Annotated in this window: 102 protein-coding genes, 1 tRNA gene, 2 pseudogenes and 1 riboswitch (2 of these 106 cut by a window edge); of the genes and pseudogenes, 86 read left to right on the top strand and 19 right to left on the bottom strand. The window is 71.6% G+C overall.

Annotation, left to right across the window (positions count from 1 at the left end):
• The 7 genes from ACWZEH_RS05165 to ACWZEH_RS05135 form a co-directional block, all read left to right on the top strand.
• Positions 1 to 501: the 3' portion of an ABC transporter substrate-binding protein gene (locus tag ACWZEH_RS05165; RefSeq protein ID WP_456196023.1), read on the top strand. The gene continues 825 nt to the left of window position 1, outside the view; the window shows 501 of its 1,326 coding nt (coding positions 826–1,326); the start codon falls outside the window, past its left edge; it ends in the stop codon at positions 499 to 501.
• Complete coding sequence (locus ACWZEH_RS05160; protein WP_456196021.1) at positions 501 to 1,502, top strand: carbohydrate ABC transporter permease; 1,002 nt, start codon at positions 501 to 503, stop codon at positions 1,500 to 1,502. Before ACWZEH_RS05165 ends, ACWZEH_RS05160 begins: the two co-directional genes overlap by 1 nt.
• The gene (locus ACWZEH_RS05155) at positions 1,499 to 2,431 is read left to right on the top strand and encodes a carbohydrate ABC transporter permease (protein ID WP_456196019.1); all 933 of its coding nucleotides are present in this window, start codon (positions 1,499 to 1,501) and stop codon (positions 2,429 to 2,431) included. The genes ACWZEH_RS05160 and ACWZEH_RS05155 overlap by 4 nt, the downstream gene beginning before the upstream one ends.
• Before the next feature lie 12 nt (positions 2,432 to 2,443).
• Complete coding sequence (locus ACWZEH_RS05150) at positions 2,444 to 3,064, top strand: hypothetical protein (protein WP_456196017.1); 621 nt, start codon at positions 2,444 to 2,446, stop codon at positions 3,062 to 3,064.
• Between the two features lie 99 nt (positions 3,065 to 3,163).
• Positions 3,164 to 5,899, top strand: a complete 2,736-nt coding sequence (locus tag ACWZEH_RS05145) for an exo-rhamnogalacturonan lyase family protein (RefSeq protein WP_456196015.1) — start codon at positions 3,164 to 3,166, stop codon at positions 5,897 to 5,899.
• 216 nt (positions 5,900 to 6,115) lie between these two features.
• Positions 6,116 to 6,565 (top strand): SRPBCC family protein, encoded by a 450-nt coding sequence (locus ACWZEH_RS05140; RefSeq protein ID WP_456196013.1) that lies wholly within the window; start codon positions 6,116 to 6,118, stop codon positions 6,563 to 6,565.
• 39 nt (positions 6,566 to 6,604) lie between these two features.
• Positions 6,605 to 6,676 (top strand) — tRNA-Val (locus ACWZEH_RS05135).
• 91 nt (positions 6,677 to 6,767) lie between these two features.
• Here the strand turns inward: ACWZEH_RS05135 and ACWZEH_RS05130 are convergent.
• Positions 6,768 to 7,493 carry a 3'-5' exonuclease gene (locus ACWZEH_RS05130; protein WP_456196011.1) on the bottom strand — a complete coding sequence of 242 codons (726 nt, stop codon included), beginning with the start codon at positions 7,491 to 7,493 and terminating at the stop codon, positions 6,768 to 6,770.
• 168 nt (positions 7,494 to 7,661) lie between these two features.
• On the opposite strand from ACWZEH_RS05130, the gene ACWZEH_RS05125 reads away from it, so the two are divergent.
• The 4 genes from ACWZEH_RS05125 to ACWZEH_RS05110 all read left to right on the top strand — a co-directional run bounded on the left by ACWZEH_RS05125 (position 7,662) and on the right by ACWZEH_RS05110 (position 12,227).
• Positions 7,662 to 8,228 carry a DUF4365 domain-containing protein gene (locus tag ACWZEH_RS05125; RefSeq protein WP_456196009.1) on the top strand — a complete coding sequence of 189 codons (567 nt, stop codon included), beginning with the start codon at positions 7,662 to 7,664 and terminating at the stop codon, positions 8,226 to 8,228.
• Positions 8,225 to 9,496 (top strand): hypothetical protein, encoded by a 1,272-nt coding sequence (locus tag ACWZEH_RS05120; RefSeq protein WP_456196007.1) that lies wholly within the window; start codon positions 8,225 to 8,227, stop codon positions 9,494 to 9,496. Before ACWZEH_RS05125 ends, ACWZEH_RS05120 begins: the two co-directional genes overlap by 4 nt.
• 120 nt (positions 9,497 to 9,616) lie before the next feature.
• Positions 9,617 to 11,593, top strand: a complete 1,977-nt coding sequence (gene thrS, locus ACWZEH_RS05115) for a threonine--tRNA ligase (RefSeq protein ID WP_456196005.1) — start codon at positions 9,617 to 9,619, stop codon at positions 11,591 to 11,593.
• Positions 11,594 to 11,681: 88 nt separating this feature from the next.
• The gene (locus ACWZEH_RS05110) at positions 11,682 to 12,227 is read left to right on the top strand and encodes an HIT family protein (protein ID WP_456196003.1); all 546 of its coding nucleotides are present in this window, start codon (positions 11,682 to 11,684) and stop codon (positions 12,225 to 12,227) included.
• A gap of 203 nt (positions 12,228 to 12,430) precedes the next feature.
• On the opposite strand, the gene ACWZEH_RS05105 is transcribed toward ACWZEH_RS05110, so the two are convergent.
• Both ACWZEH_RS05105 and ACWZEH_RS05100 read right to left on the bottom strand, forming a co-directional pair.
• Positions 12,431 to 14,086, bottom strand: a complete 1,656-nt coding sequence (locus ACWZEH_RS05105; RefSeq protein WP_456196001.1) for a hypothetical protein — start codon at positions 14,084 to 14,086, stop codon at positions 12,431 to 12,433.
• Between the two features lie 299 nt (positions 14,087 to 14,385).
• Positions 14,386 to 16,581, bottom strand: a complete 2,196-nt coding sequence (locus tag ACWZEH_RS05100; RefSeq protein WP_456196000.1) for an elongation factor G-like protein EF-G2 — start codon at positions 16,579 to 16,581, stop codon at positions 14,386 to 14,388.
• Between the two features lie 263 nt (positions 16,582 to 16,844).
• Here ACWZEH_RS05100 and pgsA point away from each other — a divergent pair.
• From pgsA to ACWZEH_RS05025, 15 genes and pseudogenes are all read left to right on the top strand, one after another.
• Positions 16,845 to 17,599, top strand: a pseudogene (gene pgsA / locus ACWZEH_RS05095) (phosphatidylinositol phosphate synthase).
• On the top strand, positions 17,596 to 18,525 hold the full coding sequence (locus tag ACWZEH_RS05090) for a phosphatidylinositol mannoside acyltransferase (protein ID WP_456195998.1): 930 nt from the start codon (positions 17,596 to 17,598) through the stop codon (positions 18,523 to 18,525). Before pgsA ends, ACWZEH_RS05090 begins: the two are co-directional and overlap by 4 nt.
• Positions 18,522 to 19,685: a glycosyltransferase family 4 protein gene (locus tag ACWZEH_RS05085; RefSeq protein WP_456195996.1), complete on the top strand. Its 1,164-nt coding sequence runs from the start codon at positions 18,522 to 18,524 to the stop codon at positions 19,683 to 19,685. Before ACWZEH_RS05090 ends, ACWZEH_RS05085 begins: the two co-directional genes overlap by 4 nt.
• 112 nt (positions 19,686 to 19,797) lie before the next feature.
• Positions 19,798 to 20,340 (top strand): LemA family protein, encoded by a 543-nt coding sequence (locus tag ACWZEH_RS05080; RefSeq protein ID WP_456195994.1) that lies wholly within the window; start codon positions 19,798 to 19,800, stop codon positions 20,338 to 20,340.
• A gap of 168 nt (positions 20,341 to 20,508) precedes the next feature.
• On the top strand, positions 20,509 to 21,420 hold the full coding sequence (pdxS, locus tag ACWZEH_RS05075; RefSeq protein WP_456195993.1) for a pyridoxal 5'-phosphate synthase lyase subunit PdxS: 912 nt from the start codon (positions 20,509 to 20,511) through the stop codon (positions 21,418 to 21,420).
• 9 nt (positions 21,421 to 21,429) lie between these two features.
• On the top strand, positions 21,430 to 22,035 hold the full coding sequence (gene pdxT / locus ACWZEH_RS05070) for a pyridoxal 5'-phosphate synthase glutaminase subunit PdxT (protein WP_456195991.1): 606 nt from the start codon (positions 21,430 to 21,432) through the stop codon (positions 22,033 to 22,035).
• 119 nt (positions 22,036 to 22,154) lie between these two features.
• Positions 22,155 to 22,907, top strand: coding sequence for a YebC/PmpR family DNA-binding transcriptional regulator (locus tag ACWZEH_RS05065; RefSeq protein ID WP_456195989.1), 753 nt, complete (start codon positions 22,155 to 22,157; stop codon positions 22,905 to 22,907).
• A 202-nt stretch (positions 22,908 to 23,109) separates the two neighbouring features.
• Positions 23,110 to 23,748, top strand: coding sequence for a crossover junction endodeoxyribonuclease RuvC (gene ruvC, locus ACWZEH_RS05060; protein ID WP_456195987.1), 639 nt, complete (start codon positions 23,110 to 23,112; stop codon positions 23,746 to 23,748).
• Complete coding sequence (gene ruvA, locus ACWZEH_RS05055; RefSeq protein WP_456195986.1) at positions 23,745 to 24,350, top strand: Holliday junction branch migration protein RuvA; 606 nt, start codon at positions 23,745 to 23,747, stop codon at positions 24,348 to 24,350. Before ruvC ends, ruvA begins: the two co-directional genes overlap by 4 nt.
• A 49-nt stretch (positions 24,351 to 24,399) precedes the next feature.
• On the top strand, positions 24,400 to 25,470 hold the full coding sequence (gene ruvB, locus ACWZEH_RS05050; RefSeq protein ID WP_456195984.1) for a Holliday junction branch migration DNA helicase RuvB: 1,071 nt from the start codon (positions 24,400 to 24,402) through the stop codon (positions 25,468 to 25,470).
• A gap of 164 nt (positions 25,471 to 25,634) precedes the next feature.
• A complete protein-coding gene (gene yajC / locus ACWZEH_RS05045; protein ID WP_456195982.1) occupies positions 25,635 to 26,165 on the top strand; it encodes a preprotein translocase subunit YajC in 531 nt (176 codons plus the stop codon).
• Positions 26,166 to 26,300: 135 nt separating this feature from the next.
• Complete coding sequence (gene secD / locus ACWZEH_RS05040) at positions 26,301 to 28,091, top strand: protein translocase subunit SecD (RefSeq protein ID WP_456195980.1); 1,791 nt, start codon at positions 26,301 to 26,303, stop codon at positions 28,089 to 28,091.
• Between the two features lie 3 nt (positions 28,092 to 28,094).
• Positions 28,095 to 29,210: a protein translocase subunit SecF gene (gene secF, locus ACWZEH_RS05035; protein ID WP_456195978.1), complete on the top strand. Its 1,116-nt coding sequence runs from the start codon at positions 28,095 to 28,097 to the stop codon at positions 29,208 to 29,210.
• Complete coding sequence (locus ACWZEH_RS05030; protein WP_456195976.1) at positions 29,207 to 29,755, top strand: adenine phosphoribosyltransferase; 549 nt, start codon at positions 29,207 to 29,209, stop codon at positions 29,753 to 29,755. Before secF ends, ACWZEH_RS05030 begins: the two co-directional genes overlap by 4 nt.
• A gap of 219 nt (positions 29,756 to 29,974) precedes the next feature.
• Positions 29,975 to 32,551, top strand: a complete 2,577-nt coding sequence (locus tag ACWZEH_RS05025; protein ID WP_456195974.1) for a RelA/SpoT family protein — start codon at positions 29,975 to 29,977, stop codon at positions 32,549 to 32,551.
• Positions 32,552 to 32,656: 105 nt separating this feature from the next.
• On the opposite strand, the gene ACWZEH_RS05020 is transcribed toward ACWZEH_RS05025, so the two are convergent.
• Entirely contained in the window at positions 32,657 to 33,886 is a 1,230-nt protein-coding gene (locus ACWZEH_RS05020) for a DUF349 domain-containing protein (protein ID WP_456195972.1), read from the bottom strand.
• A gap of 135 nt (positions 33,887 to 34,021) precedes the next feature.
• Positions 34,022 to 34,843, bottom strand: a complete 822-nt coding sequence (locus tag ACWZEH_RS05015) for a peptidylprolyl isomerase (RefSeq protein WP_456199446.1) — start codon at positions 34,841 to 34,843, stop codon at positions 34,022 to 34,024.
• A 180-nt stretch (positions 34,844 to 35,023) separates the two neighbouring features.
• Here ACWZEH_RS05015 and ACWZEH_RS05010 point away from each other — a divergent pair, with 180 nt between their 5' ends.
• The 19 genes from ACWZEH_RS05010 (at position 35,024) to nusB (ending at position 54,417) form a co-directional block, all read left to right on the top strand.
• On the top strand, positions 35,024 to 35,740 hold the full coding sequence (locus ACWZEH_RS05010; RefSeq protein ID WP_456195970.1) for an MBL fold metallo-hydrolase: 717 nt from the start codon (positions 35,024 to 35,026) through the stop codon (positions 35,738 to 35,740).
• 11 nt (positions 35,741 to 35,751) lie between these two features.
• A complete protein-coding gene (gene hisS, locus ACWZEH_RS05005; protein WP_384019943.1) occupies positions 35,752 to 37,014 on the top strand; it encodes a histidine--tRNA ligase in 1,263 nt (420 codons plus the stop codon).
• Between the two features lie 289 nt (positions 37,015 to 37,303).
• A complete protein-coding gene (locus tag ACWZEH_RS05000) occupies positions 37,304 to 37,963 on the top strand; it encodes a vitamin K epoxide reductase family protein (RefSeq protein ID WP_456195968.1) in 660 nt (219 codons plus the stop codon).
• Positions 37,964 to 38,078: 115 nt separating this feature from the next.
• A complete protein-coding gene (locus ACWZEH_RS04995; protein WP_456195966.1) occupies positions 38,079 to 39,434 on the top strand; it encodes a replication-associated recombination protein A in 1,356 nt (451 codons plus the stop codon).
• Between the two features lie 328 nt (positions 39,435 to 39,762).
• Positions 39,763 to 40,377, top strand: a complete 615-nt coding sequence (rpsD, locus tag ACWZEH_RS04990; RefSeq protein WP_257850066.1) for a 30S ribosomal protein S4 — start codon at positions 39,763 to 39,765, stop codon at positions 40,375 to 40,377.
• Between the two features lie 303 nt (positions 40,378 to 40,680).
• Positions 40,681 to 41,154 carry a DUF948 domain-containing protein gene (locus ACWZEH_RS04985; RefSeq protein WP_456195964.1) on the top strand — a complete coding sequence of 158 codons (474 nt, stop codon included), beginning with the start codon at positions 40,681 to 40,683 and terminating at the stop codon, positions 41,152 to 41,154.
• A 7-nt stretch (positions 41,155 to 41,161) separates the two neighbouring features.
• Positions 41,162 to 41,533, top strand: coding sequence for a hypothetical protein (locus tag ACWZEH_RS04980; protein ID WP_456195962.1), 372 nt, complete (start codon positions 41,162 to 41,164; stop codon positions 41,531 to 41,533).
• Positions 41,533 to 44,202 (top strand): alanine--tRNA ligase, encoded by a 2,670-nt coding sequence (gene alaS, locus ACWZEH_RS04975; protein WP_456195960.1) that lies wholly within the window; start codon positions 41,533 to 41,535, stop codon positions 44,200 to 44,202. The genes ACWZEH_RS04980 and alaS overlap by 1 nt, the downstream gene beginning before the upstream one ends.
• Before the next feature lie 8 nt (positions 44,203 to 44,210).
• Positions 44,211 to 44,702, top strand: a complete 492-nt coding sequence (gene ruvX, locus ACWZEH_RS04970) for a Holliday junction resolvase RuvX (protein WP_456195958.1) — start codon at positions 44,211 to 44,213, stop codon at positions 44,700 to 44,702.
• 124 nt (positions 44,703 to 44,826) lie between these two features.
• A complete protein-coding gene (gene mltG / locus ACWZEH_RS04965; protein WP_456195956.1) occupies positions 44,827 to 46,611 on the top strand; it encodes an endolytic transglycosylase MltG in 1,785 nt (594 codons plus the stop codon).
• Positions 46,601 to 47,437: a shikimate dehydrogenase gene (locus ACWZEH_RS04960; RefSeq protein WP_456195954.1), complete on the top strand. Its 837-nt coding sequence runs from the start codon at positions 46,601 to 46,603 to the stop codon at positions 47,435 to 47,437. Before mltG ends, ACWZEH_RS04960 begins: the two co-directional genes overlap by 11 nt.
• Positions 47,438 to 47,475: 38 nt before the next feature.
• The gene (locus ACWZEH_RS04955; protein WP_456195953.1) at positions 47,476 to 48,093 is read left to right on the top strand and encodes a hypothetical protein; all 618 of its coding nucleotides are present in this window, start codon (positions 47,476 to 47,478) and stop codon (positions 48,091 to 48,093) included.
• On the top strand, positions 48,090 to 49,274 hold the full coding sequence (gene aroC / locus ACWZEH_RS04950; protein WP_456195951.1) for a chorismate synthase: 1,185 nt from the start codon (positions 48,090 to 48,092) through the stop codon (positions 49,272 to 49,274). Before ACWZEH_RS04955 ends, aroC begins: the two co-directional genes overlap by 4 nt.
• A gap of 26 nt (positions 49,275 to 49,300) precedes the next feature.
• The gene (locus ACWZEH_RS04945; protein WP_456199444.1) at positions 49,301 to 49,783 is read left to right on the top strand and encodes a shikimate kinase; all 483 of its coding nucleotides are present in this window, start codon (positions 49,301 to 49,303) and stop codon (positions 49,781 to 49,783) included.
• Positions 49,780 to 50,874, top strand: coding sequence for a 3-dehydroquinate synthase (gene aroB, locus ACWZEH_RS04940; RefSeq protein WP_456195949.1), 1,095 nt, complete (start codon positions 49,780 to 49,782; stop codon positions 50,872 to 50,874). Before ACWZEH_RS04945 ends, aroB begins: the two co-directional genes overlap by 4 nt.
• Positions 50,875 to 51,123: 249 nt before the next feature.
• The gene (locus ACWZEH_RS04935; protein ID WP_456195947.1) at positions 51,124 to 51,969 is read left to right on the top strand and encodes a Pro-rich N-terminal domain-containing protein; all 846 of its coding nucleotides are present in this window, start codon (positions 51,124 to 51,126) and stop codon (positions 51,967 to 51,969) included.
• Between the two features lie 280 nt (positions 51,970 to 52,249).
• Entirely contained in the window at positions 52,250 to 53,356 is a 1,107-nt protein-coding gene (locus tag ACWZEH_RS04930; protein WP_456195945.1) for an aminopeptidase P family protein, read from the top strand.
• Between the two features lie 57 nt (positions 53,357 to 53,413).
• A complete protein-coding gene (efp, locus tag ACWZEH_RS04925) occupies positions 53,414 to 53,980 on the top strand; it encodes an elongation factor P (RefSeq protein WP_042174070.1) in 567 nt (188 codons plus the stop codon).
• 2 nt (positions 53,981 to 53,982) lie between these two features.
• Positions 53,983 to 54,417, top strand: coding sequence for a transcription antitermination factor NusB (gene nusB / locus ACWZEH_RS04920; protein ID WP_456195943.1), 435 nt, complete (start codon positions 53,983 to 53,985; stop codon positions 54,415 to 54,417).
• A gap of 237 nt (positions 54,418 to 54,654) precedes the next feature.
• On the opposite strand, the gene bldD is transcribed toward nusB, so the two are convergent.
• Entirely contained in the window at positions 54,655 to 55,158 is a 504-nt protein-coding gene (bldD, locus tag ACWZEH_RS04915) for a transcriptional regulator BldD (protein WP_042174065.1), read from the bottom strand.
• A gap of 274 nt (positions 55,159 to 55,432) precedes the next feature.
• Here bldD and pyrR point away from each other — a divergent pair, with 274 nt between their 5' ends.
• The 14 genes from pyrR to ACWZEH_RS04845 all read left to right on the top strand — a co-directional run bounded on the left by pyrR (position 55,433) and on the right by ACWZEH_RS04845 (position 72,165).
• Complete coding sequence (pyrR, locus tag ACWZEH_RS04910) at positions 55,433 to 55,990, top strand: bifunctional pyr operon transcriptional regulator/uracil phosphoribosyltransferase PyrR (RefSeq protein WP_055594544.1); 558 nt, start codon at positions 55,433 to 55,435, stop codon at positions 55,988 to 55,990.
• Positions 55,991 to 56,096: 106 nt separating this feature from the next.
• The gene (locus ACWZEH_RS04905) at positions 56,097 to 57,077 is read left to right on the top strand and encodes an aspartate carbamoyltransferase catalytic subunit (protein WP_257851624.1); all 981 of its coding nucleotides are present in this window, start codon (positions 56,097 to 56,099) and stop codon (positions 57,075 to 57,077) included.
• Between the two features lie 3 nt (positions 57,078 to 57,080).
• The gene (locus ACWZEH_RS04900) at positions 57,081 to 58,394 is read left to right on the top strand and encodes a dihydroorotase (protein ID WP_456195940.1); all 1,314 of its coding nucleotides are present in this window, start codon (positions 57,081 to 57,083) and stop codon (positions 58,392 to 58,394) included.
• Entirely contained in the window at positions 58,391 to 58,972 is a 582-nt protein-coding gene (locus ACWZEH_RS04895) for a PH-like domain-containing protein (RefSeq protein WP_456195938.1), read from the top strand. The genes ACWZEH_RS04900 and ACWZEH_RS04895 overlap by 4 nt, the downstream gene beginning before the upstream one ends.
• The gene (gene carA / locus ACWZEH_RS04890; protein ID WP_456195936.1) at positions 58,969 to 60,123 is read left to right on the top strand and encodes a glutamine-hydrolyzing carbamoyl-phosphate synthase small subunit; all 1,155 of its coding nucleotides are present in this window, start codon (positions 58,969 to 58,971) and stop codon (positions 60,121 to 60,123) included. Before ACWZEH_RS04895 ends, carA begins: the two co-directional genes overlap by 4 nt.
• Positions 60,116 to 63,439, top strand: a complete 3,324-nt coding sequence (gene carB / locus ACWZEH_RS04885) for a carbamoyl-phosphate synthase large subunit (RefSeq protein ID WP_456195934.1) — start codon at positions 60,116 to 60,118, stop codon at positions 63,437 to 63,439. The genes carA and carB overlap by 8 nt, the downstream gene beginning before the upstream one ends.
• Positions 63,440 to 63,535: 96 nt before the next feature.
• Positions 63,536 to 64,642: a quinone-dependent dihydroorotate dehydrogenase gene (locus tag ACWZEH_RS04880; protein WP_456195932.1), complete on the top strand. Its 1,107-nt coding sequence runs from the start codon at positions 63,536 to 63,538 to the stop codon at positions 64,640 to 64,642.
• Positions 64,639 to 65,487: an orotidine-5'-phosphate decarboxylase gene (gene pyrF, locus ACWZEH_RS04875; protein ID WP_456195930.1), complete on the top strand. Its 849-nt coding sequence runs from the start codon at positions 64,639 to 64,641 to the stop codon at positions 65,485 to 65,487. The genes ACWZEH_RS04880 and pyrF overlap by 4 nt, the downstream gene beginning before the upstream one ends.
• A gap of 257 nt (positions 65,488 to 65,744) precedes the next feature.
• Positions 65,745 to 66,068, top strand: a complete 324-nt coding sequence (locus tag ACWZEH_RS04870) for an integration host factor (protein WP_003977346.1) — start codon at positions 65,745 to 65,747, stop codon at positions 66,066 to 66,068.
• A gap of 37 nt (positions 66,069 to 66,105) precedes the next feature.
• A complete protein-coding gene (gene gmk / locus ACWZEH_RS04865; protein WP_456195928.1) occupies positions 66,106 to 66,699 on the top strand; it encodes a guanylate kinase in 594 nt (197 codons plus the stop codon).
• A 73-nt stretch (positions 66,700 to 66,772) separates the two neighbouring features.
• Positions 66,773 to 67,045 carry a DNA-directed RNA polymerase subunit omega gene (rpoZ, locus tag ACWZEH_RS04860; protein WP_028814064.1) on the top strand — a complete coding sequence of 91 codons (273 nt, stop codon included), beginning with the start codon at positions 66,773 to 66,775 and terminating at the stop codon, positions 67,043 to 67,045.
• Between the two features lie 156 nt (positions 67,046 to 67,201).
• Positions 67,202 to 68,404 (top strand): bifunctional phosphopantothenoylcysteine decarboxylase/phosphopantothenate--cysteine ligase CoaBC, encoded by a 1,203-nt coding sequence (gene coaBC / locus ACWZEH_RS04855; protein WP_456195926.1) that lies wholly within the window; start codon positions 67,202 to 67,204, stop codon positions 68,402 to 68,404.
• 247 nt (positions 68,405 to 68,651) lie between these two features.
• Positions 68,652 to 69,860: a methionine adenosyltransferase gene (gene metK / locus ACWZEH_RS04850; protein WP_456195924.1), complete on the top strand. Its 1,209-nt coding sequence runs from the start codon at positions 68,652 to 68,654 to the stop codon at positions 69,858 to 69,860.
• 148 nt (positions 69,861 to 70,008) lie between these two features.
• Positions 70,009 to 72,165 carry a primosomal protein N' gene (locus ACWZEH_RS04845; protein ID WP_456195922.1) on the top strand — a complete coding sequence of 719 codons (2,157 nt, stop codon included), beginning with the start codon at positions 70,009 to 70,011 and terminating at the stop codon, positions 72,163 to 72,165.
• 496 nt (positions 72,166 to 72,661) lie between these two features.
• On the opposite strand, the gene ACWZEH_RS04840 is transcribed toward ACWZEH_RS04845, so the two are convergent.
• On the bottom strand, positions 72,662 to 73,228 hold the full coding sequence (locus tag ACWZEH_RS04840) for a hypothetical protein (protein WP_456195920.1): 567 nt from the start codon (positions 73,226 to 73,228) through the stop codon (positions 72,662 to 72,664).
• Between the two features lie 236 nt (positions 73,229 to 73,464).
• On the opposite strand from ACWZEH_RS04840, the gene fmt reads away from it, so the two are divergent.
• Both fmt and ACWZEH_RS04830 read left to right on the top strand, forming a co-directional pair.
• Positions 73,465 to 74,397, top strand: coding sequence for a methionyl-tRNA formyltransferase (gene fmt, locus ACWZEH_RS04835; RefSeq protein WP_456195918.1), 933 nt, complete (start codon positions 73,465 to 73,467; stop codon positions 74,395 to 74,397).
• Between the two features lie 104 nt (positions 74,398 to 74,501).
• On the top strand, positions 74,502 to 75,911 hold the full coding sequence (locus tag ACWZEH_RS04830) for an RsmB/NOP family class I SAM-dependent RNA methyltransferase (RefSeq protein WP_456195916.1): 1,410 nt from the start codon (positions 74,502 to 74,504) through the stop codon (positions 75,909 to 75,911).
• Here ACWZEH_RS04830 and ACWZEH_RS04825 read toward each other — a convergent pair.
• The gene (locus ACWZEH_RS04825; RefSeq protein WP_456199443.1) at positions 75,892 to 78,012 is read right to left on the bottom strand and encodes an MMPL family transporter; all 2,121 of its coding nucleotides are present in this window, start codon (positions 78,010 to 78,012) and stop codon (positions 75,892 to 75,894) included. The two genes, ACWZEH_RS04830 and ACWZEH_RS04825, sit on opposite strands and share 20 nt — an antisense overlap.
• Before the next feature lie 185 nt (positions 78,013 to 78,197).
• Here ACWZEH_RS04825 and rpe point away from each other — a divergent pair, with 185 nt between their 5' ends.
• From rpe to ACWZEH_RS04790, 7 genes are all read left to right on the top strand, one after another.
• Entirely contained in the window at positions 78,198 to 78,884 is a 687-nt protein-coding gene (gene rpe, locus ACWZEH_RS04820) for a ribulose-phosphate 3-epimerase (protein WP_456195914.1), read from the top strand.
• A gap of 79 nt (positions 78,885 to 78,963) precedes the next feature.
• Positions 78,964 to 80,010 (top strand): sugar-binding transcriptional regulator, encoded by a 1,047-nt coding sequence (locus ACWZEH_RS04815; RefSeq protein ID WP_456195912.1) that lies wholly within the window; start codon positions 78,964 to 78,966, stop codon positions 80,008 to 80,010.
• Positions 80,011 to 80,710: 700 nt separating this feature from the next.
• Positions 80,711 to 82,153 carry a GuaB1 family IMP dehydrogenase-related protein gene (locus tag ACWZEH_RS04810; RefSeq protein ID WP_456199441.1) on the top strand — a complete coding sequence of 481 codons (1,443 nt, stop codon included), beginning with the start codon at positions 80,711 to 80,713 and terminating at the stop codon, positions 82,151 to 82,153.
• Between the two features lie 95 nt (positions 82,154 to 82,248).
• Positions 82,249 to 82,701, top strand: a complete 453-nt coding sequence (locus ACWZEH_RS04805; RefSeq protein WP_456195910.1) for an Lrp/AsnC family transcriptional regulator — start codon at positions 82,249 to 82,251, stop codon at positions 82,699 to 82,701.
• A 130-nt stretch (positions 82,702 to 82,831) separates the two neighbouring features.
• Entirely contained in the window at positions 82,832 to 84,073 is a 1,242-nt protein-coding gene (locus ACWZEH_RS04800) for an MFS transporter (protein ID WP_456195908.1), read from the top strand.
• A 405-nt stretch (positions 84,074 to 84,478) separates the two neighbouring features.
• Positions 84,479 to 85,267, top strand: a complete 789-nt coding sequence (locus tag ACWZEH_RS04795; RefSeq protein ID WP_456195906.1) for a carbon-nitrogen hydrolase family protein — start codon at positions 84,479 to 84,481, stop codon at positions 85,265 to 85,267.
• Between the two features lie 70 nt (positions 85,268 to 85,337).
• Positions 85,338 to 87,035, top strand: a complete 1,698-nt coding sequence (locus ACWZEH_RS04790; RefSeq protein WP_456195904.1) for a flavin monoamine oxidase family protein — start codon at positions 85,338 to 85,340, stop codon at positions 87,033 to 87,035.
• Positions 87,036 to 87,111: 76 nt separating this feature from the next.
• On the opposite strand, the gene ACWZEH_RS04785 is transcribed toward ACWZEH_RS04790, so the two are convergent.
• Positions 87,112 to 87,798, bottom strand: a complete 687-nt coding sequence (locus ACWZEH_RS04785) for a DUF5995 family protein (protein WP_456195902.1) — start codon at positions 87,796 to 87,798, stop codon at positions 87,112 to 87,114.
• Between the two features lie 99 nt (positions 87,799 to 87,897).
• Between ACWZEH_RS04785 and ACWZEH_RS04780 the strand changes: the two genes are divergently transcribed.
• Entirely contained in the window at positions 87,898 to 88,080 is a 183-nt protein-coding gene (locus tag ACWZEH_RS04780) for a hypothetical protein (protein ID WP_456200041.1), read from the top strand.
• Positions 88,056 to 88,288, top strand: a pseudogene (locus ACWZEH_RS04775) (glycoside hydrolase family 6 protein); the annotation flags it as partial. The gene ACWZEH_RS04780 and the pseudogene ACWZEH_RS04775, both read left to right, overlap by 25 nt.
• On the opposite strand, the gene ACWZEH_RS04770 reads toward ACWZEH_RS04775, so the two are convergent.
• Positions 88,270 to 89,685 carry a uracil-xanthine permease family protein gene (locus ACWZEH_RS04770; RefSeq protein WP_456195900.1) on the bottom strand — a complete coding sequence of 472 codons (1,416 nt, stop codon included), beginning with the start codon at positions 89,683 to 89,685 and terminating at the stop codon, positions 88,270 to 88,272. The pseudogene ACWZEH_RS04775 and the gene ACWZEH_RS04770 overlap by 19 nt on opposite strands.
• 136 nt (positions 89,686 to 89,821) lie before the next feature.
• A complete protein-coding gene (locus tag ACWZEH_RS04765) occupies positions 89,822 to 91,027 on the bottom strand; it encodes an MFS transporter (protein WP_456195898.1) in 1,206 nt (401 codons plus the stop codon).
• A gap of 166 nt (positions 91,028 to 91,193) precedes the next feature.
• Between ACWZEH_RS04765 and ACWZEH_RS04760 the strand changes: the two genes are divergently transcribed.
• Positions 91,194 to 92,402 (top strand): ROK family transcriptional regulator, encoded by a 1,209-nt coding sequence (locus ACWZEH_RS04760; protein WP_456195896.1) that lies wholly within the window; start codon positions 91,194 to 91,196, stop codon positions 92,400 to 92,402.
• An 88-nt stretch (positions 92,403 to 92,490) separates the two neighbouring features.
• On the opposite strand, the gene ACWZEH_RS04755 is transcribed toward ACWZEH_RS04760, so the two are convergent.
• Complete coding sequence (locus tag ACWZEH_RS04755) at positions 92,491 to 93,249, bottom strand: SDR family oxidoreductase (protein WP_456195894.1); 759 nt, start codon at positions 93,247 to 93,249, stop codon at positions 92,491 to 92,493.
• 483 nt (positions 93,250 to 93,732) lie between these two features.
• Positions 93,733 to 93,863, top strand: a riboswitch (FMN riboswitch).
• Positions 93,864 to 94,007: 144 nt separating this feature from the next.
• Here ACWZEH_RS04755 and ACWZEH_RS04750 point away from each other — a divergent pair.
• The 7 genes from ACWZEH_RS04750 (at position 94,008) to ACWZEH_RS04720 (ending at position 98,923) form a co-directional block, all read left to right on the top strand.
• Positions 94,008 to 94,667: a riboflavin synthase gene (locus tag ACWZEH_RS04750; RefSeq protein WP_456195892.1), complete on the top strand. Its 660-nt coding sequence runs from the start codon at positions 94,008 to 94,010 to the stop codon at positions 94,665 to 94,667.
• Positions 94,664 to 95,308 (top strand): nicotinamide mononucleotide transporter family protein, encoded by a 645-nt coding sequence (locus ACWZEH_RS04745; RefSeq protein ID WP_456195890.1) that lies wholly within the window; start codon positions 94,664 to 94,666, stop codon positions 95,306 to 95,308. Before ACWZEH_RS04750 ends, ACWZEH_RS04745 begins: the two co-directional genes overlap by 4 nt.
• Complete coding sequence (locus ACWZEH_RS04740) at positions 95,305 to 96,594, top strand: bifunctional 3,4-dihydroxy-2-butanone-4-phosphate synthase/GTP cyclohydrolase II (protein ID WP_456195888.1); 1,290 nt, start codon at positions 95,305 to 95,307, stop codon at positions 96,592 to 96,594. Before ACWZEH_RS04745 ends, ACWZEH_RS04740 begins: the two co-directional genes overlap by 4 nt.
• 87 nt (positions 96,595 to 96,681) lie before the next feature.
• Positions 96,682 to 97,167: a 6,7-dimethyl-8-ribityllumazine synthase gene (gene ribH / locus ACWZEH_RS04735; RefSeq protein WP_456195886.1), complete on the top strand. Its 486-nt coding sequence runs from the start codon at positions 96,682 to 96,684 to the stop codon at positions 97,165 to 97,167.
• Positions 97,168 to 97,201: 34 nt separating this feature from the next.
• Positions 97,202 to 97,474 (top strand): phosphoribosyl-ATP diphosphatase, encoded by a 273-nt coding sequence (locus tag ACWZEH_RS04730; RefSeq protein ID WP_456195884.1) that lies wholly within the window; start codon positions 97,202 to 97,204, stop codon positions 97,472 to 97,474.
• A 65-nt stretch (positions 97,475 to 97,539) separates the two neighbouring features.
• Entirely contained in the window at positions 97,540 to 98,403 is an 864-nt protein-coding gene (hisG, locus tag ACWZEH_RS04725; RefSeq protein ID WP_456195882.1) for an ATP phosphoribosyltransferase, read from the top strand.
• A gap of 25 nt (positions 98,404 to 98,428) precedes the next feature.
• Positions 98,429 to 98,923, top strand: a complete 495-nt coding sequence (locus ACWZEH_RS04720; RefSeq protein WP_456195880.1) for a PH domain-containing protein — start codon at positions 98,429 to 98,431, stop codon at positions 98,921 to 98,923.
• A 234-nt stretch (positions 98,924 to 99,157) separates the two neighbouring features.
• On the opposite strand, the gene ACWZEH_RS04715 is transcribed toward ACWZEH_RS04720, so the two are convergent.
• Positions 99,158 to 101,029, bottom strand: a complete 1,872-nt coding sequence (locus ACWZEH_RS04715) for an AAA family ATPase (protein WP_456195878.1) — start codon at positions 101,027 to 101,029, stop codon at positions 99,158 to 99,160.
• Between the two features lie 431 nt (positions 101,030 to 101,460).
• Entirely contained in the window at positions 101,461 to 102,081 is a 621-nt protein-coding gene (locus ACWZEH_RS04710) for a uridine kinase family protein (protein WP_456195876.1), read from the bottom strand.
• Between the two features lie 304 nt (positions 102,082 to 102,385).
• Here ACWZEH_RS04710 and ACWZEH_RS04705 point away from each other — a divergent pair, with 304 nt between their 5' ends.
• The 3 genes from ACWZEH_RS04705 to ACWZEH_RS04695 all read left to right on the top strand — a co-directional run bounded on the left by ACWZEH_RS04705 (position 102,386) and on the right by ACWZEH_RS04695 (position 104,883).
• Positions 102,386 to 103,771 carry a peptidase C39 family protein gene (locus tag ACWZEH_RS04705; RefSeq protein WP_456195875.1) on the top strand — a complete coding sequence of 462 codons (1,386 nt, stop codon included), beginning with the start codon at positions 102,386 to 102,388 and terminating at the stop codon, positions 103,769 to 103,771.
• Between the two features lie 180 nt (positions 103,772 to 103,951).
• Complete coding sequence (locus tag ACWZEH_RS04700; protein ID WP_456195873.1) at positions 103,952 to 104,110, top strand: SCO1431 family membrane protein; 159 nt, start codon at positions 103,952 to 103,954, stop codon at positions 104,108 to 104,110.
• A 116-nt stretch (positions 104,111 to 104,226) separates the two neighbouring features.
• Positions 104,227 to 104,883: a TetR/AcrR family transcriptional regulator gene (locus ACWZEH_RS04695; RefSeq protein ID WP_456195871.1), complete on the top strand. Its 657-nt coding sequence runs from the start codon at positions 104,227 to 104,229 to the stop codon at positions 104,881 to 104,883.
• Between the two features lie 68 nt (positions 104,884 to 104,951).
• Here ACWZEH_RS04695 and ACWZEH_RS04690 read toward each other — a convergent pair whose 3' ends face one another.
• Positions 104,952 to 106,115: a glycoside hydrolase family 18 protein gene (locus tag ACWZEH_RS04690; protein ID WP_456195870.1), complete on the bottom strand. Its 1,164-nt coding sequence runs from the start codon at positions 106,113 to 106,115 to the stop codon at positions 104,952 to 104,954.
• A 281-nt stretch (positions 106,116 to 106,396) separates the two neighbouring features.
• Here ACWZEH_RS04690 and ACWZEH_RS04685 point away from each other — a divergent pair, with 281 nt between their 5' ends.
• The gene (locus ACWZEH_RS04685) at positions 106,397 to 107,572 is read left to right on the top strand and encodes an acyl-CoA dehydrogenase family protein (protein ID WP_456195868.1); all 1,176 of its coding nucleotides are present in this window, start codon (positions 106,397 to 106,399) and stop codon (positions 107,570 to 107,572) included.
• Between the two features lie 393 nt (positions 107,573 to 107,965).
• Here the strand turns inward: ACWZEH_RS04685 and ACWZEH_RS04680 are convergent, their stop codons facing one another.
• Complete coding sequence (locus ACWZEH_RS04680) at positions 107,966 to 108,400, bottom strand: hypothetical protein (RefSeq protein WP_456195866.1); 435 nt, start codon at positions 108,398 to 108,400, stop codon at positions 107,966 to 107,968.
• Between the two features lie 267 nt (positions 108,401 to 108,667).
• Between ACWZEH_RS04680 and ACWZEH_RS04675 the strand changes: the two genes are divergently transcribed.
• From ACWZEH_RS04675 to fxsA, 4 genes are all read left to right on the top strand, one after another.
• Positions 108,668 to 109,108 carry an Lrp/AsnC family transcriptional regulator gene (locus tag ACWZEH_RS04675; RefSeq protein ID WP_042173992.1) on the top strand — a complete coding sequence of 147 codons (441 nt, stop codon included), beginning with the start codon at positions 108,668 to 108,670 and terminating at the stop codon, positions 109,106 to 109,108.
• A gap of 112 nt (positions 109,109 to 109,220) precedes the next feature.
• Positions 109,221 to 110,864, top strand: a complete 1,644-nt coding sequence (locus tag ACWZEH_RS04670; RefSeq protein WP_456195865.1) for an amidohydrolase — start codon at positions 109,221 to 109,223, stop codon at positions 110,862 to 110,864.
• Between the two features lie 527 nt (positions 110,865 to 111,391).
• Positions 111,392 to 112,285: a polyprenol monophosphomannose synthase gene (locus tag ACWZEH_RS04665; RefSeq protein WP_456195863.1), complete on the top strand. Its 894-nt coding sequence runs from the start codon at positions 111,392 to 111,394 to the stop codon at positions 112,283 to 112,285.
• A gap of 106 nt (positions 112,286 to 112,391) precedes the next feature.
• The gene (gene fxsA, locus ACWZEH_RS04660; protein WP_456195862.1) at positions 112,392 to 112,973 is read left to right on the top strand and encodes an FxsA family membrane protein; all 582 of its coding nucleotides are present in this window, start codon (positions 112,392 to 112,394) and stop codon (positions 112,971 to 112,973) included.
• Between the two features lie 133 nt (positions 112,974 to 113,106).
• Here the strand turns inward: fxsA and ACWZEH_RS04655 are convergent, their stop codons facing one another.
• The 3 genes from ACWZEH_RS04655 to ACWZEH_RS04645 form a co-directional block, all read right to left on the bottom strand.
• The gene (locus tag ACWZEH_RS04655; protein ID WP_042173984.1) at positions 113,107 to 113,481 is read right to left on the bottom strand and encodes an RNA polymerase-binding protein RbpA; all 375 of its coding nucleotides are present in this window, start codon (positions 113,479 to 113,481) and stop codon (positions 113,107 to 113,109) included.
• A 266-nt stretch (positions 113,482 to 113,747) separates the two neighbouring features.
• Positions 113,748 to 115,097 carry an MFS transporter gene (locus tag ACWZEH_RS04650; protein ID WP_456195860.1) on the bottom strand — a complete coding sequence of 450 codons (1,350 nt, stop codon included), beginning with the start codon at positions 115,095 to 115,097 and terminating at the stop codon, positions 113,748 to 113,750.
• Between the two features lie 47 nt (positions 115,098 to 115,144).
• Positions 115,145 to 115,343 carry the 3' end of a glycerophosphodiester phosphodiesterase family protein gene (locus ACWZEH_RS04645; protein ID WP_456195858.1) on the bottom strand. It continues 569 nt past the right edge of the window, so only the last 199 of its 768 coding nucleotides appear in the window; the start codon falls outside the window, past its right edge; the stop codon is at positions 115,145 to 115,147.

Raw genomic sequence — 115,343 nt, 5'->3', positions numbered from 1 at the left:
GCGCTCTCCGCCGAACTCGCCGGCAGCGAGTTCACCTGGGACAACTTCACCGTCCGCTACACCTCCGAGGGCAAGAGCGAATACGGCCTCGCGCCCATCCCGACCACGGACGGCAAGAAGACCGGCCAGTACCTCGGCTCCCTGATGCTCAGCGCCTCCAAGCGCACCCAGCACCCCAAGGAGGTCGCCCAGTTCATCGACTTCATGGTGCACGACCCCGAGGTCGCCAAGATCATGGGCTACGACCGCGGTGTGCCCACGACGCAGGCGCAGTACGACGCGTACCAGCCGACCGACCCGGTCAACAAGGCGATCGCCGCGTACGAGGAGTCCCTCGTCGAGGCGGGCGTCCTGGAACCGATCACCCCGCACCCGAACGGCGCCGACATCTGCGAGGCCGCGTTCCTGCGCATCGCGGAGGAGCTCGGCCTGGGCAAGCGCTCCGTGGCGGACGCGGTCAAGCAGTTCTTCACCGAGTCGAAGACGGCTCTCGCCGGCTGATGGGAAGCGCCGTGACACACGCCCCTGCGACGGAGGGCCCCACCCGGGACTCCGAGCCGCGGCACGGTCCGGTGGAATCCCCGCGCCCCGCCGCCCTCAAGCGGCGGGGCCGCCGGGAGAACCTGGCCGGCTACCTCTTCATGTCCCCCTGGATCGCCGGGTTCCTGCTGCTGACGGCGGGCCCGATGGCCGCCTCGCTCTACTTCGCGTTCACCGACTACAACCTGTTCGACGCTCCCCGGTGGATAGGCCTCGGCAACTTCTCCGAGATGTTCGCCGACCCGCGCTGGCGTCACTCGGTGCAGGTCACGCTCTGGTACGTGGTCGTCGGTACGCCGATCAAGCTGATCGCGGCGCTCGGGGTGGCGCTGCTGCTGGCCCAGAAGCGGCGCGGGCAGGCCTTCTACCGGGCCGCCTTCTACGCGCCGTCGCTGATCGGGGCGAGCGTCTCCGTCGCCATCGTGTGGAAGGCGATCTTCTCCGACGGCGCGATCGTCGACCGCACGCAGAAGATCTTCGGCGTCGAGGCCGGAGGCTGGACCGGTGACCCGGACCTGATCATCTACAGCCTGGTGGCGCTCACCGTCTGGCAGTTCGGCGCCCCCATGGTGATCTTCCTGGCCGGCCTGAAACAGGTGCCGCGCGAGCTGTACGAGGCGGCGGACGTCGACGGAGCGGGCAAGCTGCGGCAGTTCTGGAACATCACTCTGCCGATGATCTCCCCGGTCCTCTTCTTCAACGTGCTGCTGGAGACCATCCACTCCTTCCAGATCTTCAGCTCGGCCTACATCGTCGGCGGCGGCGCCGGAGGCAACGCCTGCGGCCCCGCGGACGGAACCATGGTCTATACCTGTTATCTGTACGTCCAGGGCTTCGAGAACAGCCGGATGGGCCTGGCCTCCGCCATGGCGTGGATGCTGCTGGTCGCGGTCGCCCTGGTCACCGCGGTGCTCTTCTGGTCCCAGAAGCGCTGGGTGCACTACGAGGAGGGCGGCCGATGAGCTCCCCCGATCTCTCGACTTCGCTCGGCCGGGGGACACCCCCGTCGGCCCCCGACGTCACACCGGCCCGGTCCGCGAGGGCGGGTGCCTTCCGGCGCCGCCTGCCCGGTTCGCTCGCCTGGCACATCGGGTCACTGGCGATCCTCGCGGTGATCCTCTACCCGGTGGTCTGGGTCGTCGGCGGGTCCTTCAAGAACAGCGAGGACATCGTCGGCAGCCTGGACCTCTTCCCGGCCGACCCGATCACCTCGAACTACACGAGCCTCGCCGACGGCATCGCGGACATCCCGATCTCCACGTTCTTCTTCAACTCGCTCTTTCTCGCGGTCGGTTCGGTGATCGGGATCGTGGTGTCCTGCTCGCTGACCGCCTACGCCTTCGCGAAGATCAGGTTCGCCGGCCGCAATCTGCTCTTCACGCTGATGATCGGCACGCTGCTGCTGCCGTACCACGTCCTGCTGATCCCGCAGTACGTGCTCTTCCGCAACATGGACATGATCAACACGTACACCCCGCTCCTGCTGGGGAAGTACCTGGCCACGGAGGCGTTCTTCGTCTTCCTGATGGTGCAGTTCATGCGCAACCTGCCCAGGGAACTCGACGAGGCGGCCCGGCTCGACGGCTGCGGGCACTTGCGCATCTACTGGTCGATCGTGCTCCCGCTGTGCAGGCCGGCCCTGATCACCAGTGCCATCTTCACCTTCATCAACGCCTGGAACGACTTCATGGGTCCGCTGATCTACCTCAACGAGCCCGGCAAGTACACCGTTTCGCTCGGGCTGAAGATGTTCGTCGACCAGGAGGCGCTGGCGAACTACGGCGGCATGATCGCCATGTCCCTGGTCGCGCTGCTGCCGGTGCTGGCCTTCTTCCTGGCCTTCCAGCGCTACCTCATCGACGGCATGGCCACGTCCGGTCTGAAGGGCTGAGGAGGACCGATCATGACGGAGGCGCACGCCGGAATCCGTACCGCACGCCGCGAGGCCCGTACCGCACGTGGCGAGTCACCGTTCGCCGGGAAGTTCGCCCTGTTCGCCGAGTGCCTGCTCACCGGGGTGTGGATCGCGGTGGCCTCGCTCCCGCTGGTCACCTACCCCGCCGCGTTCGCGGCCGGGTCGCGGCACCTCGGGCGGCAGCTCGCCCATGAGCGCGGCGGACTACGGGAGTTCACGGCCGACTTCCGCTCGGCGCTGCGCGGCGGGTGGCTCGTCGGCCTCGCCGGGTGGGCCGCCCTCGCCGTGGTCCTGGTGGACGTACGGGCCGTACGGGCAGGGCTGCCGGGCGGTGCGCTCGTGGGCGCCGTCGGCGTGCTCGCCCTCATCGCCGCGGTCGTCGCCGGACTGCGCGCGGCGGCCTCCTGGCGGCCCGGGGACTCCTGGTGGTCGCTGCTCGCCGGGGCCGGCCGCCGCACCGTGCTCGACCCCGCCGGATCCTTCCTGATCGTCGGCGGGCTGGCCGTGGTGGTCTGCTCCGCCTGGTTCAGCGCGCCGCTCGCCCTGCCCGTCCTCGGAGCGGTCGCGGCGGCGGCCGTCGCCGTGGAGGAGCGCTACCGGCACCGCTGACGGGCGGTGCCTTCCGTACCACGGCCGGCGCCCCGGCGCCGCGCCTTTGTCTGTCATGCCCTTGACACCACCTTGCATCCCGCACGGAAAGGAAAGGCCATGCCCCCCATCCCCCGCAGGTCCCTCCTGAAGGCAGCCGCCGTCGCAGGCGCCGCCGCCCAGTTCAGCTGGGCCCTCGGCAGCCGAGACGCCACCGCCGCGCCGAGAGCCGGGACCGCCGGCGACGACCCCGTGGCCCTGGACTGGCTCGAGGACGGCGGCCTGGGCGCGGCGCCCGGATCCACCGTCGGCGTGCCCTGGCCCAAGGGCGCCCACCAGGGCGACCAGACCTTCGCGCTGACCGACGCGGACGGCAGGGCCGTACCCGTACAGTCCTGGCCCCTCGCACACTGGCCCGACGGCTCCCTGAAGTGGACCGCGCACGCGGTGAGTTCCGGCACCGGCAGGCTCACCCTCACCACCGGCACCCCCGCGGCACCCGAGAAGAAGATCACCGTCGACCGGCGTGGCGGCACCATCGGCATCTCCACCGGCGTCATCACCGCGAAGATCGCCAAGTCCGGCGCCACCATCGTCAAATCCGTCACCCGCGGCTCCACCGAGATCGCCCGGAACGGGCGCCTCGTCCTGCTGCGCCAGCCCGAGTTCGAGGACGGTGACCAGAGCACCGTCAGGACCGAGCGCTTCGACGGCGCCATCGACGACGTCACCGTCGAACAGGAGGGGCCGGTCCGCGCCGTCGTCCGCGTCGACGGCAAACACCGCAAGGGGCGCCGCGGTTGGCTGCCCTTCTCCGTCCGCCTCTACTTCTACGCGGGCGCCGACTCCTTCCGCATGGTGCACACCGTCACCTACGACGGCACGCAGGAACCCGGCAGGGCGAGCGGCGACTTCATCCGCGGCATCGGCGTCCGCTTCACCGTGCCCCTGCGCGACGAGTCCTACGACCGCCACATCCGCATCGGCGGTGAGGGCACGGGACTGCTGCGCGAGGCCGTCAAGGGCGTCACCGGACTGCGCCGGGACCCGGGCGCCGCCGTGCAGGCCGCCCAGTTCGCCGGCGAGAAACTCCCCGACCCCGCCACCTGGGACCAGCGGGTCACCACCCGCCTGCAGTACATCCCCGAGTGGGGCGACTACACCCTCTCCCAGCTCTCCGCCGACGGCTTCGCCCTGCGCAAGCGCACCAGGAAGGGATACGGCTGGATCCCGGCCGGCGGAGGCCGGCGCGCCTCCGGCTTCGGCTACGTCGGGGGAGTCGGCGGCGGACTCTCCTTCGGCCTGCGCGACTTCTGGGAGAAGCACCCCGCCCAGCTCGACATCCGCGACGCCCACACCGACGCGGCCGAGGTCACCCTCTGGCTCTGGTCGCCCGAGGCGCAGCCCATGGACCTGCGCTTCTACCACGACGGCATGGGCCAGGACACCTTCCCCGAACAGCTCGAGGGCCTCAACATCACCTACGAGGACTACGAGCCCGGGTTCGGCACCCCCTACGGCATCGCCCGTACCTCCGAACTCCTCTTCTGGGCCAACGAGTCGACCCCGAGCGCCGAGAGACTCGCACAACAGGTCGAGGCCGTCCGCGTCCTCCCGCAACTCGCCGCCCCGCCGGAACAGCTCATCGGCGCCAAGGTGTTCGGTCCCGGCCTGTTCTCCGCGCCCGACCGCTCCACCCCGGCCAAGGCGAAGATCGAGGACCACCTCGACTTCCTCTTCACCTACTACAAGGACCAGGTGGAGATGCGCCGCTGGTACGGCTTCTGGGACTACGGCGACATCATGCACACCTACGACACCGCCCGGCACCAGTGGCGCTACGACGTCGGCGGCTACGCCTGGGACAACTCCGAACTCTCGCCGGACCTCTGGCTCTGGTACGCCTACCTGCGCTCCGGCCGCGCCGACATCTTCCGCTTCGCCGAGGCGATGACCCGGCACACCGGCGAAGTCGACGTCTACCACCTGGGCCAGTGGGCCGGCCTCGGCACCCGGCACGGCGTTCAGCACTGGGCCGACAGCGCCAAACAGCAGCGCATCGCCAACACCACCTACCGGCGCTACTACTACTTCCTCACCGCCGACGAACGCGTCGGCGACCTCATGCACGCCAACGTCGACTCCGACGAGACCTTCCTCGTCCTCGATCCCATCCGCAAGATCCGCACCGAGCCGTACACCCCCGACCGGCACGCCCTGTCCATCGGCTTCGGCACCGACTGGAGCGGCCTGGTCTCGGCCTGGCTCACCGAATGGGAACGCCGGGGCCCGAAGTGGGAGAAGGCCAGGGCACGCGTCCTGTCCACCATGGAGACCATCGCCGCCCAGCCCAACGGCTTCGTCCAGGGCACCGGACTGTACGACCTGGACACCGGGAAGTTCGCGATCGCCGAGGAACCCGTGGTCGGCGTCTCCCACCTCTCGGCCGTCTTCGGCCTGAACGAACTGTGCGCCGAACTCATCGACCTGGTCGACATGCCGGCCTTCAACGAGGCGTACTACGACTACTGCCGCTACTTCAACGCGAGCAAGACGGAACAGGCGGCCCGCTACGGCTCCCACTTCGGCAGTCTGATCCTCTTCCAGGGCCATTCCCGCCTCGACGCCTACGCCGCCGTGCAGACCGGCGACGACCGGCTCGCCGACCGGGCCTGGGACAAGTTCTACAACTCCGACGGCTACAAGGAATCCGCCCCCTGGAAGACCGAGAAGGTGACCGGGCCCACCGCCCTGGTCGCCGGCAGCGAGGCCACCTGGGTGTCCACCAACGACACCGCGCTCTACGGCCTCGCCGCCATCGAGAACCTCGCCCTCCTGGGCGACCGGATGCCGTAGAAGGCGGTAAGGGGTCCTTGCGCCGTGCCCGCCCGGGCCGCGCGGCCCGGCACCGCACCTCGCCGCGTTGCCGGAAAGCCCTGGCGGCTCCGCTACGAGGGCTCTGTGGCGCCCTGCGACGCACGGCACCGGACCACGCGGCCTCATCGGGCGCTCATGGTGCAAGGACCCCTAAGGGGACCATGCGCCCCGGGCGCGGGCGGGCAGACTTCCTCCATGGACCGCAGCCATTACCGCTTCCGCAGTCTGTGGAGCCTGCCCGCGCCCGCCGGACCGGTGTACCGCGCCCTGGAGCGCATCGAGGACTATCCCCGCTGGTGGCCGCAGGTGCGGGAGGTCGCCCGGCTCGACACCACCGGCGGGGCCGTGCGGATCCGTTCCGTACTGCCCTTCGACCTGAGGACGACCCTGCGCGAGACACGGCGCGATCCCACGGCCGGAATCCTCGAAGTACACCTGTCCGGGGACCTCGACGGCTGGGCCCGCTGGACCGTCACCCCCGCCGGCCCCGCCGGCACACTCGCCCGCTACGACCAGGAGGTCGACGTCCGCAAACCCCTCCTGCGCCGCCTCGCCGTGCCCGGACGACCCCTCTTCCGTGCGAACCACGCCCTGATGATGCGCTCCGGGCGGCGCGGCCTGGCCGCCCACCTCCGAGCGGTTTGAACCGAGCCCGTCCGGCCCTGTATCGTTCACCGCGTTCCCGGGCGATTAGCTCAGTGGGAGAGCGCTTCGTTCACACCGAAGAGGTCACTGGTTCGAACCCAGTATCGCCCACCGGGAAAGCCGGTCCGCCCCAGGCGGACCGGCTTCTTCGTGTCGTGTCCGGTGCCACAGGACCCCGCGTCACCTGCCCGGCGCGGTTCCCTCATGCCGCCGCCCGCAGGTCCGGGCGCAGGGGCCAGGCCGGGTCGACCACCTCCGGGGTGCCGTTGCGGGCGAACCAGGCCTGAAGGCCACGGGCCTGGCCCGCGTGCCACACCGTCTGTAGGGTGTGCAGCTCGCCGGGGGACAGACGCTCCAGGCGGGACGCGAAGCGGCGGCCCACCGCACGGGTGACCTCCAGCGACGCCACCGCGTCCGCCGCCGCGTCGTGGGCGCCCTCCAGTTCGACGCCGTAGTGCGCGCACAGGTCGGTGAGCGTGCGGCGGCCCTTGCGGTAGCGGTCCAGATGCTTGTCGAGGACCCGCGGATCCAGTACCTGCAGCGGCGTCCGCTCGAACCAGCGGCTCAGCGGCATCGCCCGATGACGGCGCAACTCCCGGTCCAGCAGGGTGAGATCGAACGGCGCGTTCATCACCACCAGCGGCCGGCCCGCCCGCGCCTGCTCGGCCAGCTCTTGCGCCACCTCGTACATCACCGGTGCCGGCCGGCGGCCGTGCAGCCCGAGGTGATCATCCGTCAGCCCGTGTATCTCCGACGCCGCGGCGGGCACCGGCACCCCCGGATCCACCAGCCAGCGGCTGACCCGCGGCCGGGTGCCCGGTGCGTCCTGCACGACGACGGCGGCCGACACGATCCGGTCGGTCTCCACGTCCACCCCCGTCGTCTCCGTGTCGAAGGCGGCCAGCGGCCCCTCGTACCAGCACGTCATCCCCACCAACCCCTCGCTCACCATCGGCAGTCGACATCTCGCCGGCTGCCCGCTCCGGTGATACCCGGGCCGTTTGCGCCGTACGCCGGACGGAGACAACAGAACTACGGGTCTTCGCAGTTCAGCGGCCCGGTACGGGGACACACTTGTTCTGGAAGGCTGTCGGCCATGGCCATCGTGCAGCCCGAACGGGGCGGGCTGCTGCCCGAGCGCACGGCACCCCCTCGCGGCTCTCTCGCCACCACCGCCTGCATGGAGACCCTGCAGGTCGGCTATCTGCACGCCGTCGCCGCCGCGGCAGGCTGTTCACTGTCCCAGCCCTTCCCGGACAACGGCATCGACTGGCACGTCAGCCACAGCGCACCCGGGCACACCGTCGACGACGAGGTCACCATCAAGGTGCAGTTGAAGGCGACCCACCAGATCCCGCCCCACCCGCCCGGCCCCTCCTTCTCCTTCACCCTCGACAACGCGCACCTGGCGAAGCTCGCCCGCACCCCGGTCTCGGTGCACAAGATCCTCGTCGTCATGCTCGTCCCGCGCTCGCAGGACGACTGGCTGCGCGCCGGGCACGACCGGCTCGATCTGAGGCACTGCTGCTACTGGGTCAACCTCGCCGGACAGCCGGTCACCGGACTGCGCCGCACCACCGTGCGCATTCCCACCGCACGCATCTTCGACGACCGGGCACTGCGCGAGATCATGGCCAGGGTCGGGACGGGAGGAACACCGTGACGCACCGCCCGGCCGAGGAACGTCTGCGCCCCGTCAGCCCGCACCCCGCCGAGGACGCCCGGCACGGCCGGCCGCCGGAGGCCGCCGACATCGACCCCGCCGTCCTCGGTGCCCTGCTGCACCGGCACGGCTGGCAGCGTCGTGGCGGCGCCGCCGGACGCTACGGGCGCTGGACCCCGCCCGGACCCGGCTCCGGGACCAGCCTGCTGGTCCCGGAGAGCCGCGCCTTCCCCGACAGCGACGACCTGCTCGCCGAGGCGCTCGCCGCGCTGTCCCGCAGCGGCACCCCGGCCGCCCGCGAGGTCCTCGTCTCCCTCGCCCTGCCCAGCGACGAGATCCGCTGGTGGCGCGACACATCCGACGGCCCCGGCGGCGCGACCGCCTGGACCGCCGAGGAACACCTGCGGACCGCCGCCCGCCGGACGCTCCTCGCCGCCGCCCTCGCCACCCGCGCGCGGGTCGGCTACCACGGCGCCCGGCACCGCCGCGCGGCCGCCGCCGCACTCGACGACATCCTGGTCGGTCCCGCCGGCGGCGGCCACCGGCTCACCGCCTTCGCGCCCGTCACCGCCGCCCGCCCCCTCGCCGTACGCCTCCACCATGCCCTGTACGCGGCCCGCGAGGCCATCGACTACCGGCGGGCCACCGGCGGAATGGAGGCCTTCGACACCGCCGTCGAGTCGGGCGTCAGCCACGAGCTCACCGACGCCCTCGTCACCCTCGTCCAGGGCGCGCAGGGAGCCCGCGTCGCCGTCGCGTGGGCTCCCGCGGCCGGTGTACCCGACGGCTGCGCCACCTCGGCCGAACCCGTCGAGTTCTCGCCCGGTGACCTGCCCGTCCTGCGCGAGGCGGGCGCCCGCCTCCGGCGTGCGGAACCCTCCGTACCGGTCCGGATCACCGGCGCCGTGGTCCGGATGCGCAGGTCGGGACCGCGCGGCGCGGGAACCGTACGGCTTCGGGTGCTCGCCGGCGCCGAACTCGGGTACGTACGCGTCACCCTCGACGAGGACGCCTACCGCGTCGCCGTCCACGCCCACCTGGTCGGACTGCCGGTGCGGGTGAGCGGCCGGCTGGAGAGCAGGGGCGGCTTCCGCCGGCTCACCGGGGTCGGCAGGGCGGCGCCGGTGCAGGTCGACGAGGCCGAGCGGGACCGGCTGATGAAGGCGCTCCAGGAGAACGCGGAAACCGCAGCCCTCTTCGGCGAGGCCTGCGGCGCCGACGACGACCGCCCCGACGGAGAGAGGGACGGCGAGAGGGACTGCGGCTGACCGGGGTGAAGACGGCGGCGGACAATGATTTCGCCCCGCACCGGTCCGGGTCGGTACGATCGCACCCGTGCGTGCGCTCAGGTATGGCGCCGCAGCCCAGCCTTCAGTCAGGAGAGACCGGTGTCAGACGTCCGTGTGATCATCCAACGCGATTCCGAGCGGGAGGAACGCGTGGTGACGACGGGCACCACGGCCGCCGAGCTCTTCGCCGGCGAGCGCTCGGTCGTCGCCGCGCGCGTGGCCGGTGAGCTCAAGGACCTCGCCCACGAGGTCGGGGACGGTGACACCGTCGAAGCCGTCGAGATCTCCTCCCCGGACGGTCTCGACATCCTGCGGCACTCCACCGCGCACGTCATGGCCCAGGCCGTGCAGGACCTGTTCCCCGAGGCCAAACTGGGCATCGGCCCGCCGGTCAAGGACGGCTTCTACTACGACTTCGACGTGCAGAGGCCGTTCACGCCCGAGGACCTCAAGGCCATCGAGAAGCGCATGCAGGAGATCCAGAAGCGCGGCCAGCGCTTCTCGCGCCGCGTGGTGAGCGACGACGCCGCCCGTGAGGAGCTCTCCGACGAGCCGTACAAGCTCGAGCTGATCGGCCTCAAGGGCTCCGCCTCGCACGACGACGGCGCGGACGTCGAGGTCGGCGCGGGCGAGCTGACGATCTACGACAACCTCGACGCCAAGACCGGCGAGCTGTGCTGGCGGGATCTCTGCCGTGGCCCGCATCTGCCGACCACCCGGAACATCCCGGCGTTCAAGCTGATGCGTAACGCCGCCGCCTACTGGCGCGGCAGCGAGAAGAACCCGATGCTCCAGCGCATCTACGGCACCGCCTGGCCGACCAAGGACGAGCTGAAGGCGCACCTGGAGTTCCTCGCCGAGGCCGAGAAGCGCGACCACCGCAAGCTCGGCAGCGAGCTCGACCTGTTCTCCGTCCCGGAACAGATCGGCTCCGGCCTCGCCGTCTTCCACCCCAAGGGCGGCATCATCCGCCGGGTCATGGAGGACTACTCGCGGCGCAGGCACGAGGAGTCCGGTTACGAGTTCGTCTACACCCCGCACGCGACGAAGGGGAAGCTCTTCGAGACCTCGGGCCACCTGGACTGGTACGCCGACGGGATGTACCCGCCCATGCAGCTCGACGAGGGCGTGGACTACTACCTCAAGCCCATGAACTGCCCGATGCACAACCTGATCTTCGACGCGCGCGGCCGGTCGTACCGTGAACTGCCCTTGAGGCTGTTCGAATTCGGCACGGTCTACCGTTACGAGAAGTCGGGTGTCGTGCACGGTCTGACCCGCGCCCGCGGGTTCACCCAGGACGACGCGCACATCTACTGCAGCCGTGAGCAGATGGCGGACGAACTCGACAAGACGCTCACCTTCGTGCTCGGCCTGCTGCGCGACTACGGTCTGACCGACTTCTACCTGGAGCTGTCCACCAAGGACCCGGAGAAGTTCGTCGGCAGCGACGAGGCCTGGGAGGAGGCGACCGAGACGCTGCGCCAGGTCGCCGAGAAGCAGGGCCTGGACCTTGTCGCGGACCCGGGGGGCGCGGCCTTCTACGGCCCGAAGATCTCCGTCCAGACCCGGGACGCGATCGGCCGCACCTGGCAGATGTCGACCATCCAGCTCGACTTCAACCTGCCGGAGCGCTTCAACCTGGAGTACACGGCCGCGGACGGTTCCAAGACCCGCCCGGTCATGATCCACCGCGCGCTGTTCGGCTCCATCGAGCGGTTCTTCGCGGTGCTCCTCGAGCACTACGCGGGCGCCTTCCCGGCGTGGCTGGCGCCGGTGCAGGCGGTGGGTATCCCGGTGGGCGACGCCCACGTGGAGTACCTGGAGAAGTTCGCCGCGGACGCGAAGAAGCAGGGCCTGCGGGTCGAGGTGGACTCCTCCTCGGACCGCATGCAGAAGAAGATCAGAAACGCCCAGAAGCAGAAGGTGCCGTTCATGGTGATCGTCGGCGACGACGACATGAACGCGGGCACGGTGTCGTTCCGCTATCGCGACGGGTCGCAGAAGAACGGCATTCCCCGTGACGAAGCGATCGCCGAGATCGTCGACGTGGTGGAGCGTCGGGTTCAGGTCTGATGTGCTCCCCGCGCAGGCGGGGACCGGCCCTCGGGGGACCCCCGAGGGCCTTTGCCGTACCCCCACAGTGACGCCATATGCTGCACGCATGACGAGTGAGCCGGAGCAGCAGATCGGAGTGGGCACGCAGGACGCGTTCCAGCGTCTGTGGACGCCCCACCGGATGGCGTACATCCAGGGCGAGAACAAGCCGAGCGGCCCCGGGGCCGACGACGGATGCCCCTTCTGCTCGATCCCGGCCAAGTCCGACGAGGACGGGTTGATCATTCGGCGTGGTGAGGACGTGTACGCGGTACTCAACCTCTACCCGTACAACGGCGGCCACCTCATGGTCGTGCCCTATCGCCACGTCGCCGACTACACCGATCTGACGGAAGCGGAGACCGCAGAGCTCGCGGAACTCACCAAGCAGGCCATGATGGCGTTGCGCAGCGCCTCCGGGGCTCATGGTTTCAATCTGGGCATGAACCAGGGCACCGTCGCGGGCGCCGGCATCGCCGCGCACCTGCATCAGCACGTCGTACCCCGCTGGGGCGGCGACACCAATTTCATGCCCGTCATGGGCCACACGAAGGTGCTGCCGCAACTGCTGGGTGACACCCGCAAGATGCTGGCGGAGGCCTGGCCCTCCTAAGGGGTCCTTGCGCTGTGCCCGCCCGGGTCGCGCGGCCCGGCACCGCACCTCGCCGCGTTGCCACAGAGCCCTGGTAGCTCCGCTACGAGGGCTCTGTGGCGCCTTGCGACGCACGGCACCGGACCACACGACCTCATCGGGCGCTCATGGTGCAAGGACCCCTAAGACACGGCGGGGCGCCCCGGCTGGGGGCCGCCCCCTTCTCACGCGTCGTACACGTCGGCCTTCTTGGGAGCCGCGTCCTGGACCGCCCCGCTGAGGGACGAGGACCGGGCACCGAACTTCTCCGTGTCCACGCCGTTCTCCTTCAGCACCTTGATCGCCGCCGCGTGCACCGCCCGCAGGACCGGCGTGGCCGCGCGCAGCGCGTCGTCGGCCATGAAACGGTGCCGCCACGGCTTGTCCGCCCAGGCGTGCCGCAGGCCGAAGGGCTCGGGCAGCGAGAGCTTGCCGCCCAGCCAGTAGAGCAGCGGCGGATACCAGGTCAGCGGCGCGCGGGCGGCCAGGCGCACCACCTCGTCGGTGTCGACCAGCGGGAGCTTCACCGTCCTGGTCTCCCAGAACCTGACCGACTTCTGGACCGACTTCTCCTTGGCCGCCGGCTTGCTCGTGAACAGGGGGTGCACCGGGCCCAACGCATGACCGGTGACCTCGATGCGCAGCGTCTCGTGCAGCACCGTCACCGTGATCAGCATGGTGAGGACCAACTGGCCGTCCCACAGCGTCCACTGCACGCCCAGGTAGTGCCGGTCGCCCGCGCCGAACTGCTGGTTGTTGCAGATCTCCTGTATGGCGTGCGACTTGATCTGGTACGCCGCGACGTCGGTGCCGTCGGGCCGGGACACCGCTCCCGCGTTCTCCCCGATGGGGGTGACGATCCAGTGCCGTACCGTCGGCTTGGGGAAGCCTCCGGTGTGCAGCGGGCCGCGCTCCAGCATGCGCAGCCGGTCGTGAACGGCCTTGATGACGTCCCAGCTGCGGAACGGGTTGATCTCCCGGTCCGGGTCGATCGGGATCAGCTCCTCGGCGAGCTGCCAGCTGCCCCAGCGCGTGCCCATGCCGAGTATCCCCTTGGGCCCGGCGTAGAACACGGAGTTGGACTGCTGTTCGGCGCTGAGCCGGGCCAGCGACTGACGCAACTGTTCGGCGGCCGTCTCGCCGGGGCTGCTCGGTACCGCCTCGGGCACCTTGGCGCCCACACTGCCGCCGGAGAGCAGGCTGCTCCAGCGCTCCCTGAGGTCGTGGGCCGTGCGCTCGCAGATCCGCTTGGCCCAGAACCAGCCGATCACCGGGGCGACGACACAGGCGCGCGCGTACCAGCCCCAGAATCCGTCGAAGGGCATCCGGAGCAGGAAGAGCGCGGCGAGGAGTCCCATCGCCACCAGCAGGACGGTGGCGAGCGCGCCGGCCCGCTTGTCCTCGCGCCTGGCGATGGTGGTGCGGATCTGGAAGACCAGCAGCCAGACCAGCAGTCCGGGCAGGAACAGCAGGCCGCACAGCACCGTCACGGCACTCAGCCAGTTGTCCCGCTCCCTGCGGATGCGGTGTGCCGCGAGGCTGTGCTCCACGACCACCTGCGGCTGGGTGCCGAAGGACTGGATGAGCGGTGCCCGCCCGGAACCCAGCATCCGGTCGATGATCGCCCGGGAGAACGCCTCACCCAGATTCGGCCGGAACAGCGCGATCCGGGGCTTGCCGACGGACGACTTGTGCCACTCGCTGTTGGCCTTGAGTATCTCGTCGGCCTCGTTGTCCCGGTAGGCGGCCGAGGCCAGCGCGAACGTCGGGGTCTGCCCGTCGTCGCCGGTGCTCGGCACCTGCGGACCGAAGAACTCCGCGTAACCGCCTTCAACGGCCATTCCCGCCCCCGATCGCCGCCACTGTCGTCTTGCGGCCTTCCCGACTTCCCTGCCGCGCACACCTGTTGAACTGGTCTTCAGGGTATCCGCAGCCACCGGCGTCCGTAGGTTGACGGCCGAAAGCCGCCTGCCGGTACGAAGCGCGGCCTCTCCAAGGGCGCATTCCGCGGCTGCCGGGTGCGTGTCCTGGCGCGGTGGTGCGCGGGCGCCCGCGGGGCTGCCGGAGCCGGCCGGCGCCTCGTCCGGGCCATGGGGAGGCACGGGCCGCCGCCTGCCGTCCGCCTGTCCGCGGTCCGCCGTCAGGCGCTGAGTGCCTCCTCCCGGACCCGTTCGGCGATCTGCGCCGGCATCGGCTCGTGCCGCACGTAACGGCGGCTGAAGCGCGCGGTGCCGTGCGAGAGCGACCGCAGGTCGACGCTGTACCGGCCGAGCTCGATCTCCGGGACCTCCGCCCGGATGAGGGTGCGGCCGCCCGGCGACTGCTCGGTGCCGAGCACCCGGCCGCGTCGGCCGGACAGATCGCTCATCACCGGGCCCACGTAGTCGTCGGCGACCAGCACGCCCACCTCGGCCACCGGCTCCAGGAGGTGGATCCGCGCGTCCGCGGCCGCCTCCCGCAGCGCCAGCGCGCCGGCCGTCTGGAAGGCCGCGTCGGAGGAGTCCACCGAGTGGGCCTTGCCGTCCCGCAGTGTCACCCGTACGTCGATCAGCGGGTGACCGGCCGCGACTCCTCTGGCGGCCTGCGCCCGTACGCCCTTCTCGACGGACGGGATGAACTGCCGCGGCACCGCGCCGCCGACGACCTCGTCCACGAACTCGATGCCCGAACCGCCCGGAAGCGGCTCCACGTCGATCTCGCAGATGGCGAACTGCCCGTGCCCGCCGGACTGCTTGACGTGCCGCCCGCGTCCGGAGGCCCTGGCCCCGAACGTCTCGCGCAGCGGCACCCGGTGGGCCACGACGTCCACCTGGACGCCGTACCGGCTGCGCAGCCGCTCCAGGGCCACGTCCGCATGGGCCTCGCCCAGGCACCACAGGACCACCTGGCGGGTGTCCTGGTTGTGTTCCAGGCGCATCGTGGGGTCCTCCGCGACGAGGCGGGCCAGTCCCTGCGAGAGCTTGTCCTCGTCCGGCTTGCTGTGCGCCCGGATGGCCAGGGGCAGCAGCGGGTCGGGCATCTCCCAGGGTTCCATCAGGAGGGGATCGTCCTTGGCGGACAGGGTGTCCCCGGTCTCCGCGCGGCCCAGCTTCGCCACGCACGCGAGATCGCCCGCGATGACGTGGGACACCGGACGCTGCTGCTTGCCGAACGGTGTGGACAGGACGCCGATCCGTTCGTCGACATCGTGGTCCTCGTGGCCCCGGTCGGTCAGTCCGTGCCCCGAGACGTGCACCGTCTGGTCGGCGCGCAGGGTGCCGGAGAACAGCCGGATCAGCGAGAGCCGTCCGACGTACGGGTCGGACGAGGTCTTGACGACCTCGGCGACCAGCGGGGCGTCGGGGTCGCACGGCTTCAGCTCGCGCGGTGCGCCGTCGACCGTGGTCACACGCGGAGTGCTGTGTTCCAGCGGCGTCGGGAAGCCGCCGGTGATCAGTCCGAGCAGTTCGACCGTGCCGAGGCCCTGGCGGGCACCCTCGGCCGCGGGGGCGGCGGCCAGGACGGGGAAGAACACACCGCGCGCGACGGCCTTCTCCAGGTCCTCGATCAGGGTTTCGACGTCGCACGGCTCGCCGCCGAGGTAGCGGTCCATGAGGGTCTCGTCCTCGCTCTCCGCGATGATCCCCTCGATCAGCCGGTCGCGGGCCTCCTCGATCAGCGGCAGCCGGTCCGGGTCGGGCTCGTGCTCCTCGCGCTCGCCGGAGGAGTAGTCGAACAGCTTCTGCGTCAGCAGCCCGATCAGGCCCGTCACGGGCGCGTGGCCGTCGGGTCCCTCCGGGCCGTGCAGCGGCAGGTACAGCGGCAGCACGGCGTCGGGGTCGTCCCCGCCGAACGTCCGCGCGCACACGCGCGTCAACTCGTTGAAGTCCGCGCGGGCCGCCTCCAGGTGCGTGACGACGATGGCCCGCGGCATGCCGACGGCCGCGCACTCGTCCCACACCATGCGGGTCGAGCCGTCCACCCCGTCGGAGGCCGAGACGACGAAAAGGGCCGCGTCCGCCGCTCGCAGACCGGCCCTGAGTTCACCGACGAAGTCGGCGTACCCGGGAGTGTCCAACAGATTGATCTTGATGCCGTCCCATTCGAGGGGCACCAGGGAGAGCTGTACCGAGCGTTGCTGCCGGTGCTCGATGTCGTCGTAGTCGGAGACGGTGCCGCCGTCCTCCACCCGGCCCGCCCGGTTCACCGCTCCCGCGGTCAGCGCGAGAGCCTCCACCAAGGTCGTCTTGCCCGATCCGGAGTGGCCGACCAGCACCACGTTCCGTACGGACGTGGGGTGGTCGGCCGCCTGTGCCCTTCCGGCGGCTCCGGGGTGTGTGCGTGCCTTGTCGCCCATGGTCCTGCCTCCCGTGCACGGTGAGGTCACTGTGGGCGCGGACTCGCGGAATCCTCCCCGGGGCCAGGCCCGGGGCACCCCGAGCGGTGACGGCTCCGGCGACGCCCGCGGTCCTTCGAGCTTTCCACTCCCGTCACGGTGCGTCCATACGAAGGACGCGATCCCCCTTCCGACGCTGCTCCGGGACGGGGATCCGCACGCGGGCCGTCCCCCGTGCCGGATACTCGGGTGCCCGGCGTCGGTCGTCCGCGCGCGTGACTACGATGGGCCAGCCGGTGGCCAGTGGGGCCACGCGGCCACACCGACCGTCGGGAAGGCCATGCTGAACAAGTACGCGCGTGCATTCTTCACGCGTGTCCTCACACCGTTCGCCGCGTTTCTCATCCGGCGGGGGGTCAGCCCGGACACGGTCACGCTCATCGGCACCGCCGGTGTGGTCGCGGGCGCGCTGGTCTTCTACCCCATGGGCGAGTTCTTCTGGGGCACGGTCGTCATCACGCTGTTCGTGTTCTCCGACCTCGTCGACGGCAACATGGCCCGCCAGCTGGGCCGCTCCAGCCGCTGGGGTGCCTTCCTCGACTCCACCCTCGACCGGGTCGCCGACGGGGCCGTCTTCGGCGGCTTCGCCCTGTGGTACGCGGGCGGCGGCGACGACCTCGTCCTGTGCGCCGTGTCGATCTTCTGCCTGGCCAGCGGCCAGGTGGTGTCCTACACCAAGGCGCGCGGCGAGTCGATCGGACTGCCGGTGGCCGTGAACGGGCTGATCGAGCGGGCCGAGCGGCTCGTCGTCTCCCTGGTCGCGGCCGGCCTGGCGGGCCTGCACGCGTTCGGCGTGCCCGGCATCCAGTACCTGCTGCCGGTCGCCCTGTGGATCGTCGCCGTCGGCAGCCTGATCACGCTGATCCAGCGGGTCGTCACGGTGCGCCGGGAGTCCGCCGAGGCGGAGGCCGCGGAGGCCGCCCAGGAGCAGGAGGCCGCCGGGGGACAGGAGGCCCGCGGGAGCGGGGCCGCGAAGTGAGCGTGCAGGACCGCCTGAGCGACGCCCTGTACGGCGCCGGCTGGGCCACCGTCAAGAAGCTGCCCGAACCCGTCGCCGTGCGGCTCGGCCGGACCATCGCCGACATCGCCTGGAAGCGGCGCGGCCAGGGCGTGCTGCGGCTGGAGAGCAACTACGCGCGCGTGGTGCCGGGCGCGAGCCCCGAGCGGCTCGCCGAACTGTCCCGCGCGGGCATGCGTTCGTACCTGCGGTACTGGATGGAGTCCTTCCGGCTGCCCGCCTGGAGCCCGGAGCGCATCGCGAACGGCATCGACATCAAGGACATCCACCGCGTGACCGACGGCATGGCGGCCGGCAAGGGCGTCGTCCTCGCGCTGCCGCACCTCGCCAACTGGGATCTCGCGGGAGCCTGGGCCACCACCGGGCTCGGCATCCCGTTCACCACCGTCGCCGAGCGTCTGAAGCCGGAGACGCTGTACGACCGGTTCGTCGCCTACCGCGAGGGCCTCGGCATGGAAGTGCTCCCGCACAGCGGCGGCAGCGCGTTCGGCACGCTGGCCCGGCGGCTGCGCGACGGGGGACTGGTCTGCCTGGTCGCCGACCGCGATCTGTCGGCCTCCGGCGTGGAGGTCGAGTTCTTCGGGGAGACCGCGCGGATGCCGGGCGGCCCCGCCCTGCTCGCCCAGCACACCGGGGCGCTGCTGCTGCCGGCGACGCTCTGGTACGACGACTCGCCCGTGATGCGGGGCCGGGTCCATCCGGCGGTCCCGGTTCCGACGTCAGGCACGCGGGCCGAGAAGACGTCTGTCATGACACAGGCGCTGGCCGACGCCTTCGCCACGGGCATCGCCGACCATCCGGAGGACTGGCACATGCTGCAGCGCTTGTGGCTCAAGGATCTCGATCCCGCGCGGGACCCCGACGAGAACGCCGAGGGGACCCCGTGAGGATCGGCATCGTCTGTCCGTACTCCTGGGACGTACCGGGTGGCGTCCAGTTCCACATCCGGGACCTGGCCGAGTACTTCATCCGCCAGGGTCACGAGGTGTCCGTCCTCGCCCCGGCCGACGACGACACCCCGCTGCCGCCGTACGTCGTCCCGGCCGGCCGCGCGGTGCCGGTGCCGTACAACGGCTCGGTGGCCCGGCTCAACTTCGGCTTCCTGTCGGCGGCCCGGGTGCGGCGCTGGCTGCACGAGGGCGCCTTCGACGTGATCCACATCCACGAGCCGACCTCGCCCTCGCTCGGCCTGCTGGCCTGCTGGGCGGCCCGGGGACCCATCGTCGCGACCTTCCACACGTCCAACCCGCGTTCCAGGGCCATGGTCGCCGCGTACTCCATCCTGCAGGCGGCACTGGAGAAGATCAGCGCGCGGATCGCGGTGAGCGAGTACGCCCGCCGCACGCTCGTCGAACACCTCGGCGGCGACGCCGTGGTGATCCCGAACGGAGTGGACGTCGACTTCTTCGCCCGCGCCGAGCCCGAGCCGAACTGGCAGGGCGACACGATCGGCTTCATCGGCCGCATCGACGAGCCCCGCAAGGGCCTGCCGGTGCTGATGCGCGCCCTGCCGAAGATCCTCGCCGCCCGCCCGCGGACACGGCTGCTGGTCGCGGGACGCGGCGACGAGAAGGAGGCGGTGCGCACCCTGCCCGCCGAACTCCGTTCCCGGGTCGAGTTCCTCGGCATGGTCAGCGACGAGGACAAGGCCCGCTTTCTGCGCAGCGTCGACCTGTACGTGGCGCCCAACACCGGCGGCGAGAGCTTCGGCATCATCCTGGTCGAGGCGATGTCCGCCGGGGCGCCGGTGCTCGCCTCCGACCTGGACGCCTTCGCCCAGGTCCTCGACCGGGGCGCAGCCGGTGAACTGTTCCCCAAGGAGGACGCCGACGCGCTCGCCGAGGCCGCGGTACGCCTCCTGGGGGACCCGGAACGGCGCGCGAAGCTGCGCGAGCGGGGCAGCGCCCACGTCCGCCGTTTCGACTGGTCGACCGTCGGAGCGGACATCATGTCCGTCTACGAGACGGTGACCGCCGGAGCCGCGGCGGTGGCGGCCGACGAGCGGACGACGGGGCTGTGGTCGCGCTTCGGGCCGGCGCGGGACTGACGGCGCAGCCCCCGGAGACGGCACCTCCGGTGAACGGCACCCCACCGGCACCGTCGTCCACGCCCAGGTACCCGGCGAACCCCGGCGGAGCGCCCCGGTAGCCTTGCCGCCCGTGACCGCAACCCTGATCTGGATCCTTGTCGCCCTGGTCGTGATCGGCCTCTACCTGAGCTGGACGGCGGGACGGCTGGACCGGCTGCACGCCCGGATCGACGCCGCCCGTGCCGCGCTGGACGCGCAATTGCTGCGCCGTGCCTCCGTGGCCCAGGAACTGGCCACGGCGGGGGTGCTCGACCCCGCCGCCTCGATCGTGCTCTACGAGGCCGCGCACGCCGCGCGGCAGACCGTGGAGGAACAGCGGGAGGTCGCCGAGAGCGAACTGAGCCAGGCGCTGCGAGCCGTATTCGCCGAGTCGCAGCAGGTGGACGTGATCAGGGAAGCGCCCGGGGGAGAGGACGCGGCCCTGGAACTCGCCGAGGCGGTCCGCAGGGTGCCCATGGCCCGCCGCTTCCACAACGACGCCGTACGGGCCGCGCGCGCCCTGCGCCGGCACCGCAAGGTGCGCTGGTTCCGGCTGGCGGGCCACGCGCCGTTCCCGCTGGCGTTCGAAATGGACGACGAACCCCCGGCCGCCCTGATCGAACGTGCGGCCTGATCGACGGCACTCACCGGGAGCCCGCGCCGGATGCCCGCGCCGGAGCCGGGCCAAGAGATCCGCCCAAAACGATCCACCGCCCCCGCATTGGCTCTTGCTGCGGACTGGTGCGTTCACGTTTCCTCAGTGCTGCAGAAACCCCCCTCTTCGCCATCAGTGAGGTCACTCGTGTCCAGCACGCTCTCCGAAAACCAGGGTCCCGAGACCGGTACCGCCCGTGTGAAGCGCGGCATGGCCGAGCAGCTCAAGGGCGGTGTGATCATGGACGTCGTCACGCCGGAGCAGGCCAGGATCGCCGAGGACGCGGGTGCCGTCGCCGTCATGGCCCTGGAGCGCGTCCCCGCCGACATCCGCAAGGACGGCGGCGTGGCCCGTATGTCCGACCCGGACATGATCGAGGGCATCATCGAGGCCGTCTCCATCCCGGTCATGGCCAAGTCCCGCATCGGCCACTTCGTCGAGGCGCAGGTGCTGCAGTCGCTCGGCGTCGACTACATCGACGAGTCGGAGGTCCTCACCCCCGCCGACGAGGTCAACCACTCCGACAAGTGGTCGTTCACCACCCCCTTCGTCTGCGGTGCCACCAACCTCGGCGAGGCCCTGCGCCGCATCGCCGAGGGCGCCGCGATGATCCGCTCCAAGGGCGAGGCCGGCACCGGGAACGTCGTCGAGGCGGTCCGCCACCTGCGTCAGATCAAGAACGAGATCGCCAGGCTGCGCGGCTTCGACAACCACGAGCTGTACGCCGCCGCCAAGGAGCTGCGCGCCCCCTACGAGCTGGTCAGGGAGGTCGCCGAACTGGGCAAGCTGCCGGTCGTGCTGTTCTCCGCCGGCGGTGTCGCCACCCCCGCCGACGCCGCTCTGATGCGTCAGCTCGGTGCCGAGGGCGTCTTCGTCGGCTCCGGCATCTTCAAGTCGGGCGACCCGGCCAAGCGGGCGGCCGCCATCGTCAGGGCGACCACCTTCTTCGACGACCCCAAGGTGATCGCGGAGGCGTCCCGCAACCTCGGCGAGGCCATGGTCGGCATCAACTGCGACACCCTCCCCGAGACCGAGCGCTACGCCAACCGCGGCTGGTAGGCCCCGGGCATGAGTGACATCGTCATCGGTGTCCTGGCCCTCCAGGGCGACGTACGGGAGCATCTCGTCGCCCTGGCCGCGGCCGACGCGGTCGCCAGGCCGGTGCGGCGCCCGGAGGAACTCGCGGAGGTCGACGGCCTGGTCCTTCCCGGCGGGGAGTCCACCACCATCTCCAAGCTGGCCGTCCTGTTCGGCCTGATGGAGCCTCTGCGCGCACGCGTGCGCGGCGGCATGCCGGTCTACGGCACGTGCGCCGGGATGATCCTGCTCGCCGACAAGATCCTCGACCCGCGCTCCGGTCAGGAGACCGTGGGCGGCGTCGACATGATCGTGCGCCGCAACGCGTTCGGGCGGCAGAACGAGTCGTTCGAGGCGGCGGTCGACGTCCGGGGCATCGCGGGCGGCCCCGTGCACGGGGTCTTCATCCGTGCGCCCTGGGTCGAGTCCGTCGGCGCCGGCGCGGAGGTGATCGCCGAGCACGACGGCCACATCGTCGCCGTCCGCCAGGGCAACGCGCTGGCCACGTCGTTCCACCCGGAACTGACAGGCGATCACCGGGTGCACGGCCTGTTCGTCGACATGGCGCGCGGATACGGGGCGGCCGGGTCCCGGTAGGGCTCGGTCCCCGACGTCCTGTGCCGGCCCGAGGGGCGGACGACGGGAAATGTCGGACCGGGCCCTTGTAGGATTCCTGCGTTCGTTGCAGAGATGGGTTACGCGAAGGAGACAGGCAGATGTCCGGCCACTCTAAATGGGCCACGACGAAGCACAAGAAGGCCGTGATCGACGCCAAGCGCGGCAAACTCTTCGCGAAGCTGATCAAGAACATCGAGGTCGCCGCGCGAATGGGCGGTGTCGATCTGGAGGGCAACCCGACTCTTTACGACGCCGTCCAGAAGGCCAAGAAGCAGTCGGTGCCGAACAAGAACATCGACTCCGCCATCAAGCGCGGCGGCGGTCTCGAGGCCGGTGGCGCCGACTACGAGACGATCATGTACGAGGGCTACGGTCCGAACGGCGTCGCGGTGCTCATCGAGTGCCTCACCGACAACCGCAACCGCGCGGCCTCCGATGTGCGCGTCGCGATGACCCGCAACGGCGGCTCGATGGCCGACCCGGGCTCGGTGTCGTATCTGTTCAACCGCAAGGGCGTCGTCATCGTTCCCAAGGGAGAGCTGACCGAGGACGACGTCCTCGCCGCCGTCCTGGACGCGGGCGCCGAGGAGGTCAACGACCTCGGTGAGTCCTTCGAGGTGCTCAGCGAGGCCACCGACCTGGTCGAGGTCCGCACCGCTCTGCAGGACGCCGGGATCGACTACGACTCCGCCGAGGCCAACTTCGTCCCGACCATGCAGGTCGAGCTGGACGAGGAGGGTGCCAAGAAGATCTTCAAGCTCATCGACGTACTGGAGGACAGCGACGACGTGCAGAACGTCTTCGCCAACTTCGACGTGAGCGACGAGATCATGGAGAAGGTCGAGGCATAGCGCCGCCGCGTGCACGACGATGCCGGCGGGCCGATGGGGACACCTCCTCACCGGCCCGCCGCTCCTGTCAGTGGCAGCCGTTAGCCTGGCACACGTCAAGGATCACCGTCCGCCGGACCGCAACCATCGATTGGGGAATCCCGACGGCGATCAACCAGGTCCGCGAGAGCGGCGGCAGGTCAGCCGCGAAGAGGGGTGCAGCGTGCGCGTGCTGGGGGTGGACCCGGGACTGACGAGGTGCGGTGTCGGGGTGGTCGAAGGGGTCGCAGGGCGACCGCTGGCCATGCTCGGCGTGGGTGTCGTGCGCACGTCCGCCGACGCCGACCTCGGGCGCCGTCTCGTCGCCGTCGAGCAGGGCCTCGAACGGTGGCTGGACGAATACCGGCCGGAGTTCGTCGCCGTCGAGCGCGTCTTCAGCCAGCACAACGTCCGTACGGTGATGGGCACCGCCCAGGCGAGTGCCGTCGCCCTGCTGTGCGCCTCCCGCCGCGGAATCCCGGTCGCCCTGCACACCCCCAGCGAGGTCAAGGCGGCCGTGACCGGTTCCGGGCGTGCGGACAAGGACCAGGTCGGTGCGATGGTCACCCGTCTGCTGCGGCTCGACGCGCCTCCGAAGCCCGCCGACGCGGCCGACGCCCTCGCCCTCGCCATCTGCCACATCTGGCGGGCCCCCGCGCAGAACCGGCTCCAGCAGGCCGCCGCCCTGCACGCCTCACGCACCACCGCGCGCACTCCCACCGCGCGCACTCCCGTCTCGAGGGCGTCCGGCCCGAGAACACCCACGGCGCCGAATCCGTCGTCCAGCCCATCGCCCGACCCATCGAAGGGGCGCACCGCATGATCGCCTTCGTCAGCGGCACCGTCGCCGCCCTCGCACCCGACGTCGCGGTCGTCGAGGTCGGCGGCGTCGGCATGGCCGTCCAGTGCACGCCGAACACGCTGTCCACGCTGCGCGTCGGCCAGGCCGCCCGGCTCGCCACCTCCCTCGTCGTGCGCGAGGACTCGCTCACCCTCTACGGCTTCGCGGACGACGACGAGCGGCAGACCTTCGTCCTGTTGCAGACCGCCAGCGGTGTCGGCCCCCGTCTCGCCCAGGCCATGCTGGCCGTGCACACCCCGGACACACTGCGCCGGGCCGTCGCGACCGCCGACGAGAAGGCGCTCACCGCCGTCCCCGGCATCGGCAAGAAGGGCGCCCAGAAGCTGCTCCTGGAGCTGAAGGACCGCCTCGGCGCACCGGTGGGCGCGGTGGCCGCGGCGAGCCCCGTCACCGCGGGCTGGCGCGACCAGCTGCACGCCGCCCTGATCGGCCTCGGTTACGCGACGCGAGAGGCCGAGGAGGCCGTCGCCGCCGTCACCCCCCAGGCCGAGGCGGCCGAGGGCACACCCCAGGTGGGCGCCCTGCTGAGGGCGGCCCTGCAGACCCTGAACCGCGCCCGCTAGCCCCGCATCCCCCGTACCGCCCGCCGCCCCGCCCGGCTAGGAGACTTCAGTGAACTGGGACGACACGACCGACCCCACGGCCGCCGAGCGGCTGGTGGGATCTGTCGCCGAGGGGGAGGACCAGGCAGTCGAGGCCGCCCTGCGCCCCAAGGACCTGGACGAGTTCATCGGCCAGGAGAAGGTCCGCGAGCAGCTCGACCTCGTGCTGCGCGCCGCACGCGCGCGCGGCGCCACCGCCGACCACGTGCTGCTCTCCGGCGCCCCCGGCCTCGGCAAGACCACCCTCTCCATGATCATCGCGGCCGAGATGGAAGCCCCCATCCGCATCACCTCGGGACCGGCCATCCAGCACGCCGGCGATCTCGCCGCGATCCTCTCCTCCCTCCAGGAGGGCGAGGTCCTCTTCCTCGACGAGATCCACCGCATGTCCCGGCCCGCCGAGGAGATGCTCTACATGGCGATGGAGGACTTCCGCGTCGACGTCATCGTCGGCAAGGGCCCCGGTGCCACCGCCATCCCCCTCGAACTGCCGCCCTTCACCCTGGTCGGCGCCACCACCCGGGCGGGCCTGCTGCCGCCCCCGTTGCGCGACCGCTTCGGCTTCACCGCGCACATGGAGTTCTACGAGCCCCCCGAGCTGGAGCGGGTCGTCCACCGCTCGGCGAGCCTCCTGGACGTGGGGATAGAGGCCGACGGCGCCGCCGAGATCGCCGGCCGTTCGCGCGGCACGCCCCGCATCGCCAACCGTCTGCTGCGCCGCGTGCGCGACTACGCGCAGGTCAAGGCCGACGGGTGGATCACCAGGGAGATCGCCGAGGCGGCCCTCGCGGTCTACGAGGTCGACGCCCGCGGCCTCGACCGGCTCGACCGGGCGGTGCTGGAGGCCCTGCTCAAGCTGTTCGGCGGCGGCCCCGTCGGCCTGTCCACGCTCGCCGTCGCGGTGGGGGAGGAGCGGGAGACCGTGGAAGAGGTCGCCGAACCCTTCCTCGTACGGGAGGGGCTGCTCGCCCGTACCCCGCGCGGCCGGGTCGCCACGCCGGCTGCCTGGGCGCATCTCGGCCTTGTCCCGCCCGGCTCCCGGGCTGCCGGAAAAGGACAACGGGACCTGTTCGGGGCGTGAGGCCGACGGCGCCGGCCACGCCAGGAACCCCGGTGCCGTGCTGAGCGTTGTTCCCTGCGCGCGAACTCGCCTAGACTCCGCCGATGCCACCCTTGTCGGCGGCATCACATACCCCCAACCATCAGGCCGTTCACCATCGCGGTCGTGTGAAGGAAGTCCGACCCGTGAGTCTCCTGACCCTCCTCCCGTTCATTGTGCTCATCGGGGCCATGTTCCTGATGACCCGGTCGGCCAAGAAGAAGCAGCAGCAGGCCATCGATATGCGGAACCAGATGCAGCCGGGTTCCGGTGTCCGCACGATCGGGGGTATGTACGCCACGGTGAAGGAGGTCGGTGACGACACGGTTCTCCTCGACGCCGGCCCCGGCGTGGAACTGCTGTTCGCGAAGAACTCCATCGGCGCCGTCCTGACCGACGACGAGTACAACCGCATCGTTCACGGCATCGAGCACGACCTGAAGTCCGACGCCGATGTCGTCCCCGACGACGCCTCCTCCCTCACCGAGACCGACGACTCCTCCGCCGCCTCCGACGACGCGCCGGTCGATTTCGGCAAGAAGGACACCGCCGGCACGGCCGAAGCGTCCGCCGACACCGCCGGCGCAGAGCCCGCCGATGCCGGCACCGACGCCGCGGACAAGGCGAAGACGGACGAGCAGGCGAAGAAGTCCGACGGCGGTTCCGAGGCGAAGTAGTCGTGTCCCGGGGTGCGCGGGCCGTACGGCCCGCGCACCCCGGGACATGCCCAGCTCGCGCGGCACCCCGAGACCATGTCATGGCCGTCGGCCCGTCGACCGGGCACGAGGCGGCCCGAGAGGGAGTACGAGAAGGTGGCAGCACTCAAAAAGGGACACAACGCGAGCGCCACAAGCAAACCGTGGCGCTCGCTGGCCCTGATCCTGATCGCCATCGTGGCGCTCACCGGAGGGATGTTCGCCTCCGGCCACACCACTCCGCGTCTGGGTATCGACCTCGCCGGCGGCACCAGCATCACGCTGGCGGCCGTCCCCGAGGCCGGTCAGGAATCCGCGGTCAACCCGACCAACATGGCGACCGCGGTCTCCATCATGGAGCGTCGTGTCAACGGCCTCGGTGTCTCCGAAGCCGAGGTCCAGACGCAGGGTGACCGTAACATCATCGTCAACATTCCCAAGGGCACCAACTCCGAACAGGCCCGGGAACAGGTCGGCACCACCGCCAAGCTCTACTTCCGTCCGGTCGTCTCCACCGAGCTCGCCGCAGGCGGTGCCGCTCCCACGCCGAGCGGCACCGGTGACACCTCCGCCGAGGACACCGAGGGCGACAAGGCCACCGACGGCGCGAGCGAGGAGGCCACGGACAAGACCACCGACGAGGGGGCCCCGTCCGCCTCCACCAGCCCGTCGGCGAGCGCCACCACCCAGGGCCGTGCGGTCACCGAGGCCCTGAAGGCCGACCCCACCCCGTCCGCGACCGCCGGCGGTTCCGCCGAGGCCAGCCCCTCCGCCCCCGCGACGGACGGCGCCGAGGCCGACAACGAGCTCCAGGCCCAGTACGCCGCGCTCGACTGCACCAAGGCGAGCGTCCGCGCCACCGCCGGTGACGGAGCCAAGGCCACCGACTCGACCGTGGCCTGCGGCCAGAACTCCCAGGGCCAGTGGCAGAAGTACATCCTCGGCCCAGCCGCCGTCGACGGCACGGACGTGGACGACGCCCAGGCGATCCTCAACACGCAGACCGGTGCCGGCTGGACCGTCACCATGGACTTCACGGACGAGGGCAGCAAGAAGTTCGCCGGCATCACCGGCCAGCTCGCCCAGAACCCGTCCCCGCAGAACCAGTTCGCCATCGTCCTGGACAACGAGGTCGTCTCCGACCCGTACGTCAGCCAGGCCCTCACCGGCGGCAACGCGGAGATCTCCGGCAACTTCACCCAGAAGTCGTCCGAGGAACTCGCCAACATGCTGTCCTACGGCGCCCTGCCGCTGACGTTCCGCGAGGACAGCGTCACCACCGTCACCGCCGCGCTCGGCGGCGAGCAGCTCGAGGCCGGCCTGATCGCCGGCGCGATCGGCGTCGCCCTGGTCGTTCTGTACCTGCTGCTCTACTACCGCGGCCTGTCGTTCATCGCCATCATCTCGCTGCTGGTGTCCGCCTCCCTCACCTACGTGATCATGGCGTTGCTCGGCCCGACCATCGGCTTCGCGCTGAACCTGCCGGCCGTCTGCGGCGCCATCGTCGCGATCGGCATCACGGCGGACTCGTTCATCGTGTACTTCGAACGGGTGCGGGACGAGATCCGCGAGGGCCGCGTTCTGCGCACCGCCGTGGAGCGTGCCTGGCCGCGTGCCCGGCGCACCATCCTGGTGTCCGACTTCGTGTCCTTCCTCGCCGCCGCGGTGCTCTTCGTGGTCTCCGTCGGCAAGGTCCAGGGCTTCGCGTTCACGCTCGGCCTGACCACGCTGCTCGACGTCGTGGTGGTCTTCCTGTTCACCAAGCCGCTGCTGACGCTGATGGCCCGCCGGAAGTTCTTCGCGAGCGGCCACAAGTGGTCCGGCCTGGATCCGAAGGCCCTCGGGGCGAAGCCCCCGATCCGCCGCACCCGCCGCCACTCCGCCCCCGCCCAGACGAAGGAGGCGTGAGAGATGTCGAAGCTCGGTCAGCTCGGCGCCCGGCTGCACCACGGTGAGGTCGGCTACGACTTCATCAAGAACCGCAAGATCTGGTACGGCGTCTCCATCCTGATCACCGTCGTGGCCATCGTCGGCCTGGCGGTGCGCGGCCTGCACATGGGCATCGAGTTCCAGGGCGGGGCGGTCTTCACCACCCCGAAGAACATGAGCGCCTCGGTCTCCCAGGCCGAGGAGTACGCGGAAGAGGCCTCCGGGCACGATGCCATCGTCCAGAAACTCGGTGACGGCAGCCTGCGGATCCAGATCGCGGCCATCGACACCAGCACCTCGGACAGGATCAAGACGGCGCTCTCCGAGGACCTGGGCGTCGAGGCGGAGCAGATCAACGCCGACCTGGTCGGACCCAGCTGGGGCGAACAGATCGCCAACAAGGCGTGGCAGGGTCTGGGCATCTTCCTGGTCCTGGTCGTGATCTATCTGGCGATCGCCTTCGAGTGGCGCATGGCCCTCGCCGCGTTCATCGCGCTGATCCACGACATCACCATCACCGTCGGCGTCTACGCCCTCGTGGGCTTCGAGGTCACACCGGGCACGGTGATCGGTCTGCTGACCATCCTCGGCTATTCGCTCTACGACACGGTCGTGGTGTTCGACAGCCTCAAGGAACAGACCAAGGACATCACCAAGCAGTCCCGCTGGACCTACAGCGAGATCGCCAACCGATCCATCAACGGCACCCTGGTCCGTTCCGTCAACACCACGGTGGTCGCGCTGCTGCCGGTGGCGGGCCTGCTGTTCATCGGTGGCGGTGTCCTCGGCGCCGGAATGCTGAACGACATCTCGCTGTCCCTGTTCGTCGGCCTCGCCGCCGGTGCGTACTCGTCGATCTTCATCGCCACCCCGCTCGTCGCCGACCTCAAGGAAATCGAGCCGTCGATGAAGTCCCTGAAGAAGCGCGTCCTGGCCAAGCGCGCCCAGGGCACCGGCACGGACGACGAGCCGAGGGAGGTCCGGATGTCCGACGACGACCACGACGACGGGCCGGACGACGCCGCTGCCGCCGTCGTCGGTCCCCGCAGCCAGTCCGCGTCCCGCGGCCGCGGCCGACCCTCGGGAAAGCGCCGATGACCGAACTCACCGATGTCTCCGCACTGCTGCTGAGCCGCATCCGGGACGTGGCGGACCACCCGGAGCCGGGCGTGATGTTCAAGGACATCACCCCGCTCCTGGCCGACCCGGTGGCGTTCGGCGCCCTCAGTGACGCCCTCGCGGAGATCGCCGGACGCACCGGCGCCACCAAGGTCGTCGGCCTGGAGGCCCGCGGGTTCATCCTCGGTGCCCCGGTCGCCGTCCGCGCGGGCCTCGGCTTCATCCCCGTGCGCAAGGCGGGCAAGCTCCCCGGAGCCACGCTCAGTCAGGCGTACGACCTGGAGTACGGCTCCGCAGAGATCGAGGTGCACGCCGAGGACCTCGCCGCCACCGACCGCGTCCTGGTGATCGACGACGTGCTCGCCACCGGCGGCACCGCCGAGGCGTCGGTCCAGCTCATCCGCAGGGCGGGCGCCGAGGTGGTGGGCCTCGCCGTGCTGATGGAGCTCGGCTTCCTCGGTGGCCGGGCGCGCGTGGAACCGGCCCTGGCCGGCGCGCCGCTGGAGGCACTGCTCACGATCTGACGAGCGACGCGGAACGGCCGTTCCCCAGCGCCGCACGGCCGTGGACGGGCGCGACGGACACCGCTCGGGCGGGCACCGGAGGAATCCGGTGCCCGCCCCGTGCGTTTCAAGGGGAAACGGTCCGCGCACCGGTCCGAGGAAGATCCGCCGGCCTGGGATGGCTACCATGGGGTCTCCGGAACCTGACCTGGGGACCCGGATCGCGTACGAGGAGTCCTCTTGGCAGACGAGGCCCAGCACCTGACCGCAGACAAGCCCGAGTCCGGCTCGGCTGCCGCGGCCAAGCCCGTGCCGAGCACGCCCCACGCGAAGAACGATCCGCGCGGGCCGGTCCGGCATGCCCAGGCCGCCGCCGTCGAGAAGCCCGAGCAGCCACGCCCCAAACCGTCCCCCGCTCCCGACCCCGCCCGCGCGGGGGGACCCCCGTCGCCCGACCGCCCCGCACCCGCGGTCCGCCCCAACAGCGGGCAGCCGGCCCGTTCCGGCTCCTCCAACCGCGTCCGTGCCCGGCTCGCCCGGCTCGGTGTCCAGCGCGCCAACCCGTACAACCCGGTGCTGGAGCCGCTGCTGCGGATAGTGCGCGGCAACGACCCCAAGATCGAGAACGCCACGCTCCGCCAGATCGAGAGCGCCTACCAGGTCGCCGAGCGCTGGCACCGCGGCCAGAAGCGCAAGAGCGGCGACCCGTACATCACGCACCCGCTCGCCGTCACCACCATCCTCGCCGAGCTGGGCATGGATCCGGCCACCCTGATGGCGGGTCTGCTGCACGACACGGTGGAGGACACCGAGTACGGGCTGGAGCAGCTCCGCCGCGACTTCGGTGACACCGTCGCCCTGCTGGTCGACGGCGTCACCAAGCTGGACAAGGTCAAGTTCGGCGAGGCCGCGCAGGCCGAGACCGTGCGCAAGATGGTCGTCGCCATGGCCAAGGACCCCCGTGTCCTGGTCATCAAGCTCGCCGACCGTCTGCACAACATGCGCACCATGCGCTACCTCAAGCGCGAGAAGCAGGAGAAGAAGGCGCGCGAGACCCTGGAGATCTACGCGCCGCTCGCCCACCGGCTGGGCATGAACACCATCAAGTGGGAGCTGGAGGACCTCGCCTTCGCGATCCTCTACCCCAAGATGTACGACGAGATCGTCCGCCTGGTCGCCGAGCGCGCCCCCAAGCGCGACGAGTACCTGACGATCGTCACCGACGAGGTCCAGCAGGACCTGCGCGCGGCCCGCATCAAGGCGACCGTCACCGGCCGCCCCAAGCACTACTACAGCGTCTACCAGAAGATGATCGTCCGTGGCAGGGACTTCGCGGAGATCTACGACCTGGTGGGCATCCGCGTCCTCGTGGACACCGTCCGCGACTGCTACGCGGCCCTCGGCACGGTCCACGCGCGATGGAATCCGGTCCCCGGCCGGTTCAAGGACTACATCGCGATGCCCAAGTTCAACATGTACCAGTCGCTGCACACGACGGTCATCGGCCCCGGCGGCAAGCCGGTCGAGCTGCAGATCCGCACGTTCGACATGCACCGCCGCGCCGAGTACGGCATCGCCGCGCACTGGAAGTACAAGCAGGAGGCCGTCGCCGGCGCCTCGAAGGTGCGCACCGACGTAGCCCCGGGCCGGTCCGGCAAGGCCGACAAGGAATCCGCCGCCGTCAACGACATGGCGTGGCTGAGGCAGCTGCTCGACTGGCAGAAGGAGACCGAGGACCCCGGCGAGTTCCTGGAGTCCCTGCGCTTCGACCTGTCCCGCAACGAGGTCTTCGTCTTCACTCCCAAGGGCGACGTCATCGCGCTCCCCGCGGGCGCCACCCCGGTGGACTTCGCGTACGCGGTCCACACCGAGGTCGGCCACCGCACCATAGGAGCCCGGGTCAACGGCCGGCTCGTACCGCTCGAGTCGACCCTGGACAACGGCGACCTGGTGGAGGTCTTCACCTCCAAGGCGGCCGGCGCGGGCCCCTCCCGGGACTGGCTCGGCTTCGTCAAGTCGCCGCGTGCCCGCAACAAGATCCGCGCCTGGTTCTCCAAGGAGCGCCGCGACGAGGCGATCGAGCAGGGCAAGGACGCCATCGTCCGCGCGATGCGCAAGCAGAACCTGCCGATCCAGCGCATCCTCACCGGCGACTCGCTGGTCACCCTCGCGCACGAGATGCGCTACTCGGACATCTCCGCGCTGTACGCGGCGATCGGCGAGGGCCACGTCGCCGCGCAGAACATCGTCCAGAAGCTGGTGCAGGCCCTCGGCGGCGAGGAGGCGGCCACCGAGGAGATCGACGAGTCGGTGCCGTCGGCCCGCGGCCGGGGACGCAAGCGCCGCTCCAACGCCGATCCCGGGGTCGTCGTCAAGGGCGTCGACGACGTCTGGGTCAAGCTGGCCCGCTGCTGCACACCGGTCCCCGGCGACCCGATCATCGGCTTCGTCACCCGTGGCAGCGGCGTCTCCGTCCACCGCAGCGACTGCGTGAACATCGACTCACTCTCCCGTGAGCCCGAGCGCATCCTCGAAGTCGAGTGGGCGCCCTCCCAGTCCTCGGTGTTCCTCGTCGCCATCCAGGTCGAGGCCCTGGACCGCTCCCGGCTGCTCTCGGACGTCACCCGCGTGCTGTCCGACCAGCACGTCAACATCCTCTCCGCGGCCGTCCAGACCTCCCGCGACCGCGTCGCCACCTCCCGCTTCACCTTCGAGATGGGCGACCCGAAGCACCTCGGGCACGTCCTGAAGGCGGTGCGGGGCGTGGAGGGCGTCTACGACGTGTACAGGGTGACCTCGGCCCGCAACCGGACGTAGGGTCTGCCCGGCCACAGCGCACGACACGCATGACAGAGGGGCTCCCGTACACGCGGTACGGGAGCCCCTCTCACCTCGCGGTGACCGTGACGGTGACGGCGGCCGTCAGCCGCCGAATTCCTGCAGACCCTTCAGAGCCTGGTCCAGGAGTGCCTGGCGGCCCTCCAGCTCACGCTCGAGCTTCCGGGCCCTGGCGTCGTTGCCCTGCGCCCGTGCCTGCTCGATCTGGCCCTTCAGTTTGTCCACGGCTGCCTGGAGCTGGCCGGTCAGACCCTCGGCACGTGCGCGTGCCTCCGGGTTGCTCCGGCGCCACTCGGCCTCCTCGGCCTCCTGCATGGCCCGCTCGACGGTGTGCATCCGGCCCTCGATCTTCGGCCGGGCGTCCCGCGGCACATGGCCGATGGCCTCCCACCGCTCGTTGAGCGCGCGGAACGCGGCTCGGGCGGCCTTCAGGTCCGTGATCGGCAGGAGCTTCTCGGCCTCCCCGGCCAGCTCCTCCTTGAGCTTGAGGTTCTCCGTCTGCTCCGCGTCACGCTCGGCGAAGACCGAGCCGCGAGCGGCGAAGAAGACGTCCTGGGCGCCGCGGAAGCGGTTCCACAGGTCCTCCTCGTGCTCGCGCTGGGCGCGGCCCGCGGCCTTCCACTCCGACATCAGGTCCCGGTAGCGCGCCGCCGTCGCACCCCAGTCCGTCGACTTCGACAGCGCCTCGGCCTCGGCGGCCAGACGTTCCTTGGTCTTGCGGGCCTCCTCGCGCTGCGCGTCCAGGTGCGCGAAGTGCTGCTTGCGCCGCTTGGAGAACGCCGACCGCGCGTGCGAGAAGCGATGCCACAGCTCGTCGTCGGACTTGCGGTCCAGCCGCGGCAGGCCCTTCCAGGTGTCCACCAGCGCCCGCAGCCGCTCACCGGCCGCCCGCCACTGGTCCGAACCCGCCAGCTCCTCCGCCTCGGCGACCAGAGCCTCCTTGGCCTGGCGCGCCTCGTCGGACTGCTTGGCCCGCTGCGCCCTGCGTTCCTCGCGCCGGGCGTCCACCAGCTCCACGAGCTTGTCCAGCCGCACCCGGAGAGCAGCCAGGTCACCGACCGCGTGATGGGCGTCGACCTGCTCGCGCAGGTGCCCGATCGCCGTCGTGGCGTCCTTCGAGGAGAGGTCGGTGGTCTTCACCCGCTTCTCGAGGAGGCCGATCTCCACAACCAGGCCCTCGTACTTGCGCTCGAAGTAGGCCAGAGCCTCCTCGGGGGAGCCCGCCTGCCAGGAACCGACGACCTGCTCTCCGTCGGCCGTACGCACGTACACGGTCCCCGTCTCGTCGACGCGGCCCCACGGGTCGCTGCTCACAGCGCCTCCTCCACATGATGCCTGTGGGGCTCTGCTGCCCCCGGGCATCGTCCACAGTTTTCGTCACGGCCAATCTAGGCGACCGACGGGATGCCTGTCCGCATCCCGCGCGGCCGAAATTCCGCGGTGAAACGGTCAGGATTCGCTGACGGTCGCCTTGTCGATGACGACCGTCGCGTTGGGGGCTCCGTCACCCGCTCCGGTGCTGTCACCGGCCTCGGCGATCTTCTTCAGGACCTTCAGGCCGTCCGCCGAGACGGTGCCGAACGGCGTGTAGCTCGGCGGCAGCGGGCTGTCCTCGTACACCAGGAAGAACTGGCTGCCGCCGCTGTCCTTCTGCCCGGTGTTCGCCATGGCGACGGTGCCCGCCGGGTAGGTGTTGTCCTTGAGGCTCTTGTCCTTCAGGTTCTCGTCCGGGATCGTGTAGCCGGGACCGCCGGTGCCGGTGCCCGTCGGGTCACCGCACTGCAGCACGTAGATGCCGTTGGTGGTGAGCCGGTGGCACGTGCTGTGGTCGAAGTAGCCCTCACCCGCGAGGAACTCGAACGAGTTGACGGTGTGCGGGGCCGCCGACGCCTTCAGCGCCATGTCGATCGTGCCGCAGGTCGTCTCGAGCGTCATCGTGTACTTCGCCGACTCGTCGATGGACATCGCCGGCTCCTTCTTCCAGGTCTTCGAGGCGACCTTGCCCTCCGCCGGCTTCTCGCACGGATCGGGGGCCTTGCTCGGCGCCTCGGCGCTGGGCGTGACCTCCGCGTTCGCGTTGGACTTGTCCTCGTCCTGGTCGAACGCCCCGGCCGTGTACAGCCCGAGGCTGCCGACCAGGACCACACCGAGGGCGGACGCGATCACCGAGTTGCGGATCCGCGACTTGCGGCGCGCCTCGGTGCGCCGCTGCTGCTGCCGCAAGAACTTCTCCCGGGCGAGCTGACGCCGCCGCTGCTCCTGGCTGACCACCGGGTTACTCCTCATGCCTCTCGTGTGCCGACCGAATACGCGTGCGGGCGGCGGACCGACTGACTGCGTGTGCCCCGTACCGTATATGGGTTGGCTGAGGAAACGGCAGCGCCGGTAGGCTCTGCCCACGGGCGCGAGCCCCGTGGCAAGCCTCCCGTACCGACACAACGAAGGACGAACGTGCTCATTGCCGGGTTCCCCGCCGGGGCCTGGGGGACGAACTGTTATCTCGTCGCCCCCGCCGCCGGTGAGGAGTGCGTGATCATCGACCCCGGCCATCAGGCCGCCCCCGGAGTCGAGGAGGCGGTCCGCAAGCACCGGCTGAAGCCCGTCGCCGTCGTCCTCACCCACGGCCACATCGACCACGTGGCCTCGGTCGTCCCCGTGTGCGGCGCGCACGACGTACCGGCCTGGATCCACCCCGACGACCGGTACATGATGAGCGACCCCGAGAAGGGCATCGGCCGCGCCATCGGCATGCCGCTCATGGGCGAGCTGAGCGTCGGGGAACCGGCCGACGTCAAGGAGCTGGCCGACGGAGCCGAGCTCGACCTGGCCGGACTGAAGCTGACGGTCGCGCACGCGCCGGGCCATACCAAGGGGTCGGTGACCTTCGGCCTGCCCGAGGCGGCGGACGTCCCGCCGGTGTTCTTCTCGGGCGACCTGCTGTTCGCCGGCTCCGTCGGACGCACCGACCTGCCCGGCGGTGACATGGCCGACCTGCTCGACTCGCTGGCCCGCGTGTGCCTGCCGCTCGACGACTCGACCGTGGTGCTGTCCGGACACGGCCCCCAGACGACCATCGGCCAGGAGCGCGCCACCAACCCGTATCTGCGGCAGGTGACGGCGGGCCGCCAAGGACGCGGCGCCGCCGACGCTCCCCGACGAGGAATGTGACAAGACCTTCCGTGAGCACCTTCAAGGCCCCCAAGGGCACCTACGACCTGATCCCGCCGGACAGCGCCAAGTACCTCGCCGTCCGCGAGGCCATCGCCGCCCCGCTGCGCGGCTCCGGCTACGGCTATATCGAGACGCCCGGTTTCGAGAACGTCGAGCTGTTCGCGCGCGGTGTCGGTGAGTCCACCGACATCGTCACCAAGGAGATGTACGCCTTCGAGACCAAGGGCGGCGACCGCCTCGCCCTGCGGCCCGAGGGCACGGCCTCCGTACTGCGCGCGGCCCTCGAGGCCAACCTGCACAAGGCGGGCAACCTCCCGGTCAAGCTCTGGTACTCCGGCTCGTACTACCGCTACGAGCGGCCCCAGAAGGGCCGCTACCGTCACTTCTCCCAGGTCGGAGCGGAGGCGATCGGGGCCGAGGACCCGGCGCTCGACGCCGAGCTGATCATCCTGGCCGACCAGGCGTACCGCTCCCTGGGGCTGAGCGAATTCCGCATCCTGCTGAACTCCCTGGGCGACAAGGAGTGCCGCCCCGTCTACCGGGCCGCGCTCCAGGACTTCCTGCGCGGTCTCGACCTGGACGAGGACACCCTGCGCCGCGCGGAGATCAATCCGCTGCGCGTCCTGGACGACAAGCGCGAGGCGGTGCAGAAGCAGCTGACCGGCGCCCCGCTGCTGCGCGACTACCTGTGCGACGCCTGCAAGGCGTACCACGAGGAGGTCCGCGAGCTGGTCACGGCCGCGGGCGTCGCCTACGAGGACGACCCCAGGCTGGTGCGGGGGCTGGACTACTACACGCGCACCACCTTCGAGTTCGTCCACGACGGCCTGGGCTCCCAGTCCGCGGTGGGCGGCGGCGGCCGCTACGACGGTCTCTCGGAGATGATCGGCGGCCCCGCGCTGCCGTCCGTCGGCTGGGCGCTCGGCGTCGACCGCACCGTGCTGGCCCTGGAGGCGGAGGGCGTCGAGCTCGAACTCCCGGCCACCACCAGCGTGTTCGCCGTCCCGCTCGGCGAGGAGGCCCGCCGGGTGCTGTTCGCCAAGGTCACCGAACTGCGCAAGAACGGCGTCGCCGCCGACTTCGCCTACGGCGGCAAGGGCCTGAAGGCGGCGATGAAGGCGGCCAACCGCTCGGGCGCGCGCTACGCCCTGGTGCTCGGCGAGCGCGACCTCGCCGAGGGCGTCGTCCAGCTCAAGGACATGGAGTCCGGTGAGCAGACCGCGGTGGGCGTCAACGAGATCGTGGCCGAGCTGGAGGCCCGGCTCGGCTGACCCCGTCCTCGCCCCCACGCGCACGAAGGCGCCGGTGTGCCCCAAAGGCCCCGGCGCCTTCGGTCGTCGATGCGTGTCATCGCGTCAATACCTTGGGTGCCGATTCCCTCGGTCGGGGACTTAGGCTGGAGTGTATGTACGGCCGGGGCACATACTGCGGCCGAAACCGTACACCTGCGGGGACTGTTCGTACGTTCTTATGACTGGAGGACGGTGAACCCACAGCCACGTGCGGCACAATGGCCCTGCCCGAAGCAGGTCCACACCCTCCAGTGACGGAATCGGCGTGATGAGCAAGACGACAGTGAAGGACGTTTCCACCGAGCCCGATCCCGCTCCGGGGCCCGCCGCCGGGCCGCCGCGCGAGGGCGCCGGCCGTGCGTTCGCCCTGCTGCTGGTCATCACCGGCGCCGCCGGTGTCCTGGCCGCGTGGATCATCACCCTGGACAAGTTCAAACTGCTCGAGGCCAAGGTCAGGGGCGAGACCTTCGTTCCCGGCTGCAGCCTCAACCCGGTGGTCTCCTGCGGCAGCGTCATGGAGAGCGACCAGGCGAGCGTCTTCGGTTTCCCCAACCCGATGCTGGGCCTCGTGACCTACGGCATCGTCATCTGTGTGGGGATGAGCCTGCTCGCAGGGGCACGCTTCCCGCGCTGGTACTGGCTCACCCTCAACGCGGGCACCCTCTTCGGCGTCGTCTTCTGCGCCTGGCTGATGATCCAGTCCCTGTACCGGATCAACGCCCTGTGCCTGTGGTGCTGCCTGGCCTGGGTCGCCACCATCGTCATGTTCTGGTACGTCACGTCGTTCAACGTCCGCAAGGGCTTCCTGCCCGCCCCCGGCTGGCTGAGGAGCTTCTTCGGCGAGTTCACCTGGGTCATGCCCGTGCTGCACATCGGCATCATCGGCATGCTGATCCTGACCCGCTGGTGGGAGTTCTGGACCAGCTGACCGCCCCGACCGCACCGGCCCCGGGGGCCGCAGGAACCGCACCGGCCCCCGGAGCCACGAGGACCGCACCGACCGCGTGAGCCGCGCTGTCGGTGCGGTCCTTTAGGGTTTCGGTGTGGAGCCCGACCTGTTCACCGCCGCAGCCGAAGAACGCCAGGAGAAGGACCCGACCGGCAGCCCCCTCGCCGTCCGGATGCGCCCGCGCACCCTCGACGAGGTGGTGGGCCAGCAGCATCTGCTGAAGCCCGGTTCACCCCTGCGCCGACTGGTCGGCGAGGGCGCCTTTGGCCCCGCGGGCCCGTCCTCGGTGTTCCTGTGGGGACCGCCCGGCACCGGCAAGACGACCCTGGCCCACGTCGTCTCCAAGGCCACCGACCGGCGCTTCGTCGAACTGTCGGCGATCACCGCGGGCGTCAAGGAGGTCCGCGCGGTCATCGACGGCGCCCGCCGTGCCTCGGGCGGGTACGGCAAGGAGACCGTCCTCTTCCTCGACGAGATCCACCGCTTCAGCAAGGCACAGCAGGACTCCCTGCTGCCCGCGGTCGAGAACCGCTGGGTCACGCTGATCGCCGCGACCACCGAGAACCCCTACTTCTCGGTCATTTCCCCGCTGCTGTCCCGCTCGCTCCTGCTCACCCTGGAACCCCTCACCGACGACGACATCCGGGACCTGCTCCACCGCGCGCTCGGCGACGAGCGGGGCCTGAAGGGCACCCTCACCCTCCCCGAGGACACCGGCGCCCACCTGGTGCGCATCGCCGGCGGGGACGCCCGCCGCGCCCTGACCGCCCTGGAGGCCGCCGCGGGGGCCGCGCTGGACAAGGGCGAGACGGAGATCTCCCTGGCCACCCTGGAGGAGACGGTCGACCGGGCCGCGGTGAAGTACGACCGCTCCGGAGACCAGCACTACGACGTCGCCAGCGCCCTGATCAAGTCCATCCGCGGCTCCGACGTGGACGCCGCCCTGCACTACCTCGCCCGGATGATCGAGGCCGGTGAGGACCCCCGCTTCATCGCCCGCCGCCTGATGATCTCCGCCAGCGAGGACATCGGCCTCGCCGACCCGAACGCCCTGCAGATCGCGGTCGCCGCCGCCCAGGCCGTCGCCATGATCGGCTTCCCGGAGGCGGCCCTCACCCTCAGCCACGCCACCATCGCCCTCGCCCTCGCCCCCAAGTCCAACGCGGCCACCACCGCGATCGGCGCCGCCCTCGACGACGTCCGCAAGGGGCTGGCCGGGCCCGTCCCGGCCCACCTGCGCGACGGGCACTACAAGGGCGCGGCCAAGCTGGGCCACGCCCAGGGGTACGTGTACCCGCACGACCTGTCCGAGGGCATAGCCCAGCAGCAGTACGCCCCGGACGTCCTCAAGGACCGCGCGTACTACGAACCCACCCGGCACGGCGCCGAGGCGCGGTACGCCGACGCGGTGGAGTGGACCAGGAAGCACCTCGGTCGGAAGCAGCCGTGAGCACCCTGTAGAATCTGCCGAAGCTGCGTCCCGCGTCCGGTACCCGCAAGGGAGACCGGCACCACCAGAGCGGGACACCCAGCCGGAGACCCGCCCTCCGGGGCAGGGGATCCAGGAGCGTCGCGCACCGTCGAACGGTGTCGCGGGCAGCCCACCACCACCCGGATTTCCGGGAGCGGCCGGTGGGCCACTCGCGTGCTGCACGTATGTGCCCAGATCAGGGGAGCGGCTGCCCGGCAGGTCCGTCACGGACCCGCGGGGTCTCCCCGGCTGCGGATGCGACCTCCCTTAACCCTGGTGAGCCGACAACACGAAGGTGAAAGAAACAGTGGCCAATCAGCCCCGCCCCAAGGTCAAGAAGTCGCGTGCCCTGGGTATCGCGCTGACCCCGAAGGCCGTCAAGTACTTCGAGGCCCGCCCCTACCCGCCGGGTGAGCACGGCCGCGGCCGCAAGCAGAACTCGGACTACAAGGTCCGTCTGCTGGAGAAGCAGCGTCTGCGCGCCCAGTACGACGTCAGCGAGCGCCAGCTCGTCCGCGCGTACGAGCGTGCCGCCAAGACGTCGCTCAAGACCGGTGAAGCGCTCGTCATCGAGCTCGAGCGCCGTCTCGACGCCCTGGTCCTGCGTTCGGGCATCGCCCGCACGATCTACCAGGCCCGCCAGATGGTCACCCACGGCCACATCCAGGTCAACGGCAAGAAGGTCGACAAGCCCTCCTTCCGTGTCCGCCCGGACGACGTCGTGCAGGTCCGTGAGCGCAGCAAGGACAAGACGCTGTTCACGATCGCCCGCGAGGGTGGCTTCGCCCCCGACGGCGAGATCCCGCGCTACCTCCAGGTGAACCTCAAGTCCCTGGCGTTCCGCCTGGACCGTGAGCCGAACCGCAAGGAGATCCCGGTGATCTGCGACGAGCAGCTCGTCGTCGAGTACTACGCCCGCTGACCCCGGCAGGCACGCGGTACCTTCAGCCCGCCGCCTCTCCCGCCCTCACGGGCGGGAGAGGCGGCGGGCTGCTGCGTGGGTGCCCCGGCAGCCGCCTGCCGCACGGGCGTGCCCGGTGCAGAAGCGGCCGTCGCGGCTCCGCGTCCCGGCCCCGTGCGGAGCCCGGCGGACCGCCTCGTCCCGGCCGGGCCCCGCTCCCGTGCCGGGCGGTAATCCGGTACGGAGCCCTGCCGGCGGCGCGATAGGCTCGGTGCACGATTCTCTCGATGTTCAGGCATGTTTCTCAGGGAGCAGGTGCGCACAGTGTCCGGTGGAGAGGTGGCCGGAATCCTGGTGGCCGTGTTCTGGGCGATCCTGGTCTCCTTCCTCGCCGTCGCGCTGGCGAGGCTGGCCCAGACGCTCCGGGCGACCACCAAGCTCGTGGCGGACGTGACCGACCAGGCCGTCCCGCTGCTGGCCGACGCCTCCACCGCGGTGCGCTCCGCACAGACCCAGATCGAGCGGGTCGACGCGATCGCCTCCGACGTCCAGGAGGTCACTTCCAACGCCTCCGCCCTGTCGACCACCGTCGCCTCCACCTTCGGGGGCCCGTTGGTCAAGGTCGCCGCCTTCGGCTACGGCGTGCGCCGGGCCGTCAGCGGCCGCAAGGAGGACGCGTCCGCCAGGCCGGCGTCCGACAGGACCGAGCCCGCGAAGGCGCCGGGCCGCACCGTGATCGTGGGCCGCACCGTCCCGGGCACGCGGCGGGCCAGGCGCACCCGGGGAAAGAAGGACTGACCCAGCGATGTTCCGCCGTACGTTCTGGTTCACCACCGGCGTCGCCGCAGGTGTGTGGGCCACCACCAAGGTCAACCGGAAACTGAGGCAGCTGACGCCCGAGAGCCTCGCCGCGACCGCGGCGAACAAGGCGATCGAGGCCGGCGGCCGCATCAAGGACCGGGCGGTGGACTTCGCCCTCGACGTCCGCGACAACATGGCCCGGCGCGAGGCCGAACTGGGCGACGCCCTCGGCCTCGACGCCCCCGTCGACCGGGAACTGCCGCGCTCCGGCCGGTACGCCGCCCTCGAGAACCGCAACAGCCCGAAGAACAACCCACGGTACGCCGAGGGCTCGGCGTACCCGACGAGCCCGTACAACCGGAATGAGGACCACTGATGGAGTCGGCCGAGATCCGCCGCCGCTGGCTGAGCTTCTTCGAGGAGCGCGGGCACACCGTCGTCCCTTCGGCGTCGCTCATCGCGGACGACCCGACTCTGCTCCTCGTCCCGGCCGGCATGGTGCCCTTCAAGCCCTACTTCCTGGGTGAGGTCAAGCCGCCCTTCGCGCGCGCCACCAGCGTCCAGAAGTGCGTCCGCACGCCGGACATCGAAGAGGTCGGCAAGACCACCCGGCACGGCACCTTCTTCCAGATGTGCGGCAACTTCTCCTTCGGCGACTACTTCAAGGAAGGCGCCGCCAAGCTCGCCTGGGAGCTGCTCACCAGCCCCCAGGACAAGGGCGGCTACGGCCTCGACCCCGAGCGCCTGTGGATCACCGTCTACAAGGAAGACGACGAGGCCGAGCGCATCTGGCGCGACGTCGTCGGCGTGCCCGCCGAGCGCATCCAGCGCCTGGGCAAGAAGGACAACTACTGGGACATGGGCGTCCCCGGGCCCTGCGGTCCCTGCTCCGAGATCAACTACGACCGCGGCCCCGAGTTCGGCGCCGAGGGCGGCCCCGCCGTCAACGACGAGCGGTACGTGGAGATCTGGAACCTCGTCTTCATGCAGTACGAGCGGGGCGAGGGACCGGGCAAGGACTACCCGATCCTCGGCGACCTGCCGAGCCAGAACATCGACACGGGCCTCGGCCTCGAGCGGCTCGCCATGATTCTGCAGGGTGTGCAGAACCTGTACGAGATCGACACCTCCATGGCCGTCATCGACAGGGCCACCGACCTGACCGGGGTCCGCTACGGCGATGCCCAGGACTCGGACGTCTCGCTGCGCGTGGTCACCGACCACATGCGCACCTCGGTCATGCTCATCGGTGACGGCGTCACCCCGGGCAACGAGGGCCGCGGCTACGTGCTGCGCCGCATCATGCGCCGCGCCATCCGCAACATGCGTCTGCTCGGGGCCACCGGCCCGGTCGTCGAGGACCTGGTCGACGTCGTCATCGGCATGATGGGGCAGCAGTACCCCGAGCTGATCACCGACCGCGAGCGGATCGAGAAGGTCGCCGTCGCCGAGGAGAACGCCTTCCTCAAGACGCTGAAGGCCGGTACCAACATCCTCGACACCGCCGTCACCGAGACCAAGCAGTCCGGTGGCACGGTCCTCTCCGGCGACCGCGCCTTCCTGCTCCACGACACCTGGGGCTTCCCGATCGACCTCACCCTGGAGATGGCCGCCGAGCAGGGGCTGTCCGTGGACGAGGACGGCTTCCGCCGGCTCATGAAGGAGCAGCGGGAGCGGGCCAAGGCCGACGCGCGGGCCAAGAAGACCGGCCACGCCGACCTCGGGGCCTACCGTGAGATCGCCGACCGGGCCGGTGCCACCGACTTCACCGGCTACACCGCCACCGAGGGCGAGTCCACCGTCGTGGGCATCCTGGTCGACGGCGTCTCCTCACCCGCCGCCGCCGAGGGCGACGAGGTGGAGATCGTCCTCGACCGCACCCCGTTCTACGCCGAGGGCGGCGGCCAGATCGGCGACACCGGGCGGATCAGGGCCGACTCCGGTGCCGTCATCGAGGTCCGTGACTGCCAGAAGCCGGTTCCGGGCGTGTACGTCCACAAGGGCGTCGTCCAGGTCGGCGAGGTCACCCTCGGCGCCAAGGCCCACGCCTCCATCGACGAACGCCGCCGTACGGCCATCGCCCGCGCCCACTCGGCCACCCACCTCACCCACCAGGCCCTGCGCGACGCCCTGGGCCCGACGGCCGCCCAGGCCGGTTCCGAGAACCAGCCCGGCCGCTTCCGCTTCGACTTCGGCTCGCCGTCCGCCGTTCCGACGGCCGTGATGACCGACGTCGAGCAGAAGATCAACGAGGTGCTCGCCCGCGATCTGGACGTGCGTGCCGACGTCATGGGCATCGACGAGGCCAAGAAGCAGGGTGCCATCGCCGAGTTCGGCGAGAAGTACGGCGAGCGCGTGCGCGTGGTGACCATCGGCGACTTCTCCAAGGAGCTGTGCGGCGGTACCCACGTGCACAACACCGCCCAGCTCGGCCTGGTCAAGCTGCTCGGCGAGTCCTCCATCGGCTCCGGTGTGCGCCGCATCGAGGCCCTGGTCGGCGTGGACGCCTACAACTTCCTCGCCCGCGAGCACACGGTCGTCGCCCAGCTCCAGGAGCTGATCAAGGGCCGCCCGGAGGAGCTCCCGGAGAAGGTCTCCGCCATGCTCGGCAAGCTCAAGGACGCCGAGAAGGAGATCGAGAAGTTCCGCGCGGAGAAGGTGCTCCAGGCCGCCGGAGGCCTCGCCGAGTCCGCCAAGGACGTCCACGGCGTCGCTCTGGTGACCGGCCGGGTCCCGGACGGCACCACCGCCGACGACCTGCGCAAGCTGGTCCTCGACGTACGCGGCCGGATCCAGGGCGGCCGGGCCGCCGTCGTCGCCCTGTTCACCACGGTGGGCGGCAAGCCGCTCACCGTCATCGCCACCAACGAGGCCGCCCGCGAGCGCGGTCTCAAGGCCGGTGACCTGGTTCGCGCGGCCGCCAAGACCCTCGGCGGCGGCGGTGGCGGCAAGCCGGACGTCGCCCAGGGCGGCGGCCAGAACGCAGCCGCCGTCGGCGACGCCGTCGACGCCGTCGAGCGGCTCGTGGCGGACACGGCCAAGTGAGCGATTCGATGCCTGGTCCGTCGGGCGGCCCGGCGATGCGCCGTGGCCGCCGGCTCGCGATCGATGTCGGGGACGCCCGGATCGGGGTCGCCTCGTGCGACCCCGACGGGATCCTCGCCACCCCGGTGGAGACCGTCCCCGGCCGGGACGTCCCGGCGGCTCACCGGCGCCTTCGGCAACTCGTGGAGGAGTACGAGCCGATCGAGGTCGTCGTCGGCCTCCCTCGCTCCCTCAAGGGGGGCGAGGGCCCCGCCGCGGCCAAGGTCCGCGGCTTCGCCCAGGAGCTGGCCCGCGGGCTCGCGCCGGTGCCGGTGCGGCTCGTCGACGAGCGCATGACGACGGTGACGGCGAGCCAGGGGCTGCGGGCCTCCGGCGTGAAGTCCAAGAAGGGACGCTCCGTCATCGACCAGGCCGCCGCTGTGATCATTCTCCAGCAGGCCCTCGAATCCGAACGGGTGTCAGGCAGGGCACCCGGTGAGGGCGTCGAAGTGGTGAGCTGATCGCGGTACGGTAACGTTCCGCGCGATGTGGTGGTGTTCGAACAGCCGCCGCAAAAGAGAGGCGGAACGGGCGTCGGCAACCCCCACAGCCGCGTGACCGCCGCCTCGCGGCTCTAGGGGATCGATGACTGAGTATGGCCGGGGCCGAGGCTCCGAACCGTGGCATCCGGACGACCCGTTGTACGGGGACGGCGGGTGGACAGGGCAGCAGACCCAGCAGGGTCAGCAGCCCCCCTACGACGGCCAGGCGCAGCACTACCCGCAGCAGCCGCAGCCGGAGCAGCAGTACGGCGAATGGGGCACCGCCGGGCAGCAGGGCGGGTACGGACAGCAGCAGTACACGCAGTACGACCAGCAGCAAGGCCACCAGCAGTACGACCAGCAAGGTCACCAGCAGTACGACCAGCAGCAGTACCGTCAGCAGTACGCCCCCCAGCAGGCACAGCACCCGGACCAGCAGCACCCGGACCAGCAGCAGTACGACACGGGCGGCTGGCAGACCGGCGCCCACGCCCACTCGCAGGACCCGTACGCGGCGGCCGATCCCACGGACCCGTACGGGCAGCAGGGCGGGGCGTACGGCGCCCAGCAGTCCGACTACTACGCGACCCCCGACGCCTACCCGCCGCCCGAGCCGCCCACCCGGCGCAGCGCCGAACCCGAACGGCAACCGGAGCAGGACGCGGAACCGGAGCCGCAGACCGACTGGGACCCGGGGCCGGACCAGGGTGAACACGCCTTCTTCTCGGGCGACGACGAGGACGAGGCCGACGAGCCGGGCGGTCGCGGCGACCGCCGGGGCAAAGGCGCCAGGGGCGGCAAGGGCACCAAGGACAAGAAGCGGCGCAGTGGGTTGGCCTGCCTCGTGGTGGTGGTGGTCCTCGGCGGCGGTGCGGCCGGTGTGAGCTATGTCGGCTGGCAGTTCGTCAAGGATCGTTTCGGCAGCGCGCCGGACTTCGCGGGCGACGGGAACGGCGAGCAGGTGACCGTCACGATCCCCAAGGGGGCGGGCGGGTACGCCATCGGCCAGGTGCTCAAGAAGGAAGGCGTGGTCAAGAGCGTCGACGCCTTCGTCGCGGCCCAGGCGAGCAACCCGCAGGGCAAGACGATCCAGGACGGCGTCTACACGCTCCAGCTGGAGATGTCGGCCGCGAGCGCGGTCGAGCTGATGCTCAGCCCGAAGAGCCGCGACAACCTGATCATCGCCGAGGGCTGGCGCAACGCCGAGATCTACCAGCGCATCGACGAACGCCTCGAGGTCGAGGACGGGACCACCGCGGAGGTCGCCGAGAAGGACTGGAAGAAGCTCGGCCTGCCCGACTGGGCGGTGAACGGCGGAAACGTCAAGGACCCGCTGGAGGGCTTCCTCTACCCGTCCAGCTACGCGGTGGGCAAGGGTGCGAAACCCGCGGACGTGCTGAAGGAAATGGTGGGCCGGGCCACCGACAAGTACGAGGAACTGCAGTTCCCGGAGAAGGCCGAGAGCCTCGCTCTCGAAGGGCCGTGGGAACTGGTCACGGTCGCGAGTCTGGTGCAGGCCGAGGGCAAGACCCATGACGACTTCCGCAAGATGTCCGAGGTCGTCTACAACCGCCTCAAGCCCACCAACACCGAGACGAACCAGCTACTCCAGTTCGACTCGACCTTCAACTATCTGAAGGGCGAGAGCAACATCGACATCAGCGAGTCCGAGATCAACAGCAACAAGGACCCGTACAACACCTACACCAACAAGGGTCTGCCGCCCGGACCCATCGGCAATCCTGGCGAAGACGCTCTTCAAGCGGCGTTGGATCCCACGAAGGACGGCTGGATCTATTTCGTGGCCACCGACGGCGTGAACAAGACGGAGTTCGCCAAAACGCACGACGATTTCCTGAAACTGAAGGACAAGTTCAATGCCAGCTAGGGCCGGGGCGCGCCGGGCCGCCGTCCTCGGCTCCCCGATCGCCCACTCCCTCTCCCCGCTGCTGCACCGCACCGCCTACGCGGAGCTGGGCCTGGAGAGCTGGACCTACGACCGCTTCGACGTCGACGAGCAAGCCCTGCCGGGCTTCTTCGAGAAGCTCGGGGACGACTGGGCCGGACTGTCGCTGACCATGCCGCTGAAGCGGGCGGTGATCCCGCTGCTGGACGGAATCAGCGAGACCGCGGCCTCGGTCGACGCGGTCAACACCGTCGTTTTCACCGAGGACGGCCGCCGGACCGGCGACAACACCGACATCCCCGGCATGGTCGCCGCCCTGCGCGAGCACGGCATCGACAAGGTGGACACCGCCGCGATCCTCGGTGCCGGGGCCACCGCGTCCTCCGCGCTCGCCGCGCTCTCCCGGATCTGCGCCGGCGAGGTCGTCGTCTACGTGCGCAGTGCCGCGCGAGGCGCCGAGATGCGGCAGTGGGCCGATCGCCTGGACGTGGCGGTGCGCATCGCCGAGTGGGACGACGCCGAGCGGGCCCTGCACGCTCCGCTGGTGGTCACCACCACCCCGGCAGGCGTCACCGACACCCTCGCCCGAGCCGTTCCCGAACGCCCGGCGGCCCTCTTCGACGTGCTCTACGACCCCTGGCCGACCGCCCTCGCGGCCCGCTGGTCGGCGTACGGCGGTGCGGTGGTCGGCGGGCTCGACCTGCTGGTGCACCAGGCGGTGCTCCAGGTCGAGCAGATGACGGGGCGCGCACCGGCCCCGCTGGACGCCATGCGGAAAGCGGGAGAGCGGGCGCTCGCGGCCCGATAGGATCCCGTCCGGTTCCGCGGGGGGCGGGACACGCGTTCATGTCCGCAGGCACGTCACTGGCACCCTGGAAGGCCCGGATCTTCGAGTCCGTACTGGGCTTTCCGCCCGACCGGGTGCAGATCGCGGTGTTGGCCCTGGTCGTTCTCGTCGTCGTCGCGTACCGGGCCGTCAGGATCAAGCGCAGGGTCGCACACCGGCGCGCCACCCGCGCGGGCCGGCCGGTCCACGCGGCGGCCCGGTACGGACAGGGCAGCGGAGCCGACCACCTGGGCCAGTACGCCCCGCAGCCCGGCCGGCCCGCACCGCACGCCCCCGAGCAGGTCACGGCGGGGCAGAGCGGTGCCGACTTCCTCGGGGGCCCACGCGCCCGGTCAGCAGCGTCCGGACGACAGCCGGGCCTGACGGCCGGGACCGGCCGCCGGAGACCGGGCCGCCGAACCCCGGGGGCCGGACCGCTCTGCCAGGACCCTGGCACCGGCGGCCGTCCCGCCCCGGCGGTGCTCGTCCGACTGATGGACCGGCGACCGGACACGCCGCCCGAACGTGGGAGGATCGGACGTGGCGGGCCGGGGCCGCGCACCCCGTCGCGCCGTAGCCGTACGCGACGCCGCGTGCGCAGGGCAGTACCGGGCGCGAGCATGGAGGAACACCGTTGAGCAGGTTGCGCTGGCTGACCGCGGGGGAGTCCCACGGTCCCGCACTCGTCGCGACGCTGGAGGGTCTTCCCGCCGGCGTGCCGATCACCACGGCCATGGTGGCGGACCATCTGGCGAGGCGGCGGCTGGGCTACGGTCGCGGTGCCCGGATGAAGTTCGAGCGGGACGAGGTCACCTTCCTCGGCGGCGTGCGGCACGGCCTGACCCTCGGCTCCCCGGTCGCGGTCATGGTGGGCAATACCGAGTGGCCGAAGTGGGAGCAGGTCATGGCGGCCGACCCGGTCGACCCCGAGGTGCTGGCCGGTCTCGCCCGCAACGCCCCGCTGACCCGCCCGCGCCCCGGCCACGCCGACCTCGCCGGCATGCAGAAGTACGGCTTCGACGAGGCCCGCCCGATCCTGGAACGGGCCTCAGCGCGGGAGACCGCGGCCCGCGTGGCGCTGGGTGCCGTGGCCCGCTCGTACCTGAAGGAGACGGCCGGCGTCGAGATCGTCTCCCACGTCGTGGAGCTCGCGGCCGCCAAGGCCCCCTACGGCGTGTACCCGACCCCGGCCGACGTGGAGCGGCTGGACGAGGACCCGGTGCGCTGCCTGGACGCGGACGCCTCGAAGGCGATGGTCGCGGAGATCGACCAGGCCCACAAGGACGGCGACACCCTCGGCGGAGTCGTCGAGGTGCTGGCGTACGGCGTACCGGTCGGGCTCGGCTCGCACGTGCACTGGGACCGGCGGCTCGACGCCCGGCTGGCCGCCGCCCTCATGGGCATCCAGGCGATCAAGGGCGTGGAGGTCGGCGACGGCTTCGACCTGGCGCGGGTACCCGGTTCGAAGGCGCACGACGAGATCGTCGCCACCGACGAGGGCATCAGGCGCGCCTCGGGCCGCTCCGGTGGCACCGAGGGCGGCCTGAGTACCGGTGAACTGCTGCGGGTGCGGGCGGCGATGAAGCCGATCGCGACCGTGCCGCGGGCGCTGAAGACCGTGGACGTCGTCACCGGCGAGGAGACCGCCGCCCACCACCAGCGCTCCGACGTGTGCGCCGTACCGGCGGCCGGCATCGTCGCCGAGGCCATGGTCGCCCTGGTCCTAGCGGACGCGGTCGCGGAGAAGTTCGGTGGCGACAGCGTCACCGAGACCCGCCGCAACGTGACGTCCTACCTCGAGAACCTGGCCATCCGGTGACCCCGCTGATCGTGCTGGTCGGCCCGATGGGCGTCGGCAAGTCCACTGTCGGACAGCTGCTTGCCGAGCGGCTGGACGTCGGCTACCGGGACACCGACGACGACATCGTCGCCGCCGGGGGACGCAGCATCGCCGAGATCTTCGTGGACGAGGGCGAGACCGCCTTCCGCGCGATCGAGAAGCAGGCGGTGCGCACGGCCCTCGCCGAGCACGAGGGCGTCCTCGCCCTGGGCGGCGGTGCCGTCCTCGACGCACGGACGCGCGAGCTGCTCGCCGGACAGCGGGTCGTCTATCTGTCGATGGACGTCGAGGAGGCGGTCAAGCGCACCGGCCTCAACGCCGCCCGGCCGCTGCTCGCCGTCAACCCGCGCAAGCAGTGGCGCGAACTGATGGAGGCCCGGCGCCATCTGTACGAGGAGGTGGCCACGGCCGTCGTGGCCACGGACGGCCGTACGCCCGAAGAGGTCACCGCCTCCACCCTGGACGCACTGGAGTTGAAGCAGGCATGAGCAGCGAGGCAGTGACGCGGATCCACATCGGCCCCGCCGCGGGCACCGACCCGTACGAGGTCCTGGTGGGCCGGCAGCTCCTGGGCGAGCTCGGCGGGCTGATCGGGGCCGACGCCAAGCGGGTCGCGGTCGTCCACCCCGAGGCCCTGGCCGAGACCGGCGAGGCGCTCCGCGCCGATCTCGCCGACCAGGGCTACGAGGCCGTCGCCATCCAGGTGCCCAACGCGGAGGAGGCCAAGACCGCCGAGGTCGCCGCCTACTGCTGGAAGGCGCTCGGCCAGTCCGGGTTCACCCGCACCGACGTCATCATCGGCGTGGGCGGCGGCGCCAGCACCGACCTGGCCGGGTTCGTGGCCGCCACCTGGCTGCGCGGGGTGCGCTGGATCGCGGTGCCGACCACCGTGCTGGCCATGGTCGACGCGGCCGTCGGGGGCAAGACCGGCATCAACACCGCCGAGGGAAAGAACCTGGTGGGCGCCTTCCACCCGCCCGCCGGGGTCCTGTGCGACCTCGCCGCCCTGGACTCCCTCCAGACCAACGACTACGTCTCAGGGCTGGCGGAGGTCATCAAGGCCGGCTTCATCGCCGACCCGGTCATCCTCGATCTCATCGAGGCCGACCCGCAGGCCGCACGCACCCCGGCGGGTCCGCACACCGCCGAGCTCATCGAGCGCTCGATCCGGGTCAAGGCCGACGTCGTCTCCTCCGATCTGAAGGAGGCGGGCCGGCGGGAGATCCTCAACTACGGCCACACGCTCGGCCACGCCATCGAGAAGAACGAGCGCTACAAGTGGCGTCACGGCGCGGCGGTGTCGGTGGGCATGCACTTCGCCGCCGAGCTCGGCCGGCTCGCCGGCCGGCTGGACGACGCCACCGCCGACCGGCACCGCGCCGTCCTCGAATCGGTCGGGCTGCCCCTGCGCTACCGCCACGACCAGTGGCCCAGGCTGCTGGAGAACATGAGGGTCGACAAGAAGTCCCGCGGCGACCTGCTGCGCTTCATCGTCCTCGACGGCCTCGCCAGGCCCACCGTGCTGGAGGGCCCGGACCCGGCGGTACTGCTCGCCGCGTACGGGGAAGTGGCGGAGTAACACCCGAGGGGCTCGCCCCGCCGGGCAAGCCCCTGGCCCCGCCGGGCAACCGGCGAACCGGCCCGGCGGTCGGGGCACTCGGAACCGCCTTCGGCCGTTCACCGGACAACGGCAGGGGCGGTCCTCGTTCGAACAGCCGCTCCGACGCTCTAGGCTGTCCAAGAGCACGGGGGATCCACCCCTGCCATCAGTGCTTGTCGCCTGCGGCGAGTGAACCGAGCCCAGCAGACCGAGACGGAGTGGCACCGGATGCAGCACGCAGGGGGTTCCCCGCTGCCACCGCCCCACCGACCGGGGCACGGACCGGCCGACGGCTGGTCACCGGCCGCACACCATTCGGGACCGCGCCAGGGGTCCGTCCCGGTGCCCGCGCCGCCGCCGGCCCCCGACTACCCCGCGCCCCCGCCCGGACCGACGCCGCGGCCCACGGGCGCCCCGCACCCACCGCCGGACACCACCGGGCATGTGCCGCTGCCGCCGGGTGGTCCCGTCGCCATGCCCAGCGTCCCGCAGGCCCCCGCGGCCCCCGACCCGGCCGGCACCACTCTCGCGGTCCTGCTCATAGGCCCCGCGGGCGCCGGGAAGACCAGCGTCGCCAAGTACTGGGCGGACCACCGCCGGGTGCCGACCGCGCACATCAGCCTGGACGACGTACGCGAGTGGGTGCGGTCCGGCTTCGCCGACCCGCAGACCGGGTGGAACGACCACTCGGAGGCGCAGTACCGTCTGGCCCGCCGCACCTGCGGCTTCGCCGCGCGCAACTTCCTCGCCAACGGGATCTCCTGCATTCTCGACGACGCCGTCTTCCCCGACCGCCCGGTCGTCGGCCTGGGCGGCTGGAAACGGCATGTGGGGCCGGGCCTGCTGCCGGTCGTGCTGCTGCCCGGTCTGGACATCGTCCTGGAACGCAACGCCGAGCGGTCCGGCAACCGCCGCCTCGGCGACGAGGAGGTCGCCCGCATTCACGGCCGCATGGCCGGCTGGTACGGTTCGGGCCTCCCGATCATCGACAACTCCCAGCTCGGCATACCGGAAACGGCCGCGGTCCTGGACGACGTCCTCGCCAGGTCCATCGCCAGCCCGCCGTCCTGGTGAGCCACCGGCGGCGACCGCCCCGGCAGGACAGTCGTGCTGCCAGGCCGCCCCGTACCGGCCGCCCCGTACCGGCCGGCCGGAACCGTGCGACCGGCCGGCATGCCGCCCGTTTTCACCGGCCACGGCCGCAGCGGTCCCGGCGGGCCACCGGCGCCGGGACCGCACGCAGGGCTGCCGGACCGCCCGGGCCTGCCCGGGACACCGCCGCAGGCACCGCACACCGCCGCCCACTCGGACCTCTCGACCGGCGGTTTTCGGCCACCGCTCATAGGCTCGTGACATGTCTGAGGTGTATGCGCTCCGCCGGAGACGGCTGAGGGAATGCTGCAACGCGGGAGGCAGCGCGGCGGCGCTGGTCACCCGGCCCGCCAACGTGCGCTATCTCGCGGGCGCCGCCCCCGAAGGCGCCGCGCTGCTGCTGGGCCCCGCCGAGGACCTCCTGCTGTGCGCCGGGCCGCCCGAGGACCGTTCCCCGCAGACCCGGCCCGACGAGGCGCTGCGGGTGCACGTCGTGTCCGGCTCCGATGGTGATCCCGCCGTCGCGGCCGCCGGGCTCGCCGCCACCGGGGGCGCCGACTCCCTCGCCGTCGAGGAGCACCACCTCACCGTGACCAGGCATCGCGCCCTTTGCTCGGCCGTCCCCGGACTGCGCCTGGCAGGCGTCGGCAGCGCCGTCGAACAGCTCCGGGTGGTCAAGGACGAGGAGGAGATCTCCTGTCTGCGCATCGGCGCGGAGATCGCCGACCAGGCCCTCGGCGAGCTGCTGGAGTCCATCCTCGTCGGCCGCACCGAACGCCATCTCGCACTGGAACTGGAGCGCCGTCTGGTCGACCACGGCGCCGACGGTCCGGCCTTCGCCACCTCCGTCGCCACCGGTCCGAACGCCGGGCGGCCCGGCCACCGGCCCACCGACCGGCGGGTGGAGGAGGGCGACTTCCTCTCCGTCTGTCTCGGCGCCACCTACCGCGGGTACCGCTGTGAGATCGGCCGTACGTTCGTCATCGGCACCGCTCCCGCGGACTGGCAGATCGAGCTGTACGACCTCGTGTTCACCGCTCAGCGGGCCGGCCGGGAGTCCCTCGTACCCGGCGCCGCCTGCCGTGACGTGGACCGCGCGGCCCGCCAGGTACTGGACAGCGCGGGGTACGCAGCGGCCCTTCCGGCGCTCACCGGACACGGAGTCGGACTCGAAATCGACGAGGACCCTCAATTGACCCCCGGGGCCATGGGTAAACTGGACGCTTGTGTGCCGGTCACCGTCGAACCGGGGGTCCACCTCCCGGGCCGGGGCGGTGTCCGGATCGATGACACGCTCGTCGTACGCCCCGAGGCGGACGGCGGACCCGAGCTACTCACCATCACGACCAAGGAACTGCTGGCGCTCTAGCTTCGCGCCGAGTGCCGGCCCCGAGTCGTCTCACGTCAGTCCAGGAGATTGCGCAACGTGGCTTCCACGAACGACCTCAAGAACGGCATGGTGCTCAAGCTCGACGGTGGCCAGCTCTGGTCCGTCGTCGAGTTCCAGCACGTCAAGCCCGGCAAGGGCCCGGCTTTCGTGCGCACCAAGCTCAAGAACGTGCTCTCCGGCAAGACCGTCGACAAGACCTTCAACGCCGGTGTGAAGGTCGAAACGGCCACCGTCGACAAGCGGGACATGCAGTTCTCCTACATGGACGGCGACTACTTCGTCTTCATGGACATGGAGACCTATGACCAGCTGCACGTCGACCGCAAGGCCGTCGGCGACGCCGCCAACTTCCTCATCGAGGGTTTCGAGGCCACCGTCGCGCAGCACGAGGGCGAGGTGCTCTTCGTCGAGCTTCCGGCCGCCGTCGAGCTGACCATCGCCGAGACCGAGCCGGGCGTCCAGGGCGACCGCTCCACCGGCGGCACCAAGCCGGCCACGCTGGAGACCGGGCACCAGATCCAGGTCCCGCTCTTCATCACCACCGGTGAGAAGATCAAGGTCGACACCCGTACGAGCGACTACCTCGGCCGGGTGAACAGCTAACCGTGGCTGCCCGCAACACGGCCCGCAAGCGCGCCTTCCAGATCCTCTTCGAGGGCGACCAGCGCGGCGCCGACGTCCTGACGGTCCTCGCGGACTGGGTCCGGCACTCCCGGTCCGACACCCGGCAGCCGCCGGTGAGCGAGTACACGATGCAGCTGGTCGAGGGGTACGCGCAGCACGCGACGCGCATCGACGAGCTGATCGCCCAGTACTCGGTCGGCTGGACCCTGGACCGCATGCCGGTCGTCGACCGCAACATCCTGCGTCTCGGCGCCTACGAGCTGGTCTGGGTCGACGAGACTCCGGACGCCGTCGTGCTCGACGAGATGGTGCAGCTGGCGAAGGAGTTCTCCACGGACGAGTCGCCCTCGTTCGTCAACGGCCTCCTCGGCCGGTTCAAGGAGCTCAAGCCCTCGCTGCGCCGCGACGGGGTCTGAGCAGGCGGCCGGTACGGGCGCACAGACCGTAAACCGGCACAGACACGCCGGAGGGCCCGCAGCACGACCGCTGCGGGCCCTCCGGCGTGTCCGGGGCCTCCCGGGCCGTGCGGGCCCGTCCGGAGCCCCGGGATGCAGCCTGGGGCTCCGGACGGGCCCGCACGAACGCCGCCGGGGTGGCCCGACCTGCAGGTCGGGCCACCCCGGCGGTACGTTTCTGCTCGGGCGGTGGTGCGATCAGCCCTCGTCGTGCGAGGCGACCGCGCGGCGCGCGTCCGCGTCCAGCACGCCCCAGCTGATCAGCTGCTCGGTGAGAACCGAGGGCGACTGGTCGTAGATCACGGCGAGCGTGCGCAGGTCGTCCTGGCGGATCGAGAGCACCTTGCCGTTGTAGTCGCCGCGCTGGGACTGGATCGTCGCCGCGTACCGCTGCAGCGGGCCGGCCTTCTCCGGCGGCACCGTGGCCAGCCGCTCCAGGTCGAGGACCAGCTTCGGCGGCGGCTCGGCGGCACCGCCCGGCGTGGTACCCGGAAGCAGTTCCTGCACCGGAACGCCGTAGAAGTCCGCCAGCTCGGCAAGACGCTGCACGGTCACTGCGCGGTCGCCGCGCTCGTACGAACCGACCACGACCGCCTTCCAGCGGCCCTGGGACTTCTCCTCGACACCGTGGAGGGAAAGGCCCTGCTGGGTGCGGATCGCGCGGAGCTTGGCCCCGAGCTGTTTGGCGTATTCGCTGGACATATAGCTCCCCGGCACTGTGTCGACGCGGCCGGCATGGTTTCCGGGCCGCGCGGCTGGTAACTCACTGTGAGGTTACGCAGAGTTACTCTCGCCCGTCAAGCCGAATGGTCCACACCGACTCTTCCGGGGCCGGCGGGAACCGCTGCGCCGATGAGGTGACCGGTGTCGGCAGGAGGGGGACTCGGGGGTGTCGCTCCCCGCCTGGTAGCGTGGCCGCCGTACATCCGACGTCCTTTAAGGTCCGTCCCGTGAGGCGGAGAAGGAGGTCCGTTAAATGGACACGCACTCCGATGCGCGGCCCGTTCTCGAGGGCCCCGACATCGCGCGGGTACTGACCCGCATCGCCCACGAGATCGTCGAGCGCGCCAAGGGCGCCGACGACGTGGTGCTCCTCGGCATCCCGACCCGGGGCGTCTTCCTCGCCCAGCGGCTCGCCGCCAAGCTCGAGCAGGTCACCGAGCGCAAGGTCCCGGTCGGCTCGCTCGACATCACCATGTACCGGGACGACCTGCGCATGCACCCCCCGCGCGCGCTGGCCCGCACCGAGATCCCCGGCGACGGCATCGACGGCCGCCTGGTCGTCCTGGTCGACGACGTGCTCTTCTCCGGGCGCACCATCCGCGCCGCCCTCGACGCGCTGAACGACATCGGGCGCCCGCGCGCGGTGCAGCTCGCCGTCCTCGTCGACCGCGGCCACCGCGAACTGCCCATCCGCGCCGACTACGTCGGCAAGAACCTCCCCACGTCGTTGCGGGAGACGGTCAAGGTCCTGCTCGCCGAGGAGGACGGTCGCGACACCGTGCTGCTCGGTGCCAAGCAGCCCTCCCCGTAGCGATCCGGGCGCGCCACCCGCGTGCGCCGGCCCGGTGCGCCGCCATGCGCCCGGCTGCCCGGATTCTCCCGTTCTTCCGATTGAACTGCCTTACGGAGCCTGACAGATGCAGCGTCATCTCATCTCGGCCGCCGACCTCACCCGCGACGACGCCGTCCTGATCCTCGACACCGCCGAGGAGATGGCCCGGGTCGCCGACCGGCCGATCAAGAAACTGCCGACCCTGCGCGGCCGGACCGTCGTCAACCTCTTCTTCGAGGACTCCACCCGGACCCGGATCTCCTTCGAGGCCGCCGAGAAGCGGCTGTCCGCGGACGTCATCAACTTCACCGCCAAGGGCTCCAGCGTCTCCAAGGGCGAGTCCCTCAAGGACACCGCCCAGACCCTGGAGGCCATGGGCGTCGACGCCGTCGTCATCCGGCACGGCGCCTCCGGAGCCCCGTACCGGCTGGCCACCTCCGGCTGGATCGACGCGCACGTCATCAACGCCGGCGACGGCACCCACCAGCACCCCACCCAGGCCCTGCTCGACGCCTTCACCATGCGGCGCCGGCTCGTCGGCCGGGACGCCGGGATCGGCCAGGACCTCTCCGGCCGGCGCATCACGCTCGTCGGTGACGTCCTGCACAGCCGGGTCGCCCGCTCCAACGTCGACCTGCTGCACACCCTCGGCGCAGAGGTCACCCTCGTCGCCCCGCCGACCCTGCTGCCGGTCGGCGTCGAGGCCTGGCCCTGCGAGGTCTCCTACGACCTGGACCGCACCCTGCCCAAGTCCGACGCCGTGATGATGCTGCGTGTGCAGCGCGAGCGCATGAAGGCCGCGTTCTTCCCGACCGAGCGCGAGTACTCACGACGCTACGGCCTCGACGGCGAGCGCATGCGACGGATGCCCGGGCACGCGATCGTGATGCACCCCGGCCCCATGGTCCGCGGGATGGAGATCACCGCCGAGGTGGCCGACTCCGAGCGCTGCACCGTCGTCGAACAGGTCACCAACGGGGTCTCCATCCGGATGGCCGTCCTGTACCTGCTGCTCGGGGGCAACGAACCCGCCGTCACACCCGCCCGCACCACGGAGGAGAAGTAAACGATGAGCAAGACCCTGATCCGCGGTGCGAAGGTGCTCGGCGGCGACCCGCAGGACGTGCTGATCGACGGCGGGACCGTCGCGGCCGTCGGCACCGGGCTGAGCGCCGAGGGCGCCGGCCGTGCCGGAGGCGCGCAGGACGTGACCGTGGTCGAGGCCCACGGCAAGGTGCTGCTGCCCGGCCTGGTCGACCTGCACACCCATCTGCGCGAGCCCGGCCGCGAGGACTCCGAGACCGTGCTGACCGGCACCCGCGCGGCGGCGAGCGGAGGGTACACCGCCGTGTTCGCCATGGCCAACACCTTCCCCGTCGCCGACACCGCCGGCGTCGTCGAGCAGGTCTGGCGGCTCGGCAGGGAGCACGGCTACTGCGACGTACGTCCCGTCGGCGCCGTCACCGTCGGACTGGAGGGCACCACGCTCGCCGAACTGGGCGCCATGCACGAGTCCGCGGCCGGCGTCACCGTCTTCTCCGACGACGGCAAGTGCGTCCACGACGCCGTGATCATGCGGCGCGCCCTGGAGTACGTGAAGGCATTCGGCGGGGTCGTCGCCCAGCACGCCCAGGAGCCCCGGCTGACCGAGGGCGCCCAGATGAACGAGGGCGTCGTCTCCGCCGAGCTGGGCCTGGGCGGCTGGCCGGCCGTCGCCGAGGAGTCGATCATCGCCCGGGACGTGCTGCTCGCCGAGCACGTCGGCTCCCGCGTCCACATCTGCCACCTGTCGACCGCGGGCAGCGTCGAGATCGTCCGCTGGGCCAAGTCCCGCGGTATCGACGTCACCGCCGAGGTCACCCCGCACCACCTGCTCCTCACCGACGAGCTGGTGCGCTCGTACAACCCGGTCTACAAGGTCAACCCGCCGCTGCGCACCGAGCGGGACGTCCACGCGCTGCGCGAGGCGCTCGCCGACGGCACCATCGACATCGTCGCAACCGACCACGCCCCGCACCCGCACGAGGACAAGGACTGCGAGTGGGCCGCCGCGGCCATGGGCATGGTCGGCCTGGAGACCGCGCTGTCGGTGGTCCAGGAGACCATGGTGGACACGGGTCTGCTGGACTGGGCCGGGGTCGCGGACCGGATGTCCTTCACTCCCGCGCGCATCGGACGGGCCGAGGGCCACGGCCGGCCCGTCTCGGCAGGTGAGCCCGCCAACCTCACGCTCGTCGACACGGCATACCGTGGTTCCGTGGACCCCGCGGGCTTCGCCTCGCGCAGCCGCAACACCCCGTACGAGGGCCGCGAGCTGCCGGGCCGTGTCACGCACACCTGGCTCCGGGGCACGGCCACGCTCATCGACGGGAAACTCACGTGACACCTGTAATCCTGCTGGCCGCCGAGAGGGAATCGGCGGAAGTGACCGACTGGGCCGCCCGGATCGGCTGGGTCGTCGGGCTCGCCCTCTTCGTCGGGCTCGTCTACTGGCTGATGCGCGAGGGCTGGAAGTGGCGCGGCACCCTCCAGGGCGACCTGCCCGAACTGCCCACGGCCCCGGACGCCCCCGGCCCGGCGAAACTGAGCGCGAGCGGCCGCTACCACGGCTCCACCACCGCCGGTCAGTGGCTCGACCGCATCGTGGCGCACGGCCTGGGCACCCGTAGCCGTGCGGAGGTCACCCTCACCGACGCGGGCCTGGACGCCGTACGCCCCGGAGCCGGTGACTTCTTCGTCCCGGCCGACGCGCTGCGCGGGGCCCGGCTCGACAAGGGCATCGCCGGCAAGGTGCTCACCGAGGGCGGACTGCTGGTCGTCACCTGGGCGCACGGCGAGCGGCTGATCGACTCCGGCTTCCGCTTCGACCGGGCGGCCGAGCACACCGCGTGGGTCGAGGCCATCAACTCCATGAGCAAGACGATCGTCACAAACGTCACAACGGAAGGCGCCGAACGATGACAACCTCCACCCGGGGAACCACCTCTCGCGAGAAGGTGCTTCCCGCCGTACTCGTCCTGGAGGACGGCCGGGTCTTCCGCGGCCGCGCCTACGGGGCGGTGGGGGAGACCTTCGGCGAAGCGGTGTTCTCCACCGGCATGACCGGCTACCAGGAGACCCTCACCGACCCGTCCTACCACCGCCAGGTCGTGGTCATGACCGCCCCGCACGTCGGCAACACCGGCGTCAACGACGAGGACCCCGAATCCCGGCGGATCTGGGTCGCAGGCTACGTCGTGCGCGACCCCGCGCGCGTGCCGTCCAACTGGCGCTCCCGCCGGTCCCTGGAGGAGGAACTCGCCGCCCAGGGCGTCGTCGGCATCAGCGGCATCGACACCCGTGCCCTCACCCGGCACCTGCGCGAGCGGGGCGCCATGCGCGTCGGCATCTTCAGCGGCGACGCCGTACGCGACGACGCCGCACTGCTGGCCGAGGTCCGGGAAGCTCCCGGGATGAAGGGCGCCGACCTCGCCGCCGAGGTCGCCACCACCGAGCCGTACGTCGTCCCCGCCGTCGGCGAGAAACGGTTCACCGTCGCCGCCGTCGACCTCGGCATCAAGGGCATGACCCCGCACCGGATGGCCGAGCGCGGCATCGAGGTGCACGTCCTGCCCGCCACCGCGACCGCCGACGACGTCCACGCCGTGAACCCCGACGGCGTGTTCTTCTCCAACGGCCCCGGCGACCCCGCCACCGCCGACCACCCCGTCTCCGTGATGCGGTCCGTCCTGGAGCGCGGCACCCCGCTGTTCGGGATCTGCTTCGGCAACCAGATCCTCGGCCGCGCCCTCGGCTTCGGCACCTACAAGCTGAAGTACGGCCACCGCGGCATCAACCAGCCGGTCCAGGACCGCACGACAGGCAAGGTCGAGGTCACCGCGCACAACCACGGCTTCGCCGTCGACGCCCCCCTCGACAAGGTCTCCGACACCCCGTTCGGCCGCGCCGAGGTGTCCCACGTCTGCCTCAACGACAACGTGGTGGAAGGGCTCCGGCTGCTCGACAAACCGGCCTTCAGTGTCCAGTACCACCCGGAAGCGGCAGCGGGCCCGCACGACGCCGCCTACCTGTTCGACCGCTTCGTTTCCCTGATGGAGGGCCAGCGTGCCTAAGCGCACCGATATCCAGTCCGTCCTGGTCATCGGCTCCGGCCCGATCGTCATCGGCCAGGCCGCCGAGTTCGACTACTCCGGCACCCAGGCGTGCCGGGTGCTGAAGGCCGAGGGCCTACGGGTCGTCCTGGTCAACTCCAACCCGGCGACGATCATGACCGACCCGGAGATCGCCGACGCCACCTACGTCGAGCCGATCACCCCCGAGTTCGTCGAGAAGATCATCGCCAAGGAGCAGCCGGACGCCCTGCTGCCCACCCTGGGCGGCCAGACGGCCCTGAACACCGCGATCTCGCTGGCCGAGAACGGAGTCCTGGACAAGTACGGCGTCGAGCTGATCGGCGCCAACGTGGAGGCCATCAACAAGGGCGAGGACCGCGACCTGTTCAAGGAGGTCGTGGAGGCCGTCCGCGGGAAGATCGGACACGGCGAGTCCGCCCGTTCGGTCATCTGCCACACCATGGACGAGGTCCTGGCCGGCGTCGACGAACTCGGCGGCTACCCGGTCGTGGTACGCCCCTCCTTCACCATGGGCGGCGCCGGCTCCGGCTTCGCCCACGACGAGGACGAGCTGCGCCGCATCGCCGGACAGGGGCTCACTCTCTCGCCGACCACCGAGGTGCTCCTCGAGGAGTCCATCCTCGGCTGGAAGGAGTACGAGCTGGAGCTGATGCGCGACAAGCACGACAACGTCGTGGTCGTCTGCTCCATCGAGAACTTCGACCCCATGGGCGTGCACACCGGCGACTCCATCACCGTCGCCCCCGCGATGACCCTGACCGACCGCGAGTACCAGATCCTGCGGGACATCGGCATCGCCGTCATCCGCGAGGTCGGCGTGGACACCGGCGGCTGCAACATCCAGTTCGCGGTGAACCCGGAGGACGGCCGGGTGATCGTCATCGAGATGAACCCGCGCGTGTCACGGTCCTCGGCGCTGGCCTCCAAGGCGACCGGTTTCCCGATCGCCAAGATCGCCGCCAAGCTCGCCGTCGGCTACACCCTCGACGAGATCCCCAACGACATCACGAAGGAGACCCCGGCCTCCTTCGAGCCGACCCTCGACTACGTGGTCGTCAAGGCACCGCGGTTCGCCTTCGAGAAGTTCCCGAGCGCCGACTCCACCCTCACCACCACGATGAAGTCGGTCGGCGAGGCCATGGCCATCGGCCGCAACTTCACCGAGGCGTTCCAGAAGGCGCTGCGCTCGCTGGAGAAGAAGGGCAGCCAGTTCACCTTCGTCGGCGAGCCCGGCGACAAGGCCGGGCTGCTGGACGAGGCCGCCCGCCCGACCGACGGCCGCATCAACACCGTCATGCAGGCCATCCGCGCGGGCGCCACCCCCAAGGAGGTCTTCGACGCCACGAAGATCGACCCCTGGTTCGTCGACCAGCTCTTCCTCATCAAGGAGATCGCCGACGAACTGTCCGAGGCGCCCGAGCTGACCACCGGGCTGCTCGCCGAGGCCAAGCGGCACGGCTTCTCCGACCAGCAGGTCGGGGAGATCCGCGGCCTGCGCGAGGACGTGGTCCGCGAGGTCCGGCACGCCCTCGGCGTCCGCCCGGTCTACAAGACCGTCGACACCTGCGCCGCCGAGTTCGCCGCGAACACGCCGTACTTCTACTCCTCCTACGACGAGGAGACCGAGGTCGCCCCGCGCGAGAAGCCGGCGGTGATCATCCTGGGCTCCGGCCCGAACCGCATCGGCCAGGGCATCGAGTTCGACTACTCCTGCGTCCACGCCTCCTTCGCGCTGAGCACTGCACCCAGTCCTCCCGGCGGGTACGAGACCGTGATGGTCAACTGCAACCCGGAGACCGTCTCCACCGACTACGACACCTCCGACCGGCTGTACTTCGAGCCGCTCACCCTGGAGGACGTCCTGGAGATCGTCCACGCGGAGCAGCAGGCGGGACCGGTCGCGGGCGTGATCGTCCAGCTCGGCGGCCAGACCCCGCTGGGCCTGGCCCAGGCACTCAAGGACAACGGCGTACCGGTCGTCGGCACGTCCCCCGAGGCCATCCACGCGGCCGAGGACCGGGGCGCCTTCGGCCAGGTACTCAAGGAGGCCGGCCTGCCGGCCCCCAAGCACGGCACCGCCACCACCTTCACCGAGGCCAGGGCCATCGCCGACGAGATCGGCTACCCGGTCCTCGTCCGCCCGTCCTACGTGCTCGGCGGCCGCGGCATGGAGATCGTCTACGACGAGACCCGCCTCGCGTCCTACATCGCCGAGTCGACCGAGATCAGCCCCTCCCGGCCGGTGCTGGTCGACCGGTTCCTCGACGACGCCATCGAGATCGACGTCGACGCGCTCTACGACGGCGAGGAGCTCTACCTGGGCGGCGTCATGGAGCACATCGAGGAGGCCGGCATCCACTCCGGTGACTCCGCGTGCGCCCTGCCCCCGATCACCCTCGGCGGCTTCGACATCAAGCGGCTGCGCGCCTCCACGGAGGCCATCGCCCGCGGCGTCGGGGTGCGCGGCCTGATCAACATCCAGTTCGCGCTGTCCGGCGACATCCTCTACGTCCTGGAGGCCAACCCGCGCGCCTCGCGCACCGTCCCCTTCACCTCGAAGGCGACCGCGGTGCCGCTGGCCAAGGCGGCCGCCCGGATCTCGCTCGGTGCGACCGTCGCCGGGCTCCGCGCGGAGGGCCTGCTCCCGGCCCGGGGCGACGGCGGCGACATCCCGCTCGACGCGCCGATCTCCGTCAAGGAGGCCGTGCTGCCCTGGTCGCGCTTCCGTGACATCCACGGCCGTGGCGTCGACACGGTCCTCGGTCCGGAGATGCGCTCCACCGGCGAGGTCATGGGCATCGACTCCGTCTTCGGCACCGCGTACGCCAAGTCGCAGGCGGGCGCCTACGGGCCGCTGCCCACCAAGGGCCGCGCCTTCATCTCCGTCGCCAACCGCGACAAGCGCTCGATGATCTTCCCCGCGCGCGAGCTCGTCGCCCACGGCTTCGAACTGTTCGCCACCTCCGGCACCGCCGAGGTCCTCAAGCGCAACGGCATCAACGCCACCGTGGTGCGCAAGCAGTCCGAGGGCACCGGCCCGAACGGCGAGAAGACCATCGTCCAGCTGATCCACGACGGCGAGGTCGACCTCATCGTCAACACGCCGTACGGCACCGGCGGCCGGCTCGACGGCTACGACATCCGTACGGCCGCCGTGGCGCGCTCCGTGCCGTGCCTGACGACGGTCCAGGCGCTCGCCGCCGCGGTCCAGGGCATCGACGCCCTCAACCGCGGCGAGGTCGGCGTCCGCTCGCTCCAGGAACACGCGGAGCATCTGACAGCGGCCCGCGACTGACAGCCCCGAGGGGGACACCGGAAACGGTGTCCCCCTCTTCATGAGGCCCTTCAGGTTCGTCAGGCTCTTCACGGGGCCTTTCACGAGGACACAGGTATGTACAAGTACTTCTTCCATCTGGTGTTCAAGCGGATGGATCCGGAGCGGGCCCATCACCTCGCCTTCCGCTGGATCCGTCTCGTCGCGCGCGTCCCCGGCCTGCGCACCTTCGTCGCCGCCGCGCTGGCGCCCCGCCACAGGGAACTGCGTACCGAGGCCCTCGGGCTGCGTCTGCACAGCCCCTTCGGGCTCGCCGCGGGCTTCGACAAGAACGCCCTCGGCATCGACGGCATGGCGATGCTCGGCTTCGACCACGTCGAGATCGGCACGGTGACCGGCGAGCCGCAGCCCGGCAACCCGAAGAAGCGGCTGTTCCGTCTGGTGGCGGACCGCGCGCTGGTCAACCGCATGGGCTTCAACAACGAGGGCTCGCTGGCCGTGGCCGCCCGCCTGGCCTCCCGCACGCCCGTCCTCAGGACGGTCGTCGGCGTCAACATCGGCAAGACCAAGGCCGTGCCCGAGGCCGAGGCCGCCGCCGACTACGTGAAGTCCGCCGAGCGGCTGGCGCCGTACGCGGACTACCTGGTCGTCAACGTCTCCTCGCCGAACACCCCCGGCCTGCGGGACCTCCAGGCCGTCGACCACCTGCGCCCGCTGCTCACCGCCGTCCGCGAGGCCGCCGTCCGTGCCGTGCCCGCCCGCCGGGTGCCGCTGCTGGTGAAGATCGCCCCGGACCTCGCCGACGAGGACATCGACGCGGTCGCCGACCTGGCCGTGGAGCTCGGCCTGGACGGGATCATCGCCACGAACACCACCATCGCGCGCGCGGGGCTCGGCCTGCGGTCCGGCCCCGCCGCCGTACAGGAGACCGGCGGCCTGTCCGGCGCGCCCCTGAAGGCACGCTCCCTCGAGGTGCTGCGCCGCCTGTACGCGCGCGTGGGGGACCGGATCACCCTGGTCGGTGTCGGAGGCATCGAGAACGCCGAGGACGCCTGGCAGCGCATCCTGGCCGGCGCCACGCTGGTCCAGGGCTACAGCGCCCTCGTCTACGAGGGGCCCTTCTGGGCCCGCACCCTCCACAAGGGGCTTGCCGCACGCCTGCGCACCAGCCCGTACGCCACGCTCGCCGACGCGGTGGGCGCCGACGTGAGGACAGCGGCATGAGCGGACGACCCGTCCCCTTCGGCACCCGGCTGCGGCGGGCCATGGACACGCGCGGCCCGCTGTGCGTCGGCATCGACCCGCACGCCGCCCTGCTCGCAGAGTGGGGCCTGAACGACGACGTGGCCGGTCTGGAGCGGTTCAGCCGCACGGTCGTCGAGGCGGTCGCGGACCGGGTCGCCGTGCTCAAGCCGCAGAGCGCGTTCTTCGAGCGCTTCGGCTCGCGCGGCGTCGCGGTGCTGGAGACGACGGTCGCTCAGGCGCGGGCGGCCGGCGCGCTGGTCGTCATGGACGCCAAGCGCGGCGACATCGGCTCCACCATGGCCGCCTACGCCGAGTCCTTCCTGCATCCGGACTCCCCGCTTTTCTCGGACGCGCTGACCGTGTCCCCGTACCTCGGCTACGGCTCGCTGAGCCCGGCGGTGGCGCTGGCCCGTGAGAGCGGCACGGGACTGTTCGTCCTGGCACTGACCTCCAATCCCGAGGGCGGCGAGGTGCAGCACGCGGTACGGGCCGACGGGCGCAGCGTGGGCGCGACCATGCTCGGACACCTGGCCGCCGAGAACGCGGGGGAGGCCCCCCTGGGGTCCTTCGGCGCGGTCGTCGGCGCGACGCTCGGCGACCTGTCCTCGTACGACCTGGACATCAACGGTCCGCTGCTCGCGCCCGGCATCGGCGCGCAGGGGGCCACGGCGGCGGATCTCCCGGCGGTCTTCGGCCCGGTGGTGCGCAACGTCGTGCCGAACGTCAGCCGGGGAGTGTTGCGCCACGGTGCCGACGTGGTCGCGCTGCGTGACGCCGCGGAGCGGTTCGCGGAGGAGATCGCGACGGCCGTGGCGGCGCTCTGATGCTCCGACGAGGGACGCAGGAGACCGCCGGGACCCGGGCGCGACGAGAAAACCAGGTCATTATGCCCGTAAATGTCTGTCATCATGGAGGCTGACCAGGACTTTTCCGCCGTTCTCGCTGACTCCGGCGGAGTTGGCCGCTAGTCTCCGACGGAGAGTGAACGGGCAAGCGTGTTGCTCGTGGCTCCCCTGGTGTGGGGCGACTAGGTTCCTCACCGGTCCGTATCCGACAGTTCGACATCCGAGGTGACGTAGGCGTGGCTCTTCCGCCCCTTACCCCTGAACAGCGCGCAGCCGCGCTCGAAAAGGCCGCCGCGGCTCGCCGGGAGCGGGCCGAGGTCAAAAATCGACTCAAGCACTCCGGCGCCTCCTTGCACGAGGTCATCAAGCAGGGCCAGGAGAACGACGTCATCGGCAAGATGAAGGTCTCCGCTCTGCTCGAGTCCCTGCCGGGCGTGGGCAAGGTCCGCGCCAAGCAGATCATGGAGCGACTGGGCATCTCCGAGAGCCGCCGTGTACGCGGTCTCGGCTCGAACCAGATCGCCTCCCTGGAGCGCGAGTTCGGCAGCACCGGCTCCTGAGTCCCGGGCCCACCGGGATTGCTGGAATAATCGCCGCATGGCTGCAACACCCCGGGGGACGACCCCCGTACCCCCGGACGCAAGTCCGCGGCTGACCGTGCTCTCCGGCCCCTCAGGGGTCGGCAAGAGCACGGTCGTCGCGCATATGCGCAAGGCACACCCCGAGGTCTGGCTCTCGGTGTCGGCGACGACCCGCAAGCCGCGCCCCGGTGAACAGGACGGGGTCCACTACTTCTTCGTCACCGATGACGAGATGGACAAGCTGATCGCCAACGGTGAACTGCTGGAGTGGGCCGAGTTCGCAGGCAACCGCTACGGCACGCCGCGTGCGGCGGTGCTCGAGCACCTGGAGTCCGGCCTGTCCGTCCTCCTGGAGATCGACCTCCAGGGTGCCCGCCAGGTCCGCGAGTCCATGAGCGAGGCCCAGCTGGTCTTCCTGGCTCCTCCCTCCTGGGAGGAGCTGGTGCGCCGGCTCACCGGCCGGGGCACCGAGTCGCCCGAGGTGGTCGAGCGCCGGCTGGGGGCCGCGAAGATCGAGCTGGCGGCCGAGCCGGAGTTCGACACGACCCTGGTCAACACCTCCGTCGAGGACGTGGCCCGCGAGCTGCTAGCCTTGATGAACGTCGTGTGATCGTCAGCGTTTCCTCAACGGTCATTCAGCGATCATGCAGACCGATTCTTTCCCATCCATCGGAAGGTAGAGCGTGTCCTCTTCCATCTCCACGCCCGAGGGCATCATCAACCCGCCGATCGACGAGCTTCTCGAGGCCACGGACTCGAAGTACAGCCTCGTGATCTACGCGGCCAAGCGGGCTCGCCAGATCAACGCGTACTACTCGCAGCTCGGTGAGGGTCTCCTCGAGTACGTCGGCCCCCTCGTCGACACCCACGTCCACGAGAAGCCGCTCTCGATCGCCCTGCGCGAGATCAACGCGGGACTGCTGACCTCCGAGGCCATCGAGGGCCCCGCTCAGTAAGTCGCAGTTCTGTACGTCGTAGTGCAGTGAGTCACATGTCCGAAAGTCGCATCAGCGACTCTCGGCCGACTTTTCCACAGGCCCGGCAGCATGTCTGCCGGGCCTGTGGTGTGGTGGGTGCGGGGCCGTTCTGTTCAGGAAGAGACGGAGAGAGACGTGGGCAAGCCGAAGGTCGTTCTGGGCGTCAGCGGCGGCATCGCCGCGTACAAGGCCTGCGAGCTGCTCAGGAGGCTGACGGAGTCGGGGCACGACGTCCGCGTCGTCCCCACCGCCTCCGCGCTGCACTTCGTCGGCGCCGCCACCTGGTCCGCGCTCTCCGGCCACCCCGTCTCGACCGAGGTGTGGGACGACGTCCACGAGGTGCCGCACGTCCGCATCGGGCAGCACGCCGACCTGGTCGTCGTCGCCCCGGCCACCGCGGACACGCTGGCGAAGGCGGCGCACGGCCTGGCCGACGACCTCCTCACCAACACCCTGCTCACCGCCCGCTGTCCCGTGGTCTTCGCCCCCGCCATGCACACCGAGATGTGGGAGCACCCGGCCACGCAGGAGAATGTGGCCACTTTGCGCCGGCGCGGCGCCGTCGTCGTCGAACCGGCGGTGGGCCGGCTCACCGGCGCCGACAGCGGCAAGGGCCGGCTGCCCGACCCGGGCGAGATCTTCGAGGTCTGCCGCCGGGTGCTGGCCCGGGGCGTCGGCGAGCCCGACCTCGGAGGCCGGCATGTCGTGGTCAGCGCCGGCGGCACCCGGGAGCCCCTCGACCCCGTCCGCTTCCTCGGCAACCGCTCCTCCGGCAAGCAGGGCTACGCGCTCGCCCGGACCGCCGCGGCGCGGGGCGCGCGGGTCACCCTGATCGCCGCCAACGCCGGACTGCCCGACCCGGCGGGGGTGGACGTCGTCCCCGTCGAGACCGCCGTACAACTGCGCGAGGAAGTACTCCGGGCCGCCGCCGACGCCGACGCGGTGGTCATGGCCGCCGCGGTCGCCGACTTCCGCCCCGCGGCGTACGCGGCCGGGAAGATCAAGAAGCAGGACGGCCGGGAACCCGAGCCCGTCGCCCTGGTGCGCAACCCGGACATCCTCGCGGAGATCTCCGCCGACCGGGCCCGCCCCGGACAGGTGGTCGTCGGCTTCGCCGCGGAGACGGACGACGTGCTCGCCAACGGACGCGCCAAGCTGAAGCGCAAGGGCTGCGATCTGCTCGTGGTCAACGAGGTGGGCGAGCGCAAGACCTTCGGTTCCGAGGAGAACGAGGCCGTGGTGCTGGACGCCGACGGCAGCGAGACGCCCGTGGCGCACGGTCCCAAGGAAGCCCTGGCCGACACGGTCTGGGACCTGGTGGCCGGACGCCTCGGCTGAGGGATCCGGGGCGGGTTTCGCCGCTGTGAGGATTCCGAAACCCTGCCGCCGGTGCGTGGCGCCTCTGGCCAACACGCCTCGACATGGGCAGAATGCCCGTGCCGCAGGTCACCGGGCTTCCCGAGAGGCGAGACAGGAGGACCCGCGGCGAGGCGCGACCGATAAACTGTTCCACGGACGGTGTGCGGTGCAGCCCCTGCCGTCCGCCAATGATCAGCCAGCAGCCGCTGCAACCCCAGGGAGCGTTGTGTCCCGTCGTCTCTTCACCTCGGAGTCCGTGACCGAAGGTCACCCCGACAAGATCGCTGACCAGATCAGCGACACCATCCTCGACGCGCTGCTCCGCGAGGACCCGAACTCCCGCGTCGCCGTCGAGACCCTGATCACCACCGGCCTGGTGCACGTGGCCGGCGAGGTCACGACCAAGGCCTACGCACCGATCCCGCAGCTGGTGCGGGACAAGATCCTGGAGATCGGCTACGACTCCTCGAAGAAGGGCTTCGACGGCGCCTCCTGCGGCGTGTCGGTGTCCATCGGCGCCCAGTCCCCGGACATCGCCCAGGGCGTCGACACCGCGTACGAGAACCGGGTCGAGGGCGACGAGGACGAGCTGGACCGGCAGGGCGCCGGCGACCAGGGGCTGATGTTCGGTTACGCGTCGGACGAGACGCCGACGTTGATGCCGCTCCCGGTCTTCCTCGCGCACCGCCTGTCCAAGCGCCTGTCCGACGTGCGCAAGAACGGCACCATCCCCTACCTGCGCCCGGACGGAAAGACCCAGGTCACCATCGAGTACGACGGCGACAAGGCCGTCCGTCTGGACACCGTCGTGGTCTCCTCGCAGCATGCCTCCGACATCGACCTCGAGTCGCTGCTCGCCCCCGACATCCGCGAGTTCGTCGTGGAGCCGGAGCTGAAGGCGCTGCTGGACGAGGGCATCAAGCTCGACACGGAGAACTACCGTCTGCTGGTCAACCCCACCGGCCGCTTCGAGATCGGCGGCCCGATGGGCGACGCCGGCCTCACCGGCCGCAAGATCATCATCGACACCTACGGCGGCATGGCCCGGCACGGCGGCGGCGCCTTCTCCGGCAAGGACCCGTCCAAGGTCGACCGCTCGGCGGCGTACGCGATGCGCTGGGTCGCCAAGAACGTGGTCGCGGCGGGCCTGGCCGCCCGCTGCGAGGTCCAGGTGGCGTACGCCATCGGCAAGGCCGAGCCGGTCGGTCTGTTCGTGGAGACCTTCGGCACCGCCAAGGTCGACACCGAGCTGATCGAGCGGGCGATCGACGAGGTGTTCGACCTCCGTCCGGCCGCCATCATCCGTGACCTGGATCTGCTCCGGCCGATCTACTCCCAGACCGCCGCCTACGGCCACTTCGGCCGTGAGCTGCCCGACTTCACCTGGGAGCGCACCAACCGCGTGGACGCGCTGCGCAAGGCGGCGGGGCTGTAGTCCGCGCCCCGGCTCCTCCACCGAGGCCCGGCATCCCTTCAGGGATGCCGGGCCTCGGCGTGCGCGGGGCACCGCCGGCCGGGGCGGGCGTACCGCTGGGGGCGGCAGCGGCCGTCGTGTGTCAGTGCCGTTTGGTAAGAATGCAGGCGTGAGCAGCGAGAACGGTGGGAGCGGAGAGGCGGACGGCGGTGCGCGGGGCGCGCCGCCCGAGCAGCTCGCGCTCATCCGGGAGACCGTGCGCAAGGCCGGCACACCCCGGGCCAAGCCGCGGACCTGGCGGGGCGCCGCGCTCGCCGGACACCTGCCGGTGGCGCGCGTCCTCGTCGACAAGGGCGTCCTGCACCTCGACCGGTACTTCGACTACGCCGTGCCCGAGGAGCTCGACGCCGACGCGCAGCCGGGCGTCCGGGTGCGGGTGCGCTTCGGGGCCGGCCGGCACCGGGTGCGCGAGGGACGCCGTGAAGGCGGCGGGCTCATCGACGGGTTCCTGGTCGAGCGGCTCGCCGAGTCCGACTATGCGGGGCCGCTGGCCGCCCTCGCCCAGGTGGTGTCGCCCGAGCCGGTCCTGAGCGGGGAACTGCTGGGGCTGGCCCGCGCGGTCGCCGACCGGTACGCGGGCAGCCTCGCCGACGTGCTCCAGCTCGCCGTACCGCCGCGCAGTGCCCGCGCCGAGCGCCGGCCCTCGCCCGACCCGGCGCCGCCGCCCCCGGCACCCGGGCCGGGCTCCTGGGCCCGGTACGAGCAGGGGCCCGGCTTCCTTTGGGAGCTGTCCGCCGGCGGCGCTCCGCGCGCCGTGTGGAACGCGCTGCCCGGGCCGCTCTGGAGCGAGGAACTGGCCCGCGCGGTCGCCGCGACCCTGGCCTCCGGCCGCGGCGCCCTCGTCGTCCTGCCGGACGGACGGGCCGTCGCCCGCGTCGACGCCGCGCTCACCGAACTCCTGGGCAGGGGACGGCACGCGGTGCTGACCGCCGAGGCCGGGCCCGAGAGGCGGTACGCGCAGTGGCTGGCCGTGCGCCGCGGGTCCGTGCGCGCCGTGATCGGCACCCGGGCGGCGATGTTCGCACCCGTCCACAACCTCGGACTGGTCGCGCTCTGGGACGACGGCGACGACAGCCACAGCGAGCAGCACGCCCCGCAGCCCCACGCGCGCGAGGTGCTGCTGCTGCGGGCGGCACAGGACAAGTGCGGTTTCCTGCTGGGAAGCTGGAGCTGCACGGTGGAGGCCGCCCAGCTGGTGGAGACCGGCTGGGCCGGGCCCCTGATCTCCGGAAGGGACCAAGTACGGGCCGCCGCCCCGCTGGTACGGACCGTCGGGGACGGGGACCTCGCGCGGGACGAGGCAGCCCGCGCCGCCCGGCTGCCGTCGCTCGCCTGGCAGGCCGTCAGGGAGGGGCTGCGGCACGGGCCGGTGCTCGTGCAGGTCCCCCGGCGCGGCTACGTCCCGCGGATGGCGTGCGCCAACTGCCGTACCCCGGCGCGGTGCCGGCACTGCTCGGGGCCGATGGAAGCACCCGGCGCCGACGATCTGCGGTGCGGCTGGTGCGGGCGCGAGGAGAACGGCTGGCACTGCCCGGAGTGCGGCGGGTTCCGGCTGCGGGCCCAGGTGGTGGGGGCGCGCCGGACCGCCGAGGAACTGGGCCGGGCCTTCCCCGCCGTACCGGTGCGCACCTCGGGACGCGAACATGTGCTGGACACGGTTCCCGAGGCGCCCGCGCTGGTGGTGAGCACGCCGGGGGCCGAGCCGGTCGCCGAGGGCGGGTACGCGGCAGCGCTGCTGCTGGACGGCTGGACCATGCTGAGCCGGCCCGACCTGCGGGCCGGGGAGGACGCGTTGCGCCGCTGGATCGCCGCGGCGGCGCTGGTACGTCCGCAGGCGGAGGGCGGCACGGTCGTGGTGGTCGCCGAGCCGACCCTGCGGCCCGTGCAGGCGCTGGTGCGGTGGGACCCCGTCGGCCACGCGGTACGGGAACTGGGGGAGCGGGCCGAGCTGGGCTTCCCGCCGGTGTCCCGGATGGCCGCCGTGTCGGGGCCCGCGGAGGCCGTCGCCGGGTTCCTCGGCGTGGCCGGACTCCCCGGGGAGGCGGAGGTACTGGGGCCCGTCCCGCTGCCCGTCACGCCCACCGGCCGCCCGCGGCGGCCCGGCGGCCCGCCGCCCGGGGACCACTGGGAGCGGGCCCTGATCCGCGTCCCCCCGGGCAGGGGGGCCGCGCTGACCGCCGCCCTGAAGTCCGCCCAGGCGGCCCGCATGGCCCGCGGCGGCGACGAACCGGTGTGGGTACGGATCGACCCGCCCGACATCGGCTGAGAAACACGGGCCGGGCGACGTGGAGCGGTGGTTGTGGCCGGGGAAGCGGGCGAGCGGGGAGCTCCTCGAGGGTGCCGCATACGGATCGGGCCCCCGGGGAGACACCCGTGCCGACGTGAGGCGCGCCGTTGCCCGTCGCGCGTGCGTCGACGGTCGTTCAGGCGGTTTGGCCGACCGGCGGGCCGACCGGCGGGCCGACCGGCGGGCCGACCGGCGGGCCGACCGGCGCGCGGCGCGGTACGGGTCCCGTCCGAGCGGCACGGGGCCGGTGCGCAAACCGGGTGGGCGGCTTGGTTCCGGAGCCGGGCGTCGTCGGGTGGGGGCGCGTCGGCGCCCGTTCGTGCGGTGCGGCCGGTCCGCGCGGGGGAGCGGCGGCATACGCTGCGGGTGTGTCCGCTCGGCCTGCCGACACGACTGCGGCAGTGCAGGCCGGTTGTGGAGTCCGGCCCTCCGGGGCGGTGGCCGTGCCCGGAAGGGCCGGGAGCGGGTGGCGCGGTCAGCCGTTGCGCGGGCCCGGGAAGGCGGTGGGGCCGGGGAAGGCCGTGGGGCGCGGGTCGTCGCGGAGGGGCGAAACGCCCGCCGCCGGCTGCGTCGGCATGGAACGGGCGGCGGGGACCGTGGGCGCGCTGGAGACCCCGGCGCCCACGTTGACCGTGCGCGTTCCCGACGGCTCGGCGGTGTGCTCCGCCTCCGTGGCCTGGTTCTGGGCGGCCGCGGCACGGCGGGCGCCGTAACGACGGTGGACCGCCTGTTTGGTGACGCCGAGCGCGGAGCCCACCGCGTCCCACGAGAAACCCAGCGAGCGGTCGAAGTCCACGGCCGCGGTGACCAGCGTCTCGACGCTGTCCCGCAGTTCCTGGGCGAGACGGACCGTCGGGGCGGGAGCGCGTCCGTAGACGACGAAGCCCGTGGAGGGGCCGGAGCGGCGCGGGCGGTAGACATTGCCGAGCTGGGCGGTGAGCGTGCGCAGTGCGTCCACCTGCCGGCGGACCCGCTCGATGTCCCGCACCAGCAAGTGCAGGCTGGCGCGAGCCTGGGCGTCGTGGGTTGCGTGGTCGGCCATGAACAAGCCTCTCGAACCGGCGTTGAAAGAAACGGGCCGCGTCGGAGCGGCCCGGTGTGGTCAACTCTTTCTTGACCAACGCGGATCCGCTCCGTGGGTCACGGGGTGGGGGCGCGGCGGCATATGCGTACGCCCCCGTGCGGGAGCGTGCGCCCCGGCTTCGCCCGACGCGTCGTCCCTCCATAGACTGGTGTGCTGCCCGCATCCGTCCCCGCCCGAGAGGCCCGAACCACCCCATGAAGCTGGTCTTCGCCGGTACCCCCGAGGTCGCCGTTCCCGCTCTGGACGCTCTTCTCGCCTCGGAGCGGCACGAGGTGGCCGCCGTCGTCACCCGGCCCGACGCACCCGCCGGGCGGGGCCGCAGGCTGGTCGCCTCTCCGGTCGCCGAGCGGGCGCAGGAGGCCGGGATCGAGGTGCTCAGGCCCGTGAAGCCGCGGGACCCGGAGTTCCTCGAGCGGCTGCGCGAGATCGCCCCCGACTGCTGTCCCGTCGTCGCCTACGGCGCCCTGCTGCCCCGGACCGCCCTCGACATCCCGGACCGGGGCTGGGTCAACCTGCACTTCTCGCTGCTGCCCGCCTGGCGCGGGGCGGCGCCCGTGCAGCACGCCGTCATGGCGGGCGACGGGATCACCGGCGCGTCCACCTTCCTCATCGAGGAAGGGCTCGACTCGGGGCCGGTCTACGGCACCGTCACCGAGGAGATCCGCCCCACGGACACCAGCGGCGACCTGCTCACACGGCTCGCCTTCGCCGGTGCCGGTCTGCTCGCCGCGACCATGGACGGCATCGAGGACGGCACCCTGAAGGCCGTACCGCAGCCCGCCGACGGGATCACCCTCGCCCCGAAGGTCTCCGTGGAGGACGCCCGCGTCGACTGGAGCGCCCCGGCCCTGCGCGTCGACCGCATCGTGCGCGGCTGTACGCCCGCGCCCGGTGCCTGGACCACCTTCCGGGGCGAGCGGCTCAAACTCGTCCAGGTCACGCCCGCTCCCGGCCGTACGGATCTCGCGCCCGGACGGCTGTCCACGGGCAAGAACAACGTGTACGCCGGCACCGGCTCGCACGCCGTGGAACTGCTGTGGGTGCAGGCCCAGGGCAAGAAGCCGATGCGCGCGGCCGACTGGGCCCGCGGGGTACGGATCGGAGCCGAGGAGACCGTGGGCGGCTGACACCGCCGCACCCAGGTCCGGCGCCCTGCGTCATGTGACCCCGCACCGCCCCGACGACGTACGCTGGAGCGCGCACTTCGTCCCACACCCGGAGCACCTTTTTCGTGAGCGACCAGCCCCGTCGTCCCGGCAAGCCCTACCGCCGGCCCAAGAAGGACCCCGTCCGCTTCCTCGCCTTCGAGGCCCTGCGGGCCGTGGACGAGCGGGACGCCTACGCCAACCTCGTCCTGCCGCCCCTGCTGCGCAAGGCGCGCGAGGGAGGTGACTTCGACGCCCGGGACGCGGCGCTCGCCACCGAGCTGGTGTACGGCACGCTGCGCCGGCAGGGGACGTACGACGCGGTCGTCGCCTCCTGCGTCGACCGGCCGCTGCGCGAGGTGGACCCGCCCGTCCTCGACGTGCTCAGCCTCGGCGCGCACCAGCTGCTCGGGACCCGGATCCCGACCCATGCCGCCGTGTCCGCCTCCGTCGAGCTCGCGCGCGTGGTGCTCGGTGACGGGCGGGCCAAGTTCGTCAACGCAGTCCTGCGCAAGGTCGCGCAGCACGACCTCGACGGCTGGCTCGAGCGGGTCGCGCCGCCGTACGAGGAGGACCCCGAGGACCATCTCGCCGTGGTGCACTCGCACCCGCGCTGGGTCGTCTCCGCGCTGTGGGACTCCCTCGGCGGAGGTCGCGCCGGCATCGAGGAACTGCTGCGGGCCGACAACGAGCGGCCCGAGGTCACGCTCGTCGCCCGTCCCGGCCGGGCCACCACCGGGGAACTGCTGGCCGAGGAGGCCGCCCTGCCGGGCCGCTGGTCGCCGTACGCGGTACGGCTGAGCGAGGGCGGTGAGCCGGGCGCGATCCCGGCCGTGGCGGACGGCAGGGCCGGCGTGCAGGACGAGGGCAGCCAGCTCGTCGCGCTCGCCCTGGCCAACGCCCCGCTGGACGGGCCCGACCGGATGTGGCTGGACGGCTGTGCCGGTCCCGGCGGCAAGGCCGCGCTGCTCGCCGCGCTCGCCGCCGAGCGCGGTGCCGTCCTGCTGGCCTCCGAGAAGCAGCCGCACCGGGCCGGACTGGTCGCCAAGGCGCTGGCGGGGAACCCCGGGCCGTACCAGGTCGTCGCGGCCGACGGGACCCGGCCGCCGTGGCGGCCCGGCACCTTCGACCGGGTGCTGGTCGACGTGCCCTGCACCGGTCTCGGCGCCCTGCGCCGGCGCCCCGAGGCGCGCTGGCGGCGCCGGCCGGACGACCTGGAGGGCTTCGCCCCGTTGCAGCGCGGGCTGCTGCGCACCGCCCTGGAGTCCGTACGGGTCGGCGGTGTCGTCGGCTACGCCACCTGCTCGCCGCACCTGGCGGAGACCCGGGCCGTGGTCGCCGACCTCCTCAAGCAGTTCCCGGACGCCGAACTCCTCGACGCCCGGCCGCTGCTGCCGGGCGTCGAGGAGCTGGGCGAGGGCCCCGACGTCCAGCTGTGGCCGCATGTGCACGGGACCGACGCCATGTATCTGGCGCTCATCCGCCGGACCGGCTGACGCCCGCCTCCTCCGGTTCGCGCACCGCGCCGGCGCCGTCCTCGCGGGCGAGCCGGTGCGGCCACCACACCTTGGGGCCCACGTCCAGGAACAGGGACGTGACCAGAACCGACCGCACGACGAAGGTGTCCAGCAGCACGCCGAGGGCGACCGCGAAGCCGATCTCGGCGAACGCGACCATGGGCAGCGTGCCGAGCGCGGCGAAGGTGCCCGCGAGGACCAGGCCCGCCGAGGTGATGACGGCGCCCGTGGTGGCGAGCCCGGTGACCACGCCCCGCCGGGTGCCGCGCAGGCCCGCCTCCTCGCGGATCCGGGTGGTCAGGAAGATGTTGTAGTCGATGCCGAGGGCCACCAGGAAGACGAAGACGAACAGCGGGAAGTCCGTCGACTCGCCCGCGTAGTCGAACACGTACCGGAAGGCCAGGGCGCTGAGGCCGAGTGCCGCGGCGAACGACAGGATCACCGTCCCGACGAGCAGCAGCGGGGCGATCAGGGCGCGGAGCAGGACGCACAGGATCAGCAGGACGACCAGCAGTACCAGTGGGATGATCAGCAGGTTGTCGTGCGTGGTCGCCCGGTCCATGTCCAGCAGTGCCGCCGTTGCGCCGCCCACCCGGCCGTCCGCGTCCGGCACCGCGTGCACGGCGTCCCGGACCCGCTCCACGGTCTGCTTCGCCGCCTCGCTGTCCGCCGGGGCGGTCATGGTCGCCTCGAACCGCACGGTGTCCCCGACGTACGGTCTGCTGCCCGGCGGCACGCCCAAGGACCCGGACACGACGCCCTCCGACGAGGCGACCGCGCGGCGCAGCCCGTCGGCCTGCGCCCGGTCACCGACGACGACCAGCGGATCACCGCTGCCCGCGGGGAAGTGGCGTGCGGAGACCTCCTGCCCCACGATCGAGTCGGGCTTCCCGGTGAACGCGTCCGCGTTGCCGATGCCCTCGGCACGCAGCTGGACCAGGCCCAGCGAGCAGACCACCAGCACCGCCGCCGTCACGCCCCAGACCATGCGCGGACGGCGCGCGATCCGGCGCCCCATGCGCGCCCACACACCGCGCTCCGTCGGGTCGGGCGCGCCGTGGCGCGGGATCACCGGCCAGAAGATCCACCTGCCGAAGACGACCAGCAGCGCGGGGAAGAGGCTCAGCATCGCCAGCAGGGCCACCGCGACACCGATCGCGGCGACCGGGCCGAGGCCACTGGTGGAGTTCATCTCCGCGGTCAGCAGCACCAGCATGCTCAGTACGACGGTCGCGCCCGAGGCCAGCACCGCGGGGCCGGCGCGGTGCAGGGCCCGGGCCATCGCCTCGTGCCGGTCCTCGTGCCGGCGCAGCTCCTCGCGGTAGCGGGCGACCAGCAGCAGCGCGTAGTCGGTGCCCGCGCCGAAGACCAGCACGGTGAGAATGCCGGCGCTCTGCCCGTTCACCGTCAGACCGGTGTGCTCGGCCAGCAGGTAGATCAGGGCCTGCGCGGTGAACAGGGCGCAGATCACCGACAGCAGCGGGACCAGCAGGAGAGTGGGGCTGCGATAGGTGAGCAGCAGCATCACGACGACCACACCCATCGCGGTGAACAGCAGCGTCGAGTCGATGCCCTCGAACGCCTCGGCGAAGTCCGCCGAGGTGCCGCCCGGCCCCGTGATGTGCACGGCGAGACCGTCGTCGCTCCCGCCGACCTCGTTCCGTACCGAGTCGACGGCGGGCACGATCCGCTGCCAGCCCTGCTCGTCCATCGTGACCGGTACGAGGATCTGCGCCGCCCGCGGACCGGTCTCGCGGTCGTAGACCGGGCCCCGGGTCTCGGCGCCCCGGATGCCGTGGCCGGAGAGCCGCTTCAGCTGCGCCGCGTCCTCGGCGATCCTCTCCCGGTCGGCGGCCGTCAGACCGCTCTCACGCGCGTAGACCACGATCGCGGGGATCTGCTCGGGTCTGAAGTCCCCGGAGATCTCCAGGACCTGGGTGGACTCCGCGGACCCCGGCAGCCAGGACGCCGCGTCGTTGTCCTGGGCGTCGGTCAGCTTCTGCGCGAGGGGCGCCGTCAGGAACAGCACCACCAGCCACAGCGCCAGGACCAGCCACTTGGCGCGGCGTCCGCAGACCAGTTGCCCGGTGCCGCGCCCGCCGCGCGCGGGGAGCGTCCGGGGCGCTCCCCGCGCCTCGGGTGTGCCGCGGGTCGCGCTCACGGCCGCCTCCGGAGCCGGCCGCCCCGGGACACGGAGGACCGATACGCCCGCATCCGTCCCCGGCCGGTGGCACCGACCGCCGGAGGGCATGGCAGGCTTGGTGCATGGCCGCGCAGATCAACCCCAGTATTCTCTCCGCCGACTTCGCCCGCCTCGCGGACGAGGCGCAGGCGGTCGCGGGAGCCGACTGGCTCCACGTCGACGTCATGGACAACCATTTCGTCCCGAACCTCACGCTCGGTGTGCCGGTCGTGGAGTCACTGGCCCGCGCGACGGACACTCCGCTGGACTGCCACCTGATGATCGAGGCCCCCGATCGCTGGGCGCCCCAGTACGTCGAGGCGGGGGCCGGTTCCGTCACCTTCCACATCGAGGCGGCCGCGGCGCCCGTGCGGCTGGCCCGGGAGATCCGGGCCAAGGGCGCCAGGGCCTCCATGGCCCTGCGGCCCGCGACGCCGATCGAGCCGTACGAGGACCTCCTCCCCGAGCTCGACATGCTGCTGATCATGACGGTCGAGCCGGGTTTCGGGGGCCAGGCCTTCCTCGACATCATGCTTCCGAAGATTCGCCGCACCCGCGAGTTGATCAGCAAACACGGTCTGGATCTCTGGCTCCAGGTCGACGGCGGTGTTTCGGCGTCCACCATCGAGCAGTGCGCCGACGCCGGGGCCGATGTCTTCGTCGCGGGATCCGCCGTGTACGGGGCACAGAACCCGGCCGAGGCGGTACGTGCATTGCGCACGCAGGCCGAGGCCGCCACGGGCAAGGCATCCTGGGCGTGCGACCACTGAGCCACGAGAACGTGAACGGCTCCCCTGCAGGGCTGATCGACCGCGCCGGATCTGCAAGGATGAACGGCGAATCCAGAATGTGAACAGCAGTGAGGAGATCGCCGTGTCGGGTATGTCGGCGGCGGGCCGTTCAGCCATGCGGATGGGACCCGCTGAGCTGGTGCAGGCGGCGGCCATGGCCCGCCGCTTCTACCTAGAGGGCAAGTCCAAGATCCAGATCGCCGAGGAGTTCGGCGTCAGCCGCTTCAAGGTGGCCCGGGTCCTGGAGACCGCCCTCGAACGGGATCTCGTACGCATCGAGATCCGCGTGCCGGCCGAGTTGGACGCGGAGCGCTCCGACGCGCTGCGCGCCCGCTACGGCCTCAGGCACGCCGTCGTGGTGGAGTCCCCGACCGAGGCCGCGGAGACACCCGACCCCGAGAACCTGGGAGAGGTGGCCGCCGACCTGCTCGGCGAACTGGTCAACGAAGGAGATGTACTGGGCCTGGCCTGGGGCCGGTCCACCATCCACATGGCGGCGGCCCTGGACCGGCTGGCGCCCTGCACGGTCGTGCAGCTGACGGGCGTGTACGACGCCGGGACCGCCGAGCGCGGCTCGGTGGAGGCCGTACGGCGGGCCGCGCAGGTGTCGGGCGGCGACGCCCACCCCATCTACGCGCCGATGCTGCTTCCGGACGCGGCGACGGCCGAGGCGCTGCGTCACCAGACCGGTATCGCACGGGCCTTCGAGTACTTCGACAAGGTGACGGTCGCCTGCGTCTCCATCGGCTCCTGGGAGCCGGGCATCTCGACGGTGCACGACATGCTCTCGGACGAGGAACGGGAGCACTACGCCTCCCTGGGCGTCGCCGCCGAGATGTCCGCGCACCTCTTCGACACCGACGGGCGCCGGGTCGGCCGGGACCTGGGGGAGCGGTGCATCACGGTCAAGACCCACCAGCTCCGCAAGGTCCCCGAGGTCGTCGCGATCGCCGGCGGGCAGCGCAAGGGCCCCGCGATCGACGCGGTGCTGCGCTCCGGCCTGGTCACCAGCCTGGTGACGGACACCTCCGCCGCCGACTACCTGATGGCGGCGGGGCCCGCGCCCAGGTCCGCCCTCAACCGGTCGGACCCTGACGGCTCCTGACGCGCGAGGGACGAGGGCGGGCGCGGCGCATCGCCGTATGGTGCCGCGGCTCCTCCCTCGTCTCCCGGCCTGCCTGCCCGTGCGGCCGGCGGGCCCGCTCCTCGCGGGCCGCCCCCACCGGCGCGGACGACATCGCCCCCGCCCGGGCCGACGGCATGGCCACCGTCCAGGAGTCCGGCCTTCCCGAGGATGCGCGGCGCACGCCGGCCCCCGTCGTCACGGGCGGCCTCTGCCCGCAGGACCAGGACGGCTCCGTTTCCGGCGGCTTCGAAGGACCGCTGCCCCAGCGGGAACACGACCGCCACCACGAGTACACGGTGGAGGCACCAAGCGCGACGGCGAGACGTACCGCACCGACGGCGACCTCTACGCATCGCTCAGGACGGTACCGGGACGACGCACGGACCGGCGGGTCGGCCCGTCGTCCGAACGCGGACCGCTGATCGCCGTCGGCGCCGGCCGCCCTGCGCGACCACGCCCTGGGAGGAGACCGTGCGGGAGGCGTTCGCCGAGACGGTGCGGCGGACCCCGTCGCTCACCGCTACGCCCGGCTCGGAGGAACCTCCGAGCCGGGCGCCGGCCTGCCTGGACGATCGCACCGGCACGGGCGATCCCGTCGTCATGGGACAATGAAGTACGTGCTCTTCCCCCTGGCTGACCTGTCCGGGGGCCACCTCTGATCGACTGGGATGTGCAGCACGTGCGTTTCCTCAACGACATCCAGCCCGCGTACGACCTGACGTACGACGACGTCTTCATGGTGCCGAACCGTTCCGCCGTCGGCTCGCGTCAGGACGTGGACCTCGGCTCCCCGGACGGTACGGGCACCACCATCCCGCTCGTCGTCGCCAACATGACGGCCATCGCCGGCCGCCGCATGGCCGAGACGGTGGCCCGCCGCGGCGGGCTCGTGGTCATCCCGCAGGACATCCCGATCGAGGTCGTCACCGAGGTCGTCGCCTGGGTCAAGAGCCGCCACCTGGTCCTCGACACTCCGATCGTGCTGGCCCCGCACCAGACCGTCGCCGACGCGCTCGCCCTGCTGCCCAAGCGCGCGCACAACGCGGGCGTCGTCGTCGACGACGGGGACCGGCCGGTCGGCGTGGTCACCGACGCCGACCTGACCGGCGTGGACCGCTTCACACAGCTCAGCGAGGTCATGTCCCGCGACCTGCTGCTCGTCGACGCCGACATGGACCCGCGCGAGGCCTTCAACACCCTCGACGGGGCCAACCGGCGCTACGCCCCCGCCGTGGACAAGGACGGCCGCCTCGCCGGCATCCTCACCCGCAAGGGCGCCCTGCGCGCCACCCTTTACACGCCGGCCACCGACGACCGGGGGCGGCTGCGCATCGCCGCGGCCGTCGGCATCAACGGTGACGTCGCGGGCAAGGCCCAACAGTTGCTGGACGCGGGCGTCGACACGCTCGTCATCGACACGGCGCACGGACACCAGGAGTCGATGATCAGCGCCCTCAAGCTGGTCCGCGACCTCGACCCACAGATCCCGATCGCCGCGGGCAACGTGGTCTCCGCAGCCGGCGTCCGCGACCTGATCGAGGCCGGCGCCGACATCGTCAAGGTCGGCGTCGGCCCCGGCGCCATGTGCACCACCCGCATGATGACCGGCGTCGGCCGGCCGCAGTTCTCCGCGGTTCTGGAGTGCGCGGCGGAGGCGAAGAAGTACGGCAAGCACGTGTGGGCCGACGGCGGCATCCGCCACCCCCGGGACGTGGCCATGGCGCTCGCGGCCGGCGCGTCCAACGTGATGATCGGCTCCTGGTTCGCCGGGACCTTCGAGTCCCCGGGCGACCTCCAGCACGACGCGAACGGCCGCCCCTACAAGGAGTCCTTCGGCATGGCCTCCGCGCGCGCCGTGCGCAACCGCACCTCGGAGGAGTCGGCGTACGACCGGGCCCGCAAGGCGCTGTTCGAGGAGGGCATCTCCACCTCCCGCATGTTTCTCGACCCGGTCCAGCCCGGCGTCGAGGACCTGATCGACTCGGTCATCGCGGGCGTCCGTTCCTCCTGCACCTACGCGGGTGCGGGCTCCCTGGAGGAGTTCACCGAGAAAGCCGTCGTCGGCATCCAGAGCGCCGCCGGATACGCCGAGGGCAAGCCGCTGCACGCCAGCTGGACCTGACCGGCCCCGGGGCCGTCGGCCGCCCGGCTCCCCGGGCGGCCCTCCCCTCCCAGAAGCTCCCAGAAGCCTTCGAGAAGCGAAGTGAACCGCCCCCCGTGCTGAACGATCTCGACGAACGCATCGTGCACGCCCTCGCCGAGGACGCCCGACGCTCCTACGCGGACATCGGCAAGCTCGTCGGTCTGTCCGCGCCCGCCGTCAAGCGGCGCGTGGACCGGCTGCGCGCCACCGGCGCCATCACCGGCTTCACCGTAAGGGTGGACCCCGCCGCCCTGGGCTGGGAGACCGAGGGTTTCGTCGAGATCCACTGCCGCGGCAACACCTCCCCGGAGACCATCCAGCGGGGTCTGGAGCGCTACCAGGAGGTCGTGTCCGCCTCCACCATCACCGGGGAGGCGGACGCGGTCGCCCAGGTCTTCGCCGCCGACATGCGGCACTTCGAACGGGTCCTGGAACGGATCGCGGGGGAGCCCTTCGTCGAGCGCACCAAATCCGTGCTGGTGCTGTCCCCGCTGCTGCGACGATTCTCGTCGGGGCCGCCCGCCTGACCGCCTGACCGGCTACCATCGGTGCCATGATCTGGCGACATTGATCCACCGGTAACGCCTCCCGAGGGCCACCCCGGATGCCGTACGTCCTCCACGTCCGGTGTCCGAACCGCCCTTACGGGAAGGCCTCATGACTTCCACGCCCACGCGTGCGCACGACCCCCGCGTCCGACGGCTGACGACCACGCTGTACGGCTACGCGTTCTGTGAAGACTTCGTGCTGCTCTACCCGGTGTACGCGCTGCTGTTCAGCGACACCGGCCTCACCGTCTGGCAGATCTCCTCCCTGTTCGCCCTCTGGTCGGTCACCGGCGTGCTGCTGGAGGTCCCCTCCGGTGTCTGGGCCGACGCCGTCTCCCGCCGGCTCCTCCTGTGGCTCGGCCCGCTGCTCACCGCCGCCGGCTTCGCCCTCTGGGTGCTGCTGCCCTCGTACGGTGCCTTCGCGGCCGGTTTCGTCCTGTGGGGCGCCGGCGGAGCACTCGCCTCGGGGGCGCTGGAAGCCCTGGTCTACGACGAACTCGAGCGGCTCGAGGCGGCCGGCCGCTACGCCCGGATCATGGGCCGCGCCCGCGCGGCAGGCCTGGTGGCCGTGATGGCGGCCATGGGACTCGCCGGTCCGGTGCTCGAGTGGGGAGGCCACACCGCCGTCGGCGCCGCCGGCGTTCTGGCGTGCCTGCTGACCGCGGCCACCGCTCTGCGGTTCCCGGAACACCGGCACCCGGCGGCCGCCCATCAGGGCTGGACCGCCACCCTGCGCGCCGGGCTCGCCGAGGCCCGCGCCGACCGCTCGGTGCGCGGCGCCCTGCTGCTCGTACCGGCCGTCGGCGCGGTGTGGGGAGCCCTCGACGAGTACACGCCGCTGCTGGTGCGGGACACCGGCGTCGCGGACCGGACCGTCCCGTATCTCCTGCTGCTGATCTGGGCCGGTGCCACCGTCGGGAGCCTGCTGGCAGGGAAGGGCGAACGCCTCGGTACGACCGGACTCGCGGCCCTGCTCGCCGGCGCCGGGCTCGCCCTCGCCGTCGGCTCGCTCGCCGGTACGCCCGCCGGGCTGATCCTGGTCGCCCTCGCCTTCGGCGGTTTCCAGGCGGCGACCGTGCTGGCCGACGCGCGGCTCCAGCGGCGCATCGAGGACACCGGGCGGGCGACCCTGACCTCGCTCGCCGGCCTGGGCACCGAACTGGCCACCGTCGCCGTCTTCGGCGGCTACGCCCTGATCGCCTCACAGGGCCCGCACAGCACGGTCTTCGCCGTGTTCGCGGTGTCGTATCCGGTGACGGCGGTGGTGCTGGTGACGGGGGCGCGGGCAGTGACGCGGACCGGAGCGGGGGAGGGGACCGAGGGGGCCCGGGCAGTGAAGGACCGTGCGTGAGGCGGCCCGCACCGGCCGTCATGCGTAGGGCAGGTGCGCAGAGGTGGGCGCAACGGGGCGCCCCGGACGCCTTCAGGGACGGCGGTGCCGGTCCCGTGACTCCGGTTGCCGTTCCCGGCCCCGTCGGCGAGCGCGGTGAACCTTCGGCGGACAGCGGACAGCGGACAGCGGACGTGAGGTGCGGAACCGGCTCGGGAAGGTGCCGGCTGTCCTGCGGCGGGGCGGTCCGGGCGGCGCGCGCAACGAATCGCCGCCCGGGCCGTCGGGGACGCAACGATCCGCCCACCGGCGCGCAACGGCTTCCGCTTGTCCGGCCGAGCCGGCCGAACGTACCGTCTATGCGGTCCCTCCCAGCGGCTCTTTTGCCTCCGCCCCTGCCCTCTCGCGCACCGACGAGGAACACGCATGCGTACCGCCCTGCTCCAGAGCTCCGGACGGCCCGGTTCCGTCGTCGAGAACCTCAAGGTCCTCGACGAGGCCGCGGGCCGTGCCGCCGCGGCCGGCGCCGGGCTGCTCGTCACCCCGGAGCTGTTCCTGACCGGTTACGCGATCGGCGACGACATCGCGGTGCTCGCCGAGCCCGCCGACGGCGACGCGGCCGCCGCGATCGCCCGGACCGCCACCCGGTACGGGCTCGCCATCGCCTACAGCTACCCGGAGCGCGCGGGCGACACGGTCCACAACTCCGCCCAGCTCGTCTCCCCGGACGGCACCCGCCTCGCGAACTACCGCAAGACCCACCTCTTCGGCCCCTTCGAGCAGGACCACTTCGCCCCCGGCGACCGACAGGTCGTCCAGGCCGAACTGCACGGCCTCACCGTCGGCCTGCTGACCTGCTACGACATCGAGTTCCCGGAGAACGCGCGGGCCCATGCCCTGGCGGGCACCGACCTCCTGCTGGTGCCGACCGCGCTGATGCACCCGTTCCAGTTCGTCGCCGAGTGCCTCGTGCCGGTGCGGGCGTTCGAGAACCAGATGTACATCGCGTACGTCAACCGGGTGGGCCAGGAGGGCGAGTGGGAGTTCACGGGGCTCTCCACCCTCGCCGGACCCGACGGAGTCGCCCGCGCCCGGGCCGGGCGCGGCGAGGAACTGGTCCTCGCCGACGTGGACCCGGCACTCCTCGCCGCCTCCCGCGGGCACAACCCGTATCTGCGGCACCGCCGCCCCGCCCTGTACGGGTCCCGCGACTGAACCTCCCCCTCCGCAACACCTCTCTGCCCGCAACACCTTCGACATCATCAGCGCAAGGAGTCCGTACCCCATGACGTCCACGGTGCCCAACGCCGTCGAGCACGCCGACGAGCAGCAGCCCCCGATCACCATGTTCGGCCCGGACTTCCCCTACGCGTACGACGACTTCCTCGCACACCCCGCGGGCCTCGGCCAGATCCCCGCGACGGAGCACGGCACCGAGGTCGCGGTGATCGGCGGCGGCCTGTCCGGCATCGTCACCGCCTACGAGCTGATGAAGATGGGCCTCAAGCCCGTCGTGTACGAGGCCGACCGGATCGGCGGCCGGCTGCGCACCGTCGGCTTCGACGGCTGCGACCCCTCGCTCACCGCGGAGATGGGCGCGATGCGCTTCCCGCCGTCCTCCACCGCCCTCCGGCACTACATCGACCTGGTGGGCCTCGAGACCCGCCCGTTCCCCAACCCGCTCGCCGCATCGACGCCTTCGACCGTCGTCGACCTCAAGGGCGAGTCCCACTACGCCCGGACACTCGAGGACCTCCCGCAGGTCTACCGGGACGTGGCCGACGCCTGGGCCCGGTGCCTGGAGGAGGGCGCCGACTTCTCCGACATGAACCGCGCCCTGCGCGAGCGGGACGTCCCGCGCATCCGGGAGATCTGGTCCCGGCTCGTCGAGAAGCTCGACAACCAGACCTTCTACGGCTTCCTCTGCGACTCCGAGGCATTCAGGTCCTTCCGCCACCGCGAGATCTTCGGCCAGGTGGGCTTCGGTACCGGTGGCTGGGACACCGACTTCCCCAACTCCATCCTGGAGATCCTGCGCGTCGTCTACACCGAGGCCGACGACCACCACCGCGGCATCGTCGGCGGCTCGCAGCAGCTGCCCCTGCGCCTGTGGGAGCGCGAGCCGGAAAAGCTCGTCCACTGGCCGTACGGGACCTCGCTGAAGTCCCTGCACGTGGACGGCGAGCCGCGCCCCGCGGTGACGCGGCTGCACCGCACCGCGGGCCACCGCGTCACGGTGACGGACGCGAACGGAGATGTCCGCACCTACAGGGCGGCCGTCTTCACCGCCCAGTCCTGGATGCTGCTGTCCAAGATCGCCTGTGACGACGCGCTCTTCCCGATCGACCACTGGACCGCCATCGAGCGCACCCACTACATGGAGTCCAGCAAGCTCTTCGTGCCCGTCGACCGGCCCTTCTGGCTCGACAAGGACGAGGAGACGGGGCGGGACGTCATGTCGATGACGCTGACCGACCGGATGACCCGCGGCACCTATCTGCTGGACGACGGCCCGGACCGGCCCGCCGTCATCTGCCTCTCCTACACCTGGTGCGACGACAGCCTGAAGTGGCTGCCGCTGTCACCGAACGAGCGGATGGAGGTCATGCTGAAATCGCTGGGCGAAATCTACCCGAAGGTCGACATCAGGAAGCACGTCATCGGCAACCCGGTCACCGTCTCCTGGGAGAACGAGCCCTACTTCATGGGTGCGTTCAAGGCCAACCTGCCCGGTCACTACCGCTACCAGCGGCGCCTGTTCACGCACTTCATGCAGGACCGGCTGCCCGAGGACAAGCGGGGCGTCTTCCTCGCCGGCGACGACATCTCCTGGACGGCAGGCTGGGCCGAGGGCGCCGTCCAGACCGCGCTCAACGCCGTCTGGGGCGTCATGCACCACTTCGGCGGGGGGACCGACGCGACCAACCCGGGGCCCGGTGACGTGTACGACGAGATCGCGCCGGTGGAACTCTCCGACGACTGAGCCGGATCACATCGGGAGCGCGGCGGCAGGCCGGGGCGCACGCCGGTCGTGGCGAGTGACCGGCCGCGGTTCCTGCTCAGTCCGGCAGCGGTGTGAGCAGCATGCGTCCTGCGAAGCCCACGGCCGTGTCCAGGCGTTCGGTGAACTCCCCGGTGACGTCCGGCAGCCCGCGCAGCGCCCACAGCGCGCGGGCCGCCGTCCATGCCGCGTCCCGGGCGCGGTCCAGGCTCCACGCGCCGGCCAGATGGGTGAGCGGGTCGGCGAGCTGGAGAACATCGGGACCGGGCATCAGGTCCTCGCGGATGCGCTCCTCCAGCGAGACCAGCAGGTCGCCCACCTGCTCGAACTCGTCCTCCAGCCGGGCGGGTCCGCAGCCGAGCGCACGGCAGGTGTCCACGACGGCGAGCGCCAGATCATGACCGATGTGCGCATTGATGCCCGCCAGCGCGAACTGCAGCGGACGTACGCCGGGATGGTGGCGGAACTGGAACAGCGGACGCCAGCAGGCCGGCGGGCGGCGCCCCTCGGACACCGCTTGGACGGCGGCCAGATAGCGCTCGGCGAACACCACGTTCAGGGTGACCGCCGTCCCCCTGTCCCCGAGCGGACCCGCGTCGATACGCCGGCCGGCCTCCGTCGTCACCGTGAGGTAGACCCGGTTGAAGACCGCGACCCCGTCCTGGCGGGGCAGGACGGAGTCGAGGACGCGCATGCGGGAGACGACCGTGTCTACAGGGGTGTGGACTTGCTCGCATCGCGCCATGAGCGCAGAGTCGCACCTTTGGTGTGGTGCCCGTGGCGGCGGACCCGATGCTTCCCCGGAACGGGGTAACGCGCCCGTCGTGGGGGAGGGGAGCAGTACGTGTCAGGCTCGCGTGCCCAACGCACGGCCGCCCGGCGGTCCGCGCGCAGAGGCATGGCCCGGCGCGGCACCACGGTCGCGGCCGCCTCCGTCGTGGTCGCCGCCGGCACCGCCGCCGGGATGATCTCGGCGCTCGGCGAGGGCCGCGGCTCGGACGGGGCACGGCCGGCCTCGGTGCGGTGATCGACACCAGCCGCAACGGCAACGGCGCCCCGGCCGACGGTGAGTGCGCGACCCCGCGGGCCGCGCACTCGGCCGAACTCCGACGCTCAGCACCCAGGAGGCCGGGACCGATGCCTGCCTGTGGGGCGAGCTGCCGGGGGAGCCGGACCGCTGCAAGGGGGCGCCGGGCACCTTCGGCCCGTCGTACGCCTACGACTTGGCGCGCTGACCGCTTCCGCCGTCCGTCTCGCCGTCGTTCGTGTCGTAGGACGAGGTGCCCTCGTCGAGCAGCGGCTCCTGCGTCTTGAGGTGGGCGGGCGCGAAGGCGCGCAGCGCGTGGTAGCCCGTGATGACGACGAGTGTGCCGAGCGCGATGCCGCTGAGCGAGAAGGTGTCGGCGAACTCCATCGTGACGTTGCCGACGCCGATGATGATGCCCGCGGCGGCCGGCACCAGGTTCAGCGGATTGCGCAGGTCCACCTTGGCGTTGATCCAGATCTGGGCGCCGAGCAGGCCGATCATGCCGTACAGGATGACGGTGATGCCGCCGAGCACGCCCCCGGGAACGGCCGCCACGACCGCGCCGAACTTCGGGCAGAGGCCGAAGAGCAGCGCGAAGCCCGCGGCCGCCCAGTACGCGGCGGTCGAGTAGACACGGGTCGCCGCCATGACGCCGATGTTCTCGGAGTACGTGGTGTTGGGCGGGCCGCCGACGGCGGTGGAGAGCATGGAGCCGACGCCGTCGGCGGAGATGGCCGTGCCCAGCTTGTCGTCGAGGTTGTCGCCGGTCATCTCGCCGACGGCCTTGACGTGCCCGGCGTTCTCGGCGATCAGCGCGATGACGACCGGCAGTGCGACCAGGATCGCCGACCACTCGAACGACGGGCCGTGCAGGGCCGGCAGGCCGATCCAGTCGGCCTGGCCGACGCCCGACAGGTCCAGCCGCCAGTGGTCGGTGACCTCACCGCTCGCGTCCGCGGAGTGGATCTGCCCGAAGACCCGGTCCAGGCCCCAGGAGAGGACGTACCCGAAGACCAGCCCGAGGAAGATCGCGATGCGGGACCAGAAACCGCGCAGGCACACCACCGCCAGGCCGGTGAACAGCATCACGAACAGGGCGGTCCACTGGTCCTGCGGCCAGTAGGTGGCGGCCGTCACCGGCGCCAGGTTGAAGCCGATCAGCATCACCACCGCGCCGGTGACGATCGGCGGCATCGCGGCATGGATGATCCGCGCCCCGAAGTGCCGCACCGCGAGCCCCACCAGGAACAGCGCGGCCCCGACCACGAACACCGCGCCGGTGACGGTGGCGCTCGACCCGCCCTGGGCCCGGATGACCGCGGCGACGCCGACGAAGGACAGCGAACAGCCCAGATAGCTGGGCACCCGGCCGCGTGTGGCCAGCAGGAAGACGATGGTCGCGACGCCCGACATCATGATCGCGAGGTTGGGGTCCAGACCCATCAGGACCGGTGCGACGAACGACGCCCCGAACATCGCGACGACGTGCTGGGCGCCCAGTCCCGCGGTACGGGGCCACGAGAGCCGTTCGTCGGGACGGACCACCGCACCGGGGGCCGGTGTGCGTCCGTCGCCGTGCAGTGTCCAGCGGACGCCGAGATCCATGGGCTGTCGCTTTCGTCGTTCGTGCAGCGTGTCCGGACCATTGTGAGGGCTGACCAGGGATGCCTCGTCCACGCGGGTGGTCCCGGAGCGGGAGTCCGGCGGGACGGTCAGTGGTGCCTTCGGGCCCGGGAGACCTTCAGGTCCGAGGGCCGGGGACCGCCGCGTCCGGCCGGGTGATCTTCACCCGGTCTCCGGCGCGCAGCACGCCGGCCAAGCCGGCCAGACCGCACGACAACACCGTGACCAGGACGAACGACACCATCAGACTGGTCGCCTGGGCGAGCAGCCCGATCGCGCTCGGAGCGATCAGCCCCGAGGTGTACGTGATGGTCGCGACGCCCGCGATGGCGAGGCTCGGGTTGCTGCCGCTGCGGCCCGCCGCGGCGAAGCACAGCGGCACCACCACCGCGATACCGAGACCCATCAGCGCGAACCCGGCCATAGCCGCCGCGGGGTGCTGCGCGAGGACGATCAGCACTCCGCCGCAGACGGCGACCACACCGCTCGCCCGGACCGTGCGCACCGCGCCGTAACGGTCCACCACCCGGTCACCGGCGATCCGGGCGACCGCCATGGTGAGTGTGAAACCGGTGGTGCAGGCCGCCGCGAGACCGGCCGAGGCCTCCAACCGGTCGCGCAGATAGACCGCCGACCAGTCGAGGCTCGCACCCTCCGCGAAGACCGCGCAGAAGCCGATCGCGCCGATCAGCAGTGCGGAGCGGGGTGGCAGCGCGAACCTCGGGGGCGGCTCCTCGTCCACGGCGGACCGCAGATCGAGGACGTGGCCGGCGGCGGCGACGCCCACCACCGTCAGGACACCTGCCGCGAGCGTGTGATGCAGCCGGGCGTCCGTGCCCAGGTGCGCGGCGAGCGTGCCGCCCGCCGAACCGATCAGAGCGCCGGCGCTCCACATGCCGTGCAGCCCGGACATGATCGACCGGTCGAGCCGGCTCTCCACCTCCACGCCCAGGGCGTTCATCGCCACGTCGGACATGCCGGCCGTGGCGCCGTAGACGAACAGGGCCAGGCAGAGGGTGAGCAGGTTCGGGGCGACGGACGGCAGGACGAGCGCGAGTGTCCACAGGGCGATCAGCCCGCGCAGCGCGGCGCGGGCGCCGAAGCGGTGGCTGATACGCCCCGCCAGCGGCATCGCGACCGACGCGCCGAGTGCGGGGAAGGCGAGTGCGATCCCCAACTGCCCGGCGCTCACACCGGCATGGTCCTGGATCCACGGCACGCGGGTGGCGAACGAGCCCGTGACCGCGCCGTGCACGGCGAACACCGCCCCCACGGCGTACCGCGCCCGCCGCACCTCCCGCTGCCCGTACACCTCTGCACTCATGGTCCTGCCCCTCCCGGTCTCCCAAGCCATCCCTGACGCGCCGCGTAAACTATCAGGGTCCCTGCCTGAAAGATAAGGGGATTCTCGCCGGCCCTCGTCCAGCCCGGCCGGCCCGGCCCTGTCGCCGTTCGCCGTCCGCTGTTCGCCGATCTGGAAGGATCACGCCATGGCCGCATCCCCGAGCACTGCCCGAGTCATCAACGACAGGCTCGCCCTGCGTCTGCTCCAGCAGGAAGGGCCGCTGACGGCCGGGCAGTTGAAGCAGCTGACCGGCCTGTCCCGGCCGACCGTCGCCGACCTCGCCGAGCGGCTGACCGCGGCAGGGCTGATCACCGTGGTCGGGGAGGCCGGGGAACAACGGCGGGGGCCGAACGCGAAGTTGTACGGGATCGTCGCCGACCGGGCGCACCTGGCCGCACTCGACGTACGGACCGAGGGCGTCGCCGTGGTCGTGTCCGACCTCGTCGGCACGGTCCTGGCCGAGGCCTCGGCGCCGATCGAGGTGGACGCCGGGACCGGGCCCGCCGTGGAACGGGCGGTGACCCTCGTCGAGCGGACGGCGAAGGAGGCGGGCGCCGACCGGCTGCACACCGTCGGCGTCGGAGCCCCCGGGCTGATCGACCCCGCGAGCGGGGAACTGCGCGACTCCAAGGGGCTGCCGGAATGGCACCGCCGACTGGTCGCCGCGCTTCAGGAGCGGCTGCCCCGGGCACGGGTCAGCCTCGAGAACGAGACCAACCTCGCCGCCCTGGCCGAGCAGCGCGACGGGGCCGCCCGCGCCCGCGACACCTTCGTCCTGCTGTGGCTCGGTCATGGCACCGGCGCGGCCGTCGTCCTGGACGGCGCCCTGCGCCGGGGCGCCTCCGGGGGCACGGGTGAGATCGGCTTCCTGCCGGTCCCGGGGACGCCCGGCCTGCCGTCGGCCACGGACTGCGGCGGCGGCTTCCACTCCCTCGCGTCGGCGTCGGCGGTCGCGGAACTGGCGGGGGAGTACGGGATCGTGGCCGGGCCGGACGTGCAACCGGCGGCGGCGGGCGCGGTACGGGCTGCCGCCGCGCGGGCACGGGAGGAACAGGGCTCGGCGGACGCGCGCTTCCTCGACGCCCTCGCAGACCGCGTCGCCGTGGGGGTCGCGTCGGTGGCCGCGCTGCTGGATCCCGGGTGCGTGGTGCTCGGCGGGGAGATCGGCCAGGCGGGCGGGGAGGAACTCGCCGTCCGCGTACAGGAGCGGACGGCCCGGATGTCACCGCTGCCCACCGAGGTGCGGGCGAGTGCCCTGGGGGGCGGCGCGGTGCTGCGCGGCGCCCTCCTGACGGCCCGGGACCACGCCCAGGACGAACTCTTCGGCCCGGCCGCGCAGGGACACGCCCGCTGACCGGCCGCCCACCGGCGGGCCCGCCCGGCGCCGCGCACGCGCCCCTGAGTCCCGGCACCCGCGGCGCCTCACCCCACCCGGCGCGCGCTCACCTGCCCGCGCGTGCGCGCTCCGCCCGCGCCGTCAGGAAATCCTCGAAGGTGCCCTTGCCCACCGCGTGCTCCGGGGCGAGGTGGCCACCGGCCCGGAAGGCGCGGTACGCCGCACCCCGGAGGGGGACCCCGACCACCGCGCGGCGGCGGCCCGCGGCCTCCAGGTAGGAGCGCGCCAGGGACTCGAACGTGCGCACCTTTGGCCCGCCCATGTCCGCGACGCGCCCCGCGGGCCCGCCCCGGGCCAGCTCCGCCAGACGGTCCGCGACCTCGGACACCTCGATCGGCTGGTCCTTCACACGGGCCGGCAGCAGCATCACCGGAGCCCTGCTCAGTTGCTGGAGGAGTGTGAGCACCAGGTCGTGGAACTGGGTCGCGCGCAGCACGGTCCAGCCGAGTCCCGACTCCTCGATCAGCCGCTCCACCGCGAACTTGGTCCTGTAGTAGCCGAACGGCACCTGGTCGACCCCTACGATCGAGATGTAGACGAGGTGCCCCACCCCGGCCCGCCGCGCCGCTTCCAGGAGGTTCTTCGCCGCCGCCTCGTCGCCACCGCGCGGGGCGCTCGCGCAGTGGACGATCGTGTCCACCTTCGTGACGGCCGTGTCCAGCGCGCTGCCGCCCCGGCGCAGGTCGACGGCGTACTGCTGGGAGTGCCGGCTGAGCACCCGTACCTCCCGCGCGCCCGTCCGCAGTCGCTCGACGACGTGCCGGCCGAGGGTTCCCGTACCGCCGGTCACCAGGATCGTGGTCATGCCGTTCAGCTCCTCAGGCGCTGTCGTCGGACGCCGGCACCCCTGCCCGGGTACCTTCGTCAAGTTCATCAGGAGAGGGACGGAACCGCCGCCGGGAATGTGACACGGGGCCTCGGACGGGGCCGGCGGGGCGGGGCCGGCGGGGCGGGGCACGGTGGTGAGGCCCGGCGGCGGGCAAGGGCCGTCGTCACCGCCGCCGGGCCGGTCTCTGGGGAGGCTGAAGCAGACGCTAAGAGGACTAGACCAGATCGTCAACAGGTATGGACCAGTCACGGGGAGCGTTCGGGAGCGCTCCGGTGGCATCCCATGGCGCACGAGGGCGCGAAAGCGGGCGGCTGTCGGGCGGCCGCCGACTCGATGGCGGGCCGCCCTCCGGGGCCGTCCCGCGGTCACGGTGCACGATGTCGCCATCTGTGATCCACCCCACACCCGATGCCTGTATGGACGGCGGGCGTGCGTGGCACACTGGCCCTGTATCAGCAGCAGCGCACTCCGGGGTCGGTGAAAGTCCGAACCGGCGGTTACAGTCCGCGACCCGGCCACTTCCAGTGGCCGGTTGACCAGGTGAAATTCCTGGACCGACGGTTAAAGTCCGGATGGGAGGCAGTGCGCGGCGGGCGGGCATCCATGCGCGCCGTCGTACCGGTCCGTCCTCATGGCGGGCTCCGTCCGGCGTCGCTCCCGGTGCCTTCGCCCGTTCTTCTGTCGTCGTCGGCAGCCCCGGAGTCCGTGCCCGAAGAGGCAGGAGGACCCGGGAAGTGTTCACCGGAATCGTCGAAGAACTGGGCGAGATCACCGCCGTCGAGACCCTCGACGACGCTTGTCGCTTCCGGCTGCGCGGCCCCGTCGTCACCGGAGGCGCGAAGCACGGCGACTCGATCGCCGTCAACGGCGTCTGTCTCACCGTCGTGGATCACGAAGGCGACGAGTTCACCGCGGACGTGATGGCCGAGACCCTGAACCGCTCCAGCCTCGGCTCCCTCGCCGTCGGCTCCCGCGTGAACCTCGAACGCCCCATGGCCCTGGGTGCCCGCCTCGGCGGCCACATCGTGCAGGGCCACGTCGACGGCACCGGCCGGATCCTGGGGCGCGAGCCGTCCGAGAACTGGGAGATCGTCAGGATCTCCCTGCCCGCCGAACTCTCCCGCTACGTAGTGGAGAAGGGTTCCATCACGGTCGACGGCGTCAGCCTCACCGTCGTCGCCGCCGGGCAGGACTTCTTCACCGTCAGTCTGATCCCCACCACCCTCGCCCTGACCACCCTCGGGCTCAAGCAGAGCGGCGACCCGGTCAACCTCGAGGTGGACGTCATCGCCAAGTACGTCGAGCGGATGATCGGCGACCGCGCGACGGGAGTTCCGGCCGTCGGTGCCCCGGCCGTCGGTGACGGCACCGCCGGTGAGGGGGCCGTGCGGTGAACTGGCTGAACTCGGAGGCGTTCACCCTCTTCGACCAGCACATCAAGTGGTCGGACATGATCGGCAACGTGATCGGACTGGCAGCCCTGGCCCTCGGCTGGCGGCGCTCCATCTGGACCTGGCCCGCCCAGTTCGTCTCGGGCCTCATCCTCTTCACCGCCTTCGCCACCGCCCACCTCTCCGGCAGCGCGGGCAAGCAGATCGTCGTCATGACCGTCGCCGCCTGGGGCTTCTGGCAGTGGAACCGCGGCCGGCAGCGGGCGCAGGACGGCTCCATCGCGGTGCGGTTCGCCACCTGGCGCGAGCGCGGCGCGCTGGTCGTCCTCGCCGCCCTCGGCACCCTCGCCGTCGGCGGCCTGTTCACCGCCTTCCCGTCCCTGTCCTGGGACCCCTGGCCGGACGCGTACATCTTCGTCGGCACCATCGTCGCCATGTACGCCCAGGCCCGCGGCATGGTCGAGTTCTGGTTCGCCTGGCTGCTGGTCGACCTCGTCGGCGTACCGCTGAACTTCGCCAACGGCTTCGCCTTCTCCGGCTTCGTCTACGTCGTCTACGGCGTACTGGTCCTGTGGGGACTGCGCGACTGGTGGCTGCGCTCCCGCGAGGACGCGCGCCCCGCACTGGAAGGAGCGCCGGCATGAGCACGGCACCGATTCTTTACCGCACCGAGGAGTTCGAGGGCCCCATGCTCGACCCGGTCGAACAGGCCATCGCCGACATCGCGGCCGGCCGCCCCATCGTGGTCGTCGACGACGAGGATCGCGAGAACGAGGGCGACCTCGTCGTGGCCGCCGAGAAGGCGACCCCCGAGATCGTCGCTTTCATGATGAGCGAATGCCGCGGACTGATCTGCGCCCCCATGGAGAGCGACGAACTGGACCGGCTCCGTCTCCCGCAGATGGTCGAGGACAACACCGAGTCGATGAGGACGGCGTTCACCGTCTCCGTCGACGCCTCCGCCGCCCACGGCGTGAGTACCGGCATCTCGGCCGAGGACCGGGCCACCACGCTCCAACTGCTCGCGAGCGGCACCGCCGAACCCGCCGACTTCGTCCGCCCCGGCCACGTCTTCCCGCTGCGAGCCCGCTCCGGCGGCGTGCTCGAACGCGACGGCCACACGGAGGCCGCCGTCGACCTCGCCCGTCTCGCGGGACTGCGCCCGGCCGGCGCCATCGTCGAGATCGCCGGCGAGGACGGCCGGATGCTGCGCCTGCCCGAACTGATCCCGTTCGCCCGCAAGCACGGTCTGACGATCATCTCCATCGAGGACCTGATCGCCTACCGCCGCAGCTCCGAGCCCACCGTCCGCCGTGAGGCCGAGGTTCGGCTGCCCACCTCCCACGGCGTGTTCACCGCCTACGGCTACCGCTCCACCGTCGACGGCGTCGAACACGTCGCCCTCGTCCACGGAGACATCGGCGACGGCCGGGACGTCCTCGTACGCGTCCATTCCGAATGCCTCACCGGCGACATTTTCGGCTCCCAGCGCTGCGACTGCGGCCCCCAGCTGGATGCCTCGCTGGACCGCATTCAGGCGGAGGGCCGGGGCGTCCTCGTCTACCTGCGCGGGCACGAGGGGCGCGGTATCGGCCTGATGTCCAAGCTGCGCGCCTACGAACTCCAGGAACGCGGACGCGACACCCTGGACGCCAACCTCGAACTCGGTCTGCCCGCCGACGCACGCGACTACGCCGCCGGAGCGCGGATGCTCGCCGACCTCGGGGTGCGCGGTGTCCGCCTGCTGACCAACAACCCCGACAAGTCCCAGGCACTCGTCCGGTACGGCATCGAGGTCACCGGCCGCGAGCCGATGCCCGTCACCGCGGGCGAGCACAACATCCGCTACCTGCGCACCAAGCGCGACCGGATGGGCCACGACCTGCCCTGGCTGGACACGCCGACCGTGCCTGCCTGCGGCAATCAGTGAGCGTGCCCGTGCGCGGCGGACAGTGACCGCGACGACCAGCAAGAGAGCCGGCCCGCGGTGGCCGGCCGAGAACCACCGAGGAGAGATGTGAGCGGCAAGGGTGCACCGGAACTGTCCGTACGCGACGTGGGGGACCTCCGCGTCGCCGTCGTCGCGGCACAGTGGCACGAGAAGGTGATGGACGGACTGGTCGACGGGGCCCTGCGCGCCCTGCACGACCTCGGCATCGACGAGCCGACCCTGCTCCGGGTCCCCGGCAGCTGGGAACTCCCGGTCGTCGCCAAGGTCCTGGCCGGACGCGGCTACGACGCGATCGTCGCCCTCGGAGTCGTCGTCCGGGGCGGCACACCCCACTTCGAGTACGTGTGCCAGGGCGTCACCCAGGGCCTCACCCAGGTCAGCGCCGACACCGGTGTGCCCGTCGGCTTCGGCCTGCTCACCTGTGACACCGAGGAACAGGCGCTGGACCGCGCCGGACTGCCCGGCTCCACCGAGGACAAGGGGCACGAGGCCGTCACGGCGGCGGTGGCGACCGCGGCCACGCTGCGTTCGGTATCCGAACCCTGGCGGTGAGCAGTCCCCGGCACCGCGTAGGGTAAGGACCACCATGTCCAATAAGACGTTCGAGGAGCTCTTCACCGAGCTCCAGCACAAGGCCGCGCACGGCGACCCCGCCACCTCCCGTACCGCCGAACTGGTGGAAAAGGGCGTCCATGCCATCGGCAAGAAGGTCGTCGAGGAGGCCGCCGAGGTCTGGATGGCCGCCGAGCACGAGGGCAAGGAAGCGGCCGCCGAGGAGATCTCGCAGCTGCTCTACCACGTCCAGGTGATGATGGTCGCCCGAGGCATCTCCCTCGACGACGTCTACGCCCACCTGTGAGCGCGGGCACTCCCTGCCACCCCTGACCACCGGTACACCGTCACACCGCAAAGGAAGCCGACCTCATGCTGCGCATCGCACTCCCCAACAAGGGTTCACTGGCAGGCCCTGCGGCGGAGATGCTGCATGAGGCCGGCTACCAGCAGCGCCGGGAGTCGAAGGAACTGCGGATCGTCGACCCGGTCAACGAGGTCGAGTTCTTCTATCTCCGACCCCGTGACATCGCCATCTACGTCTCGTCCGGCCGCCTCGACATCGGCATCACCGGCCGCGACCTCCTGATCGACTCCGGTGCCGAGGCCGAGGAGATCCTGCCCCTCGGCTTCGCCCGCTCCACCTTCCGCTTCGCCGCCAAGCCCAGCGCCGCCAAGAGCGTCGCGGACCTGAACGGCAGCACGGTAGCCACCTCCTACGAGGGCATCGTCGCGCGGTACCTCGCCGACCAGGGCATCGACGCCTCCGTGGTCCACCTCGACGGCGCCGTCGAGACCGCCATCGAACTCGGTGTCGCCGAAGTCATCGCGGACGTGGTCGAGACCGGCACCTCCCTGCGCAACGCGGGCCTGGAGGTCATCGGCGAACCGATCATGACCTCCGAGGCCGTCGTCATCCGCCGCACCGACACCGAGGCCGGGGCCGACGGCACGGTCGAGTCCAAGGTGGGCCAGTTCCTGCGGCGCCTCCAGGGCGTCCTCGTCGCCCGTACCTACGTGATGATGGACTACGACTGCCGGGTCGAGCAGCTGGAGAAGGCCGTAGCGCTGACCCCCGGCCTGGAGTCCCCGACCGTGTCCCCGCTGCACAACGAGGGCTGGGTCGCCGTCCGCGCCATGGTCCCCTCCAAGGAGGCCCAGCGGATCATGGACGACCTCTACGACCTCGGCGCCCGCGCCATCCTCACCACGGCCATCCACGCCTGCCGCCTCTGACCCGGACCGATCCCGGAGCCGCACCATGCCGGACGCCACCCCCGAGCCTTCCCCGGACGCCACCTTGGGGCATCTGCCCTCCTTGCCCGTCACCTTCCGGCCGGGCCGCACCCGAGCGGTGCTGCTCGCCGCGGCCGCCGGGCTCTTCGCCGCCATCTCCCTGATCGCGCTGCTGCTGGAGCAGCTCAGCCCCGGCGAACGTCTCAGCTTCGTGTTCACCGCCGCCCTGCTGGCCGGAGTCCTGGTCCTGCTGGCCCGGCCGAAGGTCGACGCCGACGAGACGGGCGTCACCGTCGTCAACATCGCGACCCGGCGCCGCCTGGACTGGGCCCAGATCCTTCAGGTCAACCTCCGTCCGGGTGACCCCTGGGTCTTCCTCGACCTCAGCGACGGCACCAGCCTGCCGGTGCTCGGCATCCAGCCGGGCATCGCCCGGGAGCGCGCCATCGCCGACGCGCGGACCCTGCGGGCGCTCGCCGAGGCACGGACCACGGCCCCCGGCCCCGAGACGTCCCGGTGACCCTCCTCGGCGAGGGACGGATCGCCCTGCGGCGGCTCTGACCCGCACGCCGGCCCTCGGGTCCCGAACTGCCGCTCGACGACGCCCCTCACCGCCGTGCGCCGCGCGCGTCCGGCCGGGTACGGGAGCCGGTGGTCCTGGGGGGCGTCCTGGAACCGCCGATGGGCGAGGTCCTGGACCCGGCACACGGGGAGGAACGGGGCACGGGGACGCAGCCGCGGGGACCCGCCGGCGTCACGCCGCCGGCGGGTCCTGCGGACCTCGTCCGGACAGGACCTCCCCGTACGCCTGCATCAGATCCGGCAGCCGCAGCGTCGCCAGGTCCTCCCGGGTCAGTGTGCCCGGATAAGCCGGGTACGCCGACAGCCGCAGATCCCGGTACGCGCAGCTCTTCTCGTACAGCGTCCGCAGGAACCGCCCGTTGCCCAGCTCGTCGATCCACCCCTGGTCCACCACGTGCCCGGCGACGGACCGCAGTTCGTCCAGCGCCTCCTCGTCCCACACGTCGCCGTTCTCGGCGGCCAGTACCTCGCCGATCGCGGTGAGTTCGAGAGGCCGGTAGGAGGGGAAGTCGACGCGGGTGGTGAAACGGGACGACAGACCCGGGTTGGCGCCCAGCAGGCGGTCCATGCCCTCCGGGTAGCCGGCCAGTATGACCACCAGGTGATCGCGGTTGTCCTCGGCCCGCTTCAGCAGTACCTGGAGTGCCTCGTCGCCGTACGCGTCGCCCTTGCCGTAGCCGGAGTTGGAGAGCGCGTACGCCTCGTCGACGAAGAGGACCCCGCCGAGGGCGGAGTCGATCAGCTCGTTGGCCTTCACCGCTGTCTGGCCCAGGTACTCGCCGACCAGATCGGCCCGCTGGGCCTCCACGAGATGATCGCCGCCGAGCAGCCCCAGAGCGTAGAAGACCCGGCCCAGGATGCGGGCCACCGTGGTCTTGCCGGTGCCGGACGGCCCGGAGAACACGAAGTGCCGCTTCGGCGGCTGCACCGGCAGTCCCTGCCCGGCCCGCAGCCGTGCCATGTTCAGCTGCGCCGACAACGCCTTGACCTGGCGCTTCACCGGCTCCAGCCCGACCATGCGCTCCAGCTCGGCGAGCGCCTCCTCCAGTAAGGCGGGATCGGTGGGACCCGTGGGCAGCGGATTCACCGGATCGCCGCTCCTCGCGCGCACCGAAGGGCCCGTGACCGGTGGCAGGGGTGGAGGCGGCGGCTCCTGCTCGGACAGCATCAGATCGCGGCCCTCGGCGTCGAACAGCGGGTCGAGAGTGTCCGGGCCGTCCAGCGGTTCCGCGCCCGCACCGCCGAGCGCGACCGCGCCGAGGTCGGCCGAGTCGTCGTAGCCGTCCCCCTCGGCGATGGCGGCGAGCCGGGCCGACGTGTCCATGAAGGCGGGATCGATCCGGTGCACGGCCCGGTACAGGGGGAGCGCGGCGGCACTGCGGCCGGTGCCCTCGTGGGCGCGCGCCAGCCAGTAGCGCAGCTCCTTGCGCTGCGGCTGCTCGCTGCGGCAGCGCATCAGGGCCGCCGACAGCAGCGGCTCGGCCTGCCCGTACATCTCCAGACGTACCCGGGCCATCCCGCCGAACAGGCCTGTCTCGATCCCGAGCAGCGGATCGCCGTGCAACGGGTCGGTGTGCCGGACCAACTGCTCCCAGTCCTTGACCAGATAGGCGCGGCAGGCGTGCAGGAAGCGGACCTGCGGGTCGGCGTCCACCGGAGGGAGACCGGCGAGCGCGCGGTCCAGTTCGGGGACGTGGCGGCCGTCCAGCCAGTGGGAGGCGTGCGCGAGCAGCAGATCGCGTGGGTTCTCCAGCACCGGCTGCACCCACCAGCCGAGCCAGTACCAGGAGTTGAGGGTGCGACGGTGCCGCGCGCGCTGTTCGCCGAAGCGGTCCCGGTGCCGGAACATGCGCAGCAGCGCGGCCGTCGTGTCGACGCGCAGCGCGTGCAGCCCGAGCCAGCCGTCCGCCATCCCCGGGTCGATCCGTACCGCGGCCCGGAACTCCTCCTCGGCCTGCGGATAGGCGCCCATCGTGTAGGCGTCCACCCCCCGCAGCCAGGCGAGGTCGGCAGGGGCCTGCGGGCCCTGCGTGCCGAAGTCCATCCCGTCCCTCACAAACCGTGCCCCGTCGGTATGCCCCACCGGCCCTCGCCCGCCGGCTGCCCTGAGGCGAACCGCTGTGCCGCGGACCGGAGTTGCACGGTGCGCGAAGCAGTGTCCGTTGGTCGCACCGAGGGCATCGTACCTGCGGCGCCGTCGCCTCCGTAGGGGGCCTTGCCCGCGGCGGGGCGATCAGGGAAGGGGAGACGCCCGCACCGCACCGTGACCGAGGGTGATCGTCATATGCCGCTGGGCGTCCAGAAGGGGTGAGGAGGGCGGAACGAAGCCCCCGGTCACGGGGGAACAACCGGGGGCTTCGCGTCTGTGGGCGGCTCCGAACGGCCGCACATTGAGAACGTAAGACCTGTACGGCCCCCCGGTCAAGCGGCGTTGGGGCACTCCGGCCACTTGCCGGGGAGGGGGTCTTCACAAGTTCAGCACACCGCGGACGGCCCGTCACCGTGCGTGAGGGGCGGGTTCGGATCAGTGGTGCCGGCAGGCCCGGGAAGTACCTCATATCCCTTCCCGCACTCCCGAACCAGCAGGTCGGCGAAGGGACGTGACGGGTCGTCGGTGAAATGCCGCTGTTCCGCCCCGACCCACCCGTCCCAGAACTCCCGCTGCTCCTCACCGTCCCGCGCCCGCCCCCGCGCCCAGGAGGTCCCCGCGGGCAGCTCCATCCACAGCAGCAGAGCCAGGTACGGCCGCAGCGCCCGCCGCCCCGCGCCGACGCCCTCGACGAGGACCACCGGGGCGGGCCGCAGCGGGCGCGGCGGCCCGAAGTCGCGGGCCCGCCAGTCGTAGGGGGCGTAGGACGCCTGCTCGCCGCGGCCGAGCGGAAGGATCACCTGGCTCAGCAGCCGCCCGGTCCAGCCGAAGAGCTCCTCGTGGCTGGCGATGTCGTCGAGCCGCAGCACGGGGGCGCCGTCCAGCGCGTCGGCCAGCCGCCCGGCGAACGTGGACTTCCCCGAGCCGGCGTGCCCGTCGACCCCGACGAGCCGGACCGGGCCACAGGAGGGGCCGAGCCGGCGGATGCGGGAGACGAGATCGTGCATGGCTGGTTCCGGGGCGAGGCGGGGCGAGGCGGGGTGGTCGGAGCGGGGCGGGGAGAGACGGTGACGGCCTCTCACTCTAGGACCTGCCCGCAGTCCCGGAACCGACGGCCTGCCGCCCCGGGTGCCATGGGCCGAGGCCGGTGACGGTCGGCGCGGTACGGCCCGGGGTGCTGGCGGGGCCCGCCCGGTGCGTCCATAGTGGGCGGGCGTCGCTCCACCCGATGGACGCGGTCCGCCCGGTCCGCCGTGTACCGGACCCGCACCGACTCCGAGCCCGACTCCGAGACCTGGGGGCCCTTCACCCATGAGCAGAGCCGAACAGCCTTCCCGCAGAACCCTCCTGTCCGCAGCGGTCGTCGCCGCCGTCGCGTCGAGCGCGGGCCCGGCGTCCGCCCACGCCGCGCCGGGCCGGTCCGCCGGCCCGGCAGGCGGCTCCGCGGACCCCGAAGCGGCCGCGGCCCGCCGCGTGGACAACCGGGCCTGGACCTCCTACGGCGACTGGCGCACCGGCGGCGCCGAGGGCACCCGCGCCGTCGCGGGCGTCCGCCCCGGCCTGGTGATCGCGAAGGCAGCCGGCATCACCGATCACACCGATCCGCACACCGGCCGGACCGCCGCCTGGGAGTACGCGACCTGGACCTCGCCCGTCCACCGGCTCACCGTGCCGGCGACGGAGGCCGTCGTTTCCTGGAACGCGCGCACCCCCGACGGCACCTGGATCCAGGCCGAGCTGCAGGGCACGTACACGGACGGCACCGACACCCCCTGGTACGTGATGGGCCGTTGGGCGGCCGGCGACCAGGACATCCTTCGCACTTCGGTGGACGACCAGAGCGACGGCCGGAGCACGGTCTGGACCGACACCCTCGCCGTCGACGACGCGGCCTCGGGCCCGCGCCTGGTCTCGTACCGGCTGCGGCTGACCCTCCACCGCCGTCCCGGCACGAAACTCACCCCTACCGTGTGGCGGATCGGTGCGATGGGTTCCGACGTGCCCGACCGCTTCACCGTCCCGGCGTCCACGCCCGGCGCGGCCCGGGAGCTGATCGTCCCGCGCTACTCGCAGGAGATCCACAAGGGCCGGTACCCGGAGTACGACAACGGCGGCGAGGCCTGGTGCAGTCCGACCTCCTCGCAGATGATCGCCGAGTACTGGGGCGGCCGGCTCACAGAGGAGCAGCTGTCCTGGGTCGACCCGTCCTACACCGATCCGCAGGTGTGCCACGCGGCCCGCCACACCTACGACCACCAGTACGCGGGCTGCGGCAACTGGCCGTTCAACGCCGCCTACGCGGCCACCTTCGAGGGCCTCCAGGGTGTCGTCACCCGGCTCGGCTCGCTGACCGACCTGGAGACGCTGATCACGGCGGGCATCCCGGCCATCACCTCCCAGTCCTTCCTCGAGGAGGAACTGACCGGAGCGGGGTACGGCACCGCCGGGCACCTGATGACCGTGATCGGCTTCACGCCCGACGGCGACGTCATCGCCAACGACCCCGCCTCCCCGGACAACGAGTCCGTCCGGCGCGTCTACCGGCGTCGCGAATGGGAGAACATCTGGCTCAGGACCAAGCGGTACAACGCCTCCGGCAAGGTCGCCTCCGGCACCGGCGGGGTCTGCTACCTCTTCTTCCCCGCGCGCCCCACCCCGCGCATGCGCCGGGCGCTCGCGGCCGTCGGCGTGCGCTGAACCGGGCCGTGCGGCGGACTCCCGCCGGTCGTCCGACAGCCGTCGGAGGGGCGACGGAGGGCCCGCCGCACGGACCGGTACGTACCGTGTGACCAAGCTCTCGGCCGTAAAAGCCGCTCACGGTGGCAAGGTGGACAGCGCCGTGGGGGAGTCCACGGTCCCCGAGACCAGCGAGAAGCCATGACCGCGAACGCAGCCACCGTCACCGCCCCTGCCGTCATCCCAGGTGCCCGCACCGGCGGCCCCCGGGAGGACGGCCCGAAGATCCTCGAGCACGTCATGGGATGGACCCTCGTCGTGGTCGTCGCGATGTTCGTGACGCAACTCGGACTCCTCTGACCTTCGCAGTCCCCGGTCTCTCGGACCGCTGTGGCCTCGGGCCGCTGGGAGCCTGCCGCGAGGGCCGACCTGCCATACTGCGGGTGTCCCGCCCCCCGCAGGAAACCAGGTCAGGATTGAACACCGGTCAGCAATCCGCCGTGCGCCCCGGAGCGCGCAGCACCGAGCGCTCGCTGGCACGCCGTGCCGAACTCATCGCCATCGGGCGGAAACTGTTCGCCGACACGTCGTACGACGCGCTCTCCATGGACGACATCGCACGGCAGGCGCATGTCGCCAAGGGGCTGATCTACTACTACTTCCACTCCAAGCGGGGCTACTACCTCGCCATCATCCAGGACTCGGTCGCCGGCCTGGTCACCTTCGCCTCGGGCGGTGTCGAACTGCCGTCCGCCCAGCGGGTGCACCGCACCGTCGACAGCTATCTGCGCTACGCCCAGCACAACCAGGCCGCGTACCGCACGATCGTCAGCGGGGGTGTCGGTTTCGACGCCGAGGTGCACGCCGTCCGGGACGGGGTGCGCGAGGCGATCGTCGCGACCATCGCCGAAGGCGCGTACGGGACCGCCGACATCACGCCGGTGGCGCGAATGGGCCTGCTCTCCTGGGTCTGCAGCGTCGAGGGCGCCACCCTCGACTGGATCGACCGCCCCGGACTGCCCCGCGAGACCATGTGCGAGCTGTTGGTGAAGACACTCGGCGGAGCCATGCGCGCCATCGAGGAACTGGACCCCGCGCACCCGGCCCCGGAGCCCGCCCGCCGCGACGGCTGACGCGCCGGGCACCGCGCGGAGGCGGAAGTCCCCCGTGGAACCTCCGCCCCCCGTGCGCCCGCCCGCGGTTACCTGATCGCGCCGATCAGCTCACCGTCCTCGGTGTCGCCGCTCAGCTCCCGGAAGAACGTGCCGGCGAGACCCTGCTGGCCCTTGTGGTCCATCTTGGCCGCGACGGTGGCCGGTGTGTCGTAACTCCACCAGTCGCCGCGGCACTTGGCGTAGGCGGTGCCGCCGGCCGTGCCGGTCGGCGGGCACTTGTCCTTGAGTACCTCGTAGTCGTCGATGGCCGCCTCGTGGGGACCCGCCGCCGGACCGGTCGCGGTGCCACCGGGGCCGGACTGCGTGCCGCCGGTCCAGCCGCGCCCGTAGAAGCCGATGCCGAGCAGCAGCTCGGACGCCGGGATGCCGGGTCCCCTGAGTTCCGCGATGGTCGCCGCGGCGTGCGTGTCGGCCTTCGGAATGCCGTCGTAGGCGGTCAGCGGTGAGTGCGGGGCGGTGGGACCGACTGTGTCCCGGGCGCCGAGGAAGCCGTACGTCATCGGGTTGTACCAGTCGACGTGTTCGGCGGCGCCGGCGTAGTCCGCCGCGTCGATCCTGCCGCCGGCCGTGGCGTCGGCGGTGATCGCCGCGGTGACCAGGTCGCCGGAGCCGAACGTGTCGCGCAGCGCGGACACCAGGGCCCTGAAGGACTCGCGGCCGCTGGTGTCGCAGGTGGCTCCGCAGGCGTTCGGGTGCTCCCAGTCGATGTCGATGCCGTCGAAGGCATCGGCCCACTTCGGGTTCTCGACCAGGTCGCAACAGGACCGGGCGAACGCGGCCGGGTCCTTCGCGGCCCCACCGAAGCCGCCGGACCAGGTCCAGCCGCCGAACGGCCACAGCACCTTCAGACCGGGATGCTTCCGCTTCAGCTCGCGCGGCTGGTTGAAGGTGCCGCGCAGCGGCTGGTCCCAGGTGTCGGCCACACCGTCGACGGACTCGGCGGCGGTGCAGGTGCGCTCGGTGGCCGCGTAGGTGTCGCCCATCGCGCACTTGCCGCCGGTGACGTCGCCGAAGGCGTAGTCGATGTGCGTGAGCCTGTCCGCGGAACCCGGGGTCTCGATGTTCTCGACGTAGTAGGCGCGGTCGCAGGTGCCCCGTCCGGTGAAGTACCCGATGACCTTGGAACCTGCGGCGGCCTCCTGAGCCGGGGCCGCCGCGGTGGGGGAGGGGAAACGCGAGTCGCTTGGCATGAACGCGGTGAATCGGTGGAGCGAAACAGTAGGAGGACTAGACCAGTGCGGTCAATGGTGCGGACCAATTTCGGCGTCCGGAAAATTCTTGGAGTAAGCGGTCGTTAACAAGTGACGTGCTCTGCTCGATCGGGCATACTCACAGCTCACAGCGGCTGGCCGGCCGCCTCCGAGACCCGGAGGTCCATGCCTCGGCCAGGCGCCGGAACGACCCGGCGGAGCCGCCCCCAACCTGAGGCGCAGAGCCGCCGACGTGCCCGAACAGGGAGGAGAGCGTCGCCATGTCCGACCACGCCCCGCAGCCGGTGGACCGGCAATTGCCCACGGACGAGGCGCGGGACCTGATCTCGCTCGTCCGCGACATCGCGCAGCGCGAGATCGCCCCGAAGGCGGCGGAGGAGGAGGACGGGGCACGCTTCCCGCGTGAGGCCTTCACCCTGCTCTCCGAGTCCGGACTGCTCGGCCTGCCCTACGACTCCGCGTACGGCGGCGGGGAGCAGCCGTACGAGGTCTACCTCCAGGTCCTCGAGGAGCTTGCCGCGGCCCGGCTGACCGTCGGCCTGGGGGTCAGCGTGCACACCCTCGCCTGCTACGCACTCGCCGCCCACGGCACCAAGGAGCAGCAGGCCGAGCACCTGCCGGCGATGCTCGGCGGGGGCCTGCTCGGCGCCTACTGCCTCTCCGAGCCGGCCTCCGGTTCGGACGCGGCCTCCCTGCGTACCAGGGCGGTGCGCGAGGGCGGGGGGGACTGGGTGCTCACCGGAACCAAGGCGTGGATCACGCACGGCGGCATCGCGGACTTCTACACCGTCATGGCCCGCACCGGTGGGGACGGCCCCCGTGGGATCACCGCGTTCCTGGTGCCCGGCGACGCCGAGGGGCTGAGCGCCGCCGTGCCGGAGAAGAAGATGGGCATGAAGGGCTCACCCACCGCGCAGGTCCACCTCGACGGCGTGCGGGTCCCCGACCACCGGCGGATCGGTGAGGAGGGACAGGGTTTCGCCATCGCCCTTTCGTCGCTGGACGGCGGCCGGCTCGGCATCGCCGCCTGCGCGATCGGTCTGGCGCAGGCGGCGCTCGACGAGGCGCTCGGTTACGCGTCCGGACGCCGGCAGTTCGGGCGGCCGATCGCCGACTTCCAGGGACTGCGGTTCATGCTCGCGGACATGGCCACGCAGATCGAGGCCGGACGCGCGCTGTATCTCGCGGCGGCCCGGCTGCGGGACGCCGGGCGGCCGTTCGCCAAGCAGGCGGCCATGGCGAAGCTGCACTGCACCGACACCGCGATGCGGGTCACCACCGACGCCGTCCAGATCCTCGGCGGCTACGGCTACACCGCGGACTTCCCGGCCGAACGCTACATGCGCGAGGCCAAGGTCCTGCAGATCGTCGAGGGGACGAACCAGATCCAGCGCATGGTCATCGCCCGCCATCTCGCGGGGCCGCAGACGAGCTGAACAGGCCGAACCCCTGCCAGGGCGCCGAGAGCCGGGACCACTCCGGGTCGTGCCGCCCGGGCGGGGCGCGGTCCTTGCCGGCCCAGGCCCGCACCGGCTCCCGGTGGATCGGCGGATCCGGAAGCCGGGGCGGCGGTGACGGCGTGGCGGGTACGGGCAGCGCCGCGACCGCGGTGCGCGCCGTGACCTGCGGTACGGGCCGGGGTCCGGGTGGTGGGGCGAGGGCAAGGCGCTGACGCCCGGTCGTCGCGTGCGTGGGGGTCGTCATACCCGGGCCAACGCGGGAGCGGCCGGGCAGGTCACCGACCGTCCGAATAGTGTGTGCGTTCACAAAAGGACGGACTGCCGGACTGCCGGCCGGCCCGGTTTCCGGTACCGGACGGAGCAGGTGTCTCAGGCCGCGTGGCGCTGTATGACGGGGACCCGCATCGGGCGCGAAGCCGGGCCCCCGACGTGCGAGAACGGCTGGGTGCGCCAGTCGAGCCCCTGAGGGAGCGTCAGCAGCAGGGCGGTGTCCTGTTCCTGGGGCGCCGCGGACTCGTCCGCCGGCCGCGCGTCGTCGGCGCTGCGGCCCGTGCCGGCGCAGACCGTCAGCCCGAACGGGTTCCACGGCGTGGCGCACAGCGCGTGCTCCGGCAGGACCTCCTCGTCCGCCAGCAGGGCGATGGGCTGAGCGCAGTCCGGGCACACGACCCGGTACATCTCGAAGGTGTCGTACGCGTCGAGTTCGTCGTCGAGCGCGTCGGGATCGACGTACTCCGGGACGAGTTCGACGACCGGCTGCTGCCGCTTGGGCGTGCCGCGACCAGGACGCTTAAGACTCTGCATGGGTTCTCCCCCTCGGGCTGGGCCGTGAAGGCACTGCGGCCTCGACCACAGCAAGCACTTCCCGTCCCCCGTCGGGGGTAATCACGAGAGCATCACGGAGACTGTTCGAAGGCTGTGGTCTTCGTCACACGTCGGCCGGAGGTGCCCCCTGCGGCGGCTTTGTCCCCCCGCCCGGCCCGGAACGGGCGTCCGGCACGTCACGAACCGGCCATGACCTGGACAGCTCAGGTACCCGACGAGATCAACGGCACTGTAGGTTCTTGCGCCATGGAGGAGCTGGACCGACAGATCGTGCAGCTGCTCGTCAAGGACGGGCGGATGAGCTACACAGACCTGGGCAAGGCCACGGGCCTGTCCACGTCGGCCGTGCATCAGCGGGTGCGCAGACTGGAACAGCGTGGCGTCATCCGCGGCTACGCCGCGGTCGTCGACCCCGATGCCGTCGGTCTGCCCATGACGGCCTTCATCTCGGTCAAACCGTTCGACCCCAGCGCCCCCGACGACATCGCGGACCGGCTCGCCGGCGTGCCCGAGATCGAGGCCTGTCACAGCGTCGCGGGCGACGAGAACTACATCCTCAAGGTGCGTGTGGCCACCCCGCACCAACTGGAGGAACTGCTGGCGCGCGTGCGCTCGCTCGCGGGCGTCTCGACCCGGACGACCGTGGTCCTGTCCACGCCGTACGAGGCCCGCCCACCGCGCGTCTGAGTCCCTCACCCGCGAGGGAGCGTCGGCGTGCGCGGGCGTACACGGCGCACTCAGGGAGTGAACAGCGGCCCTGGGTGCGGGACCGGCCCTTCGAGGGGCGAGACTGTGGGTCATGAGCGAACGCACCGCCCCGCCGTCCGCGGACCCGCAGCACACGGACCCGCCGCGCACCGTCCTGCTCCGCCGCGGAGAGGTCCACAGCCCCGCCGACCCCTTCGCCACCGCGATGGTCGTCGAGGGCGGCCAAGTGGCCTGGGTCGGTTCCGAGGGTGCCGCCGACTCCTTCGCGGACGGGGTGGACGAGGTGATCGACCTCGACGGGGCGCTGGTCACCCCGGCGTTCACCGACGCTCATGTGCACGCCACGGCCACCGGGCTGGCGCTCACCGGCCTCGATCTGTCCGAGGCGCCCTCACTGGAGGCCGCGCTGGCCCGGGTGAGGGAGTTCGCCGCCGCCCGCCCCGCCGACAGGGTCCTGCTCGGGCACGGCTGGGACGCCGCCCGCTGGCCCGGCGGCCGTCCACCGGCCCGTGCCGAACTCGACGCGGCCACCGGTGGTCGCCCCCTCTACCTCAGCCGGATCGACGTCCACTCCGCGGTCGTCAGCACCGCGCTGCTCGACCTCGTCGACCGGGAGGCCGTCGGCGGGGGCGGGCCGGACGGGCCGCTCACCGGCGACGCCCATCACGCCGTACGCGCCGCCGCGCTGGACGCCGTCACGCCCGCCCAGCGCACCGAGGCCCAGCGCGCCGCGCTGGCGCACGCCGCCTCGCTCGGCATCGGCACCGTTCACGAGTGCGGCGGCCCGGAGATCTCCTCCGAGGAGGACTTCACCGGCCTGCTGCGGCTTTCCGCCGAGGAACCCGGTCCGCGCGTCGTGGGCTACTGGGCCGAGCGGAACGTCGCCAAGGCGCGCGAACTGGGCGCGGCCGGCGCCGCGGGGGACCTGTTCGCCGACGGTGCCCTCGGCTCGCACACCGCCTGCCTGCACGCCCCGTACGCCGATGCCGGCCACACCGGCACCGCCCGTCTGGACGCCGCCGCGATCGCCGCCCATGTCGTCGACTGCACCGAGGCGGGCCTTCAGGCGGGCTTCCACGCCATCGGTGACGCCGCCGTCGCCGCGGTGACCGAGGGCGTGCGCGTCGCCGCCGAGAAGGTCGGCCTCGACCGCATCCGGGCCGCCCGCCACCGCGTCGAACACGCCGAAATGCTCGTCCCCCGGACCATCGCCGCCTTCGCCGAACTGGGCCTGACCGCCTCTGTCCAGCCCGCCTTCGACGCCCTGTGGGGCGGCGAGGACGGCATGTACGCCCGGCGCCTGGGAGCGGAGCGGGCCCGCACCCTGAACCCCTTCGCGGCCCTGCTGCGCGCCGGTGTTCCGCTCGCCTTCGGCTCCGACAGCCCGGTCACCCCCCTCGATCCGTGGGGCACCGTGCGGGCCGCCGCCTTCCACCGCACGCCGGAGCACCGCGTCTCCGTGCGGGCCGCGTTCACCGCGCACACGCGCGGCGGCTGGCGGGCGATCGGACGCGACGACGCGGGTGTCCTGGTGCCGGGCGCGCCCGCCGACTACGCGGTCTGGCACACCGGCGCTCTCGTGGTGCAGGCGCCCGACGACCGGGTGGCGCGCTGGTCCACCGACCCACGCTCCGGCACCCCCGGCCTGCCGGACCTGACCCCGGGCGGTGATCTGCCCGTCTGCAGGCGCACGGTGGTCGGCGGACGCACGGTCTTCGTACGGCCGGGCGAGTGATCTGTGCGGGCCGCCCGGTGGCGACTTCGCGGCGCACCCGCGTCGCGCGGACCTGCACATCCTCCCGCTGGATAGGTATGAAAATCGCATTGCGTAGATCGGGCGGATGTTGACAGGCGGCGGGGGGCCGGTAGGTTCGGCCGGGTCCACCACCGGACGCCCGACCGGGGAGTTCCGCCCGCTCGTGGCAGCGCCGCTGGGTCAGGGACGGTGTGCCGCACGGCCCACCGCCACTGGGAGCCAGGCTCAGCGACGGCGCGGCACCGAGGGAACGTTCCGGCGGGTTGACCGGAAGGTGTGACCCGGGTGGGGCCCGGTCGCTCAGTAGACAACGGCTTCAGGTCGACTCGCAGCCAGCGGGTCCCAGGTCGGCCCGAAGGGCGCCGGGCCCCCATCCGATGTGCGCGAAACAGCGCACCGTTGTCCGGTCCCCGGACAACAACAGCACCGTATGAACGCCCTTTCACGCATCGTTGGCGGCTGTGACCACTATGGTGGGACCCTGCACAGGAGATGAAGGGGCTGCAGTGAACGACGGCGACGGGACCCGCGCGGCGGAGACCCAGGGGAGGACCTTCGGCCCGCTCGGCAAAACCTTGGTGATCATCCCGACCTACAACGAGGCGGAGAACATCGAGGCGATCGTCGGCCGGGTGCGCAAGGCGGTTCCCGAGGCGGACGTTCTCGTGGCCGACGACAACAGCCCCGACGGCACCGGTACGCTCGCCGACGACCTGGCCGCCGAGGACGACCAGGTCCAGGTGCTGCACCGCAAGGGCAAGGAAGGCCTGGGCGCCGCTTACCTCGCGGGCTTCCGCTGGGGCGCGGAGCACGGTTACGGCGTACTCGTCGAGATGGACGCCGACGGCTCCCACCAGCCCGAGGAACTGCCCCGTCTGCTCACCGCGCTCAAGGGCGCCGACCTGGTGCTCGGTTCGCGCTGGGTGCCCGGCGGCCGTGTGGTCAACTGGCCGAAGTCCCGTGAGTACATCTCGCGCGGCGGCAGCCTCTACTCGCGCGTGGCGCTCGATCTGCCGCTGCGCGACATCACCGGCGGCTTCCGCGCGTTCCGCCGCGAGGCCCTGGAGGGCCTCGGTCTGGACGAGGTGGCTTCCCAGGGGTACTGCTTCCAGGTCGACCTCGCCCGTCGCGCGATCAAGGCCGGCCACCACGTCGTCGAGGTGCCCATCACCTTCGTCGAGAGGGAACACGGCGATTCGAAGATGAGCCGCGACATCCTCGTCGAGGCGCTGTGGCGGGTCACGGCGTGGGGCGTGGGGGAACGGGTGGGCAAGGTCCTCGGACGCGAGGAGGACAAGCGGGCCGGGCGGCCGAAACAGGGCGAGCGGGCCGAGCAGGCCGCCGGGCCGGCAAAGACCTGGGCGGAGCGGTCCGGACAGACGGAGCAGGTCAAGCCGTAGACCGGCCTGCCACTTGGATCGTCCCGGCGTCGCGTGTTCCTGGTGGCCCGCTGTTGCAGAGGCACCGCTTATCCCGAACTGAGCCGGCGTTCGGCACACTGGGACCATGACGACTGGCGCTCAGACCCCGAATCCCGTCCGGCCCCGGCGCTCCCGGCTGCGCACCTTCCTGCCGCTCGGCGTCGCCGCATGGCTGGTGCTGGAGATCTGGCTGCTCACGGTCGTCGCCGGGGCGTCCAACGGGCTGGTGGTCCTCCTGGTGCTGCTGGCCGGTCTGGTTCTCGGCTCGTTGGTCATCAAGCGGGCCGGCCGGCGCGCCTTCAGGAACCTCACCGAGACGCTGCAACAACAGCAGAACGGCGTACTGACCGAGCCCCGCCCGAACAGCGAGGGCAACGGCCTGATGATGCTGGGCGGACTGCTGCTGATCATCCCCGGTCCGGTCTCCGACGCGATCGGTCTGCTCCTGCTGGTGCCCCCGGTCCAGAGGTCCGTGAGCCGCCGTGCCGAGCGCACCCTCGAGCGCAAGCTCCGCGAGGCCACCCGGGGCCCTCTGGGGGACGCCTTCCAGCAGACGCGTATGCGCCGGCCCGACGGGAAGGTCGTCCAGGGCGAGGTGATCCGGGACGAGTCCGGGGCCACGCCGGGCGACTTCCCGCAGGGGCCCCGTCCGCCGCTTTCCCGCTGAGGACGGAGAGCGGCACCACGGGCGCCGGCAGGCAGGCCGGACGCACACAGGACCGGGGGCGTCGTACCAATCGGTACGACGCCCCCGGTCCTGTGTCGCTGTGCTCAGTTCTTCCGTCGGTCCTTTGCCGGGATCAAGCCGACTTTCGGCTGTCCCGGGGATGAACCGCAATGTTCATCGCACCGGAGCGCAGAACGGCGAGACGCTCCTCGAGGACCTCTTCGAGTTCCTCTCGGGTACGTCGCTCCATCAGCATGTCCCAATGCGTACGCGCGGGCTTGGCCTTCTTCTCCTCGGGGCCGTTGCCGTCGACCAGGAGTGCCTGGGCACCGCAGACCTTGCACTCCCACTCCGGCGGGATCTCCGCCTCGACCGAGAAGGGCATCTCAAAGCGGTGCCCCTTCTCGCATGCGTACTCCACGGCCTGGCGCGGGGCCAGGTCGATGCCGCGGTCCGTCTCGTAGCTGGTCACCACGAGGCGCGTGCCGCGAAGAGCTCGCTCACTCATGAATCGTGCCTCCCGGGCTTGTCGCCCACAGGACAGGTGTCGCTGTCGTCGTCATCAGGTCAACGTCCGGTCGGCGGTAAAGATTCCCGTTCCGGGCCATGTGTCGCCGTCGTAGCCGCAGCCTTGTCAACCAGTGCAGTACCCACCGGCGCCCGGTTTGTCACATCTGATGAAAGACATGACACAGCGTTTCGGCATCTTTGACGCGCAGTAACGGTACACCTGGCAGGCCAAACGCGTACACTACAGCTCTTTCGCGCCAAGTGCTAAATCCTCTCCGGAACGGGATTCCCCGCGTCGGCGATCGCCCGGCGCACCGGCACCCGCGCGAGCAGCGCGAAACCGAGGACGAAGAAGGCCACCAGCGAGATGATCGCGTCCCGGTAGCTGCCCGTCAGCTGGTAGGTCAGCCCGAACAGCAGCGGCCCGAGCCAACTCGTCCCACGGTCGCTCAGCTCGTACGCCGAGAAGTACTCGGCCTCCTTGCCGGGCGGTACGAGGTGCGAGAACAGCGACCGGGACAGCGCCTGGCTGCCGCCGAGGACCAGGCCGATCCCCGCGGCCAGGACGAAGAACCACACCGGCTCCCCGGCGGGCAGGAAGTAGCCGGCGGCCAGCGTGAGCGTCCAGGCGACCAGCGAGCCGAGGATCGTCCGCTTCGCCCCGTGGATCCGGGCCAGCCGGCCCAGCGCCAGCGCGCCCACCACCGCCAGCACCTGGACCAGCAGCACGGCCACGATGAGGGTGGACTGCCCGAGCCCCAGTTCCTTCGAACCGTAGACCGAGGCCTGCGAGATCACCGTCTGGATGCCGTCGTTGTAGACCAGGTACGCCAGGAGGAAGGCGAGCGTCAGAGGGTGGCGGCGCATGTCGCGGAAGGTCGCCGCGAGCTGCCGGAAACCGGTCGGGGCGCCCGCCTCCCGCACGGGAGCGCGGCGGTCACGCAGCCGCCGCAGCGGCACCAGGGTGAAGGCGCCCCACCACAGGCCCGCCGACGCCAGGCAGATGCGGACCGCCATGCCCTCGGAGAGCCCGAAACCGTCATGGGCGGTGTAGAGGACCAGGTTGGCGACGAGCACCAGGGCGCCCGCCGCGTAGCCGAAGGCCCAGCCCCGCGAGGAGACCGCGTCCCGCTCCTGGGGCGTCGCGATCTGCGGCAGGTAGGAGTTGTAGAGCATCATCGCCACGGACTGCGCCGCGTTCGCCACGATCAGCAGCGCACCCCCCAGCAGATACCGCTCGCCGTCGAGGAGGAACATGCACGCAGTCGCGGCGGCCCCGGTGTAGGCGGCGGCCGCGAGCAGCGGCTTCTTGCGGCCGGTGCGGTCCGCGGCGGCGCCCACCAGAGGCATCGCGAGTACCGCCATGATCACCGACAGGGAGACCGAGTACGCGAAGAAGGACCCCGCGCGCACCGGAATGCCGAAGGGATGGACGAACCCGTCCGCGTCCGCGGCCGCCTCGGCGACCGAGGTCAGATAGGGGCCGAGGAACACGGTGAGCACGCTCGTGGAGTACACGGAGCATGCCCAGTCGTAGACGTACCAGCCGCGCTGCTGGTACCGCCGGCCGGCCGCCTCGTCCGCCGCCGGTGACCGCACGGTGCCGTTGCCCACCCGCGCCCTCGCTTCCCCGTGAACGCGCTCGGCGGCCGGGCAGGGTCTCAGACCCAGATGCCGCGGTCCTCCATGACCTCGCGCAGTGTGTCGATGTGATCGGTCATGATGCCATCCACCCCCAGGTCCAGGAGCCGGTGCATCCGCTCCGGCTCGTTGACCGTCCACACGTGCACCTGAAGCCCCCGGGCGTGGGCGGTGCGCACGAAGCGACGGTCCACCACCGGGACGCCGGACCGGGTCTGA

Source organism: Streptomyces yamdrokensis (genome assembly GCF_053890455.1).
This window is presented reverse-complemented; position numbering and strand designations above follow the sequence as displayed.

Coding starts and splice junctions, on each gene's coding strand:
- ACWZEH_RS04760 (WP_456195896.1), top strand. CDS start 91,194: ATGGCCGCATCCCCGAGCACTGCCCGAGTCATCAACGACAGGCTCGCC.
- ACWZEH_RS05125 (WP_456196009.1), top strand. CDS start 7,662: ATGGCCATCGTGCAGCCCGAACGGGGCGGGCTGCTGCCCGAGCGCACG.
- ACWZEH_RS04900 (WP_456195940.1), top strand. CDS start 57,081: ATGAGCAAGACCCTGATCCGCGGTGCGAAGGTGCTCGGCGGCGACCCG.
- ACWZEH_RS04705 (WP_456195875.1), top strand. CDS start 102,386: ATGAGCAGAGCCGAACAGCCTTCCCGCAGAACCCTCCTGTCCGCAGCG.
- ACWZEH_RS05145 (WP_456196015.1), top strand. CDS start 3,164: ATGCCCCCCATCCCCCGCAGGTCCCTCCTGAAGGCAGCCGCCGTCGCA.
- ACWZEH_RS04785 (WP_456195902.1), bottom strand. CDS start 87,798: ATGGCGCGATGCGAGCAAGTCCACACCCCTGTAGACACGGTCGTCTCC.
- ACWZEH_RS04930 (WP_456195945.1), top strand. CDS start 52,250: ATGTCTGAGGTGTATGCGCTCCGCCGGAGACGGCTGAGGGAATGCTGC.
- ACWZEH_RS05100 (WP_456196000.1), bottom strand. CDS start 16,581: ATGGGCGACAAGGCACGCACACACCCCGGAGCCGCCGGAAGGGCACAG.
- ACWZEH_RS04740 (WP_456195888.1), top strand. CDS start 95,305: ATGAGCACGGCACCGATTCTTTACCGCACCGAGGAGTTCGAGGGCCCC.
- ACWZEH_RS04675 (WP_042173992.1), top strand. CDS start 108,668: ATGGAGGAGCTGGACCGACAGATCGTGCAGCTGCTCGTCAAGGACGGG.
- ACWZEH_RS05160 (WP_456196021.1), top strand. CDS start 501: ATGGGAAGCGCCGTGACACACGCCCCTGCGACGGAGGGCCCCACCCGG.
- ACWZEH_RS05030 (WP_456195976.1), top strand. CDS start 29,207: ATGACCGAACTCACCGATGTCTCCGCACTGCTGCTGAGCCGCATCCGG.
- ACWZEH_RS04790 (WP_456195904.1), top strand. CDS start 85,338: ATGACGTCCACGGTGCCCAACGCCGTCGAGCACGCCGACGAGCAGCAG.
- pdxT (WP_456195991.1), top strand. CDS start 21,430: ATGAGTGACATCGTCATCGGTGTCCTGGCCCTCCAGGGCGACGTACGG.
- ACWZEH_RS05000 (WP_456195968.1), top strand. CDS start 37,304: ATGAGCAAGACGACAGTGAAGGACGTTTCCACCGAGCCCGATCCCGCT.
- pyrF (WP_456195930.1), top strand. CDS start 64,639: ATGAGCGGACGACCCGTCCCCTTCGGCACCCGGCTGCGGCGGGCCATG.
- rpe (WP_456195914.1), top strand. CDS start 78,198: ATGGCCGCGCAGATCAACCCCAGTATTCTCTCCGCCGACTTCGCCCGC.
- ACWZEH_RS04800 (WP_456195908.1), top strand. CDS start 82,832: ATGACTTCCACGCCCACGCGTGCGCACGACCCCCGCGTCCGACGGCTG.
- ACWZEH_RS05150 (WP_456196017.1), top strand. CDS start 2,444: ATGACGGAGGCGCACGCCGGAATCCGTACCGCACGCCGCGAGGCCCGT.
- ACWZEH_RS04720 (WP_456195880.1), top strand. CDS start 98,429: ATGCCGGACGCCACCCCCGAGCCTTCCCCGGACGCCACCTTGGGGCAT.
- ACWZEH_RS05155 (WP_456196019.1), top strand. CDS start 1,499: ATGAGCTCCCCCGATCTCTCGACTTCGCTCGGCCGGGGGACACCCCCG.
- fxsA (WP_456195862.1), top strand. CDS start 112,392: ATGACGACTGGCGCTCAGACCCCGAATCCCGTCCGGCCCCGGCGCTCC.
- ACWZEH_RS04770 (WP_456195900.1), bottom strand. CDS start 89,685: ATGGATCTCGGCGTCCGCTGGACACTGCACGGCGACGGACGCACACCG.
- ACWZEH_RS04765 (WP_456195898.1), bottom strand. CDS start 91,027: ATGAGTGCAGAGGTGTACGGGCAGCGGGAGGTGCGGCGGGCGCGGTAC.
- ACWZEH_RS04880 (WP_456195932.1), top strand. CDS start 63,536: ATGTACAAGTACTTCTTCCATCTGGTGTTCAAGCGGATGGATCCGGAG.
- ruvX (WP_456195958.1), top strand. CDS start 44,211: ATGCCTGGTCCGTCGGGCGGCCCGGCGATGCGCCGTGGCCGCCGGCTC.
- bldD (WP_042174065.1), bottom strand. CDS start 55,158: ATGTCCAGCGAATACGCCAAACAGCTCGGGGCCAAGCTCCGCGCGATC.
- ACWZEH_RS04935 (WP_456195947.1), top strand. CDS start 51,124: ATGCAGCACGCAGGGGGTTCCCCGCTGCCACCGCCCCACCGACCGGGG.
- ACWZEH_RS05065 (WP_456195989.1), top strand. CDS start 22,155: ATGTCCGGCCACTCTAAATGGGCCACGACGAAGCACAAGAAGGCCGTG.
- ruvA (WP_456195986.1), top strand. CDS start 23,745: ATGATCGCCTTCGTCAGCGGCACCGTCGCCGCCCTCGCACCCGACGTC.
- ACWZEH_RS04840 (WP_456195920.1), bottom strand. CDS start 73,228: ATGGCCGACCACGCAACCCACGACGCCCAGGCTCGCGCCAGCCTGCAC.
- ACWZEH_RS04670 (WP_456195865.1), top strand. CDS start 109,221: ATGAGCGAACGCACCGCCCCGCCGTCCGCGGACCCGCAGCACACGGAC.
- ACWZEH_RS05110 (WP_456196003.1), top strand. CDS start 11,682: ATGACGAGTGAGCCGGAGCAGCAGATCGGAGTGGGCACGCAGGACGCG.
- pyrR (WP_055594544.1), top strand. CDS start 55,433: ATGGACACGCACTCCGATGCGCGGCCCGTTCTCGAGGGCCCCGACATC.
- gmk (WP_456195928.1), top strand. CDS start 66,106: ATGGCTGCAACACCCCGGGGGACGACCCCCGTACCCCCGGACGCAAGT.
- alaS (WP_456195960.1), top strand. CDS start 41,533: ATGGAGTCGGCCGAGATCCGCCGCCGCTGGCTGAGCTTCTTCGAGGAG.
- ACWZEH_RS05140 (WP_456196013.1), top strand. CDS start 6,116: ATGGACCGCAGCCATTACCGCTTCCGCAGTCTGTGGAGCCTGCCCGCG.
- mltG (WP_456195956.1), top strand. CDS start 44,827: ATGACTGAGTATGGCCGGGGCCGAGGCTCCGAACCGTGGCATCCGGAC.
- carA (WP_456195936.1), top strand. CDS start 58,969: ATGACAACCTCCACCCGGGGAACCACCTCTCGCGAGAAGGTGCTTCCC.
- ACWZEH_RS05130 (WP_456196011.1), bottom strand. CDS start 7,493: ATGACGTGCTGGTACGAGGGGCCGCTGGCCGCCTTCGACACGGAGACG.
- fmt (WP_456195918.1), top strand. CDS start 73,465: ATGAAGCTGGTCTTCGCCGGTACCCCCGAGGTCGCCGTTCCCGCTCTG.
- ACWZEH_RS04680 (WP_456195866.1), bottom strand. CDS start 108,400: ATGCAGAGTCTTAAGCGTCCTGGTCGCGGCACGCCCAAGCGGCAGCAG.
- secF (WP_456195978.1), top strand. CDS start 28,095: ATGTCGAAGCTCGGTCAGCTCGGCGCCCGGCTGCACCACGGTGAGGTC.
- ACWZEH_RS04980 (WP_456195962.1), top strand. CDS start 41,162: ATGTTCCGCCGTACGTTCTGGTTCACCACCGGCGTCGCCGCAGGTGTG.
- ACWZEH_RS04715 (WP_456195878.1), bottom strand. CDS start 101,029: ATGGACTTCGGCACGCAGGGCCCGCAGGCCCCTGCCGACCTCGCCTGG.
- ACWZEH_RS04945 (WP_456199444.1), top strand. CDS start 49,301: ATGGGCGTCGGCAAGTCCACTGTCGGACAGCTGCTTGCCGAGCGGCTG.
- ACWZEH_RS05105 (WP_456196001.1), bottom strand. CDS start 14,086: ATGGCCGTTGAAGGCGGTTACGCGGAGTTCTTCGGTCCGCAGGTGCCG.
- ACWZEH_RS04905 (WP_257851624.1), top strand. CDS start 56,097: ATGCAGCGTCATCTCATCTCGGCCGCCGACCTCACCCGCGACGACGCC.
- ACWZEH_RS04655 (WP_042173984.1), bottom strand. CDS start 113,481: ATGAGTGAGCGAGCTCTTCGCGGCACGCGCCTCGTGGTGACCAGCTAC.
- ACWZEH_RS04710 (WP_456195876.1), bottom strand. CDS start 102,081: ATGCACGATCTCGTCTCCCGCATCCGCCGGCTCGGCCCCTCCTGTGGC.
- ACWZEH_RS04960 (WP_456195954.1), top strand. CDS start 46,601: ATGCCAGCTAGGGCCGGGGCGCGCCGGGCCGCCGTCCTCGGCTCCCCG.
- ACWZEH_RS04685 (WP_456195868.1), top strand. CDS start 106,397: ATGTCCGACCACGCCCCGCAGCCGGTGGACCGGCAATTGCCCACGGAC.
- ACWZEH_RS04795 (WP_456195906.1), top strand. CDS start 84,479: ATGCGTACCGCCCTGCTCCAGAGCTCCGGACGGCCCGGTTCCGTCGTC.
- ACWZEH_RS04690 (WP_456195870.1), bottom strand. CDS start 106,115: ATGCCAAGCGACTCGCGTTTCCCCTCCCCCACCGCGGCGGCCCCGGCT.
- ACWZEH_RS04955 (WP_456195953.1), top strand. CDS start 47,476: ATGTCCGCAGGCACGTCACTGGCACCCTGGAAGGCCCGGATCTTCGAG.
- aroB (WP_456195949.1), top strand. CDS start 49,780: ATGAGCAGCGAGGCAGTGACGCGGATCCACATCGGCCCCGCCGCGGGC.
- ACWZEH_RS04730 (WP_456195884.1), top strand. CDS start 97,202: ATGTCCAATAAGACGTTCGAGGAGCTCTTCACCGAGCTCCAGCACAAG.
- hisG (WP_456195882.1), top strand. CDS start 97,540: ATGCTGCGCATCGCACTCCCCAACAAGGGTTCACTGGCAGGCCCTGCG.
- ACWZEH_RS04755 (WP_456195894.1), bottom strand. CDS start 93,249: ATGACCACGATCCTGGTGACCGGCGGTACGGGAACCCTCGGCCGGCAC.
- ACWZEH_RS04700 (WP_456195873.1), top strand. CDS start 103,952: ATGACCGCGAACGCAGCCACCGTCACCGCCCCTGCCGTCATCCCAGGT.